The organism is Paraburkholderia sp. RL18-085-BIA-A (genome assembly GCF_046027075.1).
Lineage (GTDB): Bacteria > Pseudomonadota > Gammaproteobacteria > Burkholderiales > Burkholderiaceae > Paraburkholderia.
Genome location: NZ_JARESU010000004.1, coordinates 105,369 through 219,771, shown reverse-complemented (window position 1 = coordinate 219,771; position 114,403 = coordinate 105,369). Strand labels below are relative to the sequence as shown.

Genomic DNA, 114,403 nt, shown 5'->3' with positions numbered 1-114,403 from the left:
GGCGCGCCGCAGGTGAATCTCCCCTTGTGGATCGACCTCCACTTCCATCACCAGTGCGGCATGTGTGCCGAAGCTGTCGTGCAGCGAGATGCCGCGCGCGCAGCGTGGCGGCAGCGGCTTGCCCCATCCGGATGCTTGCGCGGCCTTGTTCAACACGGCGAGCGAGCGCGGGTTCTTACCAAGGAGTGCCCTGCGATAGGCGACCGGATCCTGTCCGGCTGCGTGCGCGAGTTCGTCCAGGAAACTTTCCACCACGAATACGTTATGCGTCTCGCCGACGCCGCGCCACCAGTTGAGGGCGACCGGACCGTCCTGTCGCACCCAGTCGGAACGCAGTGCGGGAATGGCATAGGGCAGGTCCGCTGCGCCAGCCACCGCATCGCGGTCGAGCTGGCCTTGGGGCCATGGCTTGCGGTCGTAGTAGCTGCGCACGGTGGAGCACCGGGTCCGATGGGTCCACGCCATTGGCAAGCCGTCCTTGCCGAGTGCGGCTGCAATGGTGTCGTGATAGGCAGGCCGGAACCGGTCGTGCTGGATATCCTGCTCGCGTGTCCAGATGATCTTGAGCGGATAGCTGACCTGCATACCGAAGCGGGCGGCCTGCTGGATCGTGTCCACGGCCAGCCGCCGGCCGAAGCCGCCGCCGATCAGATGATTGCGGACGATGACCTTGTCGGGCGGCAGGCCGATGATCTCCGCGGCGACGATACGCGCGATCTCCGGCACCTGAGTACCCACCCAGATGTCGCAGCCATCGCGGCGCACGTGGATCGTGGTGTTGATCGGTTCCAGCGCCGTATGGGCGAGGTACGGCAGATCGTAGATCGCCTCGATGCGCTGTTTGCCGGCTTCCTCGATCACGCGATCGGGATCACCGGTCAGGCTGCCGTTGATCGGCGTACCCTGCGCGGACCGGAGCGATTCGGCCAGTGTTGCCGACGTGAGCGTAGTGTGCGGCCCCTCGTCCCACTCGATCTTCAGCAGGTCGAGCCCACGTTTGGCGGTCCAGTAGTTTTCTCCGACCACCGCGACGGCATCGTCGATACGGAGGATGTCGACCACACCCGGCAAGGCACGCGAGGCGCGCCCGTCAAGCGAGCGCAGGCGCCCGCCGATCGTGGGACACATTGCGATCGCCGCAACGCGCATTCCTTCCACCATCGCGTCGATGCCGAAGCGGGCGGTGCCATTGACTTTGGCTGGCGTGTCCACGCGCTTCACCGGCTTGCCGATGAGCTTGAACTGCGACACCGGTTTCAACGATACCTCGCGAGGCACCGGCTGGTGCCGCGCGGAGCTGGCAACCGCGCCATACGTCAGGGTCCGACCAGTCCGCTGGTGCGTGATGACGCCACGCGCCACGACGCATTCGGCGGACGGCACTCGCCAGCGCTCAGCGGCCGCGCCGATCAGCATGGTGCGAGCCGCCGAGCCGGCCTGCCGCAACGGTATAAAGAACGCGCGCACGGAGGTGGATCCGCCGGTGGCCTGTGCCTTCAGCAGGCTCTGCGTATAAGCGTGCTGGTCCGCGGGCGCGAGTGCCACTTCGACCTGGTCCAGGCCCACTTCCAGCTCTTCGGCGATCATCATGGCCTCGCCGGTGGCAATGCCCTGCCCCATCTCCACGCTAGGCGCCACGAGCACAATACGACCGTCGGCACCGACGCGGATAAAGCCGTCGGGCACGAATCCGTCGAACCCTGTTGCCGCTGCATCGAGCGCGCCGATGGCGCCAAGATCTGGCTCGCGCTCGAATGCACGTACCGGCCGCACGAACGCAAATCCAACGAGGAGCGCACCGGCGGTCAGGAAACGTCGGCGCGCGTTGTCTGGTAGTGCGTCTTCGCCGATTGCGCCGTAGGTTTGCATCATGCCGCCTTGATAGCCGCGCGGATACGCGAATAGGTGCAGCACCGGCACAGATTTCCGGACATCGCGGCATCGATATCCTCGTCGTTCGGATGCGGATTGCGGGCAATCAGTGCTGCAGCCGCCATGACCTGGCCCGACTGGCAATAGCCGCACTGGACCACTTCCAATGAGAGCCACGCGGCTTGGACACGCTTCCCGGCCGCGGTCTCGCCGACCGCCTCGATTGTGGTGATCTCGCCCTTGACGGCAGAGATCGGGAGTAAGCACGAGCGCACCGGCTTGCCGTCCAGATGCACGGTGCAGGCGCCGCACTGGCCGATGCCGCAACCGAACTTTGTGCCGGTCAGCGCCAGCACATCACGTAAGGCCCAGAGAAGCGGCATGTCCGCAGGCCCGGTGACGTCGACAGTTTTTCCATTAACGACAAGCCGCGTCACGGGCCAAGGCTGGGAGGTTTTATTGCTTTTCATCATTATCCCCGGCGCTGCGATTGGCCGGACTCTGTGGGATATCCATACCCGCTTTCCTCCACATGATCCCGATACTTCAAACCGATGGCGATGAACTTCGACAATCTCGAGACTGGAGGGCCGGGAGCGAGAATATCCCTGATATGACGGGAAGGGTCCGAGAGATTGATCTTCGCCAGGCTGGCAAGTTCTTGAACTGAGAGGTGGGCCGGGTGATGTCTTCGATATGCGCCAACAGGTCGCACAAAACACCGTTTCCGTCGATGTTTGCGGGCTGCTCGGCGCCAGGTTCTCGAAATCGACATAGTTTCATTTTGTTGAGCCCGACCAATCTCTTCCTTGCCTCAAAATAAAAGACTCGCATTGCGCGGCGCGCAATAGACCCCACGGCAGTCGTGGCAAGCATGTTCACCGTTAGAGGGTGTTAGGAACTTTGTGTCCGACCTGGTATCCTGGCGGGATGACAAAACGCAGGCCATACCCAACGGATGTATCGGATGAAGAGTGGTACTTCGCCGCTCCGTACCTGACCTTGATGAACAAGGACGCACCGCAACGCCGTTACGAACTGCGTGAGATGTTCAACGCGCTGCGCTGGATTGTACGCGCTGGTGCACCGTGGCGTTTGTTGCCCAATGACTTTCCACCCTGGGAACTGGTCTACCAGCAGACGCAGCGCTGGATTCAGGCCGGTTGTTTTGAGGCCATGGTCAATGACCTGCGTTCGATCATCCGGATCGCGCAGGAGCGTCGTGGCCAACCCAGCGCGGTCATCCTCGACGGGCGCACGCTGCAGTCGACCTGCGAGAGTGGGCCTCGCGCCGGTTACGACGGCTACAAACGCAAACGCGGCAGCAAGGTTCACATGGCAGTTGATACTTTGGGGCAATTGCTTGCGGTGCATGTTACGCCGGCCAACGAACAGGAGCGCGCGCAGGTCGGAGAACTGGCCCGTCAGGTTCAGCAGGCCACCGGCCAAACGGTCAAGGTGGCGTTCGCGGACCAGGGATACACCGGCGAAGAGCCTGCGCAGGCGGCACGCGATGAAGGAATCGAGCTTCAGGTAATCAAGCTGTCGGAGGCGAAAAAGGGCTTCGTGCTGTTGCCGCGCCGTTGGGTGGTCGAGCGCAGCTTCGGCTGGCTCAACCGCTTCCGCCGACTGGCCAGAGACTACGAGCGATTGCCCGAAACCCTGGCTGGTTTGCACTTCGTCGTATTCTCCGTGCTTATGCTTGTCCACTTTGCAGCCCTTAACAAAAGTGCCTAACACCCTCTAAGCTTCGCCGTCTCACGCGGCGCGACGCCATATGACTACCGCCGCGCATTCGATTGCCCACCATACCATCCACGCAGACGGTATCTTCGGAGGCGGTAATACGAGCTTTTTCGGCCAGCCATCCCGACGCTTTGATCAAGCGTCCACAGAAACAAGATATAACTTTCTGGTCGGCCGAGACATTGCATGTTTATGTAGTCGGACCTGCAAAATTCATTTTTGCGTGACGAGCGAAGCCGAGGGTGCGGTCTGTCGGGTGAGGAGAAGTCCGCCGGTCGGAAGTGATCGCGATGCAGAGGCAATGGATGCGACGTGACATTGACGCGCCAATGCAGCCACGCGAGGATAAAAAATACAGGCCTCAGCCCAGGCGGACGATTGCGCACAGCAACCAGCGCAGGTTGTAGCCAGCAGCACACAGCACCGCGTGTAGCGCATCGCCAGTTTGCCCTTTGAGCCGGCAACGCTGCATCCCGTGGTCGTGCTTCACATGGCCGATGATCGGTTCGATCGCCTGCCGTCGCTTGAGCCAGCGTCGCTGCGTGCTGGTCAGCGTCTTGTGCTTGCCACGATGAATCAGGTCTACTGACGATACCTCGGGGTCGACGCCGCGAAACTCGAGATCGACCAACACGGTCTTCGGCTTCGGTGTACCGGGCAGGTCCTGCAACAGAATGGAACTCTGTTCGAGTTGCTCGGCCAGCGTGCGCCCATCGTAAGAGTTGCCGGGGAATGCCCGCGCACCGATGATCAACCCTTGCTTCTCCGTAATCGCGAGACTGACCTTGACACCGAACTCGTACGGCTGTCGGGCTTTTCCCTTACCGATGCATTCGACTTCCGGAGCGTGTAGCGCGGAGAGCTTGCCCTTATCCTTGGGCCGCTGACGGCAGATGCGCCAGGCTCGCTCAAGCCAGACGCGCAGCTGGGCCTTTCGTTCACACGTGGCGCCCGGCAATTTACGCTCGATGTCGCGCAGCAACCGTCCCAGCACAGTGCGCTGGCGTTTGAGCACGCGGCGCAGGCGCTTGAATTGTTTGGCATGCGCATAGCCACCGGCCCGACGACGTAGGCTTTTGCCTTCGCGTTCACATGTCTGCTTCAGTGCCAGGCCGGCATGTTGCGCCAACTGCACGAGTTTGGCCCGTGCCACCTCCAGCAGACGACTACGCAATCGCCTTCTCCTGTACCGTCGTATCGACGATCACGCGCTCTAATTCGACCGGTGCAACGGCCTTCATCTGCACCGCAGCCGCGATCGTCGTCGCCAGCAATTCTTCGACGCCCGCTTCGCCCAATGCTTGACGAAAACGTACCAGGTTGGTCGGATCGCACGGCGGACGCGGTTGAAAGTACTCTTCGCCGAAAAAGTACTGCCAATAGTTGTTCTCAGCCCAACGCTCGCACACCGACTCGTCGCTCTCGTTATACGCGTGCTTCAGGTAGAGCAGACCGACCATTAGGCGAGACGGCAACCGAGGACGCCCGGCCGAGCTCACGCCCATACCCGCTAGCTACGGCACAACACCGAACAGATCGACGTCTTCACTGAGGCGGCCCTCGCGAGCACGCCGCTCAAACACCGGCGCCAGCGCTGCTTCGATGGAAGCCCACGGAATTCGTGTGGCCAGCACCGCGAGCGGATGACGAAGATCAATCATTGCGTCCAAACGGCTGCGAAAAAAACCGGTGTGCTCATCGGCGTGGCTCGCAAACTCCCAGAAAGAAAATCAGATCGATATTGTTTCTGGGAGTTCGATAACTCTCGAACTTCTTCCTATCACTCGCTGGCGCTGGCTCCGTGCGGTTCTGAAGGGGCGACTATGTTGTCCGAGGCATATCTAGGGAAGCGCCGATCAACATGCACCGCCGTAATTCGTTAGGGCTGTAGTACTGAACCGGCAAGGTCGCGTATTACCCGAAGGAGAGGCATGTCAGGCGATGCATCAAACGTCTGGCGTTGCGCGCTCACTCCGAGATTGATCATCTGGTACTCTGCAAAACTTTAGTGGGGTTGCGCGATTTCGAGAGCTCTGCGCGTTGACAGAAGCACCATCGTGACGCCGAACTCCAACGAAACAGCAACGCCCCCATCGCGCCCATCGCCATCGCCCAAGTCACCTTCAAGACGACGAAAGCGCTTCGCGACTGCCCTGGCGTCGTTGCGCAGAACATGAACGCGCAGACTGCACGTGCTTACTGGTTCTTTCTGTTTCATCTCGTCCCGGACCTGCTGGAGACTTTGATCAATGGTAAGGAAGCGGAGTGGCCTCATCATTTCTTCGCCGATTGGTGCTACAACCCGCACGCGATCGAAGCACCGACTTCGACACCTATGTCAGGGCCTACAAGCATCCGGGCGCCGTGCGCGGAGCGATGTCCGACTATCGGGCGAATGCCGAGGATATCAACCAGGATCTCGCCGACGCGGATACTAAAATCGCTTGCCCGACCATGGCCATCTGGGGCGAAGATTTCTATGCGGTAGGTGGAATGTTTGACATGAAAGCGGTTTGGGAGGGAATGGCCACTCATCTGCGCGCGCGGAGCCCATTGCACAGTGCGGGCATCTACCGCAAGAAGAGCGGCCAGAACGGGTCAACACCCTATTGCTTGATTTTCTGGACACCTGGAAAGGTTGAGATGAATCGACCTCGCCCCAGCTTGGGTTACTGATCCTGTTCCGCTCCGTCTGCTCCATGCCGCGCGTAGAATATGACGACCGTTGCCACATCGCGGTCTCTACGCTCGATGAGATCTCTTCTATTGCCGTATTTTCTCTCGTTGCTGCTTTCACGCTTCTTATTTTAGGTCGATTTGCCCCACGCTGCGGTGCGAGCGGTGATCGTGGGTACGCCGGACTTCGTCGCGATCGGGCTGCCGTTTCTCCATGCCGTCTCGGATTTTCTGATGGCGGCAGCCTTTGCCTGGGCGCCGGCTTTAAGTCCCGGTTCGCCGTGATAAGGGCGTTTATCGCGGCAGCCCTCTTTTTAATCGCGCGAAATCGGGTTGTCTTGCGTTAGGGCTGTGCGTAATCCACACTGGAAAGCCCGCCCTGCGCCCCGTGCAACGGACCTGTCCGTCGCCCCGGCGCGCTGGAGTACCATCATGGCCCGCCCCGCCGCTGTCACCCCCGATGCGATCCGCACGACCGTGCTCGCGATGCTGGCCGAGGCCGGCGACACCGCGCCGGCGTCCGACGCCCGCTTCCGCAAGATTGTTTCCGTCCGCAAGCTGCGCGCGCGCCTCGGGGCCGGCGACCCCGCCACCCTGTCACGCCACCTCAATGTCATCGAGGCGGAGATCGTGCAGGCGGGATTGACCGGCTTCGCCGTGCCGAACGTACCGCCCGAGGTCGCCGCACAGATGCGCACGCTGTGGGAAACGGCCGTCGCCACGCAACTGGACGGCATCGTGCGGCTGCGGCACGAGACCGAAGCGACGGCGCAGGCGGCGCTCGATGCGCTGCGCAACGAAGAACTGCGGGTCGAACTGCTCCGCGCCGAACTGGCCGACGTGCGGGCCCAGCTCGGCGCGCGGGACGCGGAACTCACGCTCGCCCGTGCGGAATGCCAGGCGGGCGCGACCCGCACCGCCGCCCACGAAGACACCCTGAAGCGACTGGAAACACAGCTTGAAACCGTGGCGACGGCGGCCGCTGATGCGGCACGCCACCATGCCGCGCAGTTCACGGCCGAGCGTGCCCGCTACGAAGGCCTCTCCAGACAGCTGCTGCGGGAAACCGCGCACCAGCGCGAGACGTTCCACACTGAGCGGCACCGCCTCGAGGCCGACATCGCCCGTGCGGCCGAGCGCGTGGGCGCGCTGGAGGCCCTGCGCGAGCGACTGCTGACCGAACTGGCGGAACAGCGCAACGCACACCAGCAGGCCGCGGCCGAAGCGGCCGCGCTCTTGACAGTGATCGAACAGCAACGCCAGACGCTCGCGCTGGTGGGCACCGCGACCGCGAAAGGAGCCGCCGCTGCCACCCGCCGCTCCGGCCGCCCTGACGTGCGCGCCGGCCAGACGCCGGCCTCAGGGAGGAAAGCGCGATGAACCCGTCCGACTGGCTCGACACCGGCTGCCGGCCGCCGCAGCGTCTGCCTGACTCCGTCGACACGGCGCTCGGCTACCTGGCCCACGCGCTCGGGCACCCGCTCTATACCCGCTGGACGCTCGCGACGCTCAAGCGCGGCTGCCCGTCCCTGTCCGACGCGAAGCGCGAGCACCCCGCCGTGTTCGCGCTGCTGCTCGAGCAGGACACCGCCATCGAGTACTGGGAGCGCGGGCGGCTGCGCGTCGTGCCGGAAGCGGCGGCGCCGTCCGCGTCGACGGTGCTCGAGCGCACCCTGCGGCAGCACCGCCGGCGCTTCCGTGCCGCAGCGCCAGACGGGGCGCACGAAGGCGCACCCGCCACGCGCGCCGGGCCCGTGAACCCGGACCTCGCGCCGCTGCCCGCCGGGGTGGAACCGGCGTGGCTCGCGCGCGCCGGACGCTTCGCGAATCCGGTGCCGCTCACCAACACGCTGGGGGTCGCCGACGACGCGCAGGCGGCCAAACTGTTCCTGCGCGAACGCGCGTCGCACTCCCCGCACACGCTGCGCGCCTATGTGACGGAACTGCGGCGGCTCGCGGCCTGGTGCGCACGCGAGGGGCTCGGCCCCTTCTCCGACCTCACGCGGCAGGACCTGATGGCCTGGCGCGAAGCCCTGCAAGCACCGCATGGCGACACCGCAGGGAACGTCCGACGTGCAGCGCCTGCAACCGTCTCACGCGCGCTGGCCGCGGTCTCGAGCCTGTTCGCGTGGTGGCACCGCACCGGCTATCTGACGGTCAATCCGGCCGAGGGGCTGGCGGCTGGCCGACGCGCGCGGATGACGTGGACGCCGGCGCGGTTCCTGCCGGCCGCCGCACTCGCGCACTGCGATGCCATCGCCACCGGTGACGCGCCGGCGGATGTCCCGTCCACCGTCTGGACGCGGCGCGGCGCGATCTGGGCGCTCTACCGCTTCGCCGGCGTGCGGCTCGCGGAGCTGGTCTGGGATGAGGCACTGGCGCTGCCGCATGTTGAAGTCGACGGGGCCCGCCAGTGGACCCTGCACGTACTGGGCAAGGGAAACAGACGTCGCGCGATCCCGCTGCCCACCGCGTGTCTGCCTGCGTTGCGTGGGTACCGGCGTGCCGTCGGACTACCGGCCGATCCTGACCCGGGCGAACGCCTGCCGCTGATCCACAGTGAGCGCGGCCGGGCGCTGGGGCCAAGCGGCCTCTACGACGAGGTCCGGGCATTATTCGCACTGGCTGCGACACGCGTGCCGATGGAGGACACAGCGATGCGCGCGGCCCTGGAAACGGCCTCCACGCACTGGCTGCGTCACGGCTATGCCCGCACGCTGGTGGTCGACCATGGCGTGCCGTTACCGGTCGCCCAGGCGCTGCTGGGGCACGCCTCGGTACAGACGACGGCCGCCTATGCGCGCACCGGACAGGCCGAGGCGCGTGCGTTTGTCGAGGGGAGTTTCCCGCAACCAAAGTAGCCACCGATGATTAAGACGAAATTGCCTGCCCGCCTCCGCGTTCAAGGCAAATCGTCGTTGGTTTGCAGTTTCCCTGCGTTGCCGCTTTGGCGGCTCATCGGCCATGTTGCCGACATTAGGCCTCAAGATTTTATGAGGCAGCTTCAGGGCGCCTTCCTGCCATTCGGATCTCCACAACCGCGAATGTCGCGTTCGCTGTCAGCCGATGCATACTCTCGCTCCGTTTCCGTCCTTGGACATAAGTCGGCAGCAACGGCGGTTCCCCTGACACTACAGCAGCCATTGACTGGGCACCTTTGCGCCAACTGCATCCGGTCCTTTACGCGACAGGGGTCACCGGTTCGACCCAGTACTACCCACCGGAATTGTGGCCAAAGATTCTGGTATCGCTTCGCACTTTGCTCCAACGCCCTAGACAATGCCGGCAAAACCTAGCAATGGATAGCCCGCGTCAGTGGGCTATCCATTGCTGTGGCCCCGGCACGCCACAAAGCGACATGCCAGCGACGAACCAGCGCGCGGGCTATTGAAACAGCCGTTCGAGGTTCTCCTTCGACCAAATCTTGCTCGCTACGGCCAGATAAAACTCCGCCCGGCGCCTAAGAGCCGCCGCATCAGCAGACGGCTCTGCTTGCGAAGTGATCCCAGTCTCTGCAGAGAACCGCGCCCAATTCGGCTGATTCAAATAGAACGAAGCCGTAAGCGTTTGAGCCAAGATGTTTTCATTGGAGTAGCGCTGAAGTTTCTCACTGTAAGCCATCGCCCGCATCGACCTATTTCGCCCGCGCGGCAAGAGGATCAATCCACCAACGCCATTCCGCGCAGCGGCGAACTCAGACGAGGAGCCGAACGGCTGCCCTCCCGCTGTCGTTATGTCCGAATTCGCTTCTGCCATATTGTGAGCAATCATGTGTTCAACATCGAATGTGCGCGAATCCCGCGTTCGATCGACAAAGTCGGCGAAGCCAACCTTACTAGTCTGGTCCACCGCTTTTTCAAGATAGTCCGCAAGCCGCGCCAAAATATGAAGCAGGTTCTGACGCTTCACATTGTCGTACGACACGTTGGCCAGTGCAGACAGCTTGTCTCGTTCAGAATCCATTCGTGTCACCAGCTTGGTCCGCAGATCGTGCAAATCCAAGTCGCGCAGTTCCTTTGCGATATCAAAGACCAAGTCCCTGATGTTGTCGTAGGTGTTTCCGGAAAATCTGGATGCAGAGTTGGCTCGCCGCCGCCGAATCCTACGCCGAGGCATCCCTCAGAGTCGAGTTCCTCCAGCCAGCTTAAAACCTTCTCCGTCGCCAAAGCAGCTCGATGTTTTGGTGCGTAGCAATAGCTGCAATTGAGATCACAGAGGTTTGTGAGCGCGACTGAGACCTGGCGCGGAGCGGTCGCCCACTTTGGCTGGTCGACAGAAACCTCATCGAACAGGATATTTAGACCTGTGCGCCTATCGAAGATATGCACGCCATCCGGTCCACTTCTGGACTTCATATCTAGTTTTAGAGAGTTTTAGATTTCGCTTGCTCGATCCTTCCTTAGGCCGAAATCATACCGCCCGACGTGGGTGCGACCAAGCTTGCACCGTCAATTAATCCGTCACGGTCGTCAACCGGCCGCTGACGCAAGGAGCAACTGGCAATGCAAGATGCATACGAGATTCGGGTTGTCGACCGTCGCAGCGTTGACTTTGTCTCACACCCGTCCACCTGTCACTACTGGCTGTATGGATGCTATCCACGGTATCGCCACCAGTAGCGGGCAAGCGTGATGCTGACTCGATCAGGTGCGCATCGATTGCCGCTTGATGACAGTCAACGCTGTCGTTCGCCCCGACTGGCCGACTATCGTCAGCAGGAGTACCTATACCAGCCGCTGACACGTTGAGGGACCAACGACCGCTATGGCCGATTTGCAGGCCCCTTCGATTGAACAACTCAATATTCGCAGGCACCGCTCGACTGACGTTCATCGCAGATACGCCTGTTCGCCTCCGTCTTAGCGGCTCATGAAAGAACGCCGTCTTTCCAGTTCGACCGAGAAGTCGACGAGACGGCCGACGCATGCAGCATTGCCCAACATCGAAAGCAAATCGAAAGATTAACGGAGCCCTTTGCGCCGCCGGAGAAGTGCAAACATACATTCAGTAATCCGAAGTTTATAAATAAATCTAGCTAGCATATGCGGCCACAACTCTCATCTTGCAAGAGATATTAGATTGACAACAAAATCCTATACGAATCAGTACGTTGCATCCTATTTTCCATGATGCAAAACAAGAAACACAATCTCTTTTGTGCATTTCTGTGCCAAACAAAAAAGTACAAACTATATTGTGCGCCGACACCTATCACCCCCATTGCCAGTAGTGCCTTCGCGCATATCGTCTAATTCCGATATATGATTCGTTCTGTAGCGATGCAGATGCGTCGACGCCAGCCGGCGTCCCGCCTGCCTGTTGTGGAATACCTTGAAGCCAACCCAATGAAGCCCGATATCGACGCGATTCACAAAGCGCTTGCCAACCCGGTCCGCCGGGAGATTCTCGGCTGGCTGCGGGAACCGCACGCGCATTTTGCCGATCAGGAGTTGCCGCTCGATTACGGCGTCTGCGCGGGCAAGATCGACGCGCGCTGCGGGCTGTCGCAGTCCACCGTGTCGGCGCACCTCGCGGCATTGCAGCGCGCGGGGCTCGTCACGTCGAAGCGGGTCGGCCAATGGGTGTTTTTCAAACGCAACGAGCCCGTCATCCAGGCGTTCCTCGAACATATGAACGCAAGGCTCTGAACGCGTCATTCGCGTCGCCGCGCTTCTTTCATCACGCATTTTTTTCAGGCTCGGGCCGCGCCCGCCGCCAAAGGTGAACACTTATGCCGACTCTTTTCGATCCGCTCCAAATTGGTGACATCACGTTGTCGAACCGCATCATCATGGCGCCGCTGACGCGTCAGCGCGCCGAAGAAATCCGCGTGCCGAACGCGCTGATGGCGCGCTATTACGCTGAGCGTGCAACGGCCGGTCTGATCATCAGCGAAGCCACTTCGGTCACGCCGCAAGGTGTCGGTTATGCGGAAACGCCGGGCATCTGGTCGCAGGAGCAGGTCGAAGGCTGGAAGCTCGTCACGAACGCCGTACACGCAGCCGGTGGCAAGATCTTCCTGCAGCTTTGGCACGTCGGCCGCATTTCGGACCCGCTGTTCCTGAACGGCGAATTGCCGGTCGCGCCGAGCGCGATCGCGGCAAAGGGCCACGTGAGCCTGGTGCGTCCGGAACGTCCGTACGTGACGCCGCGTGCGCTGGAACTCGAAGAAATCGCCGGCGTGGTCGAAGCGTTCCGCAAAGGCGCGGAAAACGCGAAGGCCGCAGGTTTCGACGGTGTCGAAGTGCACGGCGCGAACGGCTATCTGCTTGATCAGTTCCTGCAGGACAGCACCAACACGCGCACCGATGCGTACGGCGGCCCGATCGAAAACCGCGCGCGTCTGCTGCTCGAAATCACCGACGCCTGTATCGACGTGTGGGGCGCGAACCGTGTCGGCGTGCATCTCGCACCGCGCCGCGACTCGCATGCCATGGGCGATTCGGACCCGGCCGGCACGTTCGGCTATGTGGCCCGCGAACTCGGCAAGCGCAAGATCGCATTCATCGCCGCACGCGAATCGCTCGGCGACGATCGCCTCGGTCCGCAACTGAAGAAAGCATTCGGCGGCCCGTACATCGCGAACGAAAAATTCACCAGGGAAACCGCGCAACAGGTGCTCGACGCGGGTGAAGCGGACGCGGTGGCATGGGGTCAGCTGTTCATCGCGAATCCGGATCTGGTGCGCCGCTTCGCGACGAATGCGCCACTGAACAAGCCGAATCCGGCGACTTACTATGCGCGCGGCGAAACCGGCTACGTCGACTATCCGACGCTGGAAACGGTCGAATAAGCAGGCGCGCTGCCGGACAATGCGGCAATGCGGCGACGCATCGAGACGGCGCATGAACAGCGGTCGCTAGCGGTGAATGCGCTGTAAAACACGCGGCGGGTGTGACTGAACGATATGTCGGTCACGTCCGCCGCGTTTTCTTTTGCATGCCGAAAAACCCGCACGTCATTCAAGATCACGCCGCATGAAAACGCGCTTCGATTCGTCGAGTCCTCGCGCGATATGCGCGTCGCGCCGAGCGATCAGCTCCGCGTCGAGTTCGGCTTGCGCGATATCGCGAAACCCAAGCCGCCGGTAATACGGCGCATTCCACGGCACATCGCGATACGTCGACAGGATGAGCTGCGGCAGTTGCCGCGCGCGCGCGAGTTGCGCGACCTGTTCGATCAGCGCCGCGCCGATGCGCCGTCCCGCATGCGAAGTCAGCACGTCGAGTTCCTGAACATAGATGCGCGCGGGCTGCGGCTCGAACATCACGAAGCCGGCGCACGTGGCATCGGCGTCCACGGCGACCATGATCTCGCGCGCGGCGATCTTACGCTCGACGAGATCTCGCGCCATCGGCGGAGCATCGGCAATGCCGGCCATGCCTACGCTGACGAAACGCTGGCCTGCTTCGAATTCGATCGCACGAATCGCGTCCGCTTCGTGCGCCAACGCAAAACGGAAGGTAACAGTGGCTGTGTGTTGCATGGGGTCCTGGTTGCGCGCTGACTGGCGGCGGCCGTGTGCTGGCCGCCATTGGCCGAAGACATTCCCCGATATTGGCATCCCGGCCGACGAATAGACAAGTGCGACAAGCGCGAAACAGGCATAAAGCCACTGCGCGCGCGCCTACAGGACTACACTCCAGACATCGGATCGCCCCTCGGCCAAACATGGACCTCCTGAATCTATTCCAGATCGCCCTGCACCTCGATCAGCACCTGATCACCCTGATCGAACAATTCGGCACCGGCGTGTACGCGCTGCTGTTTGTCGTCGTGTTCGTCGAGTATGGGTTTCTGCCGCTGTTCTTCCTGCCCGGCGATCCGCTGATCTTCATTTGCGGCGCACTCGCGGCCACCGGCGCGCTGAATGCGTGGATCGTGGCGCCCGTGCTGTTCGTCGCGACGGTGACCGGCAGCATAGTCGGTTATGGGCTCGGCCGCGCGGTCGGCGAAAAAGTCTATACCGGCGACTATCGCTGGCTGAACAAGCATGCGCTGCGTAAAGCGCACGCGTTCAGCGAGGCGCGCGGCGGCCTGACCTTTCTGCTGTCGCCGTACATCGCCGTGGTGCGCACGTTCGCGCCGTTCGTCGCGGGCGTCTCGCGCATGACGTTCTCGCGTTATGTGTGGCTGGTCAGCGCCGGTGCGGCGCTGTGGGTCGTGTCGCTGATGACCGCCGGCTTCCTGTTCGGCAATGTGCCGGTCGTGCGCGAGCACATGAGTTCGCTCGTGCTGCTGGGCATCCTGCTCGGCGGCGCGATGCTGCTGTGCGGCGCGCTGTGGCGCCTGTACCAGCGGCGCCCGCGCGCGGACTGAAAGCGCCGGCATCCTCCACTCGCTGTCCGGGGCGCGATGACCATACCGGCGTGGTCAGCTTGACCCCGCACAGATATGAAGGTAACCTTCACAGGTAGCCTTCGTATCCAGTCATCGCATGAGCAAGAACGACACCCCGGCCGCAGCCGATGCGCTCCACGCATTGGCGGAAGATCTGCGTGTGTTGGGCGTCAAGCTGCGCCGCCGTCTGCGCGAAGAGTCCAACGTGGGCGACTTCACGCCTTCGCAGATGCAGGTTCTCGCTCTGCTGGAGCGCGAAGGTCCGGCCACGGTCACGTCGCTCGCCCGCGCTCAGGGCATGCGCCCGCAGTCCATGGGCGAAACGCTTTCGGCTCTGAAAGCCGCCGGATTCGTCAGCGGCGCACCCGACCCGAACGACGGCCGGCAGACGGTTCTCTCCCTCACCCCAGCCTTCCGCAGAAAGATCAAGGCGAGCCGAACCGCGCGCGAAGACTGGCTATTTCGCACCATTCAGACCCGCTTTTCGGCGGCCGAGCAGAAACAGCTCGCAATTGGCGTCGACTTGCTCAAACGCCTGATCGACTCGTAACTCGCAGGAGCACACCATGGCACTCACCACTCTCGATGCAAAGACCGCGCTGGTCGTCATCGATTTGCAGCGCGGCATCGTCGCGCTGCCCACCGTTCATCCGTCGAGCGAAATCGTCCAACGCTCGGTCACGCTGCTCGACGCGTTCCGTCGCCACGGGCTGCCCGTGGTGCTCGTCAACGTCGCCGCGGGCGCACCGGGCCGCACGGACCAGGGCCGCCACACCGGCGACTTCCCCGCCGGCTTCGCGGACCTCCTGCCCGAACTGAAGCAGCAGCCGTCGGACCATCTGGTCACCAAGCGTACCTGGGGCGCGTTCACGAATACGGATCTCGAAGCGTATCTGCGCGAGCAAGGCGTCACGCAGGTGGTGCTGGCGGGCATTGCAACCAGCATCGGCGTCGAATCCACCGCACGTTACGCAAGCGAACTCGGACTGAACGTCACGCTCGTCGTCGACTCGATGACCGACCTGAATGCGGACGCGCACACCAACAGCATCACGCGCATCTTCCCGCGCCTCGGCGAAACCGGCACGACGCAGGAAGTGCTCGATCTGCTCGAAAGCACGCGCGCATAACGATGCGCACGAGCGGGCGCATGGGTTCACACGCGGCGCGCTCGCTTCAAAGGGGAATCTTCCGGTGACAGCCACATTCCGTTCGCTGCGAAACTTCAACTACCGGGTCTGGGCGAGCGGCGCGATCGTCTCCAACGTCGGTACGTGGATGCAGCGCACGGCGCAAGACTGGCTCGTACTGACGGAGCTGACGCGTCACAATGCGACCGCCGTGGGTATCGTGATGTCGCTGCAATTCGGTCCGCAAATGCTGTTGCTGCCGCTCACCGGCTATGCGGCCGATCACTTCGACCGGCGCAAGCTGCTGTTCGCCACACAGGCGGCAATGGGCTCGCTGGCGCTGGCCCTCGGTCTTCTCACCGTGACCGGACTCGTGCAGCTCTGGCAGGTCTATGTATTCGCGGGACTACTCGGCTGCGTCACCGCTTTCGATTCCCCCACGCGCCAGACCTTCGTGTCCGATCTGGTCGGCGAACACGATCTGGCAAACGCGGTCGGGCTGAATTCCACCTCGTTCAACGCCGCGCGCATGATCGGGCCCGCGGTGGCGGGCCTGCTGATCGCGTCGGTGGGCACCGGCTGGGTGTTTCTGATCAACGCGCTTTCGTTCGTCGCCGTGCTCGGTTCGCTGCGCATGCTGCGGCTCGGCGAATTGCATCAGAAGCCCCGCGCCATACGCCAACGCGGCAGCTTCGTGGAAGGCTTCAAGTATGTGTGGACGCGTCCCGATCTGAAGGCGGCACTGCTGATGCTGTTCCTGATCGGCACGTTCGGACTGAACTTCCCGATCTTCATCTCGACGATGTCGGTCACTGCGTTTCATGCGGGCGCAAGTCAGTACGGCGTGTTGAGTTCGACGATGGCGATCGGCTCGGTGACGGGCGCGTTGCTCGCCGCGCGCCGCGCGAGACCCCGGATGGCGCTGCTGCTCGGCGCGGCAGCGATCTTCGGCGTGGGTTGCGCGCTGGCGGCGGTGATGCCGAACTACCTGCTGTTCGGCATGATGCTCGTGGTGATCGGTGTATGTACGCAAACCTTCACCACGTCCACCAACAGCCTCGTGCAACTCTCGACCGAACCCGCGATGCGCGGCCGCGTGATCGCGATCCTGCTGGCAATCGCGCTGGGCGGCACGCCGCTCGGCGCGCCCGTGGTCGGCTGGGTGGCGGACCGGTTCGGCCCGCGCTGGGCGCTCGGCGTGGGCGCCGCATCGGGCTTCGCGGCGGCGCTGGTCGGCTTGCTTTATCTGATGAAATACCGCCAGTTGCGCGTGTATGTCGAGGGTCGACGGCTGCGTTACAGCATCGACGACCCACGGCCGGCTGCCGCTACTTCGTCTGCGGCTACGTCCTACGTCGGTCCCGTTGCCGCGGTCCGCAACGCCGCGTTGAATGAAGCGGAAGAAGACACTTCATCAAGCGTCTGAACGTCGGAGCACCTTTACCGCCGCGACAAAAAAGCCGCGCCTGAAATTCAGGCGCGGCTTTTCATTTGCAACGGCGGCGGCAGTGCTGCCGCGCTGACTTACTTCGCCACCGGCATCGTGAACTCGGCGCCCTTCGCGATGCTGTCCGGCCAGCGCTGCATGATGCTCTTGTAGCGCGTATAGAAGCGCACGCCCTCTTCGCCGTATGCATGGTGATCGCCGAACAGCGAACGCTTCCAGCCGCCGAACGAGTGCCATGCCATCGGCACCGGAATCGGCACGTTGATGCCGACCATGCCCACCTGGATCTGCCGCCCGAACGCGCGCGCGACCCCGCCATCGGAAGTGAAGAGCGACACGCCGTTGCCGAACTCGTGCGCGTTGATCAACTGGACGGCGCTCGCGAAGTCGGGCACGCGCACCACCGCGAGCACCGGGCCGAAGATCTCTTCCTTGTAGATCTTCATCTGCGTGCCGACATGGTCGAACAGCGTACCGCCGACGAAGAAGCCCGCTTCGCCCGCCACCGGGTGCGCGCGGCCATCGACGATCAGCTTCGCGCCTTCCGCCTCGCCCGACGCGATATAGCCTGCCACCTTGGCCTTATGTTCGGCGGTAACCAACGGTCCCATCTCGGCGTCGAGATGCTCGCCGTTCTTGATGACGAGCGCCTTGACGCGCGGCACCAGCCTGTCGATCAGCTGATCGGCGACATTGCCGACCGCCACCGCCACCGAGATCGCCATGCAACGTTCGCCCGCCGAACCGTAGGCCGCGCCGATCAATGCATCGACCGCCTGGTCGAGATCGGCATCCGGCATCACCACCAGATGATTCTTCGCGCCGCCCAACGCCTGCACACGCTTGCCGTGCTTCGATGCCTCCGTGTGAATGTATTCGGCGATCGGCGTGGAGCCCACGAACGACAACGCTGCGACGTCGGGGTGTTCGATCAGCGCATCCACGGCCACCTTGTCGCCATTCACGACGTTGAACACGCCGTCAGGCAGTCCGGCTTCCTTCAGCAACTCAGCGATCCGCAGCGACGCCGAAGGATCGCGCTCCGACGGTTTCAGCACGAACGTATTGCCACAGGCGAGCGCGACCGGGAACATCCACATCGGCACCATCACCGGGAAATTGAACGGCGTGATGCCGGCGACCACACCGAGCGGCTGGCGCAGGTTCCAGTTGTCGATGCCGCCGCCGATCTGGTCGGTGAAATCGGTCTTCAACAGGTTCGGTATGCCGCACGCGAACTCGACCACTTCGATGCCGCGCACCACCTCGCCTTGCGCGTCCGTGAACACCTTGCCGTGTTCGCGCGTGATCAGCATCGCGAGTTCGTCGTGATGCTGGTTCAGCAACTCCTTGAACTTGAACAGAATGCGCGCGCGCTTGAGCGGCGCGGTCTCGCTCCATGCGGGAAACGCGGCTCTCGCTGCGTTGACGGCCGCATCCACTTCCTCGACCGATGCCATCGCCACGGAGCCGGTCACTTCGCCGGTCGCCGGGTTGAAGACGTCCTTGAAGCGGCCGCTCGTCGGCGCGACCGTGGCGCCGCCGATGTAATGGCCCAACTGCTGCACCGACAGCTTCGCTTGTTCGTTCACTGCGTTCATGACTTACCTCGTGTTCGGAGAAGGCCGCGGTGCATCGCCACCGGGCGCGGGCAAAAAAGATCGGACCATGTCGGACGGCCTGCGAGCGGCGCTCCGCTTGCCGGCCGGGCTCAATCGGGACTCGCCCAACTGTATCGACGGTGCCCGTCATATTCCCGATACAGCGCAACAGAACCGCGCCTCACTGTATTGTTTTCTGCGTGGCAACTGTATTGGAGCGTGGGTGTCGAGGCGACGTCCGCTCAAAACCCACCCACGCCCCGCGTCACCAGCGCATACCGCCCGCATGTCAACTGCTCCCTGAGGAACTCGATGCAGACCTGGATTCGCGCCGACGACGACAGCCGTTCCGCCGTCACCGCCCACACATCGGCGGACTGATGATAGTCGGGCAACACCCGCACCAGTTCGCCGGCGCGCAGGCTTTCGGCCACGTCCCAGATCGACACCATCACCACCCCGTAACCGTCCTTGGCCCACTGCACGACGATGTCGCTCAGATTCGACGCGACCGTGCCGGTCACCTTCACGCTCTTTTCGCCATTCGGCCCGCTCAGCCGCCAGACGCCGAAGCGATCGTCGCGTCCGCGAAACAACAGGCAGTCGTGCTGCGTCAGGTCGCTCAGATCGGCCGGCACGCCACGCCGTTCGAGGTAGGCCGGCGACGCGCAGAGAATCCGCGTGCTCTCCACCATCTTGTGCGCGATCAGATGCGGCTCCTGCACTTCGCCCACGCGTACGTCGATGTCGAAGTTCTCGCCGACCAGATCCGCGCGCCGGTCCAACAACTCCAACCAGATCTCGAGATTCGGATGACGCTCGCGCAGCATCGCGAGAATCGGCGACACGTGTTTGCGCCCGAGCCGCAGACTCGTGCTGATGCGCAGCAAACCGCGCAGCTCCGTGCGACGGTCGGCGAACGCGTCGGCCATGCCCTGCACGTCGTCCAGTATTTTCTGCGCCCATTGCAAGGCGGCTTCGCCGTCGCTCGTCACGCTGACGCGGCGCGTGGTGCGCTGAAACAGCTTGACGCCGAGACCGGCCTCGAGCATCGCGATCCGCTTGCTCACATGCGAGGGGGACAAACCCATTTCGGTCGACGCCGCAACGAAGCTGCCGCGCCGCGCGATGTTGCAGAACAACTGGAGATCGCGCAGGAAAGATTCATTGCTGGCTGTGAGCGCATTCTGATTTTCCATCTGGTCGCATTGTGTCGGTGCGGAAGCACATTACCCTAGCTGTAACGAATGGCTCGGGCAAGCCAGGGCAGACCTGGTGGGATGTCCGGGACACTGGGATGCTAGTTAACCCTGGGCGCCGACCTGCGTTTGAAGTGGATGCCGCATTGCGGCAACCCGACGGACCGCCCGCCTCGTGTCACTGAAGGTCACCGAAAGTCACTGAAGGTCACTGAAGGTCACCGCAGGTCACTGAAGGTCACCGCAGGTCGCGCCAGTCCAGGAAAGTCCTGGCTTGCATAGTTTTGGTTTCAGTACGCAAATGAGTCGGCCATAGAAAGCTGATAGAAAACACTTCTGTTCAGGAGACGATATGGAAACGAACGCATCGGCGGGCACCCACGAGCACCGCTCGCAGGCTCGCAAAGCAACCGCCAGCGGCTGGATCGGCTCGGCGCTCGAGTACTACGATTTCTTCATCTACGCTCAGGCGGCCGCGCTTATCTTCCCGCAGTTGTTCTTTCCATCGGGCAACCCGAGGATCGCGATCATCGCATCGCTCGCAACCTATGGCGTCGGTTACGTCGCGCGGCCGATCGGCGCGGTCGTGCTCGGCCATTGGGGCGACACCCACGGCCGCAAGAACGTGTTGCTCGTGTGCATGTTCCTGATGGGCTTCTCCACGATGGCGGTCGGTTTTCTGCCCACCTACCATTCCGTCGGGCTGCTCGCGCCGACACTGCTGGTAATCCTGCGTCTGATTCAGGGCTTCGCGGTCGCCGGTGAAATCTCGGGCGCGAGTTCGATGATTCTCGAACACGCGCCATTCGGACGACGCGGCTATTACGCGAGCTTCACGCTGCAAGGCGTGCAGGCCGGCCAGATTCTCGCCGCGGCCGTGTTCCTGCCGCTCGCCTACTTCATGAATGAAAGCACGTTCAACTCATGGGGCTGGCGCATTCCGTTCCTGCTCAGCGCGGTCGTGCTGATCGCCGGCTACTACATTCGCCGCGAAGTGCACGAAACGCCCGCGTTCGAGAAGGAAGACGCCAGCGGCGATGTGCCGAAGTCACCGATCGTCGAAGCCTTCCGCTACAACTGGGGGGATATGCTGCGCGTGGTCGGCTGCTCGCTGATGAATGTGATTCCGGTGGTCGCCACGATCTTCGGCGCGGCGTATGCGGTACAGGCGTCGTACGGCGTCGGCTTTTCGAAGAGCGTCTATCTGTGGATTCCCGTGATCGGCAACATCGTCGCGGTGCTGGTGATTCCGTACGTGGGCAATCTGTCGGACCGCATCGGCCGGCGTCTGCCGATCATCGTCGGCGCACTCGGCGCGGGGCTGCTGTCGTTCGGCTACCTCTACGCGATCAGTATCAGGAACGTGCCGCTCGCGATCGTCATGTCGATCCTCATGTGGGGCATCGTCTACCAGGGCTATAACGCGATCTTCCCGAGCTTCTATCCGGAGCTGTTCCCGACCCGCTCGCGGGTCTCCGCGATGGCGATCGGCCAGAACATCGGCACCACGATCACCGCGCTCCTGCCGGCGCTGTTCGCCTACGTCGCGCCGCCCGGATCGAACAACATCCCGCTCACCATCGGCGCGATCACGTTCGGCATCACGGTGATCGCGGCGGTGACGGCATGGAGCGCACGCGAGAACTACCGCGTCAAGCTGAGCGATCTGGGCCAACCCAACGCGGTGCCGATCGACAAGCACAGCTACGAAGCGCTGCGCGCCGAGACGATGGCCCAGGCAAAAAAAGCCGTCGCGTAAGCACTGACTGACGCCGCTCATCGCCGCTAACGAGGACACGCTTCATGGACAGAATCCGGATCGCCGTAGCCGGCGCGGGCTACATCGGCCGCGCTCACATGGCCGTCGCGCAACAGAGCGGCACGTGCGCGCTGTCGGCGATCGTCGACCCGTCGCCGGCAGCCGAGGCGCTCGCCGCCGAGGCCGGCGTGCCGATCTACCGGACGCTCGACGAACTGCTCGAACGGGATCGCCCCGATGGCGTGATCCTCGCGACCCCGAACCAGCTCCATGCGGAGCATGCGTCGACCTGCCTCGCGGCCGGCGTGCCGGCACTGCTCGAAAAGCCGATCGCGCCGACCGTCGACGAAGCAGAAACGCTCGTCGCCGCAGTGGAGCGCAGCGGCGTGCCCTTGCTGATCGGCCACCACCGCGCGCACAGTCCGATCATGGCGCGCGCGCGGCAGCTGATCGACGAGGGCCGGCTCGGCAAACTGGTCGCGGTGATGGGCAGCGCGGTGTTTTTCAAACCGGACCAGTATTTCGCCGACGCCGAATGGCGGCGCAAGCCAGGCGGCGGGCCGATTCTGCTGAACATGATTCACGAGGTGCACAACCTGCGCATGCTGTGCGGCGATATCGTCGCCGTGCAGGCTTTTTCATCGCATGCGACACGCGGCTTTCCAGTCGAGGACACGGTGGCGATCAATCTGCGTTTCGCAAACGGCGCGCTCGGCAGCTTCATGGTGTCGGACACCGCCGCGTGCGCGCGCAGCTGGGAGCAGACGTCGCAGGAAAACAAGGCCTACCCGACCTATCCGGACGAAGATTGCTACGTGATCGCGGGCACGTTCGGCTCGCTCTCGGTGCCGACGATGCGCCTGAAAACCTATGCCAAAGCCGAGGACCGTTCGTGGTGGAAGCCGTTCGACGAGAGCGTAGCGGCGCTGACTCGCGACGATCCGCTCAAGCTTCAACTCGAACACTTCGGGCGCGTGATTCGGCGCGAAGCCCAGCCGCTCGTCAGTGCCCGCGACGGCTTGCAGAATCTGCGTATCACCGAGGCGATCGTCGAAGCCGCCAACGCGGGGTCGGTCGTCGACACGATGCCTGCCACCGCGTCGGCTCACTGAATCCATGAGTCTTGCACTGTTCAATTCATTCTTCAGGGATGCTCAATGAAAACGTTCGTGATGCTGCACGGCATCAACCACAATATGTTCGGCAAACGCGATCCGGCGCAATACGGCACCATCACGCTGGCCGAGATCGATAGCAAACTCCAGGCGCTGGGCAACGAACTGGGCGTCAAGGTGGAGAGTTTTCAGACCAACAGTGAAGCCGACATGTGCGAGCGCATTCACCAGGCTTTCACCGATAACGTCGACGGCGTATTGATCAATGCCGGCGCATGGACGCATTACAGCTACGGAATTCGCGATGCGCTGGCGATTCTGGTGGTGCCGGTGGTCGAGATCCACATGTCGAACATTCATGCGCGGGAAGCGTTCCGGCATCAATCGGTGTTCGCGGAGATCGTCAAAGGACAGATTTGCGGCTTCGGCGTCGATAGTTATCTGCTCGGGCTGCGGGCCGCCGTGTCGGCGGCTGCGTAGAGTACCGCGCATGCGTGACGCCGCGTGCGGTGGCCGTGACCGCAAGCGGCGCGTTATAAAGCGCATGTTGCACACGCTCGGCCGGCGCGGCGCGTCCACCTGCCACCCTCAGCGCCATTGTTCGGTCAGTTCGTTGGCCAGTACCATCTTCTCGCGGACCACACCGACGAGACCCGCGTCGACACCGCTCTGCGCCTTCAGGAATTTGAGCGCGGCGGAATGCACGGTGCGCATCGCGCGTCCATCGATCCCGGCCATGCGCGGCGCGCTGCGCCGCGTTTCTTCGACCAGGTCGCGGGCGCTGCCGAAGTCGGGCGACAAGCCGCTTAGCGTCTCGAACGCAGCGCCCAAGCCGGCCGCGTAGTCGCGCGACTGCCCGAGCCTGTCGATGTCGACCAGCAGATCGACACCTTCCGCGATCCGCAGCGCGCACAGAATCCACAACGCGATGAATGCCCGATACGCGTTATTACCCTCCGCCGTACGCGCAAATTGCTCGCACGCCATCGCATAGGCGTCGTCCGACATCGACGCCACCGGCAGCAAGCTCACGCCGCAAACGTCGAGCGCCTGCCTGACCAGCGGGTCCGACTGATTCAGACCCAGCACGCGAAACGGCGCGGCGACGAAAAACGGATTGCTCCATTGCTGACTGAGCAGCCACCCCGACGCGAACTGCGACGCGGGATTGCGCAGCACGCCCACGTGCATTGCATGCGCAAACGCGGCTTTCAACCAAGGCAGGCGGCCCGATGAGCGACAGAACTTGAACACCGGCACGCGGTGCTGTTCGACCGTGCGCTCGCATAGATTGCGCAAATAGGCCTGCAACGCCGGGAATTCCGCGTCCGGCACGCTGGCAAAACGATCGACGCTAAAGCGCTTGCTGTAGCCCGCGACTCCGCGCGCGTCTTTCTGAAGGAACGGCCGGTACTCGTCGAAGTACGGCGCGGCGAGCGGCGGATGGCCCGAGGTCAGCGTGGGACGCGACGCAGCGACATCGGCGAGGCTCAGTTCGGCGAGCACGTTGCTGAGCGGTTCATAAAAACCGGTTACCGTGTCGAGATCGCGCAGCCGCGACCAGACCCAGGTTCCTGCGCTGCGCCAGCCGGTATGCAGAAATACCGCCTGTTTCAGGGGACTTTTGCGCGCAGCATCGTTCGGCCTGGCGGTTGACTCGCCAGCGACACCTGACAGACCACCTGAGGGCTCTTGTGACAACGGCATGGGACGTCTCTTCAAATGTAAGCGACAACGATTCGATGGAAAGCGGGCGCTGCCCGAGCCACGCTATGGCGGCGGATACTTTAGCGGTTCAAGCTGTCGGCTGCGTTACGGAAACATCACTTTACCCTGCGATGCCGGGCCGCATTCGCGCCGGGCACGCGGCGCGCGGCAATGGAACAGCGCAGCCAAACGCATTATGCTGCCAGACTCCCGCACTCACACGTCGCTGACATGAACGATTCGGCCGATATCCGGTTCCTGTTGACCCTCCGCGAAAGTGGCAGCCTGATCGCCGCGGCGCGCAAACTGGGGCTGTCGCCGTCGGCGATCACACAGCGCCTTCAGCAGCTGGAAAAGAAGCTGGGCGCGCAACTGGTGAACCGCAGCGCGCGCCGCCTGCACTTCACCGACGAAGGCATGCTGCTGTGCGAACGGGGCGCCGAACTCGTCGAGCAGTTCGACGCGTTGTTCGAAGACTTGCAGATGCGCCGCAGCGGCCTCGTCGGCACGCTGAAAATCAACGCGCCGTTGGGATTCGGCCGACGCCACCTTGCGCCCGTGATCGGCGACTTCCAGCAACAGAACCCGGATATCGACGTCGCCCTCACGCTATCGGACCGGCCTTTGACCGAGACGATGGATCGATTCGATATCGTCGTGCATATCGGCGAGCTGCCGCTATCGAATCTGGTCGGCTACACGATCGCGCCGAATGCCCGCTTCGTCTGCGCGGCGCCTGCCCTGCTCAAACGACTGGGCGCGCCGGAGTCGCCGGACGCGTTGAGCCGGCTGCCTTGTATCGTGCTGCGCGAGAACAACGAAGATGTGTCGCTCTGGCAGTTCAGCAAGGGGCGCACGCGCCGCAGCGTGCGCGTGTCCGCCCGCCTGAGCTGCAACGACGGCGACGTGATCCGCCAGTGGGCCTGCGAAGGCCGCGGCATGATCCTGCGCTCCGAATGGGACGTGGCCGATGACATCGCGAAGGGGCGGCTGGTGCGTTTGCTGCCGGGATGGAAGACTCCGGACGCCAATGTGATGGCGCTCACGCATCAGCGCGCGGGTCTGCCGGCGCGCACGCGGCATTTCATGCAGTACTTGCAGAACAGGTTCAGGCCGCTGCCGCCGTGGCGGCGTTGAGTATGTGACTCCATGCGCGGCGATGCACTGCGACCTGCATTCAGTATCGCTGAATCTATGAGTTAGCTTAGCTAAACGCCCGAGTGCTGACTGAATTCTATAATCGGCTCATCGTTCCGCGCCGGTGAAATCATGATTGCGCAATCAGTGCCTGCCGCGTTTCCGAAAGCGGTCCTCTTCGACCTGCTCACCGCCCTGCTCGATTCGTGGACCTCGTGGAACCACGCAGCCGGTTCCGAGCAGACTGGCCGCGCATGGCGAGCCGCTTATCTGCGCCTGACCTATGGCTGCGGCCGCTACATCGCGTATGAGCAACTGGTGCGCAAAGCCGCCGCGCAAGTCGGCTTGCCGGAATCCGCCGCGCTCGCACTCGAGGCGCACTGGCTGACACTGAAGCCCTGGCCCGGCGCAATCGACGCATTGCGAGCGCTCGAACCGCACTGCAAGCTCGCGATCGTCACCAATTGCTCCACACGCCTGGGCACGCGGGCGGCCAACCTGATCCCGATCCGCTGGGATGCGATTGTGACCGCCGAACAGGCCGGCGTCTACAAACCGGACCCGCAACCGTACCGGCTCGCGCTCGCGCAACTAGGCGTGCAGGCGCACGAAGCCGCATTCGTGGCCGGTTCCAGCTACGACATGTTCGGCACCGCCGCCGTCGGTTTGCGGACATACTGGCATAACCACGTCGGCCTGCCGCTCGTCGCGGGCGCCGAGCCGCCCGAGATCGAGGCGCCGACGCTCGACCTGCTGGTTCCGTGGCTCGGCCGCTTCGGCCTGTAAGCCGCAACCCTCTCAATTCCCGGTGAAAGCATGAAACTCGAACAGATCGAAACCCCGGCCGCGTTGATCGATATCGCGCGCATGCAGAAGAACATCGCGCGCATGCAGGGGCATATGAACACGCTCGGCGTCGCGTTCCGGCCGCACGTGAAGACCACCAAATGCATCGACGTAGTGCGCGCGCAGATCGCCGCCGGCGCGCGCGGCATCACGGTGTCGACGCTGAAGGAAGCGGAAGCGTTCTTTGCCGCCGGCATCGACGACATTCTCTACGCGGTCAGCATGGCCCCTTCGAAGTTGCCGAGAGCGCTGGCGCTGCGCCGCCAGGGCTGCGATCTGAAGCTGGTGGTGGACAACCCGACCGCCGCGTCGGCCATTGCCGCATTCGGCGATCAGCACGGCGAAACCTTCGAGGTGTGGATCGAGGTCGACACAGACGGACACCGCTCGGGCATCACGCCGGAAGAAGACACGCTGCTCGCAGTCGGCCGGATTCTCCATGAGAACGGCGTCAAGGTGGGTGGCGTGATGACCCATGCGGGATCGAGCTACGAGCTCGATACACCGCAAGCGCTCGCCGCGCTCGCGGAGCAGGAACGCGCGGGCTGCGTGCGCGCGGCGCAACGTCTGCGCGACGCCGGCATTGCGTGCCCGGCGGTCAGCGTCGGCTCCACGCCGACCGCGCTCGCCGCCACACACCTCGAAGGCGTCACCGAAGTGCGGGCCGGCGTCTACGTGCTGTTCGATCTGGTGATGCACAACGTCGGCGTGTGCGCGCTCGACGACATCGCGCTCAGCGTGCTCGCCACCGTGATCGGCCATCAGGCGGACAAGGGCTGGGCGATTCTCGACGCGGGCTGGATGGCGATGAGCCGGGATCGCGGCACGTCGAAGCAGTCGCACGATTTCGGCTATGGCCAGCCGTGTCTGCTGAACGGCACGCTGCTGCCCGATTACCTGGTGAGTGGCGCGAACCAGGAGCACGGCATTCTGGCGCCGATGCAAGCGGATGCGCACGCCGACGATATTACGCAGCGCTTCCCGATAGGCATGAAGCTGCGCATTCTGCCGAATCATGCATGCGCGACCGGTGCGCAATTTCCCGAGTATCACGCGGTGGCGCCGGACGGCGGCAGCGTGGAATGGAGACGCTTTCAGGGCTGGTAGCCAGGTACGGCCCTGAGCCCCCAGGCATCCAGTTCACTCGTCCTCCTCTGCGAGCCCGGCCAGCAGATCGTCGACCGCGCGATACACACGCTCGACGATCTCCGGCCCCACCTTGCGCTCCAGCGCCCGATAGTGCGCTTCGAGGTCCTTCGAAATCACGCGCACCAGTTCCGCGCTCGTGTCCGTCAGCGACACCAGCACGCGGCGCTGATCTTCCGCGAAACGCTCCTTGATCACCAGGTCCATGCTCTCCATCCGCGCGAGCACGCCGGCCATGCTCGGGCTCGAAATCGTGCAGATATCGGAGATGTGGCGCGGCTCCATCGGGCCATGTTCGTCGAGCGCGCGAATCACGCGCCATTGCTGCTCGGTCAGTCCATGAGCGGTGATCAACGGACGAAAACGCTCCATCATTTTCTCTCGTGCGCGCAACAACAGCATCGGCAGGTTGCGGTGCAAAACTCGCGTGGCAGCGGACATGTGGGCAAAGAATAAAAACAGCTGTCGGTGCTTAAGGGAAAACCCGCGATCAACCGGCAGCCTATTGACCGTGAATGATATCAAGCGCAATACTACTAACATGTTAGTGTTTCCGTCGAGTTTTTTCCAGGAGACCGATCCCCTTATGTTTGCCCTTGCCGATCACCTGCTGCATCCCGAAGGCGACGCGCTGCCTCGCGACGTGGACGCGCGCACCGCGGCTGTGCTGCTCGCGCGCGGCATTGCGTTCCGCGCGCCGGTCCGTGGCGCGGTGTACGGGACCTTGCTGAACGACCGCGCCGCGCTGGATGCGTTAGGCGACGCGATGCACGCCGCGCCGTATAAGGCGCCGCCGAAAGCGCCGATTCTTTATCTGAAGCCTCGCAACACGCTCGCTGGGCATCGAGCGCGGGTCGTCGTGCCGGACGACGCGACGGGCGTGGAAGTCGGCGCTTCGCTGGGTATCGTGATAGGCCGCACCGCAACACGCATTGACGTGGATCGCGCGGCCGACTACATCGCAGGCTATACGCCGGTCGCCGATCTGAGCGTGCCGCATACGAACGTATATCGGCCTTCGGTGCGTCTGCGCGCACGCGACGGCTTTTGCGTGGTCGGGCCAGCGGTGGTAGGGGCGCGTCAAGTTGCAACGCCGGATGATCTCGGTATCGAGGTCGTGGTCAACGGCACGAAGCGCTTCACGGCGAGCACCGTGTCGTCGGTGCGCAACGTCGCGCAGTTGCTCGCGGACGTGACCGATTTCATGACACTCAATGCCGGCGACGTGATTACGCTCGGCGTGCGTCACGGCTCGCCGGTCGCCCATATCGGCGAGACGGCCACGATCACGATCGGGGAACTGCCACCGCTCACGGTGTCGTTTGTCGGCGCAACAGAACACGATGGAGAACAACGATGATGCGCGGCCGTGTGGCGTATGCAGGCGCGATTCACGAAGCCTATCCCGACGCCAATGGCGTGCGCCTCGCGGACGGCCGCGTGCGTCGCGAAGATGAAGTGGTGTGGCTCGCGCCGCTCGAAGCCGGCACCATCTTCGCGCTCGGCCTGAACTACGCCGAGCATGCGAAGGAATTGCAGTTCGACAAGCAGGAAGAACCGGTCGTCTTTCTCAAGGGACCGGGCACCGTGCTCGGTCATCGCGGCGTGACGCGGCGCCCCGCCGATGTCACGTTTATGCACTACGAGTGCGAACTGGCGGTCGTGATCGGCCAGAGCGCGCAGAACGTGACGCGCGAGAACGCGATGCAGCATGTGGCCGGCTACATGATCGCCAACGACTACGCGATCCGCGATTACCTCGAAAACTACTACCGCCCCAACCTGCGCGTGAAGAATCGCGACGGCGGCACCGTGCTCGGCCCCTGGTTCGTCGACGCCGCCGACATCGCGGACGTCACGCAACTGGAATTGCGCACGTTCGTGAACGGCACGCTGCAACAGCACGGCAACACGCGCGATCTCGTCACCGACATCCCCGCGCTGATCGAGTATCTGAGCGGCTTCATGACGCTCGCGCCCGGCGACGTGATCCTGACCGGCACGCCGGAAGGCATTGTCAACGTGAACGCGGGCGATGAAGTGGTCTGCGAAATCGACGGCCTGGGCCGTCTGGTCACCACGATTGGATCCGACGCGGATTTCGGCCGCGCGTGACCGGCTGTTTTACATGGGACCGGCGTAAGCGCTATGGGACCAGAGTGCGAAGCATGGGACCGGAGTAAGTGCTGAAGCACTAACTCCGATCGACATAAGCGCTGAAGCGCCAACTCTGGTCGACACGCTAACTCCGATCGACAGCACAAGAAAGGACAACGCAATGCGAATCGACCATCTGATCGACGGCGAGAAGTGCGCCGCAAAAGACTATTTCGAAACGGTCAATCCGGCTACGCAAGAAGTACTGGCCGAAGTCGCACGCGGTGGCACGCTGGAGGTGGACGCCGCCGTGCGCGCCGCCAAAGACGCGTTTCCCGCCTGGGCCGCCAGGCCCGCCGCGGAACGCGCGAAGCTGATCCGCAAGCTCGGCGAACTGATCACCAAACACGTGCCGGAGATCTCGGAGAGCGAAACGAAGGATACCGGCCAGGCCATTTCGCAAACGCGCAAGCAGCTCGTGCCACGCGCCGCCGACAACTTCAGCTACTTCGCGGAGATGTGCACGCGCGTCGACGGCCATACGTATCCCACCGACACGCATCTGAACTACACGCTATTTCATCCGGTCGGCGTATGCGCGCTGATCTCGCCGTGGAACGTGCCGTTCATGACGGCCACGTGGAAGGTCGCGCCCTGCCTCGCCTTCGGCAACACGGCCGTGCTGAAGATGAGCGAACTGTCGCCGCTCACCGCGTCGATGCTCGGCCAGCTCGCGCTCGAAGCCGGCATTCCGGCCGGTGTGCTGAACGTGGTGCACGGCTTCGGCAAGGAAACCGGCGAACCGCTGGTCGCGCATCCCGACGTGCACGCGGTGTCGTTCACAGGATCGACCGCGACCGGTAACCGCATCGTGCAAACGGCCGGCCTGAAGAAGTTTTCGATGGAACTCGGCGGCAAGTCGCCGTTCGTGATTTTCGACGACGCCGATTTCGAACGCGCACTCGACGCCGCCGTGTTCATGATCTTCTCGAACAACGGCGAACGCTGCACGGCGGGTTCGCGCATTCTGGTACAGCGCTCGATTTACGCGCGTTTCGCCGAGCGCTTCGTTGAACGCGCGAAGCGTTTGAGCGTGGGCGATCCGCTCGCAGACAGCACCATTGTCGGCCCGATGATCAGCCAGGCACATCTGGCGAAAGTGCGCAGCTATATCGAGCTGGGTCCGAAAGAAGGCGCGACGCTCGCGTGCGGCGGCCTCGACATGCCCAGCCTCCCCGACGCGATGCGCAAAGGCAACTTCGTGATGCCGACAGTGTTCGTCGATGTCGACAACCGCATGCGCATCGCGCAGGAAGAAATCTTCGGCCCGGTTGCGTGCCTGATTCCGTTCGACGACGAAGCCGATGCGATCAAGCTCGCCAACGACATCTCGTACGGCCTGTCGAGCTACATCTGGACCGAGAACACGGGCCGCGCACATCGCGTCGCCGCCGCCGTCGAAGCAGGCATGTGCTTCGTCAACAGCCAGAACGTGCGCGATCTGCGCCAGCCGTTCGGCGGCACCAAGGCATCGGGCGTGGGCCGCGAAGGCGGCACGTGGAGCTACGAAGTGTTCCTCGAACCGAAGAATGTCTGCGTATCGCTCGGCTCGCATCACATTCCGCGCTGGGGCGTTTGAGCCGCGCAAGCGTTTGGATTCGACGCGCGAGTGCGGCGTGGCTCGCGTCACATAGAACAGCAACTGTCTTGCAGGGGAGCGGAGTGGGCTGTTTGGGACCAGAGTAAGCGCTGAAGCGCCAACTCTGGTCGACACGCTAACTCCGGTCGACCGCTTTGCATGGGACCGGAGTAAGCGCTATGGGACCAGAGTAAGCGCTGAAGCGCCAACTCTGGTCGACACGCCAACTCCGATCGACCGCTTTGCATGGGACCGAAGTAAGCGCTATGGGACCAGAGTAAGCGCTGAAGCGCCAACTCTGGTCGACACGCTAACTCCGATCGACCGCTTTGCATGGGACCGAAGTAAGCGCTAAAGCGCTAACTCCGGTCGACACAGGAGACTGCGATGGGCAAACTCGCGTTGGCAGCAAAAGTGACTCACGTCCCTTCGCTATATCTGTCCGAACTCGACGGCCCACATAAAGGCTGCCGTCAGCCCGCGATCGACGGCCATCATGAAATCGGCCGGCGTTGCCGCGAACTGGGTGTGGACACGATCGTCGTGTTCGACGTGCACTGGCTCGTGAATAGCGAATATCACATCAATTGCGCGCCGAAATTCGAAGGCGTCTACACGAGCAACGAACTGCCGCATTTCATCAAGAACATGCCCTACGCGTATCCGGGCAATGTCGGGCTCGGCAATCTGATCGCGGAAGTCGCCAACGAAATGGGCGTGAAAAGCCGCGCGCACAGCGAGACCACGCTGGAACTCGAATACGGCACGCTGGTGCCGATGCGCTATATGAACGGCGATCGGCATTTCAAGGCAGTATCGGTGGCGGGCTGGTGCATGTGGCACGACCTCGAAACGAGTGCGCGCTTCGGTCTCGCGGTACGCAAGGCGATCGAGGAGCACTACGAAGGCACCGTCGCGATTCTGGCGAGCGGCTCGCTCAGCCATCACTTCGCCAACAATGGCACGGCCGAGCAATTCATGCACAGGGTGTGGAGTCCGTTTCTCGAACGAATGGACCGCAGCGTGGTCGAGTTGTGGGAAGCCGGCGACTGGAAGACCTTCTGCGAAATGCTGCCGCTCTACAACGAGAAATGCTGGGGCGAAGGCGGCATGCACGACACCGCGATGCTGCTCGGCGCGCTCGGCTGGGATCGTTACGACGGCAAGGTGGAAGTCGTCACGCCGTACTTCGGCAGTTCAGGCACCGGCCAGATCAATGCGATCTTCCCGGTTACGCCACTGCCCGCCTGAGTTTTGAGGAGACCCACGTGCCCCACCTGACACTCGAATACAGCGCCAATCTCGCCGACGCACAGAGCATCGGCCAACTGTGCGACACGCTCGCGCAATGCCTCGACGCGCAACGCGAGAACGAACAGAAGGTCTATCCGCTCGGCGGCATCCGCGTGCGCGCAGTGCGCTGCGAGCAATACCGCATCGCCGACGGCCGTCCCGACGCCGCGTTCCTGCACGCGAACCTGAAGATCGCCGCAGGCCGCTCCGATGCCGTGAAAAAGGCCACCGGCGATGCGCTGTTCGCACTGATCAAACAGCACTTCGCGGCCGAGTTCGAACAGCAGGGGCTGGCGTTGTCGCTGGAAATCAACGAGTTCAGCGAAGCCGGTACGTGGAAGCACAACAATCTGCACGCACGGCTGAAAGCTTGAAATCGCCACGCTGACGCCGCACGGCTAAGGCCTGACCTTCAATCCCGGCGGCGGCTCACAGAGAATCCATCATGCTAGACGAACAGACCGTCCGCGACCTCGCGGCGCAACTCGACCACGCCGAGAAAACCCGCACTCAACTGCGCCACTTCTCCGCCCAGTATCCGCAGATGACCGTTCAGGACGGCTACGCGATTCAACGCGAGTGGGTCAGGCTCAAGCTCGCCGAAGGCCACGTCATCAAGGGCCGCAAGATCGGGCTGACCTCGCGCGCGATGCAACGCTCGTCGCAGATCGACGAACCCGATTACGCGCCGCTGCTCGACAGCATGTTCATCGAGAACGGCCAGGACATCCGCGCCGACCGCTTCATCGCGCCACGCGTCGAAGTGGAACTGGCATTCGTGCTCAGCAAGCCGTTGAAAGGCCCCGGCGTCACGCTGTTCGACGTGCTGGACGCCACCGCTTACGTGACCCCCGCGGTGGAAATCATCGACGCGCGCATCGAACAGTTCGACCGCGACACCAGGGCGCCGCGCAAGGTCTACGACACGATCTCGGACTTCGCGGCGAACGCGGGCATCGTGCTGGGCGGCCGGCCGGTGCGCCCGCTCGATGTCGATCTGCGCTGGGTCGGCGCGCTGCTCTACAAGAACGGCACGGTCGAAGAAAGCGGCCTCGCGGCCGCGGTGTTGAATCACCCGGCAACGGGCGTTGCCTGGCTCGCCAACAAAATCGCTCCGTACGACGAATCATTGAACGCGCACGACGTGATCCTGAGCGGCTCGTTCACGAGCCCCATACCCGCGCGCGCGGGCGACACGTTTCACGTCGACTATGGTCCGCTCGGCGGCATCGGTTTGAATTTCATCTGACTGGATCGACATGTCCCTACCGCACAACCCATTCAAGCGCGCGCTGGCTGAGGGCCGGCCGCAATTCGGCCTGTGGGCCGCGCTCGCCGACGCCTATGTGACCGAGTTGCTGGCTACCGCCGGTTTCGACTGGCTGCTGATCGACAACGAGCATGCGCCGAACGACGTGCGCAGTACCCTGTCGCAATTGCAGGCCGTCGCTGCCTATGCGTCGCATCCGGTGGTGCGCCCGGTGCGCAGCGACAGCGCTCTGATCAAGCAGTTGCTCGACATCGGCGCGCAAACGCTGCTGCTGCCGATGATCGACACAGCCGCACAGGCCGCCGAGGCGGTCGCCGCAACCCGCTATCCGCCGCACGGCATACGCGGCGTGGGCAGTGCGCTGGCGCGCGCGTCGCGTTGGAACCGCGTGCCCGACTATCTGAACACGGCGGCCGACGAGTTGTGCGTGCTGGTCCAGGCGGAGACCGTGCAGAGCATGGAGAATCTGGCGGCGATTGCCCACGTGGAAGGCGTGGACGGCGTGTTCTTCGGGCCATCGGATCTGAGCGCGTCGATGGGCCTGCTCGGCAAGCCGGGCGACACGCGCGTGCGCGAGGCGATTCGCCACGGCATCGAGACCGTGCGCGGCGCGGGCAAGGCCGCCGGCGTGCTCGCGCCCGATCCGGCGTTTGCCGCGGAATATCTCGCGGCGGGCGCGAGCTTCGTGGCGGTCGGCACGGATACGGGGCTGCTCAGCCGTGCGGCGGCGGACCTGGCTGCGTCGTACCGAAACACGGCGGCGGGAACGACGCCGACCAGAGGCGGTTATTAATCAGGCTCCCGAGTCGCTGACGAACCGGCCTATGCGGCAAGAAGCGCACTACTCCCCCGCGGGCCACGGCAACCCCAGTTCCGACCAGTCCAGCTCCACGCCGATCACCGTTCGCCCGGCCGCGAGCTGCAGGGCCAGGGTCACGGCAATGCAAGGCCGTCCGCTCGCCAGCGAAAGATAAGGATTACTGGTGACCGTCACGCCCGGCAGCAGCACCGCATTCCGGAAATACGGCCGGTGGTCCCATCGCGCATCGCGCGGATTCGCCACCGGCTGCAGCGATGCGCCCTCCTTGCTCCACGCCGGCCCCGGCACTTCATGACCGATCTGCCGGCCCGAATCGTCGAGAATGAAGCAACTGATGCAACGCTCGAAGGTTGCGAGCGGCGCGAACGCGTCGTCCATGATCGTGCCGGCCAACAGCGCGGCGGCGGCGACCCGCAACGCGGCGCGATAAGGCTCCATTTCGGATTCGAACAGCGCATGCTGATGCGCGCGCCCCTGGGCGATCACATCGAACGCTTCATCGATCTGCCGGTGTACCGACTCCGGCGGCGCGATCTGCGCGGCCGGCCGCCCGAGCAGATAGCCCTGCGCAAAATCCACGTTCGACTCCACCGCCAGAATCAGTTCGTCGGTGGTCTCCACGCCTTCGACCACCACCAGCATTCCGGCCTGGTGCAGCAACGACACGAGCTTCGGCAGAATCGGCTGCCCGGTGCCGTGCGTAGTTGCGCGAATCAGTTCGCCGTCGAGCTTGACGAGGTCCGGCCGAATCCGCAACAGCCGGTCGAGATTCGACTGCCCGGCGCCGAAATCGTCGACGGCGATCAGGAAGCCATACTCGCGGTACAAGGCCGCCGCGCGCGACATGTCGTCGACACTGCCGCCGTGCGATTCGAGAATCTCGAGAATCACCCGTTCGGTTTCGAAGCCCGCCGTCCGCACGATAGTCGCGAGCCGCTCGGGGTAACCGTCGGCGATGAAGGTGGCCGGCAGGATGTTGAGGAACAGCCACGCGTCGCCGGGCAGCAGCCGGCATGCGTTGCCCAGGTGGACGGCGTGACTCGCGCGGTCGAGCGCGCCTTCGTCGTTCGACGGCTTCGGCGCGAACATCACCGCGGGCGGCACCAGCGTGCCGTCGTCCTGCTCGCCGCGCAGCAACGCCTCGAACCCCACCTGCTTCTGATGTGACAGGCTGTAGAGCGGCTGGAAGTGCGAGATCAGGTAGAAGTCCCCCCATCGATGCCGCCGCGCCGTGCCGCGTTCGCTTTCCTCGCCGCCCTCTCCGTTTGCCTCGCTCGCGAACCGCCGCAGCGTTTCGAGCGGCAGCGCGCGTTCGGCGCACACGCGGTTGCGGCCCGAGTGTTTGGCGCGCAGCAACGCTTCGTCGGCGCGGTCGAGCAACACCATGATGCTTTCGCCATGCCGGTGTTCGGCCACGCCGAAGCTCGCGGTCAGGTTGCCGTCCGGCCGCTCGATCGCGGCAATCGCGACGCGCAGCCGCTCGGCCAGTTGCAGCGAGCGGTCGAGTCCGTCATGCAGCAGCACCGCGAACTCCTCGCCGCCGATCCGGCTCACGCTGTCGTTGGCGGTGGTTTCGTCCATCAGCACCTGCGCGACCTGATGCAGCGCGTGATCGCCGGTCGCATGGCCGAACCGGTCGTTCAAGGACTTGAAGTTGTCGAGGTCGAGGAAGATCGCGCTGACCTGCATGTCGGACGTGATCGCATCGAGGCGGCGCTCGGCCTGCTTGACGAACGCCCGGCGGTTTTGCAAGCCGGTCAGTGGATCGGTCGCCGCGAGTTTCGCCAGTTGGCTTTCGAGCAGGAAATGGTTGCGCCGGAAGCGGTAAAAGCCGAAGTGAAAGGCGATCGAGGTCGGCACGCCGATCGCCACGATCCACATCCACATCACCACGTCGACGTCATGCGGATGCGGCTCGCCGAGCAGCAGCGCGAACGCGGCCGCATAGAACAGCGTGCTGCCGATGAAGAAATGCGCCGGCGTGAGCCACAGAGGCGCGGCACAGATCGGAATCGCCACTAACGCGGGCAGCACCCACAGCAGCGGCTGGGCGAGCCCCGCGACGTTCAGTGCGAGGCCGGCCAGCAGCACCTGCATGTACGCCACGCCGATTGCGCAGAACAGCCAGGGCGACTTCGCACTCGGGATCGCCAGCACCAGCAGCATCAGCACCAGCGCGCACGTCAGCCGGTACGCGAGCGGCGGCGCCGGGCCGTCGACCAGGTTGCGCGCCCCGACCATGAACAGGAACGCAACCACCGTGAAGGCCAGCGTCACCGTGACCAGCGGGCGCTGATGCTCCAGCGAACGCCGGTGAAAGCGATCGCGCAAACCGGGATCGGGCAGTTGCTGCGTTGAGGTGGCACACATATGGGTTAGATATCAGGCTGGTTCCAGTCACTCCACCAATGGTTATCGGCAAACATCTGACGAATGTTTATGCCTGCCGTTAAATAGAGGTAAAAATTTCTTTTACGGACCTTACGCGGCCGCCATCACGCGGTCGCGGCCCGAGGCCTTGGCCGCGTACAGCGCGCCGTCGGCACGGGCCATCAGTTGGGCGAGCGATTCGTCGCGGCGCCGTTCGTCCACGCCGACACTGAACGTGTATCTCAAGCCGCGTGGCAAATCGGCTGGCGCGAGTGCCGCGAGCCGGCCTCGCACGCGATCCAGCAGCGCGACCGCTTCGGCAGTCGTGGTCGCGGGGCACAGCACGCCGAACTCCTCGCCGCCGAGCCGGCCGAACACGTCGCCGACCCGCAGGCTGTCGGCGATGAACGCCGCGAAGTGGACCAGCACCTGGTCTCCGGCGGCATGGCCATGGGTGTCGTTGACGGCCTTGAACGAATCGATGTCGATGATCGCCAGCGCGAACGGCGAGTCGTCGCGCAGCGACGCCTTCAACAACGCGTCGCCGATCGAGAGAAACGCGCGGCGCGCGAGCGCGCCCGTCAGGTCGTCGACGTTCGCGAGCCGCTCCAGCCGCTCGGCGAGGCGGTCGTGTGCGAGCATCACCACGCCGATCGAAAGGCTTGGCGGCGCGAGGATGCCAATCGCGAGAAAGATGATGTTGGACGGCGACACCTGCATCAGGCCGGACTGCACGATGATGCCGAAGCCGTAGATGACCCCGCGTGAAGCATGCCCGACGCAGAACAGCAAGGCCGCCGCCGCGAGGAAGTAATAGCTGTAGCGCGGCCGGTTCGACGGGCGGCCGCGCAGCATCGTCGCGGCGAGCGCCGCATAGAGAGCCGCGTGATACACCGACACCAGCGCGACGCGCGCGTTGAAGTCGGGCGCGACGAAGGTCCAGTACGAAATGCCGGGCAACACCGCCGCGAGTCCCGCATACGCCGCCCAGGGCCGCGTGCGGCGCCCGAGAAAACACTGGCAGCCTTCGAGCACGAGGAGCAGCGCGAACGCCAGCAACCCGTTGGCCGCGACGAAGGTCAGCCAGGGCGACGCATGCCCCTGCAGCGCGAACGCGAGCAGCGCGACGATCGCGACCGCGTTGGCCGAAATCCAGTAGCCGATCCCGGGGATCGCGGCGCGCCATAACGAGCCGAGCACGGCCATCGCCATCGCACTGGATAAAACGGTGACCAGCAAAATACTGAGTGGATTGAGCATCGCAATTGAACGAATCGAACGGCGTGACGAACGCACGGTGTGCGCATGCACGTGTGCGCGATTAATACGCGTGATTAATACGTGAACCCGTCCGCGACATCATGTGGACAGCGACGCGTTGGAAATTCGTAAGCATATCTGGCTTGCAAACATTGCCGCGCGGCGGCCCGGAAAGATTCTGCAAGATATTCGTGTCAATGAATGCGCGACGCATCCGCGCAAATTCCAAAACGTTGCATTTACCACGAAACGACGGAGCTAAATCGCTCGCGGAAATCGTCCCTTAACACACCTACAGCGAATCATTCTTTTGCGGCATCCATTGCAGGCAAACGAATGATATGGCGGCATCAGCAAAATTTACGTATTTGGATTGCATCCATTGCTGCGAAGCGCGTACCTAAGCTGAAGAATGGAAGTGGCTAAAAGTTAATGTCTTAAGTAGACTTCTTGCGAAGTGTATCGGACAGCCTGGACAGACCGGTAAAAGTAACCTGGGACGCGTGCAACGCGCGGTTTTTTCCGAAACACTTCATGCTCAACCGGCCGTCGTGCCCCGTGTCATGCGGATCGAAGCAACGGCCAATTCCCGAAAGACATGGTTCCAATTCTCGATTACCTGCTGGAGCGCCAAATCTCGCCGCAGTGGCGCGGCATGCTGAGCGCGCTCGCGGCCGAGTTCGAAGCGCAGATCGGTCGCGACGAACTGCGTCGGCAAGACCACCCTCGTGACGCCGCTCGGCTTTCGCGAGACCAACATCGTAGGCGGCGCGCAGTACTACGGCGGCATCACCGACAAGGTGTCGTATTCGCTCGCGGTCGCGCGGCGCGCGGTCACCGACAGCCTGCTCTCGTACGCGGGCGCGCACGACTCGGGCTCCGGCCTCGAATGGGGCGGCGTCACGTCGACCGGCGGCCTCGGGCAGCCTCGCGTGGGACGACGGCACGAGCGGCCTGTACGCGAACGCGTCGTATCAGTACTACGGCGGCAATAACGTCGCGAGCAATAATGCCGTGAAGGGCGGCGGCGGGGTCTACACGCGCCTGCTGGAAGACGCCGACCAGACGCTCAGGGTCGGCGTGAACACGACGCTGATGCACTACAACAAGAACCTGTCGTACTTCACGTATGGCGAGGGCGGCTACTTCAGCCCGCAACAGTACGTGATCCTGAATTTGCCGGTGGAATGGACCGGCCGCAACGGTCTGTTCACCTATGACCTGAAGGGCTCGATCGGCGTGCAGCATTATCGTCAGGATGCGTAGAACTACTTCCCGCTGAACGACGACTCGGGCCGGCAGGGAGCGGCGGCGGACAATGCGGCGCGGATCGGCAGCGGCGTGGATAGCGGCGCGGTTTATCCCGGCCAGAGCAAGACGGGCGTGTCGTATTCGCTCAGCGCGGTCGGCGAATATCAACTGGCGCCGCAACTGGCGTTCGGCGCGACCGCTTCGCTCGGGAATGCCTATGAATATCGCGAGTGCCTCGCGGCGGTGTACGTGCGATACAGCTTCAGCAAGCAGACGGGCTTGCAGCCGTTCCCGCCGACGCCGCTGAGCTCGCCTTATCTGTCGTTGTCGAACTAGCGGACGGTGTTGTGCCTGGGCGGTGGCGTGCTGCTGGAGCCACCGCCAATCAGGTCGATGATGCACGAACGGTGCCGCGCGGCAGTACCTGAGCGCTCCGTGCCGGCGCGCGGTCCTTTGGCGATATGCCCGCAACTCGCGGCGCGCTACGTGACCGAACGAGGTTCGGTCAGCACCGGCACGTCGCCGAACGGCAACGCCTTCGACCTTGCCAGCCCCAGCGCCATCATCGACACCCCCGCGACAATCGCCGGCGCACCCGCGAGCAGAAACAGCACCGGCATCGTCAGCCCCATCGCCAGCATCGTGCCGCCCGCCAGTGAGCCCGCCACCGAGCCCATGCGGCCCACGCCGTTGGCCCAGCTCACGCCGGTCGCGCGGCAATCGGTCGGATAGAACGCTGCCGACAGCGCACTCGCGCCGACCTGCGAGCCCGAGATGCAGAACCCCGCGCAAAACACCGCTACCGCCGCCAGCCAGGGCGTGGCCGCGAGGCTGCCGATCGCCGCGACGAACACTCCCGCCCCCGCATAGCTGACCGCCAGCACGTAGTGCGGATTGATGCGATCCATCAGCCAGCCCAGCACGATCGCACCGAGCGTTCCGCCGACCTGGAACATCGCGGTGACCAGCGCCGCCGTTTGCAGCGACACTCCGTTCTCGCGCAGCAAAGTCGGCAGCCAGCTCGACAGCAGATAGATCACCAGCAGACTCATGAAGAACGTCAGCCACATCAGCAAGGTGCCGCGCAGCAGATCGCGCCGGAACAGCTGCCCGACCGGCGAGCCGCTTGTTTTGCCGTGCGATGCCGTGAACGTGGCGAGCGACAGGTCTTCGTCCGGCGCGATGCGCGCGAGCACCCGCGCCACCTGCTGCGGCTCCTTGCCGAGCGCCACGAGATAGCGCACCGACTCGGGCAGCCGCCACGCGAGGATCGGCAGCAGCAACAGCGGAGCGACGCCGCCTGTCAGCAGAACCGCGCGCCAGCCGTAGCGCTCCATCAGCGCGGCCGCGACAAAGCCTCCCAGCGCCGAGCCCACGGTGAAGCCGCAAAACATCGTAGTCACGAGGAACGAGCGGCGCGACGCGGGGCAGTATTCCGAGGTCAGCGTGATCGCGTTGGGCATCGCGCCGCCCAGTCCGAGGCCGGTCAAAAAGCGCAACGCAATGAGTTCTGTCGGCGAGCCGGCCCACGCCGACACCACGCTCGCGAGCCCGAAGCCCAGCACGCACCACAGCAACAGCCGCTTGCGGCCGAGCCGGTCGCCGAACGGCCCGAACAGCAGCGCACCGGCCATCAGACCTGCCAGGCCCGCGCCGAAAATAGGCGCGAGCTGCGCGGGGGCGAGCTGCCACTGCGCGCGGATCGCCGGTGCGATGAAGCCGATCGCCGCGGTATCGAAACCGTCGATCGCGACGATCAGAAAGCACAACACGACGATCGCCAGTTGAAAAGGCGAAACGCGGTTGCGGTCGATCAGCTCCGTGACATTGACGGGCATCTGGGTTTTCATGGGTGTCTCCTCCAGCTATGAATGTTTGTTATCCGGCCATCGTCGACTCCTCAGGCCACGCCCTTCAGGCAGTCCTCGGCGCGCCAGCCGTGCAGCCATTGCAACGCGTCGTAGAACTGCTCCTGCGTGCGTCCCACCCACAGCGAGTTGCGCACCTGGCGCTCGACACCCTTCGCGTGATAGATCCGTCCCATCTCGCGCGCCGAGTACAGCACGCGCGCGGTGCGCGGAATCCGCGCTTTCTCGTACAGCGCGAACGCGGCTTCGAAGTCGTCGCCGGTCGCCGCTACCGCCGCGCCTAGCGTGACCGCATCCTCGAGTGCCTGACAGGCACCCTGGGCCAGGTATTGCGTCATCGGATGCGCCGCGTCGCCGAGCACCGTCGCGCGGCCAAAGCTCCAGCGTTCGACCGGATCGCGATCGGCGGTGGCCCAGCGCTTCCAGGAAGTCGGGCGGTCGAGCATCTGATGCGGCAGCGGATGAATGCCTTCGAAGTACGACAGCACTTCCTCCTTGCTGCCCTCGCGCACGCCCCACTGCTCCTGTTCGCGGCTGTGGAACGTGACGACGAGGTTGTACTGCTGACCGCCGCGCAGCGGGTAGTGCACCAGGTGGCAATGCGGTCCTGCCCATACCACCGGCGCGTTGATCCGCAGATCGGTCGGCATGTTGTTCACGTCGACCACCGCGCGATACACGACATGCCCGGTCACATGAGGCTCATCGCCGATCAGCGTCTGACGGACCGCGGACTTCACGCCGTCGCATCCGATCGCGGCATCCGCGCGATACCGCGCGCCGTGCTGATCGGTGACCGTGACGCCGCTGTCGTCCTGGTCAAGCGAGCGCACCTGCGTGTTGGTGCGGAACTGGATCAGCGGATGATCCCGCACCGCCTCCAGGATCGACAGATGGATGTCGGCGCGATGAATCACCGCATACGGATTGCCGAAGCGCTGACGGTACGGCGCGCCGACGTCGATATGGGCGATCTCCCTGGCGTCGATTGCGTCCATCAGATTCAGGCTGTCGGTGAACACCGCGCGGCTGCGCGCCGCGTCGCCGACGCCCAGCGCGTCGAGCGCGTTGAACGCATTCGCGCCGAGCTGGATGCCCGCGCCGATCTCGCCGATCTCCGGAGCCTGCTCCAGCAACTGCACGCCGATGCCTTGCCGCGCCAGCGCGAGCGCCGCCGCCAGCCCGCCGATGCCGCCGCCGACGATGATCACGCGGCGAATCTCCTTACGGGTCTCTTGATGTGTCTCACTCATGACTCTTGTCTCCTGTACTGCGTCAGACTCTGTAGTCCGGCTGGCGCTGCGGTTGCGCGAGTTCGAACGCCGGGTGTTCGAGCGCGTGCCGATAAACGGCGAGGCTGCGCGGATAGGCGCTCAGATCGCAACCCATCCTTTGCGCATTGGCGATCTGCGGCACGAGGCAGCAGTCCGCGAGCGTCGGCCGTGCGCCGAAGCACCACGGGCCTTCAGCGTTCTGAGCGCCGCGCGTCAGCAGACGCTCGACGCCCGCCATTCCTTCTGCGACCCAATGCCGGTACCACGCGTCTTTCTGTTCGGCCGATGCGCCGAGCACGTCCTGCACATAGCGCAGCACACGCAGGTTGTTCACCGGGTGGATATCGCAAGCGATCAGGTATGAAAGCTCCAGGACGCGGGCGCGCTCGTGCGTGTCGAGCGGAATCAGACGCGGTTCCGGGTAGCGCGCATCCAGATAGTCGATGATCGCCAGCGACTGGCCGAGGTGAAACTCGCCGTCGACGAGTGCCGGTACCGTCGCGGACGGATTCACGTTCGCCACGTACTGCGGCTCGCAATGCGCACCCGTGCGGATGTCGACCGGCAGGTAATCGTATGGCAGCCCCTTGAGGGCAAGCGCGATCCGCACACGGTACGACGTTGAACTATTGAAGAAGCTATGAAGCTGCACGATAAAACCTGTCAGATGAAGTTCAGACCACACGCACGGTCAATTCGCCGAGCCGTTCGACACCGACGCTCATCACATCGCCGGCCTTGACCGCGCCGACCCCTTCCGGCGTGCCGGTGTAGATCACGTCGCCCGGTTCGAGACGGAAGAACTTCGACAGATCTGCAACCGTCTCGGCCACCGACCAGATCAGATGGGACACGTCGCTCTTCTGCTTCGTGTCGCCATTGACGGTCAGCCACAAGCCCGCCTTTTCGAAATGCCCCGCCGCGCTGGCCGGATGGATCGGGCCGATCGGCGCCGAACGGTCGAACGCCTTGCCGATTTCCCACGGACGCCCCATCTCGCGCATCTTCATCTGCAGATCGCGGCGCGTCATGTCGAGGCCGACTGCGTAGCCCCACACGTGGCCGAGCGCCTGTTCCAGCGGAATGTCGGAGCCCGCCTTGCCGATCACCGCAACCAGCTCCGCTTCGTAGTGATAGTTCTGCGTCTGCGACGGGTACGCGAGTTCGAGTGTTTCGCCGTAGGCGACGGGCACGAGCGCGTCGGCCGGCTTGCAGAAGAAGAACGGCGGCTCGCGATCCGGATCGAAGCCCATTTCGCGCGCATGCGCGGCGTAGTTGCGGCCTACGCAATACACGCGGCGCGCCGCGAACAGATCGTTCGTGCCGACGACGGGAATACCGACGGGCGCCTCGGGGGGGAAAATAAATGCCATGGTGTGCGACTCACTCGTGCGTAAAGGGGTGTGGGGAGATCAAGGGGAATGAACAGTCAAAGCCGGTGCGACGCGCTCCGTGTGTTTCTTGCGCGTCGCTCAGTTGCGTCGCTTAGTTGCGTCGCCTCATTGCGTCGCCTCATTGCGTTGCCTCATTGCGTCGCCTCATTGTGTTGCCTGGCTGCGCTCTTCGCGCAGCAGGTTCAGCGCGGCCAGCACCGGCCGGTCCGAATAGCTGAACAGCACGCTTTCGCTGGCAGCGGACAGTTGCACCGGCACCCACGAAGGCGCGACGAATACGTCATGCGGCTCGAAGAAAAATTCGTTGTCGCCGATGCGCGCCGTGCCCTGTCCTTCCACGACGCAGTAGACGGTGGCGTCCGTGCTGCGATACTTGCGGCCCTGAAAGCCGGCCGGCAGCAGCTGCATGAAGGTCGCCATGGTCGGCATCGGCCAGCCGCCGGTCGTCGGGTTCACGTAACGCAGCTTCACGCCGTCCCACGCGTCGGGCTCGCCGTTGCGATACAGCGTGTCGAGCGCTTCGCGGCTGCGTTCATACGGATAACTGAAGATCGGCGAAGTCGGGTTCGAAGCGACGTGGCGCACCGGCGCCATGTTGTGGCCGAAGCGCGCGAAGCTGTCACCTTCGGGCCGCGTGACGGGCTGTATCGCCTCCGGATAGTTTTCCGCGAAGCCGGCGTCGAGACTCGCGACGAGCGGTATATCCAGGCCATCGAGCCAGACCACCGGCTCACCGCCCTCTTCGACCGAAGGGTTGCCGTGGTCGTGCCACGTCCACGACGGCGTGATGATGAAGTCGCCCGGATGCATGATCGTGCGTTCGCCGTCGACCGCGGTCCACGCGCCCTTTCCCTCGACGATGAAACGCAGCGCGGACTGCGTATGGCGGTGGCTCGGCGCGATCTCGCCCGGCAGGATCAGTTGAAGCCCGGCATAGAGGCTCGGCGTCATGCTCGACTTGCCGGGCAAGCCGGGATTTTCGAGCACCAGCACCCGGCGCACCGCTTCCTCGGCGCTGATGACCGAGCCGGCCTGCATCACCAGGTCGCGCACCTGCGCGTATTTCCAGATCGCGGGCTGCGCGCGCGGCTGCGGCTCGCGCGGCACGAGGCTGTGAAGGGATTCCCAAAGCGGCGTCATCCGCTGGCGGGCGATCTGTTCGTAGTAGGCCGCGCGTTGCTCGCGCTGATCGTGGGCTGACATGGTGTCTCCTGAGTCTGACGGCATTTGGCGCAACACCGATTCGGTGCGATGCGTGTTGTGCGTGATTTATATGCCTCCTAGCCATATCCTGTAAAATGACAAATTCCTCTTATCCATATAGTTTTGGATATAGCTCAGTGAGGCACCCCAATGGACTGGACCTACCGGCTGCGCCTGAGGCATTTGCAGGTGCTGTTGAGCCTCGCGGAAACGGGCAATCTCAGCCAGTCGGCGGCCGCGCTGAATACGACGCAGCCCGCGCTGTCGAAGTGGCTCAAGGAACTGGAAGCGGATATCGGCCTCGCGCTGTTCGAGCGGCACGCGCGCGGACTGCGGCCCACTCGCCACGGAGAATCGCTGCTCGAGCACGCGCGGCGCATCGAAGCGCATCTCGACAGCGCCCGCGACGATATGCAGGCGCTGCGCGATGGCGGCAGCGGACTGGTGTCGATCGGCACGTCCGGCGTGTCGAGCGCGGATACGGTTCCGCTCGCGGTGGCGCGTCTGCTCGACCAATTGCCGCGCGCGCAGGTCCGGCTGGTCGAAAGCACGATGAATCAGTTGCTCCCGCAGTTGGCCAGAGGGGAGCTGGACATCGTGCTCGGCCGCTCGTCGCCGGAGAATCCGGACCCGCAGATCGAGTGCGAAAAGCTTTACGAGGAGCCGATCCACTTCGTGTCGCGGCCGCAGCACCCGTTGAGCGGCAAGGACTCGCTCGGCTGGGACGACCTGCTGGCCTATCAATGGATCGTGTGGCCGAACGGCACGCCGGTGAGGAACGCGCTGGAGACGGCGCTCGCCGCCGCGGGACAGACGCTGCCGGGCCGTTGTATCGAATCGAACTCATCGATCCTGAACATCACGCTGCTCAACCACACCGATCTGGTCGGCGTGGCGTCGCACCGGGCCGCACGCCGCTTCGTGCAATTGAACACGCTGCGGATTCTGCCGATGCAACTCTCGGGCTTCGGCTCGGTGTCGATGTACTGGCGTCCCGACAGCCTCAACCGCGCCGCCGTTGCGCTCGCGGTGGAGAGCCTGCGGGCATGCGCGCAACTCGATATCGGCGAAACGGAACCAGCGCCCGGCGTGTGAGGGTTCGGGGGCGGTTAAAAAGCCGTGGCCTTCGGCCAGCGCACGTGCCGCACGGAAGCAACGGCTTCAACGCCAAGCGGCTCGCCCTGATCTGCACACGACGAACCCGCTGAGCTGCCGCTCCTTCGCCTAAAGCGGCAACGCAAGCCCTAGCTCCCCGAGCCCGGCGTGCCAGCGCCGCCGGCGTTGCGTTGCCGCTGTCTCTGCTGTCGCGCGCGCGCAATGCTGACGAAAATCAGCACGATCGCCAGCAGCGTCAATTCGATAAACGCGGGGATCTGAATAGGATCGTGGAACATGACGGGGCCTCCACCACGTGATCCGGCCATCTTACGCCGGTAGCGACTACCGGACGGCATCGAGTCCGTTGCGGCTTGCTCGCGGCCAAAGCCTGCCATTCCAGCCGAATGCCCGCATTGCGCGAACCCCATTGCGTCTGACCACGATATGCGCGGAACCGCACAGAGCGATCGGCGCCGGGCGCCCTATTCTGCGGGGTGCCGCGAGAACGACTCCCCAGCTTCCGGGACCCGCGTTTGCGCGTGCCCTACACCCGTCCCGGCTCCGCGAGCAGTCGAGCAAATATCGGTCACAACACCACGTCGACATCGGCAAGCCGCGCTGCCCCGTGGAAACTAGCGCTTACGCCAGCAGGTGCCACCGATGCGTCCCCAGTCCGTCACCCATGTCCTTCGTGTCCTGATCCTTGCCTGCGGCTGCATGGCCGCCGCCACTGTGCTTGCAGCCGACGCCGCCAACCCCGCCGATGCCGCCGGCGTCGTCAAAACCGTGAAGGGCACCGTGCGGATCGAGCGGGCCGGCGGCAGCTCGGGCGCGGCGATCGGCAGCGACGTGTACAGCAGCGATCGCGTGGTGACCGGCCCGGAATCGTCCGTCGGCATCACGCTGCGCGACACGACCCAACTCTCGGCCGGCGCCAACACCACGCTCGAACTCGACCAGTTCGCATTCAACAGCACGACCCATGACGGCGTGCTTCATGCGAGCGTCAAACGCGGTTCGCTGTCGGTGATCTCCGGCAAGCTGGCCCACGCGAACCCGGACGCGGTCCGCTTCAGCACGCCGACCACCACGCTGGGCGTGCGCGGCACGGCATTCATCATCGAAGTCGGTGACAGAGGGGAGAGTGCGCGTTGAAAGTCGTCATCCGACCTCAGCGCCTCGCGTCAGCGGCGGCATTCGTGACGCTGGCCTGGTTGTCCGGCTGCAGCACGCCGCCGGACAAAATCATCCTGTTGCCCGATCCGGAGGGCAAAGTCGGCGCGGTCGTGGTCCACAGCGCGAACGGCGAGCAGACCATCGACAAGGCTTACGCCGGCGTCGATGTCGCGCAGAACGGCACGATGGAAAAGACCATGGATAGCCAATCCGGCGTGCAAGCCCGATATGGCGCACTGCTCGCCGCCCGGCCGCCTCGCCCGATGACATTCACGTTGTTCTTCCTCTTCGACTCGGCCACCGAACTGGCGCCGGAATCTCCGGCCACGGTCGCAAAGCTGAAAGCCGTGCTGGCGACCTGGCCTGCGCCTCAGGTGGTGGTCATCGGTCACACCGATCTGGCCGGCTCCCAGGAGTTCAACGACCGGCTGTCGCTGCGGCGGGCCCAGAGCGCGGCGGCGTTCCTCGTCAAGCAAGGCATTCCCGCGCGTCAAATAGAGATCGCCGGCCGGGGCAAGCGCGAGCCGCTGGTCCAGACGGCGGACGGCGTGCCCCACAAGATGAACCGGCGCGTCGTCATCACGATTCAATGACGCTCTCCGCTCGTCGCCGCTGAATGGCCTTCCCCTCGATCAAACGCTACTACGACCCATGGCGTGAGCGGATCTGGAAACTGCTGAAGGCGCTCCAGGGGCGTCCGGTGGCATTGGTGGTGTTGTTCGCGCTGAGCCTGCTGAATCTGACCAGCGAATGGCCGAGCGACATCCCGCGTCCGGCATTCGTCGACACGCTCGACGACGCGCTGCCGGACTCCTTCAAGACGGCCCGCCAGCTTCTGTTCGACCAGTATCAACGTCACTTCCCGCGGATTCCGGCAGCCCAGCCCGTGACCATCGTCGAGATCGACGAGGAGACGCTGGCCAGCGTCGGCCAATGGCCTTGGCCGCGCAACCGGCTCGCGGGTCTGGTCGACGCCATCGCGGCGCACAAGCCGCTTGCCATCGGCCTGGACATCTACATGCCGGAGCCGGACCAGACTTCGCCCGACCGGGTCGCCGACAATCTGCCGAAGACAGCCGGGGCCCTGGCCGCCGGGTTGCGGGCGCTGCCCAGTCACGATGCGATTCTCGCCGGCTCGTTGCGCGCGGCGCCGACCATCCTCGGCGCGGCCGCACTCGATCATGCCGCGTTCGCCACCCACACCACGCTGCGGACCGCGCCGTTCCTCGTGCACGGCGGCGATCCGCTGGACCATGTGCGGCACTTCGACTACGTGCTCGCGAGCCTGCCCGAACTGCAAGCGGCGGCCCACGGGCAAGCGCTGCTAAGCGTGGCGCTCGAACAGGGCGTGGTCCGGCATATACCGCTCGTGCTGGGCCTGGGCGACCGGCTGGTGCCCAGCCTGCCGATGGAAATGCTGCGCGTCGCGACGGGATCGACGGCGCTCGAGGTGTATGCCGACAACTCGGGCGTGCAGGCGGTCGGCGTCGCGGATGTGGAGGTGCCGACGCAACCAGGCGGCGACATCTGGCTGCATTTCGCGTCCATCCGCTCGACGCTGGGGCGCTACGTGTCCGCGCGAGACATCCTGGAAGGCAGGGTCGACGCGGACCGCATCCGCGACAAACTCGTGCTGGTCGGACTGACCGGCGCCGGCGTCACCGACATGCGCACGACCCCGCTGGGCGAACTGGTGCCGGGTATCGAGATTCAGGCTCAGGTGATCGAGACGATCTTCGAGGGACGTTTCCTGCGCCGCCCCACCTGGCTGAAATGGACGGAGAGCGGCTTCATCATGACGTTCGGTCTACTGATCGTCTGGTACGTGCCGCGCAAGAAATCGCGGCTCGCGCAGTTCATCCAGACGGTGCCCAAGGGAGTCGCGATGGTGGGGCTGTCCCTGCATCTGCTGAATCTGGTGTGCTGCTTCTACATCTTCGTGCGCTTCGGATTTCTGGTCGACGCGGCCGCAATTTTCATCATCCTGTCGGCGGTCATGGGGTGCTTTCTGTCACCCGCGTTGCTCCATCTGCAGGAACAGGCGCGCGCGGACGCCGCCCTCGCGCAAACCCACCCAGCCGATAAAAACAGCACGGGCAAAGCGCCCGAGGCTTGACGCGGCGGCCGCGCGCAAGGTCGCTGTAAACAACGGCGCACAACAGCCCGTTTTCACATAGCTGACCCTAAAGCGTCCGATTTGAACTACAGTACATGCACGATCACTCAGATCGCGAACCGTCTCGACGATTTTCCAGGTTCTTCCAACGCGTTCAACGTAACGACGTGCGAGGTGACGGAAATGGCAGATGCGGCAAGCTTCCCGGTGAGCGTGCAGGTCGGCGATCAGGTCTCCCCTTCGACGAGCGCGCGCGGGTCGCGAAGAAAAAAACGAGCAATGTGTCGCGGCATGGCAACCGGCCCTTCAGTGGGTCCTTCAGTTGGCCCCTCGGAAAATAGCGCGCCATGCCCAATTTTCTAGTCGCCTATTGCGGACCGGCGGCCGTGCCCGACGATCTGTGGCTGCGCTGGAACACCGACCCGCTGCTGCTCGCAGCGCTTGCCGCGCTCGCATTCGTGGTCGCCAGCGGCCGCTCGGCCGATGCGCGCGCGGGCTGGGCCGCGATTGCGCTGATGGCCGTCGTGTTCGTCTCGCCGCTGTGCGCGCTTTCGTCGGCCTTGTTCTCCGCGCGCGTGACGCATCACATCATTCTCATCGCGGCCGTTGCGCCCTTGCTTGCGCGCGCCTTTCCGTTGCCGCGTGTCGGCTATCCGCCGCTCGTCCCCGTGGTCGCCGCGCATGCGGTCATCGTGTGGCTGTGGCACGCGCCGGGGCCGTATGCGTGGGGACTCGCCACGGTGCCCGCTTACTGGCTGATGCAGATCACGCTGCTCGCGAGCGCCTGGCTGATGTGGCGCGGCGTGTTCGAGCCGTCGGTGCAGACGGGCGCCGCGCTGATGGCGCTGGTCGCGACGATCGGCCAGATGGGTCTGCTCGGCGCGTTGATCGTCTTCGCGCCCGCGCCGCTGTACGTCGTGCATTTCGCCAGCACCGCCGCGTGGGGGCTCACCCCGCTCGCCGACCAGCAACTTGCCGGACTGCTGATGTGGGTACTGGCTATGATCCCTTATCTCGCAGCGGGACTCTGGATCGCCTGGTCCAGCCTGCGCCCCAGAGAGCCCGCCTTGTGACGACCCTGCTGAAGTTCATCCATCTCGCCGCGATCGCAATCTGGTCGGGCGGCCTGATCGTGCTGCCCTTTCTGTTCCGGCAGCGCCGTGCGCTCGCGCCGGGCTCCGAACTCGACCGGCTGCACCGCATCACGAGACTAGTTTATGTGGAGCTGACTTCGCCCGCCGCGTTCGTCGCGATTGCGAGCGGCACCGCGCTGATCTTCCTGCAAGCCACCTTCGTCGAATGGTTCTCCCTGAAGATGGTACTGGTCGGCATCATGGCGATGCTGCACGTGGTGGCGGGCCTCGTCATGCTGCATCTGTTCATGCCCGACGGACACTTCAGCCGGCTGTCGTCGATCGCGTTGACGACCGCCTATGTGGTGGTGATCGTCGCGATCATCTGGCTCGTGCTCGCGAAGCCGCACGTCGATTCAACCCTGTTCGCCGCGCATCTGTTCGAGCCCGGCGGACTCGCCCGATGGCTGCATCAGTCCTTCGGCGACACCAGAATGCCGACACCATGATCGAACACGAGCTTGCCTCCATGCCAGCCGGCAAAGCCCGTCATCACCGACGCGAGCGCCGACAGCGCAAGCCCATGCGGCAGGATCTGCTCGGGATAGTAGAGACGCACACCCCAGTTGGCCCCGGCGATCGCGACCAGAGTCATCGCGGCCACCGCGTGGGACCAGCTCGCTTCCCTGAGACGGATGCCGCGCACGAGCAGCAGTTCGGCGGTGCCGACGAGACTCGCGGCCACGCCGCTCCAGAACGCGAAGCCGGCCGCCCAGAGGCCCGCCCTGATCCAGAACGGATCGCCCGACCACCAGTAGATGACGTCCACGCCGAACGTGGCGACGACGAACGCAATCGGGAAGTGCACCATCATCACGTGTATCGGATGGCCGACGAAGGCCACGGCCGAACCCGCGTCGAGCCGCAGCAACTCCAGCAGCACTTCGCTTTTCGGATGAGATCCGGAATCGTCTTTCCTTGCCATGGTTCGTACCCCTTACGTCGAATGGGTGAGCCTGCGAACCATCATAGCTGCTGGCGGGTACCGGTCCAAGCGGGATTGATCGCGGGGCTCACCGGTTGCGCCGGGCCGCTGTCGACGCTGGCGCCTTCCGGACCCGCCGCGGCATCGATCGCGGGGCTGTGGTGGGTGATGCTGGCCGGCTCCGCCGTGCTGTTCGCGCTGGTGCTCGTGCTGTTCGCGCTGGTGATGCGGCAACCGGGCTGGGGCTCGCGCATGTCGCCCGCGCGCTGGATCGTGCTGGGCGGCCTCGTGCTGCCCGCCGTGATTCTGATCCCGCTGATCGGCTATGCGCTCTTTGCCGGCGAACGGTTGTTGCCGCTGCCGGGCCATGCGCCCGCGCGCATCGACGCGGTCGCCAAACAATGGAACTGGACCTTCCGCTATCCGGACCAGGGCGGCCTGCAAACCCAGGACGTGTTGCATCTGCCCGCGGGCACGCCCGTCGACATCGTCGTCACCAGCGAGGACGTCGTGCACTCGTTCTGGATTCCGCGCTTCGCGGGCAAGATCGACGCGGTCCCCGGACACGCCACACGTCTGCGTGTGCAAGCCGATCAACCCGGCCGCTACGAAGGGCAATGCAACCAGTTTTGCGGGCTGGGTCATGCAGGGATGCACTTCACGGTGATCGTCGATCGTCCGGAAGACTTTGCCGCCGCCGTCAAGCAGGCGGCCGCCAGCGCGGAGGAGAAAAAATGAGTGTGCCCGTCGAGCCGCCGTCACAGGGCGCCAACGCGTTGCGGCTGCATCGCCAGCTCGCCGCGATCTGGGCCACCGGACCGGGCGTGCAGCGGCTTGCCGCCGTGAACCATACGGTCCTCGGCATGCGCATGATGATCACGTCGTTCCTGTTCTTCGCGATCGCGGGCGTGCTGGGCATGCTCACGCGCGTGCAGCTCGCGACGCCGCACGCGGCCTTCATGGACGCCGAGACCTATAACCAGGTCTTCACGATGCACGGCTCGATGATGCTGTTCCTGTTCGCGATTCCGATGGTGGAGAGCTTCGCGGTCTACCTCACGCCGAAAATTCTCGGCACGCGCGACTTCGCGTTTCCTCGCCTGACCGCGTACGGCTACTGGTGCTATCTGTTCGGCGGCACGATCCTGACGGTCTCGCTGATCCTGCGCGCCGCGCCCGACGGCGGCTGGTTCATGTACACGCCGCTCAGCTCGAACGTCTACACGCCGGGCATCAACGCCGACGTGTGGCTGCTCGGCATCACCTTCGTCGAGATTTCGGCGCTGTCGCTGGCAATGGAAATCGTCGTGTCGATCCTGAAGATGCGCGCGCCCGGCATGTCGCTCGACCGCATGCCGATCTTCGCGTGGTACATCCTCGTCACCGCGATGATGATGATCGTGGCGTTTCCGCCGCTGATCCTCGGCTCGATCCTGCTCGAAGTCGAGCGCGCGTTCGGCCTGCCCTTCTTCGATCCGCGGCGCGGCGGCGATCCGCTGCTGTGGCAGCACCTGTTCTGGCTGTTCGGCCACCCGGATGTTTACATCATCTTCCTGCCGATGGCGGGCGTGCTGTCGACCATCATTCCGGTGTTCGCACGACGGCCGCTGGTCGGCTACCGGGCCATCGTGGTCGCGATCATCGCGCTGGCGTTCCTGAGCTTCGGCATCTGGGTGCACCACATGTTCACGGTGGGCATTCCGCATCTGGCACTCGCGTTCTTCTCGGCCGGTTCGGCGGTCGTCGCGGTGCCGACCGCGATCCAGTTCTTCGCGTGGCTCGCTACGCTGTCGCACGGCCGGCCGCGCTGGGACGTGCCGATGCTGTACGTGTTCGGCTTCTTCTTCGTGTTCACGGCGGGCGGGCTGACCGGCGTGATGCTCGCGATGGTGCCGTTCGACTGGCAGGCGCACGACACCTATTTCGTCGTCGCGCACATGCACTATGTGGTGGCCGGCGCGCTCGCCTTTCCGATGCTCGCCGCGTTCTACTACTGGCTGCCGTTGCTGACCGGCCGCACCGCCGTGTACAAGCTGTCGCAGCCGGCCTTCTGGCTGGTCTTCATCGGCTTCAACATGACGTTCTTCATGATGCATCTGACCGGCCTGCTCGGCATGCCGCGGCGCATCTTCACCTATCGCGGCGACGAGGGCTGGAACTGGCTCAATCTGCTGTCGTCGGTGGGTGGTTTCGTGATGACGATCGGCTTCGCGCTCGTGGCGATCGACATCGTCGTGCAACTGCGCTACGGGCGGCGCGTGCGGCGCAACCCGTGGGATTCGACCACGCTCGAATGGGCGATGCCGATTCCGCCCGCGCCCTATGCGTTCGCGTCGCTCCCGCGAATCGGTGACGAAACGGAAGGCGTCGCGCCCGGCAAGCTCGCGGCGCGGCTCGCGCGCGGCGACGGCTATCTCGGCTTCACGCGCAACGGCTGGCAGGAGACGCTCGGTGTGCACATGACCTCGGGCGAACCTGAGCAACTCATCGTGCTGCCGCGCTCGACCTATCTGCCGCTCGTCACCGCGCTCGTGACTTGCGCGGCGGTGCTGGCGATGCTGTTCAAGTTCTATCTGGTGTCGCTCGCGCTCGCGTTCGTGACCTTCGGCCTGTTCATCTACGCCGGCCAGAGCGCCGGTCACGCGCGCGACTACGGACCGCTGCCGGTGGGACGAGGCGTCAGCGTGCCGCCGCATACCGAAGTGGCCGGCGCGCCCGCGTGGCTCGCGCTGATCTGCACGCTGGTCGCGAACGGCACGCTGTTCACATCGCTGGTGTTCGGCACGTTCTATCTGTGGATCGCCGCGCCGAACTGGCCGGCCGCCGTGACGCCCGAGCCGAGCCGCCTGCTCGCGCTTGTCACGGTGGTCGCGCTGGCGGTCGCGGCGGCGGCTGCGCGCGGCTCCCTGCGCGCCGCCGCCGCCGACCGCCACCCGCATCGCTGGATTGGCGTGGCCGTGCTGACGCTGGTCATCGCGATCGCCGCCGATGTCACGCTAATCGCCGGTGTCACGCCGCATCCGCGCGAGCACGCGCTCGGCGCGACGGCCGCCGCGCTGCTCACGTATGTCGGGATTCATGCCGGCATCGGGCTGCTGTTTCTGATCAGCAATGTTCTGCGCATCGGGGCCGGGTTCATTTCGCCGCGACGGCTCACGGATCTGCGCCTCACGCGCTTATGGGTCGACTACACGCTGGCGACGGGCATCATCGCGCTGGGCCTCGTGCTCGCGTTGCCCGCGCTGGTGGCGATGCTGGGAGCCAGGCCATGAACGGACGCACGCTTTTCCCCCGGCGCTTATGGTGGCTCGCCGTGGGCTTCACGATCTGGTGCGTCGCGCTGGTGATCCTGTATGCGCTGCACGCGATCGGCTGTGCGTTCGGCTGGTCCACCGGCCCGCTGCGCATGAGCCTCGCTCTCGTCCTGCTCGTGCATCTGGTCGCGATCGGCTGGCTGTGGCGTTATCGTGCGGCCGCGAATCGCGACCCCGGTCCCGAGCGCATCAGCACGTTCATGCATACGGTCGTCATCTGGACCTTGATCGCCGCGCTGGTCGCGACTGTCATCACGTTCGGGCCCGCGCTTCTGCTGACGACGTGCATCTGACGGGCGCCGCTCGAAGCGGGTACGGCGACGGCCGGCGCCACGGTCCGCTCAAACCGCTTCGCTGCTGAAACAGAGAGGGATTTCATGCAGTATCGCGATCTCGTGCGCAAGGCCATCTGGTCCGCCATCTATCTGCTGTTCATTCTCGCGCCGCTGTTCGCGCTGCTCGCGGGCAACCTGCCCCCCGCGCGCAATTTCGGCACCGAGTTCTCAGTGGCGCTCGGCTATACCGGCCTCGCGATGATGGGACTGCAATTCGGCCTCACCGCACGTTTTCGGCACGTGACCGAGCCGTGGGGCGAGGACGTCATCTATCACTTTCACCGGCGCATCTCGCTGATGGCGGTCGGTCTCGTCGTCGCGCATCCGCTGATTCTGATCGCGATCGGCTCGCCGTCGCTCGCGCTGCCGGATTCGGTGTGGGATATTCCTTGGGGGGCGCGCTTCGCGGTGCTGTCGATCGGCTCGCTGATCCTGCTGGTCATCACGGCGTTGTGGCGGCAACAGCTAAAGATTCGTTACGAGTTGTGGCATCTCTCCCATATCGTGCTCGCGCTGGTCGCGATCGCGGCCGGCATGCTGCATATGGTCGGCTGGGGCTTTTATCTGGTCGATCCGCTCAAGCGCACGCTATGGATCGGCATGACGATCTTCTGGATCGGCTTGCTGTTCTATGTGCGCCTGTTCAAGCCGCTTTTCATGCTGCGGCGTCCTTATCGTGTGACCGAGGTGCGCACGGAACGCGGCGATACGACCACGCTCGTGATGCTGCCCGACGGCCACGCGGGCTTTCGCTTCAAGCCGGGGCAGTTCGGCTGGCTCACGCTATGGGCGAGCCCGTTCCGCATCACCGGGCACCCGTTTTCATTTTCGTCGAGCGCCGAGGCCGCGGACGGCCGCGTCGAGATGACGATCCGCGACCTCGGCGATTTCACCAGCGCGGTCAAAACGGCGACGGCCGGGCAGCGGGTTTATCTCGACGGACCGTATGGGGCGTTCACGATCGGCAATCCGACGGACATGCACGTGCTGATCGCGGGCGGCATCGGCATCACGCCGATGATGAGCATGATCCGCACGCTCGCCGATCGCGGCGACACACGCCCGCTCGTGCTGCTGTACGGCAGCAAGACGTGGGACTCGCTGACCTTCCGCGAGGAGTTGGAGACGCTGAAAACGCGGCTCGATCTGAAAATCGTCTATGTGCTCTCGCAGCCGCCTGAAGGCTGGACCGGCGAAACGGGGCGCGTCACCGCCGAGGTGTTCAGGCGTCATCTGCCACCCGAGTACGCCGCGCACGAGTACTTCATCTGCGGCCCCGACGTGATGATGGACGCGATCGAAACCGCGCTCGGCGAGATGAAAGTGCCGCTCGCGCGCTACCATTCCGAACGCTACAGCTTCGTCTAGGAGAGTTGCGATGCGTCGATTGTTCGCCAACCGCCTGGCTGTTGCGACGGGTGTGATCGTGGTGGTGTTGTCGCTGGTGTTCGCGTTCTTGCGGGTGAGTTCGATGCATTAGCCGCGAAGCGGCAAGCAGCGCGCGACCCATTACAGCGCTCACCGCCGGTACTGGATGCCATCACTCCGTTGGCAGGTGAAGTGCACGCAACGTCCCAACAGCAGTGCGACGAGTTCCGCCTGTCTGTGGATATCGGTCTTGGCGAAGATCTGCTTCATATAACCGCGCGCGGTTCCAACGCCGATTCCGATCCGCGATGCCGTGTCGTCCAGGTCGATTCCCCGCGCGAGCAATACCGCGAGCGAAGCCTCGCGCCGCGTCAGTTGGAAAGTCTTGATGAGAAAGACCAGGTCCGGATCGCTGCGCCCGTCGGGTTCCAGCACGAACAGGATCGCGCGCGCGGCGAGATTCCCATCGCCGGGCAGGCTCGCCGGGGCAGCCGGCACGACTTTGACGACGAGCGGCGGGCTCGGCGGCCGGCGTGACAGCCAGCAGCGCAGTAAGGCGCGACAAGCACACAGTGCCCAAGTCTCGCAAACCGCGCTTGACTCTTCGACATCATGACGTCATGATGTCGCAATGTCTTCCGCCCTTCCAAACCCGCTCCCGCTATACGCGCAAGTCGAAGCGGCGCTCGCCGAACGCATTGCCGACGGCACCTACCCGCCGGGCAGCCAGTTGCCCAACGAGGCGAGCCTGCTCGCGAGCTTCGGCATCAGCCGCACCACGCTGCAAAAAACGGTGCAGAACCTGATTGCGCGCGGGCTGATCGAAATTCGCCGCGGCAAGGGCACCTTCGTCACGCAACCGCGCCTCACGCAGCCGCTCACCGAACTGAGTGGCTTTGTCGAAGACATGCGCGCGCATGGCCGCAAGCCGAGCGCGCGGCTGCTCACGAAGCGGCTCGAAATCGCCGGCGACACGGTGGCCGCGAAGCTCGCGCTCGAGCCCGGCACGCCGGTCGTGCACATCCAGCGCGTGCGCATCGCCGACGGCACGCCGCTGTCGTTCGATGAAACCTGGCTACCCAAAGACATCGGCGAAAAGATCATCGAAAACGATCTGGAGGCCGAGCCGATCTTCGCGCTGCTCGAACAGAAGTACGGGCTTGCACTGATCGAAGCGGAATACCGGCTCGAAGCGATCGCCGCGGACAAAGCGGTCGCGCGCGCTCTGGAGATCGCAACCGGCAGCCCGATTTTTCTGATCGAGCGCACCTCGTATGGCGACGGCAACCGTCCCGTCGATTACGAAAAGCTGTACTACCGCGGCGACCAGATCCAGTTCGTCACCCGTCTCGCCCGGCGCAAGCCGGCCCACCGATGAGCGGCGCGGCACTGGCGCTCGCGCCGAACCTGGCCGACACGCTGTGGCTGTTCGCGGTGTCGCTCGGCGCGAGCGCGCTGGGCGGCATGCTCGGCATGGCGAGCGGCATTTTCATCGTGCCGATCCTGACGATGTTCGGCCACCTCGATATCCATGTCGCGATCGGCGCGAGCATCGTTTCGGTGATCGCCTGTTCGTGCGGCGGCGCGGCGCCGTTCCTGCGCGAGCGCCTGACCAACGTCCGCCTCGCCGTGGTGCTGGAAACGGCGACCACGCTCGGCGCGCTGTCCGGTGTGTTGCTGAGCGGGCTCGTGCCGGTGCCGGTGCTGTATTTCATCTTCGGCGTCATCCTGATCCTGTCCGCGCAGCAGATGCTCGCGCGGCGCGCCGATCCGGCGCGCGCCGCGTCGGGCGACCGCGCGGCGCGCGTGCGTGCGTGGGGTGCGTCGCTGCAACTGGATTCGAGCTACCCTGACCGCGCGCTCGGCCGCGACGTCGCATATCGCGTGCAGCGCATCCCGCTGGGCCTCTCGCTGATGTACGGCGCCGGTCTGATTTCGGCGCTGCTCGGCATCGGCAGCGGCGTGCTGAAGATTCCCGCGATGGACACCGCGCTGCGCCTGCCGATCAAGGTCTCGTCGGCCACCTCCAATTTCATGATCGGCGTGACCGCGACGGCCAGCGCCGGCGCCTACTTTCTGCGCGGCGACATCGTGAGCGCGATCGCCGGCCCGGTGGCGCTGGGCTCGGTCGCCGGCGCGGTGCTCGGTGCGCGGGTGCTGATGCGGGTGTCCAACGACAGGCTGCGCGTGCTGTTCGTCGCGATACTCGCGGCGCTGGCCGTGCAGATGCTGCTCGAAGCATTCGGCGTCCATCTGTTCGGGGCGTCGGCATGAAGCGCGTCGCGCGGGCCGGCGCGTGGCTCGAACAGTGGCTGGCGCGCCTGCTGCACTATGGCACGTGGATTGCCAGCGGCACGATCGCGATCGGCCTCGCGCTTGCGCTGGGCTCGCTGTTCGCGCCGGGCACGCATCACGGCGCAGCCCATGCGGCACCGGCCGGCATGTCGATCGTAACGGCGGGCATCGCGCTTTTCATCCTGCTGCCGATAATGCGGCTTATATTGATGTTAGGAGTGTTCCTGCATCAACGCGATTACCGCTTCAGCGCGATCGCCGCGCTCGTGCTGGCGATCGTCGCGGCGGGACTGCTGGTCGGCGCGGCGTGATCCGCGCGGCCGCGGCGCGTGCGGGTATGATGCCGGGCGCGCGCCCTCATCGGAGCGTCACATACCGTCGCTCCTCACGCATTATTCAGCCGCGAGAACCATCATGCCTGCCCAACACGACGAAGTCCCTACGACCAGCGCCACGCCGGACGAGGTCAAGCGCAAGACGCTGTCCATCACCGTGCGCAATCTGCTGATGGTCGCAGTTGGTGCGGTGGTGTTCGCGATCGCGGCGACCGTCGTGCTCTACAGCACGGTCATGTATGGCGACGAGATTCCCAACTTCGGCATCATCCTGATGCTGACCGTGCCGGTAATCGCGGGCGTGGCGTTCCGCGTCGGGCTGGACGCGTGGCTGGACCGCGAGTGAGCGTGGCGCCAACGGCAATGAGCCGGGCCCGCGCGGTCGGTTACCCCGCCGTCACCGGCAACACCACCCATACTTCCAGCCCGCCGCCCTCGCGCGGATGAAACCGCAGGCTGCCGCCATGCAGCCGCGCAATCCTCTCGACGATCGACAACCCCAACCCCGTGCCGCCGCTATGCGCGCGCGCATTGCGGCCGCGCTGGAACGGCGCTTTCAGTTGCTCCAGTTCCTGCGCCGACAGTCCCTTGCCGCGATCGCCGACCGTGACCGTTACCGTGTCGGCGGTGGCCCAGGTGCGCACGGCGAGACCGCTGCCGCCGTACACGATCGCGTTCTGCATCAGATTCATCAATAGCCGCATCATGCTGATCGGCCGATACGCGAGCGCCGGCAGCGGCGCAAGCGACAACTCGAACTCGTGCCCGAGTCCCGCGAAGTCGCCCGCGAGCCGTTCGATCAGCACATTCAGATCGCCGGGCAGCGGCGCCTCGCGCTCGCCGCTGCCCGCGTAGTCCATGAACTGCTGCAAGATCGTCTCGATCTGGTCCAGATACGACTCGGCCGCAATCACGAAACTGCTGTCACTGCCGTGCGGCATCGCCATCGCCATCGACAGACGCAGCTTGGTGAGCGGCGTGCGGATGTCGTGCGAAATGCCCGCCAGCATCAACGCGCGCGTCGCGTCGGCTTCCTGCAACGCCTGCGTCATCTGATTGAAAGCGCTGCTCACCGCCGCGATTTCGCTGGGGCCGTCGGTGGGCAGCTGCGCGGGCGCTTCGCCGGCGCTCACGCGGCGCGCCGCCCGCGTCAGCTCCTGAAGCGGCGCGTTCAGGTGAAGCTGGATCGCGTAGCCGGCCAGTGCGGCCAGCGCGCCGAGACCGAGCGACAGAAAAATCGCCGCTTCGAGTCCGTTGCCCTGCGCGTCCTCGGGAACCGGCAACGCGATCCAGTACGGCGCTTGCGGTGCGTCGGCCGGCGCGTGCAGGCGGATCCACAGACGCTGCCCGCGTTCGGTTTGCCAGCGCACCGCCATGTCGGCTGGCAGATGCGCGCGCAGGCTGTCGAGAAACATGTCTCGCTGATAGGTGCGATACGCGCGCGCGAGACTCGGCGGCGGCATCTCGGTGGCCTCTGGCGGCAATTGCGCGCGCGCGTCGAGACGCGCGGTCAACGCGCTACGCGCGCCGGACGGCGTGGCGGCCAGCAGGTTGTCGAGCATGGTGACGTAAACGGCGAACACGGCCGCCGCGCGGTCAACGCGAGGCCGTTGCACGTAATGCAGCAACACGCCGAGCGTACACACCTGGCTCAACATCACGAGCACGATCAGCAGCGCGATATTGCGCGCGAGCAGCGTGCGCGGCAGCGCCCTGCGCAACAGCGGGTGGGTCATCACTCGACGTCCGCGGCCAGCATGTAGCCGACGCCCCACACGGTCTTGATGAAACGCGGCTTGGACGGATCGTACTCGACGATCTGCCGCAGCCGCAGCACCTGCACGTCGATGCTGCGATCGAGCGCGTCGTGATCGCGGCCGCGCGCACGCGCGAGCAGGTTGTCGCGGCTCACCGGCCGGTTCGGCGACGACGCCAGCGCGACCAGCAGCAGCATCTGCGCCGAGTGAATCTCGAGTGGCACGCCCGCGCGCGACAGTTCCTGCTTGCCGACGTCGAGCGTGAAGTCGCCGAAACTCACGCTTTGCGAAGTCACGGTGACATCGCCCGACGCGATCTTCTGACGGCGCAGCAGCGCGTTGATGCGCGCCACCAGTTCGCGCGGCAGGAACGGCTTGGCGAGGTAGTCGTCGGCGCCGGTTTCGAGACCGATCACGCGGTCGAGCGGATCGCCCTTCGCGGTCAGCATCAGAATCGGCAAGGTCTGGCCCTGCTGGCGCAAGCGGGCGCAGATCTGCAGGCCATCCTCTTCGCCGATCATCAGATCGAGCACCAGCAGATCGAACGGCTCGCGCTCCAGATAACGGTCGAGGCGCCTGCTGTCTTCGGCAACGCGCACGTCGAAGCCGTGGCCGCGCAAAAACCGCTGCAGCATGTTGCGTAGTTCGACTTCGTCGTCGAGCACGATGATCTTGGCGGGGCGATCCATGCGAATGCTCCTCGATTTAAGCGTCCGGCGACGTCTCACGTAACGTCTTCTTCGCCGCGTGCCGTTCAGAAAGACGCTGCAACAGCACGTAGAACGACGGAATGAACAGCAGGGCGATGCAGGTGGACGCGAGCATCCCCGAAAATACCGCAATCCCGAGCGAGCAGCGCGCGCTCGCGCTGGCGCCGGTCGCGATCACGAGCGGCACCACGCCGGGAATGAACGCGAACGAGGTCATCATGATCGGCCGGAACCGCAGCCGCGCCGTTTCCACCGCGGCCTCGGCGATACCCACTCCCTGCACGCGCAGATGCCGCGCGAATTCGACGACGAGGATCGCGTTCTTCGCCGACAGCGCGATCAGCAGCGCGAGGCCGATCTGCGTGTACAGGTTGTTGGCCGCGCCGAGCAACGCGAGTGTGCCGGCCGTGCTGAGCAACCCGAGCGGCACCGCGAGCACTACGGCCACCGGCCGCAGCCAGCTTTCATATTGCGCGGCCAGCACGCAGAACACCAGCAGCACGCCCACCGCGAATACCCAGTACGCCGAATTGCCGACCAGCTTCTCCTGATGCGACATCGCGGTCCATTCATAGCCGATGCCGGCCATCAGGATGGGCGTGCGGAATCGGGCCAACGCCGCTCGTGTCGATATGGCTCGCGCCCACCGACACGATGCCCGACCGCGGCAGCGGATTCTGCTCGCTGATGGAGAGTTGCGCGGCCGCCTTGAAGATATGCAAGCCGGCCACTTGCAGCGTCAGGTTGCGTTCATACGCACGTTGTTCGAGCGCGGTGAGCCCCGGGTCGTTGAACGCGGTCCACGAGGCCGCTTGAGCGGCGGGCGCGGTCTGCGCGCTGTTCGGCAAACTCTCGATCCACCGGTCTTCGAGCGTCACGTCGGGCTGCCTGAATTCCGGGCCGACTGTCACGCATCCGCTCGGCGCCGCACCGAACGACACGTTGAGCGACGCGCTGACAAGGCGCAGGCGGCGGGACGTGGCAGATTTCATCGCGCGTTTTTTGGGCGTCAAGGCACGGCACTGGTTCGACGGAGTGGCTCGCGGCACGACGCAGAAGGACGCGGGACCAGGCATGAGCGAGCGGAACACAGCAGGTCGCGGAGCAGGAACAAGTTGAACGACAAGCGCCGCTTTGCGGCGCCGGGCGTCGCGGGGTTCGCGCGCAGACCGCACGGCCCGCCGCGCCACGCCCCTACGATCACTCCGATACCTTCGCGGCTCAGTGCGCTGCCCCGCGTTCCTGCATGAATGCCGCGATCTGCGGCAACGTGATGTAGCCCGCCTTCTGCGTATCGATCTCGTCGAAATGCTGGGCCACCATCGGCATGCCCGCCTGGGCCTGCTGCTTGGTGAGCTTGCCGTCGTGCGTGGTGTTGGCGTTCGAAAAGCGCATTTGCAACTGCTGGGCCATCCGCTCCATGCGCTGCGGGTTGCCGCCCTGCGGCGTGGCGCTCTGGGCGAACGTGATGGTGGATGCGCAGCACAGCAGCATGGCGGCGAGCAACTTCTTCATGACCGATTCCTTCATTGATCTTCGCTTGATTCATCGGGCGTCGCCTGCTTGTGCCGCGATCCGCGTCGATGACAGGCCGAATTCTTGTGGATGCGTCGCCCGATGGCAATTTGAGAATCATGTCGACTCGTGTCATGGCTTTTCGCGCACAAGGGCAGCGGGCGCGAGACGCGCCCGGCGTGTGAATTGCAGCTTGCGCTTCATACATCGGCGCCTGCCAGCGAGCCGGAAACCCGCTCGGCCCGTTACCTTCGTCGTGACATCGAATGAAATGACTTTGCCGTGTCGTTTCAACGCTGCGTTGCGTATCTTTCGTCTGCCGGCGCAGCACACATCGCAAACAGCGTATGTACCGTTCGCGCCGCCCGCGCCACGAGCGCATCACGCAACGGCCGAGCGTCCACGCGAAGCCGGACCACCGGCGCGGCGTTTCAACCAGACACGCGCCGCTCAACGTCTCAGGAGTACCCAGTGACTATTCGTCTCGCCTGCGCTTCTACCTTTACCGCCATCGGTCTCGCCTGCTCATCCACCGCGTTCGCCCGGGTCGTCGTGTACATGCCCGCCGCCGTGATCTACGCGCCGCCGCCGCGGCTGGTCTACTACTCCGTGCCGGTCAGTCCGGTCTATGTGACGGCGCCCCCGCCAGTTGCCGCTCCCGTTGCGGTGCCGGTCACGGCGTCCGTCACGGTTGCGCCGATCAAACCCGCTCCGCTTTACACCACCGTCGTCGTGCCGCCGCCCACCAACTACGCGCTCGTGCCCGCCCCTGCCGTGACCTACGCGCAGCCGGTCATGATGGTCCCGCGCTAACGCGCGCATCGGCTTGCGAGCGGCTCACTAGCCGCGACATTCCGCGCACCCGGCACGTTGCCCATGCGTTGCTTACAACAAAGACAGTTGAAGCAGCGTAGGACATGCTTCGCGCCAACACGCCAGGTGAATTCCCGTTGTCCTGAACAATCGCCGAAGCCCCTTGGGAGAGGACCGTGGGGCTGCGCGCGCTGGGACACTGCGTTGCACGATGAACGGTGCGGCAGCGCGGTTTGCGTTCGTTAGGAACGGCGCTTGCTGCTGCATTCTGGCTAGCGCCGAGCTCGCCCTACTTCCCGGAACATCAGATGAGTTACCAGAACATAGACAAGGAAATCGCCCACCTCGAAGTTGTCTTCGGGCTGATCTCCTCACGTGATCGCTTGCCGCTGTCGTACTGGCATCACCGCCTGCGCGTCCTGCACCGCGCGTCGATGATGCCGGCGCAACGCGCGCGTGTCGCGCGGCTCGAAGCGACGTTGCGCTCGCTGCGTAAGTCGGAGGAAACGGCGACCGCCGAGCCGCCGCACAATTCGACGGCCACCCAGTCATGACGCAGGCCCTGAAGGAGAAGCAGCGAAAACAGGTGGCGGCAAGCACCGACGCCCCAGACGCACGCGCGCGGGACGCGGGCGCGGACTCGCCGCATCTGGACGAAGAGGAACAGGATCAGGCCGCCGACCATACCGCGCCCCATGCGCTCGTCCTGCACGAAATCGTTCGTGCGGAAGGCGAAGCCGCGCTCGAGCGGACCATCGGCGCGTTGATCTGGTCGTCGTTGGCGGCGGGGTTGTCGATGGGCTTCTCGTTTCTCACGCAAGCGGTGCTGCAAGCCGGATTGCCGGACGAGCCCTGGCGCTATCTGGTGGCGAGCCTCGGCTACTCGATGGGCTTCGTGCTGGTCATCATGGGCCGGCAGCAACTGTTCACCGAGAGCACCTTGACCGTCGTGCTGCCGGTATTGACGCGGCGCGATATGCCGACCTTGCTCAAGGCGCTGCGTCTGTGGGCCGTCGTGCTGGTCTTCAACTTGATCAGCACCTGGATTTTCGCCGCGATGCTACGGATTCCCGAAGTGTTTTCGCCCGCCGTCGAGGATGCGCTCGGCGAGGTGTCGCGCGCCGCGCTCGGCCCGGAGAACGCGCTGCCCACTTTCGTGCGCGCGATTTTCGCCGGTTGGCTGATCGCGCTGATGGTGTGGCTGTTGCCGAGCGCACGCTCCGCGCGTCTGCTGACCGTTTTGCTGATCACCTATGTGGTGGCCGTGAGCCATCTGTCGCACATCATCGCTGGATCGACTGAAGTGGCCTACGCGTTTTTGGCGGGCGACGCGAGCTTGCCTGACTACTTCTTCCGCTTCCTGTGGCCGACACTTGCCGGCAACATCATCGGCGGCATGACGCTGGTGGCGCTGCTCAATCATGCCGCGATCGCGCCGGAGATCAGCGGTAGCCGCTGAGCCGTCGCGTGAGCCGTCGCTGATCCACCGCGTGAACGAATGCGCGCGGTGACTGCACACGCGGCGGCGCATCACGCCGGCACGCCGCCCGCTCAGCCGGTCAGCAGCCGCACGCCGAGCGCCAGCACGAGGGCCGGCACCATCACGAGCACGCCGACCTTCAGGAACTTCATGAAGCTCACGTCTTCGCCTTCGCGGCGAATCGCGTTGAGCCAGAGAATGGTCGCGAGCGAACCGGTGATCGACAGGTTCGGACCAAGATCGACACCGATCAGAAGCGCGTCGATCACACGCTCCGGACTCTGCGCCTGGATTACCGTGGAACTGGCGATCAGCCCCGCCGGCAAGTTGTTCATCAGATTGCTGCCGAACGCGATGAGAGCGCCGGCCCATCCCGCCGTCGCCATTTCGTTGTGTTCGGTCGCGCGCCGCAGCGTCGTGGCGAGCGTCGTGATGACACCGGTGTGATTGAGCATCTCGACCAGCACGAACAGCGCCGCCACCAGCGGCAGCACGCTCCACGAAATTTCGCGGATCATCGGCAGCGGCGATTTGCGCTCCTGAATCAACACGACCAGCGCGGTCAACGCACCGAGTATCGCGGTCGGCATGCCGAGCGCGATATCGTAGGCGGACACCGTCAGCAGCACGCCCGCCGTCACCGCGATCCCCGCCAGCGCGACCCGTCCGCTCGACGACAATTCGACCGGTTCGAGATTCGCTTCGCAAACGCCCGCGAGCGCGTCGCGCTGGGTCCAGCGCAACATCACGTAAGTCGCGGCGACCGATAGCACGGACGGCAGCGTGAAGCGCATCATCCACGCGCCGAGCGCGGGCGTGTGGTTGCCGTACAGCACGATGTTGGCCGGATTCGAAATCGGCAGCACGAAACTCGCTGCGTTGGCGACGAAAGCGCAGATGAACAGCAACGGCAGCGGCGGCGTCTTCGCTTTCTTCGCGGCGGCGAACACGGCCGGCGTGAGCACGACCGCGGTGGCGTCGTTGGACAGAAACGCGGTGATCACCACGCCGACCAGGTACACCAGCACGAAGAGCCTGCGCGGCGAGCTTTGCGCGTGATTGACCGCGAGCACGGCGACCCAGTCGAACAGACCTTCGCGGCGGCCGACTTCCGACAGCAGCATCATGCCGAACAGGAACAGGTAGACGTCGGTGCCCTTGCCGATTGCCTCGATCGCGAGATGCACCGGCAACAGTCCGAGCGACACCAGCAAGAGCGCGCCCGCGACGGCCCACACTGCTTCAGGCCATTTGAACGGCCGGGTGATGACGCCGGCCGTGGCCAGCGCGGCGATACCCCAAGAGAGGAAAACGGAATTCACAGCGTAGGCCCTGGAAGATCAGTTGCGTGGTTGCTGATGTGGTCTCGTTGCGAGTCAGCCGGAAAATTACCACACCGCGAGCGCATTTCATTAGATTAGCGTCACCGCCACAACAATCTGTTCCTTCGCACCCGGCTATTCAGTTTTCATCGGCCTGCCTACCATCCGCGTTCTCACTCGATACCTCGCCAACCCCGAGCACAAGCGAATGCCATCACGTTCCTCCCGTTCCGAACGCTACACCGGCGCGGCCATCGCGCTGCACTGGCTGATCGCCGCGCTGATCATCTGCGGGTTCTATCTCGGCTGGATCATGACCGATATCCCCGGCTTCACGCCCACCAAGCTGAAGTACTTCTCGTGGCACAAGTGGATCGGCGTGACCATGTTCGCGCTTGCCGTGCTGCGCATTCTGTGGCGCGCCACGCACCGCGCGCCGCGGCTCGATGACGCGACGCCCGCGTGGCAGAAGGCGGCGGCCCATCTGGTGCACGGCGTGCTGTACCTGCTGATGCTGGCGATCCCGCTGTCCGGCTACTTCTACAGTTCGGCGGCCGGCATTCAGGTGGTGTACCTGGGCGTCGTGCCGCTGCCCACGTTCATCGGCCCGGATCAGGCGCTCAAGGCCACGCTGCGCACGGCCCACGTGCTGCTCAATTACACGTTGCTGGCGCTCGTCGTCATGCATGTGCTGGCGGCGCTCAAGCATCAGTTCGTCGACCGTGACGGATTACTCGCGCGGATGATTCCGTTCCTCAAGTAACGACCTTAGCAACTGCCGATTGGTCACCTCTGGTTGGCAATCTAATTCCCAACAGCGTGCAATTCACGCACGCGGGTTCGATAGGATGCGTACCACCATGAAATCAACCGCTTTCCAATCCGTTCGTCGCGCGGCGCTCGCCGGTCTCGCCGCTTTTTCAATGTTCGGCGCCGGCCTCGCGCATGCCGACGTCGACCTGAGCAAAAGCACGGTGGTCGCCACGACGAAGCAGATGAACGTGCCGGTCGACGGAAAGTTCAGGAAGTTCTCGGCGCAACTGAACTTCGATCCGGCGAAGCCGGCCGCCGGCAACGCCAACGTGACGATCGACACCGCCAGCTACGACCTCGGCGCCGACGACTACAACAAGCAGGCGCAAGGCAAGGAATGGTTCGACAGCGCGGCCTGGCCCGCCGCGACCTTCGTGTCGAGCGCGATCGCGCCGGCCGGCGGCAACCAGTACAAGGTCACCGGCAAGCTGACCATCAAGGGCAAGTCGCAAACCGTCGTGGTGCCGGTCATCATCGCGAGCCAGGGCGCCACGCAAACCTTCGACGGCTCGTTGCCGATCAAACGCTCGCAGTTCGATGTCGGCACGGGCGAATGGAAAGACACGTCCGTCGTCGCCGACGAAGTCGTCATCAAATTTCACCTCGTCACTTCGAAGAAGTAACGCATAACACCTAAGCATCGCTGCACTTTCTGAAACCTGGAGAACACCTTGAAGAAATCTTTTCTGCTTGCCGCAGGCGCGCTCGCCGCTGCATTGTCGTTCAATGCGATGGCCGCCGATACGTATCAGCTCGATCCGACCCACACGTATCCGAGCTTCGAAACCGATCACTTCGGCGGCATCTCGATCTGGCGCGGCAAGTTCAAGAAAAGCAGCGGCACCGTGGTGCTGGATCGCGCGGCAAAGACCGGCACGGTCGACGTGACGATCGACATGAACTCGGTGGACATCGGCAACGACAAGCTCGACGCCGAACTCGTGACCGACAAGTTCTTCGACGCCGCGAAGTACCCAACGGCCACCTACAAGGGCACGCAGATCCACTTCGACGGTGACAAGCCGGTGGAAGTGATCGGCACGCTGACGATGCACGGCATCACCAAGCCCGTCAACCTGAAGATCGAATCGTTCAAGTGCTTCACCAATCCGATGCTCAAGCGCGAAGTGTGCGGCACGGAATCGACCGCGACGTTCAATCGCGACGACTTCGGCATCGACTTCGGCAAGGCTTACGGTTTCAAGATGCTGACCACGCTGCATATTCAGGCTGAAGGCATCAAGCAGTAATCTCCGGGCTTGACACAAGCTCGCGTCACACGGTTGCGGCAACGGGTCGAGATGGCCGCCCAGCTTGCCGCGACCGTTCTTCACGGAATGGGCCTTCAAACAGGGGCTGTTTCACTCGGAACAGCGGATTGAAGCGCTTGTCCGGCAGAGTTTTCAGTTCATGACTTCCGGTCTCGCCGCGCGGCAAAACCTTGAGCGCGACGATCAGTCATCAGCGTCCGCTTTTCCCCCTCTGAACTGAACCGCACCGCTCGAACGTAGAGCCGTCAGCGGTATAGCCCGCGCTCGCGCCGGCGGAGCAAGGTACTATTACGGTTTGGCGCCCGCCCCACGACCTGCGCAGCGCCGTCTCCGTCATCTGCTTTCACCGCCCATGAGTGCCCCCGTCCGCCGCATCGCGCATCTCGACATGGACGCGTTCTACGCGTCCGTCGAGCTTTTGCGCTATCCGGAACTGCGCGGCCAGGCGGTGGTGATCGGCGGCGGTCGCGACGGCGTGCCGCAAACGCTCGCGGACGGCAGCCGCCGCTTTGCGAAGCTGCGCGACTACGCGGGCCGCGGCGTCGTGACCACGTCCACTTACGAAGCGCGAGCGCTCGGCGTGTTCTCCGCGATGGGCATGATGAAAGCGGCCGCGCTCGCGCCGGATGCAATCCTGCTGCCCACCGACTTCGACTCGTACCGCCGTTACTCGCGTCTGTTCAAGGCGGCGGTCGCGACGTTCACCGACCGCGTCGAAGATCGCGGCATCGACGAAATCTATATCGACCTCACCGACTTGCCGGGCGAACCGCGCGAGATCGCCGCGCGCATCAAGCAGGCGGTCAATCAGGCCACCGGCCTCACCTGCTCGATTTGCGTGGCGCCCAACAAGCTGCTCGCGAAGATCGGCTCGGAACTCGACAAACCCGACGGTCTCACGATCCTCACGCCGGCCGACGTGCCGTTGCGCGTGTGGCCGCTGCCGGTGCGCAAGGTCAATGGCATCGGTCCGAAGGCCGCCGAAAAGCTCGCGGCGCTCGGCCTCGCGACGGTCGGCGATCTGGCGGCGGCGGACGCGGGACTGTTGCAGGACAACTTCGGGCGCAGCTATTCGGCCTGGCTGATGCAGGTCGCCCAGGGTCACGACGAGCGGCCGGTGGTGGTCGAATCGGAGCCCAAGTCGATGAGCCGCGAGACCACCTTCGAACGCGATCTGCATCCGCGCCATGACCGCCCCGCGCTGTCCAGTTCGTTTACCGGCTTGTGCGTGCGGGTCGCGGAAGATCTCGTGCGCAAGGGCTACGTGGGCCGGACCGTGGGGATCAAGTTGCGCTACGACGATTTCCGCACGGTCACGCGCGATCTGACGTTGGACGAGCCGACTGCCGACGCGATCGAAATCCGCCGCGCGGCGACCGAATGTCTGCGGCGAGTGGAGTTGAATCGCAAGCTGCGGCTGCTCGGCGTGCGCGTGAGCGCGTTGACGCCGGCCAACGCGCAAGCGTCGAAGCGGCGCGTGCCGGTTCAGGCCGACTTGCCTTTCGCCAGCGACGAGTAGCCGTCCGCTTCCACCGTCACGCCGGCGCCTGGGCGCATCGTCTGCGCGCCCCTGTCGATCTGCGAGACCGCGACCGAAAACGCAAACGTGTTGATCCCGCGTTCGCTATGCGCCGACACGGTGCCGCGATGCATCTCGGCGATCGCCTTCACGATCGCCAGACCCAGCCCATGATTTTCGCGGCTATTGGTGCGCGACACTTCCGCGCGATAGAAGCGGTCGAACAGATGTTCGAGCACGTCCGGCGCGATCGGCTCGCCGGGGTTGGCGACCGTGACGCGCACGTGATCGCCGTCGCGCACGATCGTCACGCTGATCCCGGCGCCCGGCTCGCAATGCTGGATCGCGTTCATCAGCAGATTCGTGCACGCGCGGCCGAACAGCGAGCGGTTCACGCGCGCCTGCGCGTCGCCATGCAATCGCGCATGCACGCGCGCCTCTTCGAGCGGGATCTCCAGAAACTCCAGCGTATGCGCGACTTCCGCGGCCAGCGACACGTCGATCAGCCCGGTTGCGCGCTCGCCCTGATCGGCGCGGGCGAGGAACAGCATGTCGTTGATGATCGCGCGCATGCGCTCGAACTCTTCGAGATTCGATTGCAGCGTGTGGCGCAGATCGTCGACCGAACGGTTGCGCGTCAGCGCCACTTCGGTCTGGCCGATCAGGATCGTCACCGGCGTGCGTAACTCGTGCGCGACATCCGCGTTGAACGATTCGAGGCGGCCGTACGCGCCGTCCAGACGTTCGAGCGCGCCGTTGAACGAGTTGGCGAGATCGTTCAGTTCGAACGGCAGCGACGCGGTGTTCAGACGTTGCGAGCGGTTGTTCGGGCTCACGGCGGACGCGTCGCGCGTGAGGCGCGTGAGCGGCGCGAGGCCGAGCCGCGTCACTGAATAGCTGAGCAGCAGCACGGCAAGACTTCCCAATGCGGACAGCGCGGCGAGCGCCGAACCGAACACGCGCATCGTGCGCACGTTGGGCGAATAGCTCGACGCCACCTGCAATTGCACCGCCGGCCGGGTACCGTAAGCCGGTACGGTCTGTGTGTACGTAAGCATGTCCTGGCCGCCGCCGGCCGGACTCACGCGCGCGTAGCCGCCGGACCAGCTCTTCACGACCCGGCCTTCGACCGGCTTGCCGTAGTTGAAATACGGGTCCGCGCTCGACACCGAGTACACCGTGCTGCCGTCGTGCGGCGTCATGTCAGTGAGTTTTTCGCGGGTTATGCGCCACTTTTCCTGCGTCCCCGCATGAAAGACGATGATGTGCGCGATCTGCGTGCGATCGTCGAGCGACTCGCGCAGGTGATGTTCGAGCTGCGTGCGCAGCACGAGGATAAGCCCGGTGCCCACCAGCGTGAACACGAACAGCGCGACGAGCGCGAACATCAGCGCAAGGCGGCGGGCGATGGACCGGTTCATGACGACTCCGCCTCTTCGCGCACTTCCAGCACGTAGCCCATGCCGCGCACGGTGTGCAGCAGCTTCGACGGGAACGGGCCGTCGAGCTTGGCGCGCAACCGTTTGATCGCGGTCTCGACCACATTGGTGTGGCTGTCGAAATTGACGTCCCAGACGAGTTCGGTGATGGCGGTTTTCGACAGAATGTCGCCCTGCCGCCGCGCGAGCACGCTGAGCAGCTGGAATTCCTTCGCGGTCAGGTCGAGGCGCACGCCGTCGCGCGTCGCGCGCCGGCCGATCAGATCGACGAACAGATCGCCGACCGAAATCAGCGTCGACTCCTGCGAGCGCGTGCGGCGCGCGAGCGCATGCAGCCGCTCCACCAGTTCGAGGAAGGAAAAGGGTTTGGTGAGGTAGTCGTCCGCGCCTTCGCGCAGGCCGCGCACACGGTCGTTCACGTGATCGCGGGCGGTCAGCATGATGACCGGCGTCGATTTGCGCATCCGCAGCGCCTTGAGCACGCTGAAGCCGTCGCGCTTGGGCAGCATCACGTCGAGGACGATCACGTCGTAATCGAATTCGGTGGCCAGATGCATGCCTTCCTCGCCATCGAGCGCGACGTCGACGACCCAGCCCTGCTCTGTCAAACCGGAGCGCAGGTAGTCCACCACCTTGTGCTCATCTTCAACAATCAGCAATTTCATGCTCGTTCCCTGTCGATCGGAGTTAGCGCTTTAGCGCTTACTCCGGTCCCATGCAACGTAGTTGCTTGACTCTGCATTATACGAAACACCTTTGAATCCTTTTGCGGGTGCGGCTTCATCATGGACCGGCGGCTCACCGTGCGGGAGCCATCGCCTCCTTCGTCGCGGCAGGCTGCGCATCCTTCGGCGCGGTCGCGAGGTCGGCGCCGGCATCCCAGCCGCCGCCGAGCGCCTTCACTAGCGCCACCGACAAAGTCATCTGCTGGCCGTGGATCTGCACGTCCTGGCGCTCGCTGTTGAGCAGCGACTGCTGCGCGGTGATCACGTCGAGATACGCGACGAGGCCGCCGGAATAGCGGTCGGTGGCGAGCGACAGCAGGCGCTGCGCATCGCCCACCGCCTCATGCGACTGCTTCGCCGCGCCGTCCAGCACCGACAGGCCCGTGATGCCGTCCTGCACCTGCTGGAACGCATTGAGCACGGTTTGCCGATAGATCGCCTCGGTGGCCTTGTAGCCCTCGCTCGCGAACTGGACGTTGGCCGCGCGGCGGCCGCCGTCGAACAGCACCTGGCCGACCGTCGCGCCGAGCGTCCACATCAGCGAGGGCGCGCTCAGCAGACTGGCGAACTGCGTGCTCTCCCATCCGATCCCCGGCGTCAGCGTCAGGCTCGGAAAGAACGCCGCCTTGGCAACGCCGATCTGCGCGTTGGCCGCCGCCATCGCGCGCTCCGCCGACGCGATGTCAGGGCGCCGTTGCAGCACGTCGCTAGGCACGCCGAGTGGGATCGGCGGCGCCTTCGCGTCGAGCACCTTGGGTTCGATCGCGAACTGGGGGGCCGGCACGCCGACCAGCGCGGCGATCGCATGCTCGAATTGCGCGCGCAGGTTCAGCAGCAGTTGCGCCTGCACCTGCGTCGAGTCGAGCAGCGACTTCTGCTGCAACACTTCGAGCCCCGATACCGAGCCGAGGTCATGCTCGGAGCTCACGTAATCGAGTGCCTTCTGCTGCAGTTTCACCGACTGATTCAGCACGTCGATCTCGGCGTCGAGTTCGCGCAGCGAGAAATAGTCGGTGGCGAGATCGGTGGTGAGCACGAGCCGCGCGTTCGCGAGATCGTCCGCCGATTGCTGCTCGGAAGCCTTCGCGCCTTCCACTTCGCGACGTATCCGCCCGAATAGATCGGTGTCGTAGTAGATCGTCGGCCCGAGTTGCAGACTGTTTTGGACCGTCGACTCGGTCGGCGTCGCGTAGTTGGTCAGCGGCCGGTTCTGCGAAATCCTGAAGCGCGCTGCCGTGGCACTGAAATCGACTTCCGGAACGCGTTGCGCGCTGGTGTTCGCGAGCGTCGCCCTGGCCTGCTCGTAGTGCGCGCTCGCGGCGACCAGCGTCTGATTTTGCGCGAGCGCCTGGGTTTCGAGCGTGGCGAGCGTCGGGTCGCCGAAGCCGCTCCACCAGTCCGGCGAGACCGGCGCGTGCGACGGCGCGGCGAGCCGCCAGAACGAATCGGTGTGCCAGGCGGGCGGCACGTCGGCCTCTGGCCGCTGATAGTCCGGGCCGACCGTGCACGCGGCCAGCAACGTCACGCTCGCGACGCCCGCCGCGCCCGCGAGCGTCGTGATCGCCCGGCATGCACGCGTGAACTTCACGACGCCCCCTTGCCGTTCTTGCCCGGCTGCGTGACCTGCACGTGATCGCCGTCGGCGATCGAGTCGCTCGGGTTGATGATGATCCGGTCGCCCGGCTCGATCCCGCTTTCGATTTCGAGCGACTGGCCGAGGTCCCGCGCGATCACGATCTTGTGCAACTGCACGTTGCCCTTTGCATCGACCACTGCGAGACGCGGACCTTCGGCGCGAAACAGCAGCGCATTGCCGGGCACCGACAGCTCGGCGTGCGCCGTCTGCGGCACCGCGACCTGCACGTACGCGCCGGGCCGCAGCTTGTTGTCGGGATTGGGCAGCGTCACTTCGATCTGCAACGAGCGGGTGGGCACGTCGATCGCGCCGGAAATGTGCGTGACCGTGCCGTTGAATTGCTGGCCCGGCAATTCCGCCTGCGTGACCACCACCTTCTGTCCGACCGACACGTTCTGCGCGTACGCCTGCGGCAATTGCACGTAGACCCGCAGCGGGTCCGACTGCGCGAGCGCGAACAGCGCGCGGCTCGTGCCGCTGCCCGCGTCGATCAGATCGCCGACATCGACGTTGCGCTGCGTGACCACGCCCGCGAACGGCGCAACGATCCGCTTGAACGATTCGAGCTGCTGCAGGCGTTTGACGTTGGCATCGGCGGCGGCGAGATTGGCGACGTCCTGCGTGTAGGTGCTTTGCCGCTCGTCGAGTTCCTGCTGCGAGACCGCATCGCGTTGACGCAATTGCTGCCAGCGCTCCAGCGAGCTCCTGGCGAGGCCGAGGCTCGAACTGGTTTGCTGACGCTGCGCCAATGCCTGCGCGAGTTCCTGATCGATTTCGGGCGTGTCGAGTTCGGCCAGCAATTGACCCTGCTTCACTTGCGTGCCGATGTCGGCGTACCAGTGCAGCAGGTAACCGGTCGAGCGCGCGTAGATCGGCGATTCGACGTAGCCGCGCAAGGTGCCCGGCAACAGCGTGTTGCCGCCGCTTTCGGTCTGCGTCGGGCTCACCACGGTCACGTATTGCGTGGCGTTCTGTTGCGTGGTTGCCTCGACGGAACGGTTTTGCATCACGTTCGCGATCACGGTGCGCAACGCGCCCACCGCGAGCAGCACCAGCACGATGCAGACGGCGATTTTCGCGCGCTTCCATTCGCGATGACGCGGCGGCAGCGCGTGCCCCCCTTCAGTCTCCCGCGAGGGGATCGCTAGCGATGCATGAGTTTTTTCGGTCATTTCAGTCAGCCATCGTTTAACTTTTTACGCGGGCGCGGGAGTGCCGCCGTGATCCGGCGCGGGGCCGTCGTTGCCGTCTTTATCTTTGCCGCCGTCGCCGCCGTGATCCGGATGGTCCGTGTCGTCGTCGCGGTGACGGCGCGCGAGGCGGGTATGAATGCCCGCGAACACGATCGGCACGAAGAACAGCGTGGACACCGTTGCAAACAGCAAGCCGCCGATCACCGCGCGGCCGAGCGGCGCATTCTGCTCGGCGCCTTCGCCAAGACCCAGCGCCATCGGAATCATGCCGATGATCATCGCGAACGCGGTCATCAGCACCGGCCTGATCCGGCTCGCGCCCGCTTCGAGCGCGGCGGTGAGCGGCGGTGCGCCGGCGGACAGCCGCTGCCGCGCGAACGAGACCATCAGAATACTGTTGGCGGTGGCGACGCCCATCGTCATGATCGCGCCGGTCAGGGCCGGCACGCTCAGATGCGTGCCGGTCAAAAACAGCATCCACACGATGCCCGCTAGCGCCGCCGGCAACGCGCTGACGATGATCAGCGGATCGACCCACGACTGGAAGTTCACCACGATCAGCAGATAGACCAGCACGATTGCCATCGCCACGCCCAGGCCGAGCCCGAAGAACGAACTGCGCATGGTCTGCACCTGGCCGCGCACGGTGATCTGACTGCCGCGCGGCAGCGACGCACGCACATTGTCCACGAGCTTGTCGACCTGATTCGCCACGCTGCCGAGGTCGCGCTTCTCGACGCTCACGTACAGGTCGATCACCGGCCTGATGTTGTAGTGCGTGACTTCCGCGAACTGGGTCTGCGGCGAGACCCGCACCAGGTTGCCGAGCAGTTGCGTGGGCCCGGTGGCGGAACCCGATACCGGCGTGCGCAACAGTTCGTCGATCGACGATACCTGGTACTGCGGCGTCTGCACCGCGACGTTGTACTCGACGCCGTTCTTGTTGTTGAACCAGAAGCCCGGCGACGTCTGCGAGCTGCCCGACAAGGAAATCAGCACGTTCTGCGCGACGTTGCTCGCGCTCAGATTGAGTTGCTGCAAACGCGTGCGGTCCATCTGAAGGTTGATCGCCGGTTCGTCGAGCTTCTGCTGGATGTGCGTGTCGACGGTGCCGGGAATCAGCCGCACCTGTTTCATCAGCTTGCGCGCAACGTCGAAGTTGCCTTCCTGATTCGCGCCGGAAATCTGCACGTCCACCGCGGCGGGCAAGCCGAAGTTGAGAATCTGCGTGACGATGTCGGCCGGCTGAAAGAAGAACTCGACGCCCGGAAAGCGCTGCGGCAGGATGGTGCGCAGCTTGTCCATGTACATCTGCGTCGGCTTGTGGTTTTCGTTCAGCGCCACCTGAATCTCTCCGTCGAGCGTGCCGATCGTGCCCGAGTTGCTGTATGAGAGGTTGATGCCGCTATACGGCAAGCCGAGGTTGTCGAGAATCGTGCCCAGCTCCTGCGGCGGCACGACTTCGCGAATCACCTTTTCGACTTGGTCGGCAAGACGCGCGGTTTCCTCGATGCGCGTGCCGGTCGGCGCACGCATGTGCAGACGGATGTCGCCCGCGTCGACGCTCGGGAAGAAGTCCTCGCCGAGCACGAACACAAGCCCCATCGACACCACGCAGAAGCCGAGAAACAGACTGCCGAACCGCCCGCGCCGCACCAGCAGGCTGCTGAGAATCATGATGTACGCCGAGCGCATACGCTCGAAGCCGCTATCGAAGCGCCGGTAGACACGCATGAACAGATTCGGCTTCGCATCGGGCTTGGGCTTGTGCGCGTGGCCCATCAACATCATCGCGAGAGTCGGCACCAGCGTGCGCGACAGAATGTACGACGCGAGCATCGCGAACACCACCGCTTCGGCGAGTGGCACGAACAGGTATCGCGCGACACCGGTCAGAAAGAACATCGGCACGAACACGATACAGATGCACAGCGTCGACACGAGCGCCGGAATCGCGATTTCGCCCGCGCCGTCGAGAATCGCATCGTGCAGATTGGTGCCCATGTGCAGATGCCGTTCGATGTTCTCGATCGTCACCGTCGCGTCGTCGACCAGAATCCCGACCGCCAGCGCGAGCCCGCCGAGCGTCATGATGTTGATGGTCTGCCCGAGCGCGTGCAGCATGATCAACGAGGACAGGATCGACAGCGGAATCGAGATCGCGATGATGCAGGTGCTGCGCCAGTTGCCGAGAAACAGCAGGATCATCGCGGCGGTCAGCGCGGCGGCGATCAGCGCTTCGCGCACCACGCCCTGCACGGCCGCTTTCACGAACACCGACTGATCGAACAGCGCCGTGATGTTCAGGTCCGGCGGCAACGCGGCGCGCGCGCCAGGCAACAGCCCTTTGAGCGTATCGACGATCGACAAGGTCGACGCATTGCCGTTCTTCAGCACCGAGATCAGCACGCCGCGATGGCCGTTCTGCCGCACGATGTTGGTCTGCGGCGAGAAGCCGTCGCGCACGTGCGCGACTTCACGCAAGTAAGTCGTCGCGCCGTTGAGCGTGCGCACCGGAATGTCGTTGAGCCCTTCCACCGTGGCGGGCGAGCCGTTCATGTTGATCGTGTATTCCTTCGGCCCGATCTTGGCCGTGCCGGTCGGCAGAATCAGGTTTTGCGCGTTGAACGCGCCGACTACGTCGGAAGGCGTCAGGCCTTTGGCGAGCAGCGCGCGCGTGTCGAGGTCGACCGAGATCAGACGCGATTTGCCGCCATAGGGGTACGGCACGGCCGCGCCAGGAATCGTGACGAGCTGCGGGCGCAGGAAGTTCAGCGCGGTGTCGTTCAGCGCCTGCTCGGAGAGCTTCGGGCTCGACAGGCCGAGCTGGATCACCGGAATGCTGGAGGCCGAATAACTGATTACCAGAGGCGGCGTCGCGCCCGGCGGCATCTGCTTGACCTGTGCCTGTTCGACGGCGACGGTCTGCGCAATCGCGGTCTGGATGTTCGCGTTCGGCTGCAGGAACACCTTCAGGATCGTGATGCCCGCGAGCGATTGCGATTCGATGTGCTCGATGTTGTTGACCGTGGTGGTCAAGCTGCGCTCGTTGACCGACGTGATGCGGTTGGCCATGTCCTCGGCCGACAGACCCGTGTACGTCCAGATGATGCTGACCACCGGAATATTGATTTCCGGCAGCACGTCGACCGGCGTGGTGAACAGCACGAATGGCGTCGCCAGCAAGATCAGAATGGCCATCACGATGAACGTGTATGGCCGCTTAAGCGCTACGTTGACGATCCACATTGAAACGCGCCCGAGAGAGTGCAGGTAGGAAGATGCAGGGAATCAGCGCTTATGCTAGATCGGTGGCACCAACACCTGCATGGCGCGAAAATGGCAGAAATGTCAGGAAGCTAAATGAAAGCGGCGATGCTAATCGGACGTCGGTGGTTTTGGCGATAAGCAAACGTTTGTTGAATCAAGAATAAGCGCTGTTCGATGCACGTTGGTCCGCGTGAAGTGTCGCGGCGATGCGAAGTGTTGTGGAATATTCGTTCAGATTGACTTGTGCAAAGCAAATACTTCACCGCTTGAATGAATGAAGAAAGGCCGGTCGACCTCGATGGTCGACCGGCCTTCTCTCTTCGCGGCGCTTTCGATGCCTACTTGGCGAACAGCGACGACATATCGGCGAACGCCTTGAACTCCAGCGCATTGCCCGACGGGTCGAGGAAGAACATCGTCGCCTGCTCGCCGACTTCGCCCTTGAAGCGCACGTGCGGCTCGATGATGAAGTCCATGCCCGCGTTGCGCAGCTTGTCGGCGGCGGCCTGCCATTGCTCCATCGACAGCACCGCGCCGAAGTGACGGACCGGCACCGCATCGCCGTCGACCTTGCTGGTCTGACGATGGCCGATCTCGTCCGGCGCGAGGTGCGCGACGATCTGATGGCCGTAGAAGTTGAAATCGACCCACTCGTCCGAGCTGCGTCCTTCCGGACAGCCCAGCAGTTCGCCGTAGAACTCGCGGGCGGCGGCCAGACTATGAACAGGAAACGCCAGATGGAACGGCGGCAACACGTTTTCGGCAACGCTCATGATGGTAAGACTCGCTGATAGTGGGGTTGGTGTACACGTGGGACCAAGTTTAACCATGACCAAAAATGGTGGAAAACGATATATATTTGATCTCACCATCACCAATTTCGATCAATCAAAATGCTCAGCGAGCTGAAGACCTTCATTGCCGTCAGCCAGTACGGCACGTTCTCCGGCGCGGGCGCGCGCATCGGGCTGACGCAATCGGCGGTGAGCGCGCAGATGCAGCGGCTCGAAGAGCAGCTCGGCTTCGCGCTGTTCGACCGCACCGGGCGCTCCGCGACGCTCAACGACGCCGGCCGTGAAACGCTCGCGCTCGCCGAGGAAATGATGACGCTCTATGCGCGGCTCTCCGAACGCGGCGCAGTGGCGGCCGAAAGCGGCATGCTGCGGCTGGGCGCGATCGCCTCCGCGCAAGTGTCGTTTCTCGCCGATGCGCTGACGCGTTTTCGCGACGACCGACCCGGCTGGCGGATTCGCGTCGTGCCAGGCGTGTCGCTGGGTCTGCTCGGGCAAGTGGATTCCGGCGAACTCGATCTGGCCGTCATCATCAAGCCTTCGTTCACGCTGCCGTCCGAACTCGAATGGCGCACGCTCGTCACCGAGCCGTTCGTGCTGCTCGTGCCGAAGAAGCTCGCGCGCGGCCAGCACGGCTGGCGCGAGCTGCTCAAGAGCGAGCCGTTCATCCGCTACGATCGCACATCGTTTGGCGGCAGGCTGGTCGACCGGTTTCTGCGGCGCTCGCGTCTGAACGTGCGCGACGTGATCGAGCTGGACGAGTTGCAAGCGATCGTGCAACTGGTCGCGCGCGGCATTGGGGTGGCACTGATTCCGAACACGGCGGGGCTCGGCAAGTGGCCGGCGAGCGTCGCCGCGCTCGAACTCGGTGACGCGACGTTTCAGCGCGAGATCGGGCTCGTGCAGCGTCCACGGCATAGCCGCCAAGCGGTGACGGATGTGTTGGCCGATTGTATTGGCGGGGCGGCGGCGGGGGTGTGAGTTGCCGTGCCCGCATGCCTGATTGTCCTGTTGTGCGGCCCGTCAACTGTATCTGTGAGATTCGCGCGGTGGCGCGCAGAATCGTCTGCTCGTGCATCGAAACACATCGAACCGCGCGTTCATCCCATGTTCGTCACGCGTGCGCGCATCGCCCCGCGTGCCGGCAGCTCCTTTGCCTCCGAGTGCCAGAGACCATGATCGCAAGCCCCATCCTCACCGCCGATGTCCTGATCGCCTACAGCGCCTACTTCGTCGGCACCGCGAGCCCCGGACCCAGCAATCTCGCGATCATGTCGCTCGCGATGAGCGCGGGCCGGCGCTCCGCATTAGCGTTCGCGCTCGGCGTGGTGTCGGGCTCGTTCTCCTGGGCGCTGCTGGCGTCGCTCGGTTTATCGGCGCTGCTCGCCAGGTATTCGGAGTGTCTGGTGGCCATCCGGATCGCCGGTGGGTTGTATCTCCTATGGCTCGGCTTCAAATCGGCGCGTTCCGCATTCGGCCCCGGCAAGTTGCCCATCGGCGACGCTCGGCCGGGCGAGCCGCTCAAACGTCTCTATCTGCGAGGCCTGCTGCTGCATCTCACCAATCCGAAAGCGGTGCTGGTCTGGCTGTCGATCGTCTCGCTGGCCGTGTCCCCCGCCACCGGCACGTCGCACACGTTGCCGGTGGTGCTCGGTTGCATGGCGATCGGCGTGACGGTGTTCAGCAGCTACGCGGTGCTGTTTTCGACCGCTTCCGCGCGGCGCATCTATGTTGCGATCCGGCGCTGGCTCGACGGCTCGCTCGCGCTGATGTTCGGCATCGCGGGCATCAAGATGCTGACCTCGAAAAGTTAGCGCGCGTTCGACGCGCGCCGCCGCTCTGCGATACTGTCGCCGTGACGAACCAAGTGGACAAGCCAAAGCGATGAGCGGTAGCAACGATGTGAACCCGACGGCGAAACGCTCGCCCTTGCAGAAGCGGCTGTATCTGGCGGGCACCGTCGTGCTGCTCGCGGGGCTGATCGCGGCGGCGCTGATCTACGCGAGCACACCGCCGCCCGACGACGCGATCGCCCGATACAGCGCCGTCGATCCGCGCTATCAGATCGAATTGCAGCGTATCGGCGGCAATGCGGCGGTGCTGATGGCGCAGCTTCATCAATGGTTCGACGGTCTGTGGCACGGCACCGCCCTCGCTTACACAGTAGCCGTGCTGGGCATGGCAATCGCTGGCGCATGCTTTTTCATCGGCTACTTTTTCGCCGACGAACCGCAACATTAGCCGCTGTCCCCGCGAAAATCTTCCGCTACGGCGCGTGCTTCACATGCGCATCCGGCTTCTCGATACCCGCCGTGAGCAGCGCCTCGTGCAGCGTGCCGAAAATGCAGCGTTCCTCGACGATCGGCGTGATCCCATGCCGATCCATGTCCGAGCGCAGATATTGGTTCACACGCGCGAAGATCACCTCCATACCGCCCTGCTTGAGCGCGTTGCACAGTTCGCCCACCGAGCGCGCCGCCGAATAGTCGAGATCGGTGATCGCGCTCGCGTCGATCACCAGCCAGCGCACCGCGCTCGGCGCGCGATCGACCAGACGGCGAATGTCATCGACGAAAAAATGATCGTTCGCGTAGAACAGGTCGGCGCCGAAGCGGTAGACGATCAGCCCCGGCTCTGTCTGGATACCCGGCGCGGCGGGCACCGGCACCCAGACGCCGTCCTCGCCAGGAACGAGCACCATCGTGTGAGGCCGGTAGCTGTGCCGCACGTGACGCAGCAGCGATAACGCCACCGCGACCAGAATGCCGTGCTCGACGCCGATCAGCACCACCGCCGCCGCGGTGAACACCGCCAGCGCGAATTCGCCGGGACTTTCGCGGCGAATCGCAAACAGCGTCTTCAGGTCGATCAGGCCGATCGCGATCGTGAACACGATGCTGGCGAGAATGCAATGTGGCAGATAACGCAGATAGCGGCTGAAAAACAGCAGCACCACGACCACCGTCGCCGCGAACGCGAGTTGCGCGAACTGGCTGCGCGTGCCCGCGCGATCGGCCATGGCGGTTTGCGTCGGGCTGCCGTTCACCACGAACGCGCCCGATAACGCCGCTGCCGCATTGGCCGCGGCGATCCCGAGCAGATCGGCGTTGGTGTCGACCGGTTCGTGATAGCGCTCGGCGAACACGCGGCTCGCGGCGGCGCTTTGCGCGACGATCATCACGAAGCACGAGGCCGCGACCGGCAACAGATCGAGCATCTGCTGCCACGTCACCGATGGCATGCTCAACGGCGGCAGGCCGCCCGCGACGGGTCCGAGCACCGAGATGCCACGCGCCGCGAAATCGTAGAGGTCGCTTGCCGCGATACCCGCGACGACGGCGATCAACGGCACCGGCACGCGCGGCAGGAAGCGCTTGCACGCCAGAATCGCGACGACCACCAGCAACGAAATGGCGAGCGTCGGCGGATTGATTCGCGCGGACTCGTGCACCACGAGCAGCAATTGATCGATGCTGCGCGCGGCGTGTCCGGGCACGCCGAACATGTCGCCCAGCATCGCGATGCCGACCTGCAAGCCGACGCCGGTGAGAAAGCCGACCAGCACGGTGCGCGACAGGAAGTCGGCCAGAAAGCCCAGTTTGAAGATGCGCGCGATGAACAGCAGGCCAGCGGTGAGCAACGCGACCATTGCGGCGAGCGCTGCGTATTCGGCGCTCGACGCCGGCGCCATCGTCGAAAGACGGCTCGCGAAAATGGTGGCCGTCGCGGAATCGGCGGCCACCACCAGGTGCCGCGATGCACCAAAAAACGCGAACGCGACAAGCGGCAGAAAGACCGTGTAGAGCCCGGTAACGGCGGGCATGCCGGCAATGCGCGCATAGCCGAGCACTTGCGGAATATCCATCGACGCAAGCTGCACGCCGGCCAGCGCATCGCGCGCCGCCGCGGCACGGCTCAAAGGAAGAACGCCCTTCAGCACGCCGGCGCGCGCGATGATATTCGCCAGAAAATCCCGCATACGCGATACCGCCCGAAACTTAGGTTATCGCGCATCGTGCCGCGACTCGGCACGCAAAAGCAAGACTTAAAGCAAGATCAGCCGGAGCAATGACCCACGGCCTGAAAACTCAACGCTTGAAATGACCTGTTTGCGGATCGACATGCCGCGCAAAACCGAACAGCGCGACGATGCAAATTGGACAGGCAACCAGAACGACGGCCAACATCACATACCTCGTAACAAACTGTTACTGGCAAGTCTAAGGGATAGTTAAGCGAATTGGATGACGAAAACCGCAAAGCTCTGTTGCGAAGAATTACAAATATTTTTATAAGCGCTTGGATCTACTTATGTGGGAGAGCCTGGAATGCGTCGAGAAACGGCGGAAAAACCACGAATAATCAAGCCGCAAACCTTTGCGGTCCGCTGCGGGCTTCGTGCGTGAAGCGGCGCGGCGGCCATCTTCACGCGGCAATTAGGGGAACGCCTCAAGCGAAGCCGTAAGCCATGCAAACAATCCGTAATCAAGCTACGCCCCGCTGCGAATCCGCCCTTCGTTCACCGACGGACCCTGCGCCCCCGGCGCCGGCCCCACCGACTCGCGCATCGTCACGCTCACCGGAAACTCGCGGAAGATTTCCCATGTGGTCCGGTAGCACTGGTTGATCAGCCAGCGCACCGCGTTCTGCGTCAGTTCCGCAGTCGGAATGTGCACCGACGTCAGTCCGGGCGCCGCATAAGCGGCCGAGTAATCGTCGTCGTAGCCGATCACCGACATTTCGTCCGGCACGGCAATGCCCGCCTGGTGCAGACGCGCGAGCACGCTCACCGCCATCGTGTCGTTCGCGCAGAAGAGGCCTGTTGCGCGCCGCTTCGAATCGAGCAGCTTCTGCGCGGCCGCGTAGCCGCCTTCCGGCGAGAAGTCCGATTCGATCAGCGTGACGTCGTCGCGCACAATGCCTTCACGCGCCAGTTCGGCAAAGAAGCCTCCGAGCCGCGCCTGGTTGTCCGACGAAGTGAACGGCCCCGAAATCACAGCGATGTTCCGGTGTCCATGATCGAGCAGCGTGCGCGCCGCCAGTTCGCCGCCGCGCCAATGGTCGGCGCAAAACGACGCCTCCGGCAACTGCTCGAACGCGCGGTTGAGAAACACCATCCTCGGATGCATCGCATGCAGCATGATGAGGTCTTCGTCATGCAGATCGTGGCTGATCACCACGACGCCGTCGCAATCGCGGCCGATCAGAAAGCGCACCGCCTCGATCGCCTGCTCGCGCGGCGACACTTCTCCGCAGCCGGTCGCCACCACCACGTGTCGCCGCACCGCGCGCAGTTCGGCGTCGGTCTGCTTGAGAATGGTGCCGTAGTAGGAGCCGAAAAAGGTCGGCACGAAAATCCCGATGATGCCGAGCGACTGCGTCGCCATGGCCCGGCCGATCGACGACGGGCGAAAGTTCAGCGCCTCGATCGCCGCCTTTACGCGGGCGGCGGCGTCGGCGGAGATGGGTCCTTTACCGGAAATGGCCCGCGAGGCAGTGGACATGCCTACGCCGGCCAGTGCCGCGACATCCTTGAGTGTTGCCACGCGGTTCTCCGTCATGCCATGTTGATTGCAACCGCGCCGTCTCCAGCGCTACAAACGCGCGCCGCTCGCCTCCTCGAACAGGGAGACGTGGGCGGCGTCGAACGAGAACGTCGCGCTATCGCCAGGCGTGAGCGGCGCCCTGCCCTGGTCGATCGACGCGATCTGCTCGCCATGATAGTCGAGCCAGATGATGCGGTGGTTGCCCATTGGCTCCACCAGCGAAACTTTTGCGCGCTCGCTCGAACCCTCGGCGAGCCGCACGTCTTCGGCGCGCACGCCGAGCACACAGGGCACAGGGGGGCGCCCTTGCGCCGGCGCGCGTCTGAACGGGTAGGCCGAGACGTCGAGTTGCCAGTGCGGGATGCAAAAGTGAAGCGCACCGTTGCGCTCTTCGAGCGAGCCCTTGATCAGGTTCATCGCGGGCGTGCCGAGGAAGGTCGCGACGAACAGATTGTCGGGGCGCGCGTAGACTTCGGCGGGCGTGCCGAACTGCTGGATCACGCCGCCGCGCATCACCGCGATGCGGGTGGCGAGCGTCATCGCCTCGACCTGATCGTGCGTCACGTAGATCATCGTCGCGCCGAGCCGCTGATGCAGCTGCTTGAGTTCGCGGCGCAGTTCGGTGCGCAGCTTGGCGTCGAGATTCGACAGCGGTTCGTCGAACAGGAAGACGTCGGCTTCGCGTACGATCGCGCGGCCGATCGCCACGCGCTGCCGCTGTCCGCCCGACAGTTGCGCCGGTTTGCGCTTGAGCAGTGGACCGAGTTGCAGCATCTCGGAGGCGCGCGCCACGCGCCGCGCAATCTCCGCCTTCGGCGTGCCGTTGATGCGCAACGCGAACGACAGATTGCGCTCGACGTTCATGGTCGGATACAGCGCATACGACTGGAACACCAGCGCGATGCGCCGGTCTTTCGGGTCGGCCCACGTCATGTCTTCGCCGGCGATCTCGATGCTGCCGTCGCTCACGTCGATCAACCCGGCGATGCTGTGCAGCAACGTGGATTTGCCGCAGCCCGATGGGCCGAGCAGCACGATGAACTCGCCGGCTTGCACGTCGAGATCGAGGTTCTCGATCACGGTATTCGTGCCGAGGCGAATGGTCAGATTGCGCACCGCCACGTTGGCCGGATTCGTGAGATCCGCCGCGTCAGCCCCGCTCGCGCCGTCGCCCACGTCAGCCGCATTTGCCACACCAGCCATGTTTGTCATGCCGTTGCCTTTGCCCTATCCCTTGACAGCGCCGGACGCAATGCCGCGCACGAACCAGCGCCCCGAAATGAAGTAGACCGCGAGCGGCACCATCGAAGTCAGAATGGTGGCCGCCATGTTGACGTTATAGAGGCGTTCGCCGGTCGTCGTATTGATGATGTTGTTCAACTGCACCGTCATCGGCAGATTTTTCGTGCCGGCGAACACGAGGCCGAGAATGAAGTCGTTCCAGATGTTCGTCACCTGCATGATGATCGCCACCACAATGATCGGCGTGGACATCGGCAGCATCAGTTGCAGGAAGATGCGCCAGAAGCCGCCGCCGTCGATGCGCGCCGCCTTGAACAGCTCCTGCGGAATCGACACGTAGTAGTTGCGAAACAGCAGCGTCATCACCGGCATGCCGAAGATCGTGTGAATCAGGACGATACCCGGCAGCGAGCTGAACAGATGCACGCTCGCCAGCACGCGCACGAGCGGATAGACCATCACCTGCACCGGAATGAACGCGCCCATCAGCAGCACGCCGAACAGCACGCCGGCGCCGCGCGGGCGCCAGAACGACAGCGCGTAGCCGTTCACCGCGCCGACCACGATCGACAGGATGGTGCTCGGCACGACGATGCGCACCGAGTTCCAGAAGCCGACCCGGATGCCGTTGCAATCGAGCCCGGTGCACGCGGATTGCCACGCGGCGCTCCACGCGTCGAGCGTGAAATGCGCGGGAAATGCGAGCAAATTGCCGAGGCGAATCTCGCTCATCGGCTTGACCGACGTGACGAGCATCACGTAGAGCGGCAGCAGGAAAAACAGCGCCGCCGTGAGCAGAAATGCGTACACACCAATTCGCGCCGGTGTGAATGCGGAGCGCCGCCGACGTGAGTGCGCGCGGCCCGGCGCGCCGCCTTTGAGCGGAGTACTGAGCGTGTTCATCACACCTCCTTACGCAAAGCCGCGCGGCTTCGCGCATAGAAGAACGGCGCGAGAATCGCGAGCACCGTCGCCAGCAACACGATCGACGCCGCCGACGCGAGGCCGATATTGGCGCGCCCGAACAGATAGTCCATGATGAATTTGGCCGGCACTTCGCTCGCGGTGCCGGGACCGCCCTGGGTCATCGCGACGACCGCGTCGTAGAGCTTCACGACCATCACGAACAGCAGCACGAACGCGGTGGAGATCGACGGCCCGAGCATCGGGACGACGATGCTCGCATACACGCGCCAGCGCGGAATGCCGTCGATGCGCGCGGCCTTCCACAGCTCGTCGTCGATGCCGCGCAAGCCCGCAAGCAGCAGCGCCATCACCAGGCCCGAGGCCTGCCACACCGTCGCGATGACGATGGTGTAGATCACCCAGTCCTGATCGACGATCCAGTCGAAGCGCGCGTGCACGAAGCCGAGCTTGTGCAGTACGGCCTGCGCGCCCAGCTCCGGATTGAGAATCCATTGCCAGACGAGCCCCGTCGCGACGAACGACATCGCATACGGATAGAGAAACACCGTGCGCAACGCGCCTTCCGCGACCACGCGCTGATCGATGAAAATCGCCAGCAGCAAACCGATCACCATGCACACGACGATGAAGCACGCGCCGTAGATCACGATGTTTTGCAGCGACAGCAACCAGCGGTCGTTATGGAAGAGCCGTGCGTATTGCGTGAAGCCCGCGAAGTCGCCGGATGGAAACGTGCGCGAATTGCTGAGCGACACACGCGCGGTCCAGACCATCGTGCCGAGATACGCGAACACGACGGTCAGGACCATCGGCAGCAGCGCCAGCCACGCCGCGATGGAGATGCGCTTCCTGAGCGGCTTGTGGCCCGGCCTGGAACCGGCGGCTGGCAGCTTGAGCGCGTGCATCGCCGGACACCTAGCTCTTCAACGCGCTGGCAAACGCTTTCTGCGCATCGTCGACCGACTGGTTCTTGTTCCAGAAGTTAGTCACGACGTCGATCAGCGCGCCCTGCGTGTCAGGTGAGAGCAGCATTTCCGGATTCGGCAATTGACGCGACTTGTCCTTCATGATCGCAATGCCCTCCTTCGCGCAGATGTCGAGACTGCTGGCGTCCACGTCGGGACGAATCGGAATCGAGCCCTTCTTCGCACTGAACGCGACTTGCGCGGATGGCGAGGTCATCACCGTGGCGAGCAGATTCTGCGCCTTGATCGCCGACGGGTTGTCGGTCTTCGGGAACACGAACACATCGCCCGTCACCAGATACGGCGAATGCGGACCGAAGCCGGGGAAGCAGCCGAAGTCCTTGCCCGGGATCTGATTGGCCGCCGAGAATTCGCCCTTGGCCCAGTCGCCCATGATCTGCACGCCCGCTTTGCCGGAAATCACCAGCGCGGTTGCGTCGTTCCAGTTGCGGCCTGGCGACCCCGGATCGACGAAATCGTGCAGACGCTTGAACGACACGAGCACCTTCTTGAACGCGTCCGAATTCACCGCCTTCATATCGCGGTCGCGGTACACCTTCATGTACAGATCGGTGCCGCCCACTTCGGCGAGCACCGCGTCGAACGTGATCTTCTCCTGCCACGGCTGGCCGCCGAGCGCGAGCGGAATCACGCCTGCGGCCTTTAGCTTGCCGAGATCGGCAATGAACTCGTCATAGGTCTTCGGCTCGGCGGTGATGCCGGCCTTCTGGAACACCGGCTTCGAATAGAAGAACCAGGCCAGCATGTGGATGTCGACCGGCGCCGCGTAGTAATGGCCCTTTATCCTGATGCTGTCGACGATCGACGGCGGCAGCATGGTGTTCCAGTTCTCTTTCGCGGCGACGTCGTCGATGTTGTTCAGCAAGCCCTGATCGATCAGGTCGTGAAACTGCTTCGACGTGTTGAACTGCGCGGCCGTGGGTGGATCGCCGCCGACGATCCGGTTGATCGCCGTGGAGCGCGCCTGATCGGCGCCCGCAACCGCGTTGTCGACCCACTGCCCGCCGGCCTTGGTATACGCATCGGCAAACTGGCGAATCGCGGCCGATTCGCCGCCCGAGGTCCACCAGTGAATCACGTTGGCCTTCAAGGGCTCCGCCTGCGCGACGACGCCATACAACGCCAGTGCCGCAACCACGCCTCGTAAGACCATTTTGCTGCTGTTCATTCCGTCTCCTCCGGGCTTTGTGCCCGTGTTTCAAGTCGACATGCCAATCAGCTTGATTTGCTGTTTTTCACCACTCGCCACTCGCTATGCGCGCGCCTTACGCTCCTTCAAAAATTTCGTGACCAGTTCCGCGCTGCGTTTGATCGTGCGCTTCTGCGTCGCGTAATCGACGTGCACGATGCCGAAGCGCCGCTCGTAGCCGAACGCCCACTCGAAGTTGTCCATCAGCGACCACAGGAAATAGCCGCGAACCTCGACACCCGCCTTGATCGCTTCGTCGACCGCGGCGAGATGGCGCTTGAGGAACGAGATGCGCTGGCTGTCGTCCACCTTGCCGTCGTTCACCTGATCGTCCGAGGCCATGCCGTTTTCGGTGATGTAGATCGGCGGCAGGTTCGCATAGGTCTCGTTGAAACCGGTCAGCAGATCGCGCAAGCCGTCGGGGTGCACCTCCCAGCCCATCTGCGTGCGCTCGACGCCTTCGAGCGGCACGTCCTTGAAGCCGTGCGCGCCGTCGCTCGCGACGTTGGTGCGGAAATAATAGTTGATGCCGAGGAAGTCGAGCGGCGTCGAAATAACTTTCATGTCGCCGTCGAGCACGAGCGGCTCGGTGCCCGGCCACAGTTCGAACAGCGCCTGCGGATATTCGCCCTTGAGCAGCGGATCGAGAATCCACGCGTTGTGCTGAACCTCGAACAACTCCGCCGCGCGCTGGTCGGCGGCGCTGTCGCTGTTGGCCGTGCCGCGGCCGATGTTGGCGACGATGCCCTTTTGCGAGCGCGGGTCGTTGGCGCGCAGCACCGGCAGCGCAAGACCGTGCGCGAGCAGCAGATGATGCATCGCTTGCGTCGCGAAGCGGCTGTTCGCGAGGCCCGGCGCGTGGTGGCCGTTGCCGTAGCCGAGATACGCCGAGCACCACGGCTCGTTGAGCGTCGCCCATGCGTCGACGAGGCCGGACAATTCGCGGCTCATCAGGTCCGCGTAGTCGGCGAAGCGGTACGCGGTGTCGCGGTTGAGCCAGCCGCCGCGATCTTCCAGATGCTGCGGCAGGTCCCAGTGATACAGCGTGGCGAAGGTCGTGACGCCTTTGTCTTTCAGACGCGTGAGCAGGCGCTTGTAGAAGTCGATGCCCTTGCGATTCGGCGCGCCGGCCGCGTCCATCACGCGCGGCCATGCGATGGACAGCCGATAGCCTTCGAGGCCGAGCCCCACCAGCATGTCGACGTCCGCTTCCCAGCGATGGTAGTGATCGCAGGCCACCTCGCCGGTGTCGCCGGCCAGCACCTTTCCGGGCGTCGCCGAGAAGGTGTCCCAGATCGACGGCAGGCGGCCGTCCTCGTGGATCGCGCCTTCGATCTGATACGCAGCGGTGGCCGCGCCGAGCAGGAAGTTCTTGCGCCACAGCGACGAGTCCGCGGGCGGCGTGAACGGGTCGGCGAGCGATTGGGGGGAGACTGGTTCGATTACTGTGGATGCGTCGTTTGCCACGGCTTCTCCTACGCTGAGATCGGTGGAACCTGGTGGGATGGAAGACGCCGCGCCAAGCTCGTTAAACACTTGAGTGGAAGCGCTTCCACATGAACCAGCGAACAATATCAGCGGCGGATTCACCGCAGCAATCGGGGTTTGTCTGGAGCGGGACTGGCCTCGGCGACCGGTTGATGTGGGGTGTATTGGAGAGGTGATTGGAGCGCGCCGACGCAACTTGTTCTGCGGCGGTTTTGCGCGTTCTCGCGATGGTTTCGCGGCGGCTTCCGCCGTCGCTGCGGGTACGCTTCCGCTGCGGCTATGGCCGGATTACGCGGCGCTTTCGCCACGTGTGACCTGCTCAATGCACCGTGCGAATACGTGCTGCACGACACGCTCAACGCCGACCGTCTCGCTCACCCAGCGAATCACCACAACGAATCACCACAACGAACCACAGCAAATCCGCTCAACGCTTCACCGCCAACTCGAACGCACCGCGATCGTAAGCCTCGCAATACGCTTTCCAGTCGACCTGCACCTGTGCTTCGCAACGGGTCGCGATCCCGATCAGCGGCAACTGCCAGTCGCGGCGATTGCCGAATGCGATCAAGTCGTCGGCGATCGACGATTTCTGCCGGCCGCCGCTGCGCAGATGCGCCCACGCGCTCAATTCGGCCATGCTGTTGACCACTTCTTCGAGCCGCGGCAGCTTGCCGTTCCAGTCGCTCAGCGCGACCCGGTCTTCGGAAGGCTGGAGGCTGCGCAGCACATACGAGCGCTGGTTGAAGTCGACCGCACGCAGGAACGCCTGCGACACTGCCTGATTGCGCCGCTGCACTTCGACCACGCGTTGCGCCTCGGACTGCCAGTTCGGTTGCGGCGTGTGCAGATGCGGCGCGAGCGACGAAGGCAGCGCCTCTTTCAGGTCGATCAGAAAATTGCCGTCCGGCGAGCCTTTGCCTTCGACGAGAATCACGTAGCGATCCACGCCGAGGCTACCGGTACCCGCGATCCGCCGCGCCACGTCGAGGATGCGATAAAACTCGGGATTGGGCTCCTCCGCCGCGAAGCGCTGCATGAACTGCGTGACGGCCGAACGCTGCGCGTCGCTCACCGGCAGCGCTTTCTTGCCGTCCACTTTAAGCATGCGGGACTTGCCCCTGAGCACAGTGCGCCGGTCGAGATGCGCGGCGCGCGTGCGGCTCGCCAGCGCGTCGAACAGATCGCGGACCATGCCGACCGACGTTTCCGCCTCGATCCAGCGCGCCTTGCCGAACGCGAGCGCCGCGCCGTAAGCATCCACCGCGGTATGGCAGAGCGCGAGCGCCTGCGCGCGGCTGAGGTCGAGATCGGCCGCGCCGACCAGCACGCTCGTCAGCAGGCGCACCAGTTCGTACAGCGCGGGCGCGAGACAGGCTTCGTCGAAATCGTTGTTGTCGAAGTAGATCAGGCGATTGTCGGCCTTGTAGCTGCCGAAATTCTCCAGGTGCAGGTCGCCGCAAATCCACACCGGCGGCGCGTCGTCGAGCACCTTGTCGCGCGGCAGGCGCTCATAGAACAGATGACACGTGCCGCGCAAAAACACGAACGGCGAGCCGCGCATGGCTTTGTATTTCATCGCGAGCCGTTCGGGATCGCGGCCGGCGTTGAAACGGGCGATGATTTTCTCGATGTCGGGCATGGGGGTTCCGTTGGACAGGCGGCTTGACCGGGCTTCGAGCGGGCTTCTTCGGTGAGGATGCTTCAGCAAGCTCGAGGCCGGCGCATCCTGCACTGTAGACCACATCGACTCCTGCATCCTGCCGGTTCAGGCTTTCAAGGCTTCGACCTCGTCAGGCCCGTATGGGCGCCGTCAGGAACCCGTCATCAGGTAGTAACGTCCGTCGGCGCTCACGTTGAAGCCGAAACCGCAGGCCGTCACCGAGCCGTGCGTGCGAACGTCGAGCGTCTCCGGCCCGGAGAGCTTGAACTCGATCAGGCATTTGTCGTCGCGCTGGTCGAGCGGCGCGAGGTTGGCGATCTTCGCGGTGGCGTCGATGGGCCCATCGCCGCGCGCATCGGTCATCGGCACGCGCGCGGCGCCGTCGTAGAACCGCACGAGGGCCGACAGACTGCCCATGTTCGCGCTCGGCTCGCCGTCGGGGCCCACGGTCGGATAGACGAACTCACCATCGAGCCGGTACACGCCGCGCCGCCCTTTCACCGGCTTCATGTCGATGCTGTTCCACGCGCCGAAGAACAGGTAGCGGCTAAAGCGCGCGCCGCCCGGCGGCACGCCCGTCACCACCGCCTGTTGGGAGATCGCTTCCAGCCGTTCACGCGCGGCGGCCACCGCGCGGCCGAGCAGCGCGTCGCCGGGATAGTCGTCGCCACGGCTCGCCGCGCTCCGGTAGTAGGCACGCGCGTTGGACAGCGCGCCCAGCTTCAGCTGCACATCACCCTGATGAACCAGCGCCATCGCGACGCGCGCGCGTGCCGAACTGGTGGCTTTCGGCGAGTTCCCTTCGGCGGCCTGCATCGCGGTGGCTTCGGCGAGCGCGGCCTCCATCGCCACCAGCGTTTGCGCGTCCTTGACGCGCCCCGCTTCCAGCGCGGCCACGCCGAGCGCCGCGCACGACGCATTGGTGCGGCACGGGGCGTCCTTACCCGCCACCAGGTTGCGGCGATACAACTCGGCGCGCGAGTCGGCATGCGGCGTCTGCGCGGCGCCAAGCGCCGGCATCAGCGCGGTGCTTGCGCCCGATACGGCAATCACGGCGGCAGCGAGGACGATTTTGACGTTCATGAGCAGGAGGAGACCGTGGCGGCGGACGCGTTCCGGCGTTAGGTTGCAAAGCACTGATTCTGTATCGCCGATGCGCGGCACGCTCGACGCGCGCCGGCACGGTTGCTGGCGGTGATGCTGACAGAAAATCAGCGATTGCGCGAACCTGTTCGGGCGTCGCCAGACGTCGCCTGGCGCGCTGCTGGCCGGACAGCCGCGCTGCGTCATGCTCTATGCGATATGCATAAACTGGAAATGCGTCGGTAGGTCGTCCGCGCAGCGACGCTGCGGGCATCGAAGCGGCGGGCTGATGCGCGTCGGGCGCGGTTCGGCGCAATGGCGGTGTTGGAAGCAGTGGCAGTGGCAGTGGCAGCGACGCCCGCAGCACCAGCCATCGTGGCCCTGGAGAAATCGGACGATCAGGCACACTCGGACGCAGGCCCGCGCGCCCGGCGACACAGCATTGTCAGACCCCGGCCTGCACGCCAAATCTCCTGCGATATGCGCCGGGGCTCGTCAGCGCAATGCGCCGGAAATGCCGCCGCAACGACTCTTCGGAGCCGAAGCCCGCCAGCTCCGCGACGCGCGCCATCGGCAACGGCGCCTGCGCCTGCGCTTCGAGCAACTCGCGGGCGAACGCCACCCGCTCGCGCAGCAGCCATTCATAAGGCGCCATGCCGGTGGCGTCGTGAAACTGCCGCTGCAGCGTGCGCGGACTCATCGCCGCGCGCTCGGCAAGCGAGCGCAGCGTGTGCGGCGCGGCCAGATGAGCGCGCACCCAGTCCATCAGCTTCGCCAGACGGCCGCTGTCGTCCAGCGGCATCGGGCGCGGCACGAACTGCGCCTGACCGCCCTCGCGATGCGGCGGCACCACGAGCCGCTGCGCGACCCGGTTCGCCACCGCGATGCCATGATCGCGCCGCACCAGATGCAACAGCATGTCGAGTCCCGCAGCCGATCCCGCCGACGTGATGATGCGGCCTTCGTCGACATACAACGCATCCGGCTGCACACGCAATTGCGGATAGCGCTGCTGCAATTTCGCGGCATAACGCCAGTGGGTCGTGACGGTCTTGCCGTCGAGCACACCCGCGGCCGCCAGCACGAACACGCCCGAGCAGATCGAACAGAGGCGCGCGCCGCGCTGGTACGCGGCGCGAATTTTTTTCAGCAGCGGTTCGGGCGGCGCTTCGTCCGCATCGCGCCAGCCGGGGATGACGATTGTGTCGGCGCGCTCCAGCAGCTTGAGCGTATAAGGCGCGGCAATCGTGATGCCGCCCGCCGCGCGGATCGGCCCGGCCTCGCCGGCGCATACCGCGAAGCGATACCAGTCGACGCCGAGTTCGGGACGTTCGAGTGCGAACAGTTCGGTCACGCAACCGAATTCGAAAGTGCAGAGCCGGTCGTAAGCCAGCGCGACGACGAGGTGATTGTGCATGGCGCGATGTTACCGGTGTCCCTGCACAATAGAAGCAGGAAAAAATGCAAAAGACTCGGAAAAGAATCTATTGTCACTAACCATAGACTGAGAAAAATGACATGCAAACGTATGCTGGTGCATACCAACCGGTATCGTCCTCTACTCCATGACAGGGTCGCCCTCGTCGCTCATCTGAGAAGTCGGCCTGGCTAGGCGATACGGCCATCGCGCCTGCAAGTCGCTCCGTTTCGGCTACGGAATTCATGCGCCGTCAGACACGATTGGCAAGATGCGTACGCATCCTGCCAATCGCGCCCCGGGTCACTTTTCACTGCCAACAGCTAACTGGAAACCTTCGTCGAGCCACCCGGCGATGCCACCGATCATTACCTTGACCGGGCGGCCGAGCTGAGCAAGCTTGATTGCGGCGCGCGTTGCGCCGTTGCAGTGAGGGCCCGCGCAGTACGTGACGAAGAGAGTATCGGGCGGATACTCAGCGAGCTTCGACGCCACAATCTTGCCGTGCAAAAGATTCACTGCGCCCGGCACATGGCCACGCGCGAAAAGTGCGGAGCTACGCACGTCGAGCAGTACGAAATCGACGGAAAGGGGGTCGTCGCTTTCAAGTGACGCATGTACGTCAGCGCAATCGGTTTCGAATGACAACAACGTACTGAAGTGAGCGAGCGCCGCGCCACTGTCGGCGGCCGGAACGGCTGAAACCGGGGACATACAGATCTCCTTGTGCGTGTATGCGTTGCAACGCATTGTCCCGTTCTCATGTCCGATCGGCTAGCGGCGTAAATGACGTATTCCGGTAACATCACGCCACGCCGATACTCGCGCTCAACCTCGTCGCGACTGGTTCAAACCGATCTGCATCATCAGCTTTCCACTTTGGAAATAACCGCCGTAGCCGGGTCATATCGGTAACCCTTCTGGGCGAGTCGTTCGGCCATCGTCGCGCCAATCAGTTTTTGCTGCGCGTCGCGGGATGCCAGCTCATGATCCGGCTTAAGCCGCTCAAGTTCAGCCGAGAGTCGCCGTAGAAGCGCCACCTCTCCTGTGCTGCGCGCGTCGACGAACAAGATCTTCTCGTTGGCCGAACCAAGTCGCTGCTTCAGATCCTTTGCATGCGCGACCCACTGTTCAGCAAGTGCGCGAAGCTCGTTGAAGGCCTTCTCATGCGCTTTGGCGTCAGCCGATAGTTGACGCCGCAACGCAGCCACTTCGTCCGCTTTCGCAGACTCATCGCGTTGTACTTCCTGGATGCGCGCAGCATTGAGTTCCGCGAGGCGTTGCTCAAGTCCGACTGCACGTTGCTCGGCGGCATCCGCACGTTCTGTCGCGGCGGCGGTTTCCTGCGCGACCCGGACCGCTTCGTCGATCGCGGCCGCTTTTGCATCAGCCATGGCGCTGAGCTCTTTGCGGGTTTCCTCGAGTTCCCGGGTTACGCGCTGCAGTTCACTGAATTTGACCGACGCTTCTTCCAACCGCTCCGCAGCTGCCTGGCGCTCAACTGCCAACGCATTGCGAACATCGTCCAACTCCTGGCCGCGCGCGGCATCGAGTTCCGCGAGGCGTTGCGCGAGTCCTGCTGCGTGGTGCCCGGCAGCATCTGCACGTTCTCTCGCGGCGGATGCCTCCTGCGCGGCTCGCGCGGCTTCATCGATCGCAGACGCTTTCGCGTCAGCCAGGGCGCTGACCTCTTTCCGGGCTTCCTCGAGTTCGCCGGCTACGCGCTGCAATTCGCTGAGATTGGCCGATGCTTCTTCCAAGCGCTCCGCAGCTGTCTGGCGCTCAACTGCCAAGGCATTGCGAGCATCGTCCAACTCCTGCACGCGCGCGGCATCGATTTCCGCGAAGCGTTGCTCAAGCACTGCCGCTCGTTGCCCGGCGGCCTCTGCCCGTTCTCTCGCGGCGGTGGCTTCCTGCGCGACTCGGGCGGTTTCATCGATCGCGGCTGCTTTCGCTTCGGCCATGGCGCTGATCTCTTTCCGGGCTTCCTCGAGTTCCCCGACTACGCGCTGCAATTCGCTGAGATTGGCCGATGCTTCTTCCTGCCGCGCCGCAGCAGTCTGGCGCTCCCCGGCCAACGCATGGCGAGCATCGTCCAACTCGGTCTCCCGCGCGGCGAGTTGCAAGCGGCTCTCGTCCAACTGCGCCTCGGCGGCCTCCGCGCGCGATGAAGCCGCGCCGGATTCCTCGGACCATCGCTTTACGTCGTCTGACATCGCCCGATAGGCTTCGCCCAAAGCCGCGGCCTCCTTCCACGCCTCATCGCGCTTGTGAGTGATCCGCGTTATCTCGTCGTTTTTGTTCGAGACGACCGCGGCCAATGCATTGCGCGCCGCACGTTCCTCATCAAGCCCCGTCCTGGTTTTTTCGAGTTCGGCATGTTCCACCGATGCGCGTTGCACCAGCTCTTCCACGCGCGCCTCGGCCGCATCGGCGCGGTGAGTCGACGTCGCGAGTTCCTCTTCGAGGCGCGTCGCAGCTTCCTGCGAAGCGCGCTGCGCTTGCGTGAGCCGGGTTATCTCGTCGTCTTTGCTGGAGATAACTGCGCCCAACGTAGCACGCGCCACGCGTTCCTCATCGAGCGCCGCCTTGGTTGATTCGAGTTCGGCATGTTCCACCGCCGCGCGCTGCACAAGCTCTTCCACTCGCGCCTCGGCGGATTCAGCGCGATGTGTCGACGCCGCGAGTTCCGTTTCGAGGCGTGTAGCCGCTTCCTCCGAAGCGCGCTGCGCTTGCGTGAGCCGCGTTATCTCGTCATCTTTGCGGGAGATATCGACACCCAACGCAGCACGCGCCGCGCGTTCCTCATCGAGCGCCGCCTTGGTTGATTCGAGTTCGGCATGTTCGACCGACGCGCGCTGCACAAGCTCTTCCACTCGCGCCTCGGCCGCCTCGGCGCGGTGTGTGGACGTCGCGAGTTCCTCTTCGAGGCGCCTCGCAGCTTCCTGCGAGGCACTTTGCGCATTCGTCAAAGCAACGAGACGCTCGCGCCCGGCTTCGACTTCTTCGACCATTCTCTGATACTCGGCAAGGGCTTCGCCCCGCTCCGCGAGCGTAGCGTCGAGATGCTGGCGCACGACACCCAGGCGCTGACTGGCTGCCCTTTCCGCCTCGTCATGAGCGGCCGACCAAAGGCGGCCGGCCGCGCTCATGATATTTTCGGCGACGTTTTCCGGTAACGTGGGAGCCTGAGGCTGCGGGATCTGAGGCTGTCGCGCTTCGCGCCAGCGGTCGAGCGCCGCCGCGATGGCGACGATCGACCCGCCACGGACCTCGGACCAGATTGTCACCGGAGTTACGTTCCGACCTTCTTCGACCATGCGATCCGCAATTCCAGCGATCCGTTCATCCGTGATTGCGTCTGCGTCCGTCGACATAAGTGCCTCTAATTCCACGTGGCCTAACAGAATGAAAATGGAGCTTTCAAATACATCACTCCATCCAGCGAGATCTGAAATGATAAAGGAATGGCATTAAACCACCACATGGACGGTGCCGCCAGGATGAGTCACGACCATAAAGCGGTTGATGTTCGGCGCACCAGGCATGCCCTCGATTCCCGCTGCTCGCTAAATTCAGGTTCGCACCGCTTCAATCGAGAAGAGCGGGATTATCGATCGCGCCCGTCAGCCGTTCAACGAACGCCTGCACCGCATGCGGCAAAGTCCGCCCGGCCATCGTCTGGATCTGGAGCGTGCGCTGCTGAAGCTCAGGATTGCGGATCGGCACGACGGCGAGGCCATCCGCCTCCAACCGGCTACGCACGGTCAGGAACCCTGTCACGGTGACGGCATCGGTCTGCAGCACGAAGGTTTGCAGCGCCGCATGATAGTTGCTGACGAACACCGGGTCGAAAACCAGGCCTGCCACGCTGCATGAAATGTCGAATAGCTGACGGATCGTCACGCCCTGATGGTCGATCGCGAGCGGCCACGGCAGCAGGTCCGCGAGGGTCACGAACTCGCGCGCCGCGAGAGGATGACCGCGCCGCACCAGTGCGAAAATCGGTGCGCGCTGCGAGTACACCACATTGATGTCCTTCTCCGGCGAAATGCTGAAACACACGGCGATATCGGCGACGCCGTCGCGCACGCGCTGCGTCGCGACAGACGGCGCGGACACATCGAGCTGAAAATGCGTCGCCGGGTGCGTCTTCAGAAAGCGCGCAAAAACCTGCGGCAAAAAATGAGGGGCGACACCCTCCGAACTCGCCACGCGAATCGTCGCGCGGCCGCCGTTGCTCAGTCCGCGAATCTCCTCGGTCACGCGCTCCGCGTCCAGCAGCGTGCGGCGCGCATGCTCGGCAAGCAAGTGCCCGGCGTCGCTCAACACCATTCCACGCGGCCGCCTCTCGAACAGCGCCGCGCCGACTTCCTCCTCCAGCTTCGCAATCTGCCTGCTCAGCGCCGACACGGCAACGTACAGCCGCTCCGACGCCTTGCTCAGCGAGCCGCTGCGCGCCACTTCAAGAAAGTAACGCAGCGCCGTGTTGTCCATTTGAGTCATGAGTGTCCCGCTTTGCCGTTTCGGCAACGATATCTGCCAAATATTGTAATTGTCTACAAATATCGTCCACGCCAAGATCGTCCCATCGCTTCGAATCAAGCGCTCTTTCCCACGGAGCGCGACACCGGAGAACAACGTTGACACGTGACACGGCTATTCAATCCGCGACGGATCCCTGCGATTCCGGTCGTCTTCCCGAAGGCCTTCAACGCCGTGTCGCACTCTCTATGGAGAGCCAGGGAGCCGGCAGCGTCCCCACACTCCCACGAAACGTCGCCCGGGGACACCGCCATGAGCATTGATTCCGCCACCACGGCCGGTGCGATGGCTCAACCCGCGTCGCGCTCGGGCGTATCACGTCTGATCCTCGCGACTTCCATCGGCAACGCGCTCGAGTTCTACGACCTGATCGTGTATGGCTACTTTGCCACCGTGTTGTCGCGGACATTCTTTCCGGTGCACGACAAGACGGTGTCGCTGCTGCTGACCCTCGGCACGTTCGCCTTGTCCTATCTGGCGCGGCCGGTCGGCGCGCTGGTGCTCGGCTCCTTCAGCGACCGCAAGGGCCGCAAGGCGTCGCTCACGCTGTCCATCGCGATGATGACGCTCGGCACCGGCATGGTCGCGCTGATGCCGTCCTACGCGACGATCGGTCTGCTCGCGCCGATCGGCATTTTCGCTTCACGCCTGTTGCAAGGCTTTTCCGCCGGCGGCGAATTCGGCAGTTCCACGGCGTTTCTGATCGAGCACGCGCCGGCGCGCAAAGGCTTCATGGCAAGCTGGCAGTTCTCGAGCCAGGGGGCGAGCACGCTGATCGCATCCGCGTTCGGCGCGGTGCTGACCGGTGTGCTGACCCAAGCTCAGCTCGAAGGCTGGGGCTGGCGCATTCCTTTTCTGTTCGGCATGCTGATCGGTCCGGTCGGCCTGTACATCCGCCGGCGTATCGACGAAACGCCCGAGTTCGAGCGCGCGGAGAAGTCGGCGTCGCCAGTGCGGGAATTGCTGGCCACCCAGAAGGAGCGCGTTCTCGTGTCGATCGGCTCGCTCGTGCTCACGACCACGGCCAACTACATGCTCCTTTACATGCCGACCTACGCAGCGCGGCAACTCGGTCTCGCGCCCTCGTCCGGCTTCATTGCGACGCTGCTGGCCGGCTTTATCATGATGACGCTGACGCCGATCGTCGGCCATTGGTCCGACAAGGTAGGCCGTATCCGCATCATGCTGGGCGCCGGCATGCTGTTCTTCGCGACGGTCTATCCGGCGTTCGTGTTCATGAACGCGCACCCGTCGCTTGCGACGCTGCTTGCCGCGGTCGTTTGGGTCGCCGTATTGAAGGCCACGTATTTCGCGCCCATTCCCGCGTTGATGTCGGAGCTCTTTCCAACCCGCACGCGCACCACGGGCATGGCGCTCGGCTACAACATCGGCACTACGGTGTTCGGCGGCTTCACACCGCTTGCCGTGGCCGCGCTGATCGCGGCGACCGGCAACAATCTCGCCCCTGGCCTCTATCTGATGCTAGCGGCCGTCATCAGTCTCTTCACTATCATATGGGCCCGTGTGCGCCTGAATGCGCGCTAATCCGGCGCCCTCGCTGGACCAACAGGACTTTACGTATGCAAGACGATTTGCAACAGGCAGTGCAGTTCGCAGTGGATCATGAATCGCTTTGGGATCGCCACGTGGATGGCGCGTGGGGCGTGCATGTGAACGACCCGCCACCGTGGAACCGGTTGCTCGGCCCGGTCCACGATCGTGGCCCCGTCTCCGGCACGATCGCCGTCGATGGTCGCGTGTTGACGTCATGGGGCGAACCCGATCGGGCCGATCTGACTTTCAGCGTCGCCAAGATGTGCCTCGCTTTGCTCGCCGGTGTGGCGTTCGACCGCGGACTGCTGCCGGATGTCGACGAAGCGGTCCATGTGCGGGCGCCCGGCATCGGCTTCGATGACGAACACAATGCCGCCGTGACCTGGGCGCAGCTGCTTCAACAGACGAGCGAATGGCAGGGCTCGTACTTCGGGCTTCCGGACCAGGCTGACCACTATCGAGCCGTCAACTTCGCCGCGCCGCCGGATGGCAAGAAGGGCGACCTGCGTCCGCTGCACAAGCCCGGTACATACTGGGAATACAACGATGTGCGTATCAACCAGCTTTCACTGGCGCTACTTTATCTGTTCCGGCAACCGTTGCCTGAGGTGTTCCGCGAAACGATCATGCGCCCTGTGGGTGCGAGTGAAAACTGGCAATGGGTCGGCTACGACAACGCGTGGGTCGAGATCGACGGACGGCGCATGCAAACCGTTCCTGGCGGCACGCACTGGGGCGGCGGAATGTCGGTCAGCGCGAACGATCAACTCAAGGTCGCGCAGATGCTGCTCAATGAGGGCGTGGTGGACGGCCGGCGCATCCTGTCACGTGAGTGGATCGCGCGCATGCGAACGCCGTGCGCGATCGCACCGTTTTACGGCTACCTGGTATGGCTCAATACTGATCGCAAGATTTTTCCGAGCGTGCCGGCGTCGAGTTATTTCGGCGTCGGCGCAGGTAGCTCCTTTACATGGATCGAGCCTGAGCGCCGGATGACGGTTATCGTTCGCTGGTTGAATCCGGCCAGCGCCGACGAGTTCTTTGGGCGGGTTCTCAAAGCGGTTGATGTAGCTCACGCGAGGTAATGCGTCGAAGCGGAACTGCGTGAAAGCACTGGGTTGCGTGCGGCCTTCGCGACGAGCGGAAGCCGCATTGCTCACGACAGGATCGCACTACCATCGCTCGGCGATAGTTCAAGACCAGTCGTGCACTTCGTCGTCAGCGGCATCCTTGATTGTCGGCCAAACCCGCGCCTCAAATTGATCCGACGGAACCGGCTCGGAATACAAAAAACCTTGGGCAAAGTCACAACCCACGGCGACGAGAAAATCGCGTTGATCTGTCGTCTCCACCCCCTCGGCAATCACTTTCAATCCAAGCTTGTGCGCGAGCATGACCATTGCCTCGCAAAGGGCTTGATTGTCGGCGTCAAAGCCGAGGTTCTGTACGAATGAACGATCGATCTTGAGATAATCGATGTCGAAGCGCTTCAGATAGGCCAGGGACGAGTAACCAGTCCCAAAGTCGTCAATCGAGATCCCAATCCCCGCATCACGGAAAGTCAGCAACTTCTCCTTCAATTCGGCGTCCAGCAACAACCCTTCGGTTATTTCAATAGCAACGCTCTTTCCGGGCATCCCTTCCCGCATGAGGTACTCGGACCACTGAATACAGACCAGATTGTCTTGACGAATCTGCGCGGGTGACATGTTGACGCTGAGCTGAAACGACGGATGGAATCGGCGGCGCCATTGACGGGCCTGGCGCACGGCCTGCCTGAACACCCAATCGCCGATCGGCACGATGAGCCCCGTCTCTTCGGCCAGTGCAATGAAATCCAGCGGGCTGATCGGGCCGCGTTCGGGGTGCAGCCAACGAATCAGCGCCTCGGCTTTGTAAATTTCGCCAGTCGCCAGGTCGACGATGGGCTGGTAATAGACGCGGAACTGTTCGGCCTGCAGGGCTACGCGCAGATCGTTCGTGAGACGCAGGCGCTTTTCCGCCGCCACTTGCAAGTCGGGCGTGAAGTAGCTGAAACGGTTGCGCCCCGCGCTTTTGGCCGCATACATGGCCTGATCCGCATTCTTGAAGAGAACATCCAGTTCGCGGGCGTCTTGCGGGTAAAGCGCGATGCCGATACTCGCAGAAATGAAGGCTTCATCCGGGCCAAGCCTGAAGGGTTCGGCCAGTGTGCCGATGATGGTCTTCGCGATCTGTTCAATGCTTTCGCTGTCGTCCAGTTCCGGCAGAATGACCGTGAACTCGTCACCGCCAAGACGGGCTACGGTGTCGGACTCGCGCACACACGATGTGATGCGCCGCGCCGCCTCGATCAGCAGGATGTCGCCGGTATCGTGCCCCAGGGAGTCGTTCACCTCTTTGAATCGATCCAGGTCGATCAGCATCAAGCCCATTGGCCGTCCAGAACGATCCGACATTCTGGCTTCATGGTCGAGACGGTCATGGAACATCTGGCGATTCGGGAGATGGGTCAGCGCATCGAAATTGGCCTGCTTCCATATCGTTGCTTCGAATACCATCCGGTCCGATAAATCACGACCGACCGCCAGCACGGAGTTCACCTCCCCCGACCGGTCGATCTCCGGAGTCAGACGGATATGGCTGCACTGCTCCTGTCCGTCCTTGCTGAGCGTTGTGCGGTTGCGATCAGCACGACCACGCTTCTTTCACAGCCAGCAAATAGATGCAGCGCTCGCTGTTCGTCGGGCGCCGTTCAGGGGCTCTGCAGGGCGTCGATCTCTGCGCGAAGCTCAGCGACTACGGCAGGCCAGTCATCTCGCGTTGTTTGTCGAAACAGCCGCGCCTGCGGATACCATGGACTATCGCTTCTGTCGAGTTGCCATCTCCAGTCCGGCATGAACGGCAAAGCAATCCATACGGGCTTCCCAAGCGCTCCCGCCAGATGCGCCACAGCCGTGTCTACGCTGATGACGAGGTCAAGGCGAGCGATCAGCGCAGCGGTCTCAGCGAACGTGGTGAGCCGCGCGGAAACATCGCGCAGCACCCCGCGCTGATCGAGCAGCGCGAGGGACGCTCGATCACCGTCGCGGACGTCCCGTTGCAGGGCGAAGAAATCCGCATCGGCATCTAACAACGGCTTCAGCTGTTCGAGCGATATGGACCGTGCGCGATCATTCAGATGCGTGAGGCTACCCGACCACACGATCCCAATGCTCGGCCGTCGAGGGGTGCCTGCGAACAAATCGTCCCACTGAGAGATAAGCGCATGGTCCGCGTGCAGATATGGGCCAGGTGTCGCGAGATCGGGCGCACGAACCTTGAGCGCAAACGGCAGACTGAGCATTGGAATATGAAAATCGAAACGTGGCACCTCTGCTGTCTCGCCGATGACTTCGGCCGCACCAGGATAATCCTGGAGAAGCGACAGTAGCGCATCCTGAACGCGCAATACGACGCGAGCGCCAGCCGTACTGAGTCGATCCACGAAGCGCAGGAATTGCAGTGTGTCACCGAAGCCCTGCTCATGATGAGCGAAAATTGTCTTGCCGCTTATCGGTTGGATGCCAGTCCATTGGGTATTCGGCGCAAAGCCGTGGCTTTGGGTGCCATCGCGCCAACGCCATTCGTATTCGCGCCAGCCGTGTTCGAATTCCCCGAGCAGCAGATTCGTCTGAGCTCGATTGGTGCGGGCGCCAGCGTCGTTCGGATCGAGCGAAAGCGCCTTCTTGAATTGAAGCAGCGCCTCGTCGAAGCACCGCAGATCTCGCAACGCGACCCCGAGATTGACGTATGCGCGCACGAAACGCGGGTTGATCGCAATCGCCTGCCGGTAAGCATCCAGTTCGTCCTCATGGCGCCCCATCGTACCGAGCAGCGTCCCCCGGTTGTAATGCGCTTCGGCTGATTGTGGCTGGATTTTGCACAGATGCGCCAGTATCCCGAGCGCACGCTCCCGTTCGCCAAGCGGTATCAGCGACATTGCGACGCCATGCAACGAGGCGGTATGGTTCGGGAACCGAACCAGGCAGCGCTCGAGCAGCGCTATTGCATCATTGTGGCGCTGCGCCAACTGACTGACCTTCGCGGCGAAATTGAGCTGCTCCACGGACATGGACATGTGCGCCGATGCGCGTATCAGGTACTCGGCCGCGCGTGCGTGATCGCCCTGTCTGGCGGCGATGTAACCGAGGCCTTCAAGCGCTTCGCCGTGATCGGGAGCGCTCGCCAGAATACTGCTCAGCAGGCGTGAGGCGTCGTCGAATTGCCCGGCCGCGAAGTTCTGTTGCGCGGCGGCGAGAGCCTGTTCAATATCGTGATTCATGGTGATAAAGGTCGGTGCAAAAATGCGACCTGACGACGGGTCGGAACTGGCTCATTGTACGGGATCACGTAAAGCGGGTTTTCAGACCAGAGCGATGGCAGCGCTGGTACCTGCACGCGGAAATACCGAACGGTTCCGGCGCCACACACGCCCTACGCCCTTCCTTACCGATTGCCAGGCAAGAGCCATAAGCTATCGGGCTTATCTCACCGCAACGCGATGTCACGGAATCTGCTGAACCCATCGACTCCGCCAACCCGGCGCTTCGAAGGGATCCGAAAAATACTGAGTCTCGTGAACAACCTTGCCGTTGCAGAACTCCATAATGCTTAGCGTGTAAGTCGCTCGCCCTTTATAGCTAATAATGTATTCCGTAATCCAGAGATTACCTTCTCCCTGGATTCGCTTGACGTCGAAACCCGATGGCGCATCTGGATGATGACTGCGCAGTGCCTGCAAATTAATCCGCCCGAGAATTCGTTCACCTGATTGGGGATAGTCACAGATGGCATCGTCATCGTAAATATCGTGTTCCGCGTCGAGATCGCCGGACGCCGACGCACGCCAGTGCGCATTGATGACCTCACGTATTTGCTCGTTCTGCATGGAATGCCTCCGGATACCGTTCACGTCTATCTAGTTCGTACCTGGCGGAATAAAACTGGGGCCGCCCGTCTTGACGACTTCGTTGAACCTCTGCCTCGTCCCCATCCGGTTGATCTCCTCGAACGCCCTCCAGCGGCAACGTTCTGATTCCGTGACTCAATGGCGCAAAGGCCAAAACCACCGTCTCTGTCTTCACGTGCGATCGCTCCGGCAGCAAACCTATCGCAGAGCCTCGCCCACCTCGCGCTCGTTCCACCCACGCTCGGGTCCGCAATTGTGGCGCCAGGTCCATGACCAGAAAAAGCGTCAACGTACTTCGATTCTGCTAACCGCTTCGCAGCGAATTCCTGAATGAGGAATTCGCGAACTGCTTACACGGAGTCGTGTTACTTGACGGGATGTGAAATCCCGGTTCATCGGCAGCTGCAACTTCGTGGCTATAGAAGAAGTGAAGTCCACGTTATAGGTCAAAAACATAACATTAAGGGACAAAATTGTGGCTGTCCTCTTGAACGCCGTACTGTACGCGCTGCACGGACGGGCGCCGCGGGGTGGTTCTGCACCGGCTGCTGATCTCGCCAGCAGCGACCTTCGTCGGCAAGATTTCGTATTCGCTCTATCTATGGCATTGGCCCGTAATCGTGCTGCTCAGGTGGACGACAGGGCTGGATGCGCTCGTATGGCGCGCAGTAGCGGCGTTCGCCACGTTCGTGCTCGCGACTGCGTCGTGGCACTACGTCGAAAACCTTGTGCGGCGCTCGGCAATGTTGAAAGGCATGCGGCATGCGGCGTCCGTTCGGCGTAGGCGCGGGCGCCGCTGCGGTGACGTGCGGTGCGCTGTTGTCGCTCGGCATTCACGCTGCCCAACCGCAGTTGTCGCTCAGTGTGGTTTCGCAGCGTGCGGACGAATGGGAGTGCATACCGCCCACTAGAGGCCGGCAACTCCGGATGTCTGAGCACGTGGGATACGACGAAGCTCAATGAGGGCCTAGTGTGGATCTATTCGCGCTCGGGATGCGCGACTCCGCCGAGTCATCGGGGACGACTGTATGTGATCGGTGACTCGCACGCGATGGCGTACAACATGATGTTGCGTGAGTTCGCCCTCGATACGAGCGTCAAGGTCTTCGCGTACAACAACGGAGGCTGTCCGTTCATCGGCCTGCTACCGTCCGCGCGCGGTGACCTCGTGCGCTTCGAAGTTTCATAATCCCCATGATTTCCCGTCTTTTCGGCCTGCCTGAATAAACACGCGACCGGCTTTATTAGGACGTGCATGACGATGCACGCTCATCACACTCACTACATTCCAATTCGCATACCTGATTAAATATGCGTACGCTATCCACCCGCGAGACACAAGGAATGGGTAGCAGCAACAAAAAAAAAATCGGACCATCCGGCCGTGCCCATCGCGATAAGGACGCACCGCGAGGGACGGTCGATCAGCGCCCTCGCGCGTCGACTCCACGCGGGATATGGCGGCGTACCAGCGCGAGCGCGATCAGCACGATGACCATCGCGGTGCCGAGCATCAGCAGATAGCCCGACGCACCGCCCGCGGTGATGACCGCCGCGCCCGCGAACGCGCTGAGAATCGCGCCGATGCGTCCGAACGCGAGCGCCGACGCCGTCCCTGTTGCACGCACGCTGGTCGGATAAACGTAGGCGCAAAGTGCATACATCGTCGATTGCACCGCGTTCACGAAGAGACCGTGCAGGCCGAGGCCGACGATCAGAAGCGCCGTGTGTTGCGTCGAATTAACGCCAAGCAGCATCCACGCGCTCGCAACACCGCCGAGGCAACACAGCAGCAACGGCCAGCGCGAGCCGTAGCGCCCGATGGCGAGCGCGCACAGCAACGCGCCGATCACGCCGCCAAGGTTGTATGCACTGAGGCCATAGCCCGCCAGCGACACGCTCAACCCTTCGCTCGTCAGCATGGACGGCAGGATGGCCGCGACATTCGGCGCGAGGCTGATCGCGCAGGTCGCCGCACCGAACACGAACACGCTTCCGATCACGGCCCAGCGCCGGCCAAAGCGATCCGCGAACAGACCGGCGAACGCACTGCCGATGCCCATACCGATGAGCCCCGACGCCACCACGGGCGCAAACGCGTTGCGCGTGATGCCCCACTCCTTGGTGAGCAGCGGAATCGCAAAGCCGATCAACTGGCTGTCGAATCCATCGACGACGATCGACAGCGCCGCGAGCAGCACCGCCATCTTCTGCAACAGCGTATAAGGACCGTCGTCGAGCGCATGACCGATGTCGATCACGCTGCCGCCGCCGCGCGTTATGCCCGCGAGGGCTGCTTCGCCGTGCGTAGCCGAACCCGCTGCGGAAGCGGGCGGAACGTAACTCATGAGGCTGTCTCCGTTTTGTGCGCTGCGCGCGCGTTTATGGATTTTTTTGTTGTCAGTATGGCCAGCGCGGCACGCGATGGGCATTTCCGATTGGCGCCAAAGTCATGACGTTTGTGCATGACTTCAGGAACCGCTCGACTTTGGTGATCAACGTGCGCCGCGCGCGTCGACGAGCCGCACGAGTTGCAGCAAGCACTCCGTGCCGGGCGCCGCGACGCCCACCGCGCGCGCCGCCGCGACGACCGCGCCGTTGATCGCCTCGATCTCGGTCTGGCGGCCCGCGAGCACGTCCTGCAGCATCGACGGCCGATGCGCACGGTGATGCGCGAGCGCATGCCGTACGTTGCCGACGACATGCGCTTCATCGAACGCAATACCGCTTGCACGCGCAACCGCCGCCACCTCGGCGACGATCTTCAGCGTCAGCGCCTCGCCGTCCGGCACGTTCGAGAGCGCGCCCACCGTACATTGCGTGAGCGCGCAAAGACTGTTGAGAGCGGCATTGAACGCGACTTTCTCCCAGATCGCCGACCACACGTTGGGATCGGCGGCGCAGTTCAACGCGGCTGAGTTCAGCACGTCGACCGTGCGCTGCACGTGCGCATACGACTCGCCGTCCGCGCTCATCAGGCGGATCTCGCCCGAGCCATGCGAGCTCACCTGCGCAGAACCGGGCTTGTCCGCCGGCCACGTCGTCATGCCGACCATCACGCGTTCACGCGCGACGTACCGCGCAATCCGTTCGACATTGCCCAGACCGTTCTGCAGCGACAGCACCGCCGTATGCGGCCCGAGCAACGCCTGGGCCGACGCGAGCGCCGCTTCGGTATGCATCGTCTTCGTGAAGACGATCAGCAGTTCCGGCGCTGGCCCTGCATGCTCGGGACGGCTCACGCGCAGATTGCTCACGATGCGCGAAGCCGCGTCCGTGGTGAGGCGCAACCCTTCGCGGCGGATCGTGTCGAGATGCGCGTCGTCGACATCGACAAGCGTCACACGGTGGCCCGCCTCGGCGAGCACACCGCCGAACAGCGAACCCATTGCACCCGCGCCGAGAATCGCAACATCCAATGCCTGAAGCATCGCGACCCTCCGGCTCAGAACGGATAGTGGCGCGGCGCCGTCTGCAGCGTGATCCAGCGCAGATCGGTGAATTCGGCAATCCCCGCCTTGCCGCCGAAGTGACCGAAGCCGCTCGCCTTCACGCCGCCGAACGGCATCTGCGCTTCATCGTGCACGGTCGGGCCGTTGATGTGGCAGATGCCCGACTCGATGCGCTTCGCGACATTCAACGCGCGCGCGGTGTCGCGGCTGAACACAGCAGCGGACAGGCCATACTCGTTGTCGTTCGCGCAGGCAACCGCGGCCGCTTCGCCGCGCACGCGCACGATCGCCTTCACCGGGCCGAACGATTCGTCGTGATAGATGCGCATGTCGGGGCTCACGCGATCGAGCAGCGTGGCCGGCATCAGCGTGGTCTCGCTCCTGCCGCCGCACACCAGCGTCGCGCCTTTCGCGAGCGCATCGTCGAGCAGCGCGTTGCAGCGCTCCACAGTGCTCATGTCGACCACCGAGCCGAGCACGACCGGCCCGTTGCGCGGATCGCCAAGCGGCAATGCGCGCGCACGCGCGGCGAGCCGGTCGACAAACGTATCAGCAATGCTCTCGTCGACGATGATGCGCTCCGTCGACATGCAAATCTGCCCGGAATTCGCGAACGCGCCAAATACGGCCGCGTTCACCGCCGCGTCGATGTCGGCGTCGTCGAGCACGATGAGCGGCGCCTTGCCGCCGAGTTCGAGCACGGCGGGCTTGAGATGGCGCGCGCACGTTTCAGCGATGATGCGACCCACCCGCGTCGAGCCCGTGAAGTTCACGCGACGCACCTGCGGATGTTCGATCATCGCGTCGACGATCCGCGCGGCGTCAGCGGGCGCGTTCGTCACGAAATTGACCGTGCCGCGCGGCAAGCCGGCCTCCTGCATCGCTTCGATGATCAGGCCGTGCGTGGCCGGGCAGATCTCCGAGCCCTTGAGCACGACCGTGTTGCCGCAGGCAAGCGGCAGCGCGATTGCGCGTACCGCGAGAATCACCGGCGCGTTCCATGGCGCCATGCCGAGCACCACGCCCGCGGGCTGGCGCACGCCCATCGCGAGGCTGCCGGGCACGTCCGACGGGATCAGTTCGCCGGCGATCTGCGTGGTGAGCGCCGCCGCCTCGATCAGGCCGGCCGCGGCGAGGTGCACATTGAAGCCGGCCCAGATGCCTGACGCGCCGGTCTCAGCCGCCATCGCGGCGGCAAACGCGTCGGCCTTCGCTTCTAGCGCCTGCGCGGCCTTCGTCAGCAGCGCACGACGCTCGCTCGGGCCGAGTGCCGACCACACCGGAAACGCGGCGGCGGCGGCATCGACAGCGGCCACGGCATCTTCGACCGTCGCAGCCGGCGCGCGCGTGGCGACCTCGCCGTCGAGAGGGTTGCGGCGCTCGAAGGTCGCGCCGTTACGCGCCTGCACCTGTTCGCCGCCGATCAGCATCGACACTGTTTTCATCGTCTGTCTCCTTGCTTTGGGGGAAAGTGCGCGTTACGCGACCATCGCTTCGACGAGCATCGGGCCGTTTTTCGAACCGTGCATCGCGAGCGCATTGCGCAACACATCGGCGAGTTTCGCCGCGTCGCTCACGCGCTCGCCGGGGCAACCCATGCCCATCGCCAGCGTCACGAAGTCAAGACCCGGCAGGTCGGTGCCCTGCACCGTCTCGCCCGGCGCGAACCCGAATACGGGTGCGAAGTCCTGCAGCGCGGCGTAGCGCGTATTGTTCAGGATCACGAAGGTAATCGGCAGCTGCATCTGCACCGCGCTCCAGATCGCCTGGATCGAATACATGCTGGAGCCGTCGCCGATCAGCGCGATCACGCGCTGGCCCGGCCGCGCCAGCGCCACGCCGACCGCCGCCGGCATCCCGTAGCCGAGGCCGCCGCTGTCCATCGTGAGAAACGCGCCGGCACGCGTGATGGGCAGGTAGGTTTGCATCACGGGCCGAGCGCTCGGCGCTTCCTCAACGACGATGCCTTCGGGATCGCGCACGTCCGCGAGCGTCTGCAACGCGAAGGCCACCGACATGCGCTCGCCGCCGCCCGGCGGCGGCAGCGCTCGCGGCGGCACGGCGCGCGGCGCGGGCAAGTCGCGCGCTTTCGGCGCGGCGCGCGCGAGCAGGTCCTGCACGCCGAGCCGCACGTTGCCGACCGCCGCGATGCCTTGCGGCGTCCACGCGGCCACGCCGGGGTCGTCGATCAACTGGCACAGCTGGGCGCCCGCCGGCACGTGCGGGCCGGTGCCTTCGACGTGATACGTAAACGCGGGCGCGCCGATCACGAAGATCGCGTCATGGCCACCGAGCAGCTCGACGATGCGCTCGCGCAGCGCGGGCAGAAAGCCTGCAAATAGCCGATGGTTCTCGGGAAAGCTGCAGCGGCCCGTCATCGGCGCGACATAGACGCGCGCCTGATGGCGTTCCGCGAGCCGCACGACGTCCGGCGCCGCATCCGCGCGATCCACCGCGCCGCCGACCACGAACGCGGGCCGCTCGCACGCGTCGAGCAGCGCGCCGATGCGCTCGAGCATCGCGGGCTCGGGGCGCATGGTGTGCGCGACCTCGCGCAGCGGCACCGGCTCGGCGGCCTGCTCCCAGTCGTCAGCGGGAATCGACACGAACACGGGACCGCGCGGCTCCTGCATCGCGATCGCGTACGCACGCGCGATCGCGAGCGGCACGTCCTGCGCACGCGCCGGTTCGATGCTCCATTTCACATAGGGCTTGGGCAGCTCGGTGGCCTGCGTGGCGGCGAGAAACGGATCGAACGGCAGGATCGAGCGCGCCTGCTGGCCGGCGGTGACCACGAGCGGCGTGCGGTTGCGAAACGCCGTGAAGATGTTGCCCATCGCGTTGCCGACGCCCGCCGCCGAGTGCAGGTTCACGAGCGCCGCGTTGCCGGTGGCCTGCGCGTAGCCGTCGGCCATGCCGACCACCACGGCTTCCTGCAGACCCAGCACGTAGCGGAAATCAGCGGGGAAATCGCGGAACATCGGCAACTCGGTCGAACCGGGGTTCGCGAAGATCGACGTCATGCCGACGCGACGCGCGAAGTCAATGACCGCGTCGCGTACGGTCCATGGTCGGGCGCCGCCCGCGCCCTGTTCGTTTGCCTGTCCGTGATTCTGTTGCGGCGCGCTGCCTGTCATGCGAGGCCTCCTGTCTGGTGAGCGCGAAAATCGAACGGTCATTATCGCGGCAGCCCGGGTAACCGGAAATTGCCTAAACCGCACAAAGGCATTACCTTTTGGCATGACTTACAACCTCCAGCAACTTCAGGCGTTCGCGACGATCGTCGAGAGCGGCAGCCTCGGCCGCGCGGCCCAAACCCTGCACATCACCCAGCCGGCGTTGAGCCGGACCATCCGGCGTCTCGAGGAACAGGTCGGCGCGCCGCTTTTCGAGCGCCACTCGCGCGGCATGCATCTGACCGCGGTCGGCGAGGCGCTGCTGCCGCACGCCATTCTCCTGCAGCGCGAAGCCGAACAGGCGCGCGAGGAAATCGACGCGCTGCGCGGACTCGCGCGCGGCACGATCCGCGTGGGCGCGGTGGGCAGCATCGCGAGCCTCGTGCTGCCGCTCGCGGTGAGCAGCGTGCTCAGCAAGTGGCCGAATCTGCGCGTGCAGATTATCGAAGGCGTGTGGGACCGGCTCGCCGATGCGCTCGTCAAGCGCGAGATCGATCTCGCGCTCAGCATGGCCGTGCCCGACACCGAGGAAATCACGGCCATCGCCGATTGCCGCTGGGAAGACGCGAGCTACGTGGTCGCGGCGCCCGATCATCCTCTGCGGCGCAAGCCCCACCTCACGCTCGCCGACACGCTGGACGAGCGTTGGGCGATTCCGCCGCGCGGCACCGGACCGTTCGAGCACATGCAGCGCGTATTTGCGGACCAGGGCTTGGGCCTGCCCAACGTGGTCGTCGAAACGCGCTCGATCACCGTGCTGAAGAGCCTCGTCGCGCGTTCCGGCTTTTTGAGCTGGATGGCGTCGACGATGTATGTCACCGAGAGCAAGGCTGGAGTGTTCGATACGCTCGGCTTGCCGGGCGTTGTCGGGCGGCGCACGCTCACGGCGTTCCGACGGCGGCAAGGCATCCTGCCGAGTCCTGCGGTGAAGTTGCTCGAACAGTTGCGGCAATTGACGGCCGAGGGGGTCAACACCGCCTGAGGCATGCAGCGCGCGCAGGGTGCGCGAAGCAATGAGCGCGGACCATTCGCCTTCATAACCGGCCCTGTGTTGACGGGCAAACTCATTCGTGACCGCCCGGCGCAAGATCCAACCCATGCGAGCTGGTCAGCTTCGACATGGCGTCGCGTAACGCCGTCTGAACGATCTCCTCCGCAGTGGGATGGTAAAACGGCAATTGCAGCAAGTCGCCAACCGTTTCTCCGCGGTGTATGGCCCACGCGAGCAGATGTGCGAGATGTTCGCCCGCGCCGGCAAATAGGGCGGCGCCAAGCAGCTTGCCACTAGAAGGCTCGACATAGAGGCGTGCCACGCCGTCGCTCTGGCTTGCGATCTTCGAGCGGGCAAACCGCATCGCGCTCCTTTTCGGGTCTTTTATTCACAAACAGCCATCAG

The 114,403-nt window shown here is 64.1% G+C and carries 103 protein-coding genes and 5 pseudogenes (1 of these 108 running past the window's edge); 54 read left to right on the top strand and 54 right to left on the bottom strand.

What is annotated here, in order from left to right; translation table 11 throughout:
* Together P0D89_RS04800 and P0D89_RS04795 are read right to left on the bottom strand one after the other, a co-directional pair.
* On the bottom strand, positions 1-1,914 hold the 5' portion of the coding sequence (locus P0D89_RS04800) for a xanthine dehydrogenase family protein molybdopterin-binding subunit (protein ID WP_408367812.1). Its footprint begins 351 nt before the window's first position; only the first 1,914 of its 2,265 coding nucleotides appear in the window; its start codon is at positions 1,912-1,914; its stop codon lies beyond the left edge, outside the window.
* Positions 1,869-2,345 carry a (2Fe-2S)-binding protein gene (locus P0D89_RS04795; RefSeq protein ID WP_408376210.1) on the bottom strand — a complete coding sequence of 159 codons (477 nt, stop codon included), beginning with the start codon at positions 2,343-2,345 and terminating at the stop codon, positions 1,869-1,871. Before P0D89_RS04795 ends, P0D89_RS04800 begins: the two co-directional genes overlap by 46 nt.
* Positions 2,346-2,802: 457 nt before the next feature.
* Between P0D89_RS04795 and P0D89_RS04790 the strand changes: the two genes are divergently transcribed.
* Entirely contained in the window at positions 2,803-3,609 is an 807-nt protein-coding gene (locus P0D89_RS04790; protein ID WP_408376209.1) for an IS5 family transposase, read from the top strand.
* A 394-nt stretch (positions 3,610-4,003) separates the two neighbouring features.
* Here the strand turns inward: P0D89_RS04790 and P0D89_RS04785 are convergent.
* Positions 4,004-5,279 (bottom strand): annotated as a pseudogene (locus tag P0D89_RS04785) (IS5 family transposase); the annotation flags it as partial.
* A gap of 497 nt (positions 5,280-5,776) precedes the next feature.
* On the opposite strand from P0D89_RS04785, the pseudogene P0D89_RS04780 reads away from it, so the two are divergent.
* The 3 genes and pseudogenes from P0D89_RS04780 to P0D89_RS04770 all read left to right on the top strand — a co-directional run.
* Positions 5,777-6,260, top strand: a pseudogene (locus tag P0D89_RS04780) (alpha/beta fold hydrolase); the annotation flags it as partial.
* A 466-nt stretch (positions 6,261-6,726) separates the two neighbouring features.
* A complete protein-coding gene (locus tag P0D89_RS04775; protein ID WP_408376208.1) occupies positions 6,727-7,674 on the top strand; it encodes a DNA-binding protein in 948 nt (315 codons plus the stop codon).
* Positions 7,671-9,155 (top strand): tyrosine-type recombinase/integrase, encoded by a 1,485-nt coding sequence (locus P0D89_RS04770; RefSeq protein ID WP_408376207.1) that lies wholly within the window; start codon positions 7,671-7,673, stop codon positions 9,153-9,155. Before P0D89_RS04775 ends, P0D89_RS04770 begins: the two co-directional genes overlap by 4 nt.
* Before the next feature lie 523 nt (positions 9,156-9,678).
* On the opposite strand, the gene P0D89_RS04765 is transcribed toward P0D89_RS04770, so the two are convergent.
* Both P0D89_RS04765 and P0D89_RS04760 read right to left on the bottom strand, forming a co-directional pair.
* A complete protein-coding gene (locus P0D89_RS04765) occupies positions 9,679-10,296 on the bottom strand; it encodes a GmrSD restriction endonuclease domain-containing protein (protein WP_408376206.1) in 618 nt (205 codons plus the stop codon).
* Positions 10,263-10,649 carry a radical SAM protein gene (locus tag P0D89_RS04760; protein ID WP_408376205.1) on the bottom strand — a complete coding sequence of 129 codons (387 nt, stop codon included), beginning with the start codon at positions 10,647-10,649 and terminating at the stop codon, positions 10,263-10,265. Before P0D89_RS04760 ends, P0D89_RS04765 begins: the two co-directional genes overlap by 34 nt.
* Before the next feature lie 990 nt (positions 10,650-11,639).
* Between P0D89_RS04760 and P0D89_RS04755 the strand changes: the two genes are divergently transcribed.
* Positions 11,640-11,942, top strand: a complete 303-nt coding sequence (locus P0D89_RS04755) for an ArsR/SmtB family transcription factor (RefSeq protein ID WP_408363003.1) — start codon at positions 11,640-11,642, stop codon at positions 11,940-11,942.
* Between the two features lie 83 nt (positions 11,943-12,025).
* The gene (locus P0D89_RS04750) at positions 12,026-13,087 is read left to right on the top strand and encodes an alkene reductase (protein WP_408363001.1); all 1,062 of its coding nucleotides are present in this window, start codon (positions 12,026-12,028) and stop codon (positions 13,085-13,087) included.
* Positions 13,088-13,252: 165 nt separating this feature from the next.
* On the opposite strand, the gene P0D89_RS04745 is transcribed toward P0D89_RS04750, so the two are convergent.
* Complete coding sequence (locus P0D89_RS04745) at positions 13,253-13,780, bottom strand: GNAT family N-acetyltransferase (RefSeq protein WP_408362999.1); 528 nt, start codon at positions 13,778-13,780, stop codon at positions 13,253-13,255.
* A gap of 185 nt (positions 13,781-13,965) precedes the next feature.
* Between P0D89_RS04745 and P0D89_RS04740 the strand changes: the two genes are divergently transcribed.
* From P0D89_RS04740 to P0D89_RS04725, 4 genes are all read left to right on the top strand, one after another.
* Positions 13,966-14,613, top strand: coding sequence for a VTT domain-containing protein (locus P0D89_RS04740; RefSeq protein WP_408362997.1), 648 nt, complete (start codon positions 13,966-13,968; stop codon positions 14,611-14,613).
* 118 nt (positions 14,614-14,731) lie between these two features.
* A complete protein-coding gene (locus P0D89_RS04735) occupies positions 14,732-15,184 on the top strand; it encodes a MarR family winged helix-turn-helix transcriptional regulator (RefSeq protein ID WP_408362995.1) in 453 nt (150 codons plus the stop codon).
* Between the two features lie 16 nt (positions 15,185-15,200).
* Entirely contained in the window at positions 15,201-15,764 is a 564-nt protein-coding gene (locus P0D89_RS04730) for an isochorismatase family protein (protein WP_408362993.1), read from the top strand.
* Between the two features lie 64 nt (positions 15,765-15,828).
* Positions 15,829-17,190: an MFS transporter gene (locus P0D89_RS04725; protein ID WP_408362991.1), complete on the top strand. Its 1,362-nt coding sequence runs from the start codon at positions 15,829-15,831 to the stop codon at positions 17,188-17,190.
* Positions 17,191-17,288: 98 nt separating this feature from the next.
* Here the strand turns inward: P0D89_RS04725 and P0D89_RS04720 are convergent, their stop codons facing one another.
* Together P0D89_RS04720 and P0D89_RS04715 are read right to left on the bottom strand one after the other, a co-directional pair.
* Positions 17,289-18,812 carry a CoA-acylating methylmalonate-semialdehyde dehydrogenase gene (locus tag P0D89_RS04720; RefSeq protein WP_408362989.1) on the bottom strand — a complete coding sequence of 508 codons (1,524 nt, stop codon included), beginning with the start codon at positions 18,810-18,812 and terminating at the stop codon, positions 17,289-17,291.
* Positions 18,813-19,054: 242 nt separating this feature from the next.
* Complete coding sequence (locus tag P0D89_RS04715; RefSeq protein ID WP_408362988.1) at positions 19,055-20,011, bottom strand: LysR family transcriptional regulator; 957 nt, start codon at positions 20,009-20,011, stop codon at positions 19,055-19,057.
* A 352-nt stretch (positions 20,012-20,363) separates the two neighbouring features.
* Here P0D89_RS04715 and P0D89_RS04710 point away from each other — a divergent pair, with 352 nt between their 5' ends.
* Genes P0D89_RS04710 through aroQ form a run of 3 tightly spaced genes read left to right on the top strand, consistent with a single transcriptional unit; the run spans position 20,364 to position 23,365 of the window.
* The gene (locus P0D89_RS04710; protein ID WP_408362986.1) at positions 20,364-21,770 is read left to right on the top strand and encodes an MFS transporter; all 1,407 of its coding nucleotides are present in this window, start codon (positions 20,364-20,366) and stop codon (positions 21,768-21,770) included.
* 44 nt (positions 21,771-21,814) lie between these two features.
* Entirely contained in the window at positions 21,815-22,882 is a 1,068-nt protein-coding gene (locus tag P0D89_RS04705; protein WP_408362984.1) for a Gfo/Idh/MocA family protein, read from the top strand.
* A 45-nt stretch (positions 22,883-22,927) separates the two neighbouring features.
* Complete coding sequence (gene aroQ / locus P0D89_RS04700; protein WP_408362982.1) at positions 22,928-23,365, top strand: type II 3-dehydroquinate dehydratase; 438 nt, start codon at positions 22,928-22,930, stop codon at positions 23,363-23,365.
* Positions 23,366-23,473: 108 nt separating this feature from the next.
* On the opposite strand, the gene P0D89_RS04695 is transcribed toward aroQ, so the two are convergent.
* Positions 23,474-24,592: a hypothetical protein gene (locus tag P0D89_RS04695; protein WP_408362980.1), complete on the bottom strand. Its 1,119-nt coding sequence runs from the start codon at positions 24,590-24,592 to the stop codon at positions 23,474-23,476.
* 231 nt (positions 24,593-24,823) lie between these two features.
* Here P0D89_RS04695 and P0D89_RS04690 point away from each other — a divergent pair, with 231 nt between their 5' ends.
* The 3 genes from P0D89_RS04690 to P0D89_RS04680 all read left to right on the top strand — a co-directional run bounded on the left by P0D89_RS04690 (position 24,824) and on the right by P0D89_RS04680 (position 27,682).
* A complete protein-coding gene (locus P0D89_RS04690) occupies positions 24,824-25,729 on the top strand; it encodes a LysR family transcriptional regulator (RefSeq protein WP_408362978.1) in 906 nt (301 codons plus the stop codon).
* Positions 25,730-25,861: 132 nt separating this feature from the next.
* The gene (locus P0D89_RS04685; RefSeq protein ID WP_408362976.1) at positions 25,862-26,515 is read left to right on the top strand and encodes an HAD family hydrolase; all 654 of its coding nucleotides are present in this window, start codon (positions 25,862-25,864) and stop codon (positions 26,513-26,515) included.
* 30 nt (positions 26,516-26,545) lie between these two features.
* Positions 26,546-27,682: a DSD1 family PLP-dependent enzyme gene (locus P0D89_RS04680; RefSeq protein WP_408362974.1), complete on the top strand. Its 1,137-nt coding sequence runs from the start codon at positions 26,546-26,548 to the stop codon at positions 27,680-27,682.
* Positions 27,683-27,715: 33 nt separating this feature from the next.
* On the opposite strand, the gene hpaR is transcribed toward P0D89_RS04680, so the two are convergent.
* Positions 27,716-28,123: a homoprotocatechuate degradation operon regulator HpaR gene (hpaR, locus tag P0D89_RS04675; protein WP_408362972.1), complete on the bottom strand. Its 408-nt coding sequence runs from the start codon at positions 28,121-28,123 to the stop codon at positions 27,716-27,718.
* A 184-nt stretch (positions 28,124-28,307) separates the two neighbouring features.
* Between hpaR and P0D89_RS04670 the strand changes: the two genes are divergently transcribed.
* The 7 genes from P0D89_RS04670 (at position 28,308) to hpaI (ending at position 34,813) form a co-directional block, all read left to right on the top strand.
* Positions 28,308-29,081: a fumarylacetoacetate hydrolase family protein gene (locus P0D89_RS04670; protein ID WP_408362970.1), complete on the top strand. Its 774-nt coding sequence runs from the start codon at positions 28,308-28,310 to the stop codon at positions 29,079-29,081.
* Positions 29,078-29,836: a fumarylacetoacetate hydrolase family protein gene (locus P0D89_RS04665; RefSeq protein ID WP_408376204.1), complete on the top strand. Its 759-nt coding sequence runs from the start codon at positions 29,078-29,080 to the stop codon at positions 29,834-29,836. The genes P0D89_RS04670 and P0D89_RS04665 overlap by 4 nt, the downstream gene beginning before the upstream one ends.
* Before the next feature lie 163 nt (positions 29,837-29,999).
* Positions 30,000-31,457: a 5-carboxymethyl-2-hydroxymuconate semialdehyde dehydrogenase gene (hpaE, locus tag P0D89_RS04660; RefSeq protein WP_408362966.1), complete on the top strand. Its 1,458-nt coding sequence runs from the start codon at positions 30,000-30,002 to the stop codon at positions 31,455-31,457.
* Positions 31,458-31,844: 387 nt separating this feature from the next.
* Positions 31,845-32,708, top strand: a complete 864-nt coding sequence (gene hpaD, locus P0D89_RS04655) for a 3,4-dihydroxyphenylacetate 2,3-dioxygenase (RefSeq protein WP_408362964.1) — start codon at positions 31,845-31,847, stop codon at positions 32,706-32,708.
* A 17-nt stretch (positions 32,709-32,725) separates the two neighbouring features.
* On the top strand, positions 32,726-33,124 hold the full coding sequence (locus P0D89_RS04650; RefSeq protein ID WP_408362962.1) for a 5-carboxymethyl-2-hydroxymuconate Delta-isomerase: 399 nt from the start codon (positions 32,726-32,728) through the stop codon (positions 33,122-33,124).
* Positions 33,125-33,195: 71 nt separating this feature from the next.
* Entirely contained in the window at positions 33,196-33,999 is an 804-nt protein-coding gene (gene hpaH / locus P0D89_RS04645; RefSeq protein WP_408362960.1) for a 2-oxo-hept-4-ene-1,7-dioate hydratase, read from the top strand.
* A 10-nt stretch (positions 34,000-34,009) separates the two neighbouring features.
* On the top strand, positions 34,010-34,813 hold the full coding sequence (gene hpaI, locus P0D89_RS04640; protein WP_408362958.1) for a 4-hydroxy-2-oxoheptanedioate aldolase: 804 nt from the start codon (positions 34,010-34,012) through the stop codon (positions 34,811-34,813).
* Positions 34,814-34,861: 48 nt separating this feature from the next.
* Here the strand turns inward: hpaI and P0D89_RS04635 are convergent, their stop codons facing one another.
* Both P0D89_RS04635 and P0D89_RS04630 read right to left on the bottom strand, forming a co-directional pair.
* Complete coding sequence (locus P0D89_RS04635; protein ID WP_408362956.1) at positions 34,862-37,210, bottom strand: EAL domain-containing protein; 2,349 nt, start codon at positions 37,208-37,210, stop codon at positions 34,862-34,864.
* Between the two features lie 111 nt (positions 37,211-37,321).
* Entirely contained in the window at positions 37,322-38,506 is a 1,185-nt protein-coding gene (locus P0D89_RS04630; RefSeq protein WP_408376203.1) for a GGDEF domain-containing protein, read from the bottom strand.
* A gap of 562 nt (positions 38,507-39,068) precedes the next feature.
* Between P0D89_RS04630 and bcsD the strand changes: the two are divergent.
* A pseudogene (gene bcsD / locus P0D89_RS04625) lies at positions 39,069-39,194 on the top strand (cellulose biosynthesis protein BcsD); the annotation flags it as partial.
* A gap of 4 nt (positions 39,195-39,198) precedes the next feature.
* Positions 39,199-40,057, top strand: a pseudogene (locus tag P0D89_RS04620) (cellulose synthase subunit BcsC-related outer membrane protein); the annotation flags it as partial.
* Between the two features lie 146 nt (positions 40,058-40,203).
* Here the strand turns inward: P0D89_RS04620 and P0D89_RS04615 are convergent.
* The 5 genes from P0D89_RS04615 to gtdA all read right to left on the bottom strand — a co-directional run bounded on the left by P0D89_RS04615 (position 40,204) and on the right by gtdA (position 45,460).
* Complete coding sequence (locus P0D89_RS04615) at positions 40,204-41,571, bottom strand: MFS transporter (RefSeq protein WP_408362952.1); 1,368 nt, start codon at positions 41,569-41,571, stop codon at positions 40,204-40,206.
* 50 nt (positions 41,572-41,621) lie between these two features.
* A complete protein-coding gene (locus tag P0D89_RS04610; RefSeq protein ID WP_408362950.1) occupies positions 41,622-42,842 on the bottom strand; it encodes a 3-hydroxybenzoate 6-monooxygenase in 1,221 nt (406 codons plus the stop codon).
* Between the two features lie 22 nt (positions 42,843-42,864).
* The gene (gene maiA, locus P0D89_RS04605) at positions 42,865-43,515 is read right to left on the bottom strand and encodes a maleylacetoacetate isomerase (RefSeq protein WP_408363019.1); all 651 of its coding nucleotides are present in this window, start codon (positions 43,513-43,515) and stop codon (positions 42,865-42,867) included.
* A gap of 22 nt (positions 43,516-43,537) precedes the next feature.
* Positions 43,538-44,236: a fumarylacetoacetate hydrolase family protein gene (locus tag P0D89_RS04600; RefSeq protein WP_408362947.1), complete on the bottom strand. Its 699-nt coding sequence runs from the start codon at positions 44,234-44,236 to the stop codon at positions 43,538-43,540.
* A gap of 165 nt (positions 44,237-44,401) precedes the next feature.
* Positions 44,402-45,460, bottom strand: coding sequence for a gentisate 1,2-dioxygenase (gene gtdA / locus P0D89_RS04595; RefSeq protein ID WP_408362945.1), 1,059 nt, complete (start codon positions 45,458-45,460; stop codon positions 44,402-44,404).
* 150 nt (positions 45,461-45,610) lie between these two features.
* Here gtdA and P0D89_RS04590 point away from each other — a divergent pair, with 150 nt between their 5' ends.
* Positions 45,611-46,555 (top strand): LysR substrate-binding domain-containing protein, encoded by a 945-nt coding sequence (locus tag P0D89_RS04590; RefSeq protein ID WP_408362943.1) that lies wholly within the window; start codon positions 45,611-45,613, stop codon positions 46,553-46,555.
* Between the two features lie 149 nt (positions 46,556-46,704).
* Here the strand turns inward: P0D89_RS04590 and P0D89_RS04585 are convergent, their stop codons facing one another.
* The gene (locus P0D89_RS04585; protein WP_408362941.1) at positions 46,705-46,854 is read right to left on the bottom strand and encodes a hypothetical protein; all 150 of its coding nucleotides are present in this window, start codon (positions 46,852-46,854) and stop codon (positions 46,705-46,707) included.
* Positions 46,855-47,218: 364 nt separating this feature from the next.
* Here P0D89_RS04585 and P0D89_RS04580 point away from each other — a divergent pair, with 364 nt between their 5' ends.
* From P0D89_RS04580 to P0D89_RS04560, 5 genes are all read left to right on the top strand, one after another.
* Positions 47,219-47,713 carry a FecR family protein gene (locus P0D89_RS04580; protein ID WP_408362939.1) on the top strand — a complete coding sequence of 165 codons (495 nt, stop codon included), beginning with the start codon at positions 47,219-47,221 and terminating at the stop codon, positions 47,711-47,713.
* 44 nt (positions 47,714-47,757) lie between these two features.
* A complete protein-coding gene (locus tag P0D89_RS04575; RefSeq protein WP_408362937.1) occupies positions 47,758-48,327 on the top strand; it encodes an OmpA family protein in 570 nt (189 codons plus the stop codon).
* A gap of 23 nt (positions 48,328-48,350) precedes the next feature.
* A complete protein-coding gene (locus tag P0D89_RS04570) occupies positions 48,351-49,850 on the top strand; it encodes a CHASE2 domain-containing protein (protein ID WP_408362935.1) in 1,500 nt (499 codons plus the stop codon).
* 347 nt (positions 49,851-50,197) lie between these two features.
* Positions 50,198-50,923 carry a cytochrome c oxidase assembly protein gene (locus P0D89_RS04565; protein ID WP_408362933.1) on the top strand — a complete coding sequence of 242 codons (726 nt, stop codon included), beginning with the start codon at positions 50,198-50,200 and terminating at the stop codon, positions 50,921-50,923.
* Entirely contained in the window at positions 50,920-51,432 is a 513-nt protein-coding gene (locus P0D89_RS04560) for a CopD family protein (RefSeq protein ID WP_408362931.1), read from the top strand. Before P0D89_RS04565 ends, P0D89_RS04560 begins: the two co-directional genes overlap by 4 nt.
* Here P0D89_RS04560 and P0D89_RS04555 read toward each other — a convergent pair.
* Positions 51,396-51,908, bottom strand: a complete 513-nt coding sequence (locus P0D89_RS04555; protein WP_408362929.1) for a DUF2231 domain-containing protein — start codon at positions 51,906-51,908, stop codon at positions 51,396-51,398. The genes P0D89_RS04560 and P0D89_RS04555 overlap by 37 nt on opposite strands.
* 75 nt (positions 51,909-51,983) lie before the next feature.
* On the opposite strand from P0D89_RS04555, the gene coxB reads away from it, so the two are divergent.
* The 4 genes from coxB to P0D89_RS04535 all read left to right on the top strand — a co-directional run bounded on the left by coxB (position 51,984) and on the right by P0D89_RS04535 (position 56,925).
* Positions 51,984-52,646 carry a cytochrome c oxidase subunit II gene (coxB, locus tag P0D89_RS04550; protein WP_408362927.1) on the top strand — a complete coding sequence of 221 codons (663 nt, stop codon included), beginning with the start codon at positions 51,984-51,986 and terminating at the stop codon, positions 52,644-52,646.
* Positions 52,643-55,180, top strand: a complete 2,538-nt coding sequence (gene ctaD / locus P0D89_RS04545; protein ID WP_408376202.1) for a cytochrome c oxidase subunit I — start codon at positions 52,643-52,645, stop codon at positions 55,178-55,180. The genes coxB and ctaD overlap by 4 nt, the downstream gene beginning before the upstream one ends.
* The gene (locus P0D89_RS04540) at positions 55,177-55,515 is read left to right on the top strand and encodes a hypothetical protein (protein WP_408376201.1); all 339 of its coding nucleotides are present in this window, start codon (positions 55,177-55,179) and stop codon (positions 55,513-55,515) included. The genes ctaD and P0D89_RS04540 overlap by 4 nt, the downstream gene beginning before the upstream one ends.
* 84 nt (positions 55,516-55,599) lie before the next feature.
* Positions 55,600-56,925: a ferredoxin reductase family protein gene (locus P0D89_RS04535; RefSeq protein ID WP_408358436.1), complete on the top strand. Its 1,326-nt coding sequence runs from the start codon at positions 55,600-55,602 to the stop codon at positions 56,923-56,925.
* A 150-nt stretch (positions 56,926-57,075) separates the two neighbouring features.
* Here the strand turns inward: P0D89_RS04535 and P0D89_RS04530 are convergent, their stop codons facing one another.
* Complete coding sequence (locus P0D89_RS04530) at positions 57,076-57,360, bottom strand: helix-turn-helix transcriptional regulator (protein WP_408376200.1); 285 nt, start codon at positions 57,358-57,360, stop codon at positions 57,076-57,078.
* A gap of 196 nt (positions 57,361-57,556) precedes the next feature.
* Here P0D89_RS04530 and P0D89_RS04525 point away from each other — a divergent pair, with 196 nt between their 5' ends.
* The 4 genes from P0D89_RS04525 to P0D89_RS04510 all read left to right on the top strand — a co-directional run bounded on the left by P0D89_RS04525 (position 57,557) and on the right by P0D89_RS04510 (position 59,901).
* Entirely contained in the window at positions 57,557-58,303 is a 747-nt protein-coding gene (locus P0D89_RS04525) for a GntR family transcriptional regulator (protein WP_408376199.1), read from the top strand.
* Positions 58,300-59,199 (top strand): sulfite exporter TauE/SafE family protein, encoded by a 900-nt coding sequence (locus tag P0D89_RS04520; RefSeq protein WP_408358433.1) that lies wholly within the window; start codon positions 58,300-58,302, stop codon positions 59,197-59,199. Before P0D89_RS04525 ends, P0D89_RS04520 begins: the two co-directional genes overlap by 4 nt.
* Positions 59,196-59,531 (top strand): DUF1634 domain-containing protein, encoded by a 336-nt coding sequence (locus P0D89_RS04515; protein ID WP_408358432.1) that lies wholly within the window; start codon positions 59,196-59,198, stop codon positions 59,529-59,531. Before P0D89_RS04520 ends, P0D89_RS04515 begins: the two co-directional genes overlap by 4 nt.
* Positions 59,532-59,634: 103 nt before the next feature.
* Entirely contained in the window at positions 59,635-59,901 is a 267-nt protein-coding gene (locus tag P0D89_RS04510; RefSeq protein WP_408358431.1) for a hypothetical protein, read from the top strand.
* A gap of 40 nt (positions 59,902-59,941) precedes the next feature.
* Here the strand turns inward: P0D89_RS04510 and P0D89_RS04505 are convergent, their stop codons facing one another.
* The 5 genes from P0D89_RS04505 to P0D89_RS04485 all read right to left on the bottom strand — a co-directional run bounded on the left by P0D89_RS04505 (position 59,942) and on the right by P0D89_RS04485 (position 63,537).
* Positions 59,942-61,291, bottom strand: a complete 1,350-nt coding sequence (locus P0D89_RS04505) for an ATP-binding protein (protein WP_408358430.1) — start codon at positions 61,289-61,291, stop codon at positions 59,942-59,944.
* On the bottom strand, positions 61,291-62,001 hold the full coding sequence (locus P0D89_RS04500; protein WP_408376198.1) for a response regulator: 711 nt from the start codon (positions 61,999-62,001) through the stop codon (positions 61,291-61,293). The genes P0D89_RS04505 and P0D89_RS04500 overlap by 1 nt, the downstream gene beginning before the upstream one ends.
* Positions 62,002-62,017: 16 nt before the next feature.
* Positions 62,018-62,638, bottom strand: a complete 621-nt coding sequence (locus P0D89_RS04495; protein WP_408358428.1) for an efflux RND transporter permease subunit — start codon at positions 62,636-62,638, stop codon at positions 62,018-62,020.
* On the bottom strand, positions 62,592-63,014 hold the full coding sequence (locus P0D89_RS04490; protein WP_408358427.1) for an outer membrane factor lipoprotein domain-containing protein: 423 nt from the start codon (positions 63,012-63,014) through the stop codon (positions 62,592-62,594). Before P0D89_RS04490 ends, P0D89_RS04495 begins: the two co-directional genes overlap by 47 nt.
* Positions 63,015-63,243: 229 nt before the next feature.
* Positions 63,244-63,537: an EF-hand domain-containing protein gene (locus P0D89_RS04485; RefSeq protein ID WP_408358426.1), complete on the bottom strand. Its 294-nt coding sequence runs from the start codon at positions 63,535-63,537 to the stop codon at positions 63,244-63,246.
* 471 nt (positions 63,538-64,008) lie between these two features.
* Here P0D89_RS04485 and P0D89_RS04480 point away from each other — a divergent pair, with 471 nt between their 5' ends.
* The 3 genes from P0D89_RS04480 to P0D89_RS04470 all read left to right on the top strand — a co-directional run bounded on the left by P0D89_RS04480 (position 64,009) and on the right by P0D89_RS04470 (position 65,809).
* Complete coding sequence (locus P0D89_RS04480; protein ID WP_408358425.1) at positions 64,009-64,350, top strand: hypothetical protein; 342 nt, start codon at positions 64,009-64,011, stop codon at positions 64,348-64,350.
* 308 nt (positions 64,351-64,658) lie between these two features.
* Complete coding sequence (locus P0D89_RS04475; protein ID WP_408358424.1) at positions 64,659-64,904, top strand: hypothetical protein; 246 nt, start codon at positions 64,659-64,661, stop codon at positions 64,902-64,904.
* Positions 64,901-65,809, top strand: coding sequence for a formate/nitrite transporter family protein (locus P0D89_RS04470; RefSeq protein ID WP_408358423.1), 909 nt, complete (start codon positions 64,901-64,903; stop codon positions 65,807-65,809). The genes P0D89_RS04475 and P0D89_RS04470 overlap by 4 nt, the downstream gene beginning before the upstream one ends.
* A gap of 92 nt (positions 65,810-65,901) precedes the next feature.
* Here the strand turns inward: P0D89_RS04470 and P0D89_RS04465 are convergent, their stop codons facing one another.
* Positions 65,902-67,152, bottom strand: a complete 1,251-nt coding sequence (locus P0D89_RS04465; RefSeq protein ID WP_408358422.1) for an arsenic transporter — start codon at positions 67,150-67,152, stop codon at positions 65,902-65,904.
* Positions 67,153-67,360: 208 nt separating this feature from the next.
* Here P0D89_RS04465 and P0D89_RS04460 point away from each other — a divergent pair, with 208 nt between their 5' ends.
* From P0D89_RS04460 to dinB, 4 genes are all read left to right on the top strand, one after another.
* Positions 67,361-67,915, top strand: coding sequence for a cytochrome b (locus P0D89_RS04460; RefSeq protein ID WP_408358421.1), 555 nt, complete (start codon positions 67,361-67,363; stop codon positions 67,913-67,915).
* 85 nt (positions 67,916-68,000) lie between these two features.
* On the top strand, positions 68,001-68,588 hold the full coding sequence (locus tag P0D89_RS04455) for a YceI family protein (protein WP_408358420.1): 588 nt from the start codon (positions 68,001-68,003) through the stop codon (positions 68,586-68,588).
* A gap of 48 nt (positions 68,589-68,636) precedes the next feature.
* On the top strand, positions 68,637-69,215 hold the full coding sequence (locus P0D89_RS04450; RefSeq protein WP_408358419.1) for a YceI family protein: 579 nt from the start codon (positions 68,637-68,639) through the stop codon (positions 69,213-69,215).
* 373 nt (positions 69,216-69,588) lie between these two features.
* Positions 69,589-70,755 carry a DNA polymerase IV gene (dinB, locus tag P0D89_RS04445; protein ID WP_408358418.1) on the top strand — a complete coding sequence of 389 codons (1,167 nt, stop codon included), beginning with the start codon at positions 69,589-69,591 and terminating at the stop codon, positions 70,753-70,755.
* Here the strand turns inward: dinB and P0D89_RS04440 are convergent.
* From P0D89_RS04440 to P0D89_RS04415, 6 genes are all read right to left on the bottom strand, one after another.
* Entirely contained in the window at positions 70,722-72,176 is a 1,455-nt protein-coding gene (locus P0D89_RS04440; protein ID WP_408358417.1) for a heavy metal sensor histidine kinase, read from the bottom strand. The two genes, dinB and P0D89_RS04440, sit on opposite strands and share 34 nt — an antisense overlap.
* Positions 72,173-72,859, bottom strand: coding sequence for a heavy metal response regulator transcription factor (locus P0D89_RS04435; protein ID WP_042328199.1), 687 nt, complete (start codon positions 72,857-72,859; stop codon positions 72,173-72,175). The genes P0D89_RS04440 and P0D89_RS04435 overlap by 4 nt, the downstream gene beginning before the upstream one ends.
* Positions 72,860-72,992: 133 nt before the next feature.
* On the bottom strand, positions 72,993-74,507 hold the full coding sequence (locus tag P0D89_RS04430) for an efflux transporter outer membrane subunit (protein WP_408358416.1): 1,515 nt from the start codon (positions 74,505-74,507) through the stop codon (positions 72,993-72,995).
* Complete coding sequence (locus P0D89_RS04425; protein WP_408358415.1) at positions 74,504-75,727, bottom strand: efflux RND transporter periplasmic adaptor subunit; 1,224 nt, start codon at positions 75,725-75,727, stop codon at positions 74,504-74,506. The genes P0D89_RS04430 and P0D89_RS04425 overlap by 4 nt, the downstream gene beginning before the upstream one ends.
* A gap of 24 nt (positions 75,728-75,751) precedes the next feature.
* Positions 75,752-78,997, bottom strand: coding sequence for an efflux RND transporter permease subunit (locus P0D89_RS04420; RefSeq protein WP_408376197.1), 3,246 nt, complete (start codon positions 78,995-78,997; stop codon positions 75,752-75,754).
* A 359-nt stretch (positions 78,998-79,356) separates the two neighbouring features.
* Entirely contained in the window at positions 79,357-79,791 is a 435-nt protein-coding gene (locus P0D89_RS04415) for a VOC family protein (RefSeq protein ID WP_408358413.1), read from the bottom strand.
* Between the two features lie 120 nt (positions 79,792-79,911).
* Between P0D89_RS04415 and P0D89_RS04410 the strand changes: the two genes are divergently transcribed.
* From P0D89_RS04410 to P0D89_RS04400, 3 genes are all read left to right on the top strand, one after another.
* Complete coding sequence (locus P0D89_RS04410; RefSeq protein ID WP_408358412.1) at positions 79,912-80,790, top strand: LysR family transcriptional regulator; 879 nt, start codon at positions 79,912-79,914, stop codon at positions 80,788-80,790.
* A gap of 194 nt (positions 80,791-80,984) precedes the next feature.
* Positions 80,985-81,623: a LysE family translocator gene (locus P0D89_RS04405; protein ID WP_408358411.1), complete on the top strand. Its 639-nt coding sequence runs from the start codon at positions 80,985-80,987 to the stop codon at positions 81,621-81,623.
* A 70-nt stretch (positions 81,624-81,693) separates the two neighbouring features.
* Positions 81,694-82,050 carry a hypothetical protein gene (locus P0D89_RS04400; RefSeq protein ID WP_408358410.1) on the top strand — a complete coding sequence of 119 codons (357 nt, stop codon included), beginning with the start codon at positions 81,694-81,696 and terminating at the stop codon, positions 82,048-82,050.
* 25 nt (positions 82,051-82,075) lie between these two features.
* Here the strand turns inward: P0D89_RS04400 and P0D89_RS04395 are convergent, their stop codons facing one another.
* The 12 genes from P0D89_RS04395 to P0D89_RS04340 form a co-directional block, all read right to left on the bottom strand.
* Positions 82,076-83,788, bottom strand: a complete 1,713-nt coding sequence (locus tag P0D89_RS04395; protein ID WP_408358409.1) for a SulP family inorganic anion transporter — start codon at positions 83,786-83,788, stop codon at positions 82,076-82,078.
* Between the two features lie 511 nt (positions 83,789-84,299).
* Complete coding sequence (locus P0D89_RS04390) at positions 84,300-85,355, bottom strand: LacI family DNA-binding transcriptional regulator (protein ID WP_408358408.1); 1,056 nt, start codon at positions 85,353-85,355, stop codon at positions 84,300-84,302.
* A gap of 48 nt (positions 85,356-85,403) precedes the next feature.
* Positions 85,404-86,567 carry an ABC transporter ATP-binding protein gene (locus tag P0D89_RS04385; protein ID WP_408358407.1) on the bottom strand — a complete coding sequence of 388 codons (1,164 nt, stop codon included), beginning with the start codon at positions 86,565-86,567 and terminating at the stop codon, positions 85,404-85,406.
* A gap of 15 nt (positions 86,568-86,582) precedes the next feature.
* Positions 86,583-87,500 (bottom strand): carbohydrate ABC transporter permease, encoded by a 918-nt coding sequence (locus P0D89_RS04380; protein ID WP_408358406.1) that lies wholly within the window; start codon positions 87,498-87,500, stop codon positions 86,583-86,585.
* Positions 87,500-88,429 carry a carbohydrate ABC transporter permease gene (locus P0D89_RS04375; protein ID WP_408358405.1) on the bottom strand — a complete coding sequence of 310 codons (930 nt, stop codon included), beginning with the start codon at positions 88,427-88,429 and terminating at the stop codon, positions 87,500-87,502. Before P0D89_RS04375 ends, P0D89_RS04380 begins: the two co-directional genes overlap by 1 nt.
* 10 nt (positions 88,430-88,439) lie before the next feature.
* The gene (locus P0D89_RS04370; protein ID WP_408376196.1) at positions 88,440-89,678 is read right to left on the bottom strand and encodes an ABC transporter substrate-binding protein; all 1,239 of its coding nucleotides are present in this window, start codon (positions 89,676-89,678) and stop codon (positions 88,440-88,442) included.
* A gap of 84 nt (positions 89,679-89,762) precedes the next feature.
* The gene (locus tag P0D89_RS04365) at positions 89,763-91,166 is read right to left on the bottom strand and encodes a GH1 family beta-glucosidase (RefSeq protein ID WP_408358403.1); all 1,404 of its coding nucleotides are present in this window, start codon (positions 91,164-91,166) and stop codon (positions 89,763-89,765) included.
* Between the two features lie 448 nt (positions 91,167-91,614).
* A complete protein-coding gene (locus tag P0D89_RS04360) occupies positions 91,615-92,829 on the bottom strand; it encodes a DUF2252 domain-containing protein (RefSeq protein ID WP_408358402.1) in 1,215 nt (404 codons plus the stop codon).
* A gap of 171 nt (positions 92,830-93,000) precedes the next feature.
* A complete protein-coding gene (locus tag P0D89_RS04355) occupies positions 93,001-93,933 on the bottom strand; it encodes a hypothetical protein (RefSeq protein ID WP_408358401.1) in 933 nt (310 codons plus the stop codon).
* 445 nt (positions 93,934-94,378) lie between these two features.
* The gene (gene ftrA, locus P0D89_RS04350) at positions 94,379-95,350 is read right to left on the bottom strand and encodes a transcriptional regulator FtrA (RefSeq protein WP_408358400.1); all 972 of its coding nucleotides are present in this window, start codon (positions 95,348-95,350) and stop codon (positions 94,379-94,381) included.
* Between the two features lie 303 nt (positions 95,351-95,653).
* Positions 95,654-96,064: a rhodanese-like domain-containing protein gene (locus P0D89_RS04345; protein ID WP_408358399.1), complete on the bottom strand. Its 411-nt coding sequence runs from the start codon at positions 96,062-96,064 to the stop codon at positions 95,654-95,656.
* A 152-nt stretch (positions 96,065-96,216) separates the two neighbouring features.
* Complete coding sequence (locus P0D89_RS04340; protein ID WP_408358442.1) at positions 96,217-97,764, bottom strand: coiled-coil domain-containing protein; 1,548 nt, start codon at positions 97,762-97,764, stop codon at positions 96,217-96,219.
* Between the two features lie 195 nt (positions 97,765-97,959).
* On the opposite strand from P0D89_RS04340, the gene P0D89_RS04335 reads away from it, so the two are divergent.
* Complete coding sequence (locus P0D89_RS04335) at positions 97,960-98,178, top strand: hypothetical protein (protein WP_408358443.1); 219 nt, start codon at positions 97,960-97,962, stop codon at positions 98,176-98,178.
* Positions 98,179-98,406: 228 nt separating this feature from the next.
* On the opposite strand, the pseudogene P0D89_RS04330 reads toward P0D89_RS04335, so the two are convergent.
* Positions 98,407-98,670 (bottom strand): annotated as a pseudogene (locus P0D89_RS04330) (DNA-binding protein); the annotation flags it as partial.
* A gap of 271 nt (positions 98,671-98,941) precedes the next feature.
* The gene (locus tag P0D89_RS04325; protein ID WP_408358441.1) at positions 98,942-99,847 is read right to left on the bottom strand and encodes a LysR family transcriptional regulator; all 906 of its coding nucleotides are present in this window, start codon (positions 99,845-99,847) and stop codon (positions 98,942-98,944) included.
* Positions 99,848-100,147: 300 nt separating this feature from the next.
* On the opposite strand from P0D89_RS04325, the gene P0D89_RS04320 reads away from it, so the two are divergent.
* Positions 100,148-101,440 (top strand): MFS transporter, encoded by a 1,293-nt coding sequence (locus P0D89_RS04320; RefSeq protein WP_408358398.1) that lies wholly within the window; start codon positions 100,148-100,150, stop codon positions 101,438-101,440.
* 35 nt (positions 101,441-101,475) lie between these two features.
* The gene (locus P0D89_RS04315; RefSeq protein WP_408358397.1) at positions 101,476-102,534 is read left to right on the top strand and encodes a serine hydrolase domain-containing protein; all 1,059 of its coding nucleotides are present in this window, start codon (positions 101,476-101,478) and stop codon (positions 102,532-102,534) included.
* A 108-nt stretch (positions 102,535-102,642) separates the two neighbouring features.
* Here P0D89_RS04315 and P0D89_RS04310 read toward each other — a convergent pair whose 3' ends face one another.
* The 3 genes from P0D89_RS04310 to P0D89_RS04300 form a co-directional block, all read right to left on the bottom strand.
* Complete coding sequence (locus tag P0D89_RS04310; protein WP_408376195.1) at positions 102,643-104,031, bottom strand: putative bifunctional diguanylate cyclase/phosphodiesterase; 1,389 nt, start codon at positions 104,029-104,031, stop codon at positions 102,643-102,645.
* A gap of 152 nt (positions 104,032-104,183) precedes the next feature.
* Entirely contained in the window at positions 104,184-105,752 is a 1,569-nt protein-coding gene (locus P0D89_RS04305) for a tetratricopeptide repeat protein (protein WP_408358395.1), read from the bottom strand.
* Positions 105,753-105,974: 222 nt separating this feature from the next.
* Positions 105,975-106,358 (bottom strand): nuclear transport factor 2 family protein, encoded by a 384-nt coding sequence (locus tag P0D89_RS04300; RefSeq protein ID WP_408358394.1) that lies wholly within the window; start codon positions 106,356-106,358, stop codon positions 105,975-105,977.
* 991 nt (positions 106,359-107,349) lie between these two features.
* On the opposite strand from P0D89_RS04300, the gene P0D89_RS04295 reads away from it, so the two are divergent.
* A complete protein-coding gene (locus tag P0D89_RS04295) occupies positions 107,350-107,568 on the top strand; it encodes an SGNH hydrolase domain-containing protein (protein ID WP_408358393.1) in 219 nt (72 codons plus the stop codon).
* 235 nt (positions 107,569-107,803) lie between these two features.
* Here P0D89_RS04295 and P0D89_RS04290 read toward each other — a convergent pair whose 3' ends face one another.
* The 4 genes from P0D89_RS04290 to mdlC all read right to left on the bottom strand — a co-directional run bounded on the left by P0D89_RS04290 (position 107,804) and on the right by mdlC (position 112,968).
* On the bottom strand, positions 107,804-108,727 hold the full coding sequence (locus P0D89_RS04290) for an MFS transporter (RefSeq protein ID WP_408358392.1): 924 nt from the start codon (positions 108,725-108,727) through the stop codon (positions 107,804-107,806).
* A 147-nt stretch (positions 108,728-108,874) separates the two neighbouring features.
* Complete coding sequence (locus tag P0D89_RS04285; RefSeq protein WP_408358391.1) at positions 108,875-109,810, bottom strand: ketopantoate reductase family protein; 936 nt, start codon at positions 109,808-109,810, stop codon at positions 108,875-108,877.
* A gap of 14 nt (positions 109,811-109,824) precedes the next feature.
* Positions 109,825-111,276, bottom strand: a complete 1,452-nt coding sequence (locus tag P0D89_RS04280; protein ID WP_408358390.1) for an aldehyde dehydrogenase — start codon at positions 111,274-111,276, stop codon at positions 109,825-109,827.
* Positions 111,277-111,309: 33 nt separating this feature from the next.
* A complete protein-coding gene (gene mdlC / locus P0D89_RS04275) occupies positions 111,310-112,968 on the bottom strand; it encodes a benzoylformate decarboxylase (protein ID WP_408358389.1) in 1,659 nt (552 codons plus the stop codon).
* A gap of 103 nt (positions 112,969-113,071) precedes the next feature.
* On the opposite strand from mdlC, the gene P0D89_RS04270 reads away from it, so the two are divergent.
* Positions 113,072-113,989 (top strand): LysR family transcriptional regulator, encoded by a 918-nt coding sequence (locus tag P0D89_RS04270; RefSeq protein WP_408358388.1) that lies wholly within the window; start codon positions 113,072-113,074, stop codon positions 113,987-113,989.
* Positions 113,990-114,071: 82 nt separating this feature from the next.
* Here P0D89_RS04270 and P0D89_RS04265 read toward each other — a convergent pair whose 3' ends face one another.
* Positions 114,072-114,362 (bottom strand): oxidoreductase dimerization domain-containing protein, encoded by a 291-nt coding sequence (locus P0D89_RS04265; protein WP_408358387.1) that lies wholly within the window; start codon positions 114,360-114,362, stop codon positions 114,072-114,074.
* Positions 114,363-114,403: the final 41 nt, after the last annotated feature.

What these genes read in the sequence shown, in the direction of transcription:
- P0D89_RS04795 (WP_408376210.1), bottom strand. Translation starts at nt 2,345, where the DNA reads ATGATGAAAAGCAATAAAACCTCCCAGCCTTGGCCCGTGACGCGGCTT.
- P0D89_RS04790 (WP_408376209.1), top strand. Translation starts at nt 2,803, where the DNA reads ATGACAAAACGCAGGCCATACCCAACGGATGTATCGGATGAAGAGTGG.
- P0D89_RS04775 (WP_408376208.1), top strand. Translation starts at nt 6,727, where the DNA reads ATGGCCCGCCCCGCCGCTGTCACCCCCGATGCGATCCGCACGACCGTG.
- P0D89_RS04770 (WP_408376207.1), top strand. Translation starts at nt 7,671, where the DNA reads ATGAACCCGTCCGACTGGCTCGACACCGGCTGCCGGCCGCCGCAGCGT.
- P0D89_RS04760 (WP_408376205.1), bottom strand. Translation starts at nt 10,649, where the DNA reads ATGAAGTCCAGAAGTGGACCGGATGGCGTGCATATCTTCGATAGGCGC.
- P0D89_RS04755 (WP_408363003.1), top strand. Translation starts at nt 11,640, where the DNA reads ATGAAGCCCGATATCGACGCGATTCACAAAGCGCTTGCCAACCCGGTC.
- P0D89_RS04750 (WP_408363001.1), top strand. Translation starts at nt 12,026, where the DNA reads ATGCCGACTCTTTTCGATCCGCTCCAAATTGGTGACATCACGTTGTCG.
- P0D89_RS04745 (WP_408362999.1), bottom strand. Translation starts at nt 13,780, where the DNA reads ATGCAACACACAGCCACTGTTACCTTCCGTTTTGCGTTGGCGCACGAA.
- P0D89_RS04740 (WP_408362997.1), top strand. Translation starts at nt 13,966, where the DNA reads ATGGACCTCCTGAATCTATTCCAGATCGCCCTGCACCTCGATCAGCAC.
- P0D89_RS04735 (WP_408362995.1), top strand. Translation starts at nt 14,732, where the DNA reads ATGAGCAAGAACGACACCCCGGCCGCAGCCGATGCGCTCCACGCATTG.
- P0D89_RS04730 (WP_408362993.1), top strand. Translation starts at nt 15,201, where the DNA reads ATGGCACTCACCACTCTCGATGCAAAGACCGCGCTGGTCGTCATCGAT.
- P0D89_RS04720 (WP_408362989.1), bottom strand. Translation starts at nt 18,812, where the DNA reads ATGAACGCAGTGAACGAACAAGCGAAGCTGTCGGTGCAGCAGTTGGGC.
- P0D89_RS04715 (WP_408362988.1), bottom strand. Translation starts at nt 20,011, where the DNA reads ATGGAAAATCAGAATGCGCTCACAGCCAGCAATGAATCTTTCCTGCGC.
- P0D89_RS04710 (WP_408362986.1), top strand. Translation starts at nt 20,364, where the DNA reads ATGGAAACGAACGCATCGGCGGGCACCCACGAGCACCGCTCGCAGGCT.
- P0D89_RS04705 (WP_408362984.1), top strand. Translation starts at nt 21,815, where the DNA reads ATGGACAGAATCCGGATCGCCGTAGCCGGCGCGGGCTACATCGGCCGC.
- aroQ (WP_408362982.1), top strand. Translation starts at nt 22,928, where the DNA reads ATGAAAACGTTCGTGATGCTGCACGGCATCAACCACAATATGTTCGGC.
- P0D89_RS04695 (WP_408362980.1), bottom strand. Translation starts at nt 24,592, where the DNA reads ATGCCGTTGTCACAAGAGCCCTCAGGTGGTCTGTCAGGTGTCGCTGGC.
- P0D89_RS04690 (WP_408362978.1), top strand. Translation starts at nt 24,824, where the DNA reads ATGAACGATTCGGCCGATATCCGGTTCCTGTTGACCCTCCGCGAAAGT.
- P0D89_RS04685 (WP_408362976.1), top strand. Translation starts at nt 25,862, where the DNA reads ATGATTGCGCAATCAGTGCCTGCCGCGTTTCCGAAAGCGGTCCTCTTC.
- P0D89_RS04680 (WP_408362974.1), top strand. Translation starts at nt 26,546, where the DNA reads ATGAAACTCGAACAGATCGAAACCCCGGCCGCGTTGATCGATATCGCG.
- hpaR (WP_408362972.1), bottom strand. Translation starts at nt 28,123, where the DNA reads ATGCTGTTGTTGCGCGCACGAGAGAAAATGATGGAGCGTTTTCGTCCG.
- P0D89_RS04670 (WP_408362970.1), top strand. Translation starts at nt 28,308, where the DNA reads ATGTTTGCCCTTGCCGATCACCTGCTGCATCCCGAAGGCGACGCGCTG.
- P0D89_RS04665 (WP_408376204.1), top strand. Translation starts at nt 29,078, where the DNA reads ATGATGCGCGGCCGTGTGGCGTATGCAGGCGCGATTCACGAAGCCTAT.
- hpaE (WP_408362966.1), top strand. Translation starts at nt 30,000, where the DNA reads ATGCGAATCGACCATCTGATCGACGGCGAGAAGTGCGCCGCAAAAGAC.
- hpaD (WP_408362964.1), top strand. Translation starts at nt 31,845, where the DNA reads ATGGGCAAACTCGCGTTGGCAGCAAAAGTGACTCACGTCCCTTCGCTA.
- hpaH (WP_408362960.1), top strand. Translation starts at nt 33,196, where the DNA reads ATGCTAGACGAACAGACCGTCCGCGACCTCGCGGCGCAACTCGACCAC.
- hpaI (WP_408362958.1), top strand. Translation starts at nt 34,010, where the DNA reads ATGTCCCTACCGCACAACCCATTCAAGCGCGCGCTGGCTGAGGGCCGG.
- P0D89_RS04635 (WP_408362956.1), bottom strand. Translation starts at nt 37,210, where the DNA reads ATGTGTGCCACCTCAACGCAGCAACTGCCCGATCCCGGTTTGCGCGAT.
- P0D89_RS04615 (WP_408362952.1), bottom strand. Translation starts at nt 41,571, where the DNA reads ATGAAAACCCAGATGCCCGTCAATGTCACGGAGCTGATCGACCGCAAC.
- P0D89_RS04610 (WP_408362950.1), bottom strand. Translation starts at nt 42,842, where the DNA reads ATGAGTGAGACACATCAAGAGACCCGTAAGGAGATTCGCCGCGTGATC.
- P0D89_RS04600 (WP_408362947.1), bottom strand. Translation starts at nt 44,236, where the DNA reads ATGGCATTTATTTTCCCCCCCGAGGCGCCCGTCGGTATTCCCGTCGTC.
- gtdA (WP_408362945.1), bottom strand. Translation starts at nt 45,460, where the DNA reads ATGTCAGCCCACGATCAGCGCGAGCAACGCGCGGCCTACTACGAACAG.
- P0D89_RS04590 (WP_408362943.1), top strand. Translation starts at nt 45,611, where the DNA reads ATGGACTGGACCTACCGGCTGCGCCTGAGGCATTTGCAGGTGCTGTTG.
- P0D89_RS04585 (WP_408362941.1), bottom strand. Translation starts at nt 46,854, where the DNA reads ATGTTCCACGATCCTATTCAGATCCCCGCGTTTATCGAATTGACGCTG.
- P0D89_RS04580 (WP_408362939.1), top strand. Translation starts at nt 47,219, where the DNA reads ATGCGTCCCCAGTCCGTCACCCATGTCCTTCGTGTCCTGATCCTTGCC.
- P0D89_RS04570 (WP_408362935.1), top strand. Translation starts at nt 48,351, where the DNA reads ATGGCCTTCCCCTCGATCAAACGCTACTACGACCCATGGCGTGAGCGG.
- P0D89_RS04565 (WP_408362933.1), top strand. Translation starts at nt 50,198, where the DNA reads ATGCCCAATTTTCTAGTCGCCTATTGCGGACCGGCGGCCGTGCCCGAC.
- P0D89_RS04555 (WP_408362929.1), bottom strand. Translation starts at nt 51,908, where the DNA reads ATGGCAAGGAAAGACGATTCCGGATCTCATCCGAAAAGCGAAGTGCTG.
- ctaD (WP_408376202.1), top strand. Translation starts at nt 52,643, where the DNA reads ATGAGTGTGCCCGTCGAGCCGCCGTCACAGGGCGCCAACGCGTTGCGG.
- P0D89_RS04540 (WP_408376201.1), top strand. Translation starts at nt 55,177, where the DNA reads ATGAACGGACGCACGCTTTTCCCCCGGCGCTTATGGTGGCTCGCCGTG.
- P0D89_RS04535 (WP_408358436.1), top strand. Translation starts at nt 55,600, where the DNA reads ATGCAGTATCGCGATCTCGTGCGCAAGGCCATCTGGTCCGCCATCTAT.
- P0D89_RS04525 (WP_408376199.1), top strand. Translation starts at nt 57,557, where the DNA reads ATGTCTTCCGCCCTTCCAAACCCGCTCCCGCTATACGCGCAAGTCGAA.
- P0D89_RS04520 (WP_408358433.1), top strand. Translation starts at nt 58,300, where the DNA reads ATGAGCGGCGCGGCACTGGCGCTCGCGCCGAACCTGGCCGACACGCTG.
- P0D89_RS04515 (WP_408358432.1), top strand. Translation starts at nt 59,196, where the DNA reads ATGAAGCGCGTCGCGCGGGCCGGCGCGTGGCTCGAACAGTGGCTGGCG.
- P0D89_RS04510 (WP_408358431.1), top strand. Translation starts at nt 59,635, where the DNA reads ATGCCTGCCCAACACGACGAAGTCCCTACGACCAGCGCCACGCCGGAC.
- P0D89_RS04505 (WP_408358430.1), bottom strand. Translation starts at nt 61,291, where the DNA reads ATGACCCACCCGCTGTTGCGCAGGGCGCTGCCGCGCACGCTGCTCGCG.
- P0D89_RS04500 (WP_408376198.1), bottom strand. Translation starts at nt 62,001, where the DNA reads ATGGATCGCCCCGCCAAGATCATCGTGCTCGACGACGAAGTCGAACTA.
- P0D89_RS04490 (WP_408358427.1), bottom strand. Translation starts at nt 63,014, where the DNA reads ATGAAATCTGCCACGTCCCGCCGCCTGCGCCTTGTCAGCGCGTCGCTC.
- P0D89_RS04485 (WP_408358426.1), bottom strand. Translation starts at nt 63,537, where the DNA reads ATGAAGAAGTTGCTCGCCGCCATGCTGCTGTGCTGCGCATCCACCATC.
- P0D89_RS04475 (WP_408358424.1), top strand. Translation starts at nt 64,659, where the DNA reads ATGAGTTACCAGAACATAGACAAGGAAATCGCCCACCTCGAAGTTGTC.
- P0D89_RS04470 (WP_408358423.1), top strand. Translation starts at nt 64,901, where the DNA reads ATGACGCAGGCCCTGAAGGAGAAGCAGCGAAAACAGGTGGCGGCAAGC.
- P0D89_RS04460 (WP_408358421.1), top strand. Translation starts at nt 67,361, where the DNA reads ATGCCATCACGTTCCTCCCGTTCCGAACGCTACACCGGCGCGGCCATC.
- P0D89_RS04455 (WP_408358420.1), top strand. Translation starts at nt 68,001, where the DNA reads ATGCGTACCACCATGAAATCAACCGCTTTCCAATCCGTTCGTCGCGCG.
- dinB (WP_408358418.1), top strand. Translation starts at nt 69,589, where the DNA reads ATGAGTGCCCCCGTCCGCCGCATCGCGCATCTCGACATGGACGCGTTC.
- P0D89_RS04440 (WP_408358417.1), bottom strand. Translation starts at nt 72,176, where the DNA reads ATGAACCGGTCCATCGCCCGCCGCCTTGCGCTGATGTTCGCGCTCGTC.
- P0D89_RS04435 (WP_042328199.1), bottom strand. Translation starts at nt 72,859, where the DNA reads ATGAAATTGCTGATTGTTGAAGATGAGCACAAGGTGGTGGACTACCTG.
- P0D89_RS04425 (WP_408358415.1), bottom strand. Translation starts at nt 75,727, where the DNA reads ATGACCGAAAAAACTCATGCATCGCTAGCGATCCCCTCGCGGGAGACT.
- P0D89_RS04420 (WP_408376197.1), bottom strand. Translation starts at nt 78,997, where the DNA reads ATGTGGATCGTCAACGTAGCGCTTAAGCGGCCATACACGTTCATCGTG.
- P0D89_RS04415 (WP_408358413.1), bottom strand. Translation starts at nt 79,791, where the DNA reads ATGAGCGTTGCCGAAAACGTGTTGCCGCCGTTCCATCTGGCGTTTCCT.
- P0D89_RS04410 (WP_408358412.1), top strand. Translation starts at nt 79,912, where the DNA reads ATGCTCAGCGAGCTGAAGACCTTCATTGCCGTCAGCCAGTACGGCACG.
- P0D89_RS04405 (WP_408358411.1), top strand. Translation starts at nt 80,985, where the DNA reads ATGATCGCAAGCCCCATCCTCACCGCCGATGTCCTGATCGCCTACAGC.
- P0D89_RS04400 (WP_408358410.1), top strand. Translation starts at nt 81,694, where the DNA reads ATGAGCGGTAGCAACGATGTGAACCCGACGGCGAAACGCTCGCCCTTG.
- P0D89_RS04395 (WP_408358409.1), bottom strand. Translation starts at nt 83,788, where the DNA reads ATGCGGGATTTTCTGGCGAATATCATCGCGCGCGCCGGCGTGCTGAAG.
- P0D89_RS04385 (WP_408358407.1), bottom strand. Translation starts at nt 86,567, where the DNA reads ATGACAAACATGGCTGGTGTGGCAAATGCGGCTGACGTGGGCGACGGC.
- P0D89_RS04380 (WP_408358406.1), bottom strand. Translation starts at nt 87,500, where the DNA reads ATGAACACGCTCAGTACTCCGCTCAAAGGCGGCGCGCCGGGCCGCGCG.
- P0D89_RS04375 (WP_408358405.1), bottom strand. Translation starts at nt 88,429, where the DNA reads ATGCACGCGCTCAAGCTGCCAGCCGCCGGTTCCAGGCCGGGCCACAAG.
- P0D89_RS04370 (WP_408376196.1), bottom strand. Translation starts at nt 89,678, where the DNA reads ATGAACAGCAGCAAAATGGTCTTACGAGGCGTGGTTGCGGCACTGGCG.
- P0D89_RS04360 (WP_408358402.1), bottom strand. Translation starts at nt 92,829, where the DNA reads ATGCCCGACATCGAGAAAATCATCGCCCGTTTCAACGCCGGCCGCGAT.
- P0D89_RS04355 (WP_408358401.1), bottom strand. Translation starts at nt 93,933, where the DNA reads ATGAACGTCAAAATCGTCCTCGCTGCCGCCGTGATTGCCGTATCGGGC.
- ftrA (WP_408358400.1), bottom strand. Translation starts at nt 95,350, where the DNA reads ATGCACAATCACCTCGTCGTCGCGCTGGCTTACGACCGGCTCTGCACT.
- P0D89_RS04345 (WP_408358399.1), bottom strand. Translation starts at nt 96,064, where the DNA reads ATGTCCCCGGTTTCAGCCGTTCCGGCCGCCGACAGTGGCGCGGCGCTC.
- P0D89_RS04335 (WP_408358443.1), top strand. Translation starts at nt 97,960, where the DNA reads ATGTTCCACCGCCGCGCGCTGCACAAGCTCTTCCACTCGCGCCTCGGC.
- P0D89_RS04325 (WP_408358441.1), bottom strand. Translation starts at nt 99,847, where the DNA reads ATGGACAACACGGCGCTGCGTTACTTTCTTGAAGTGGCGCGCAGCGGC.
- P0D89_RS04320 (WP_408358398.1), top strand. Translation starts at nt 100,148, where the DNA reads ATGAGCATTGATTCCGCCACCACGGCCGGTGCGATGGCTCAACCCGCG.
- P0D89_RS04315 (WP_408358397.1), top strand. Translation starts at nt 101,476, where the DNA reads ATGCAAGACGATTTGCAACAGGCAGTGCAGTTCGCAGTGGATCATGAA.
- P0D89_RS04305 (WP_408358395.1), bottom strand. Translation starts at nt 105,752, where the DNA reads ATGAATCACGATATTGAACAGGCTCTCGCCGCCGCGCAACAGAACTTC.
- P0D89_RS04300 (WP_408358394.1), bottom strand. Translation starts at nt 106,358, where the DNA reads ATGCAGAACGAGCAAATACGTGAGGTCATCAATGCGCACTGGCGTGCG.
- P0D89_RS04290 (WP_408358392.1), bottom strand. Translation starts at nt 108,727, where the DNA reads ATGAGTTACGTTCCGCCCGCTTCCGCAGCGGGTTCGGCTACGCACGGC.
- P0D89_RS04285 (WP_408358391.1), bottom strand. Translation starts at nt 109,810, where the DNA reads ATGCTTCAGGCATTGGATGTTGCGATTCTCGGCGCGGGTGCAATGGGT.
- P0D89_RS04280 (WP_408358390.1), bottom strand. Translation starts at nt 111,276, where the DNA reads ATGAAAACAGTGTCGATGCTGATCGGCGGCGAACAGGTGCAGGCGCGT.
- mdlC (WP_408358389.1), bottom strand. Translation starts at nt 112,968, where the DNA reads ATGACAGGCAGCGCGCCGCAACAGAATCACGGACAGGCAAACGAACAG.
- P0D89_RS04270 (WP_408358388.1), top strand. Translation starts at nt 113,072, where the DNA reads ATGACTTACAACCTCCAGCAACTTCAGGCGTTCGCGACGATCGTCGAG.
- P0D89_RS04265 (WP_408358387.1), bottom strand. Translation starts at nt 114,362, where the DNA reads ATGCGGTTTGCCCGCTCGAAGATCGCAAGCCAGAGCGACGGCGTGGCA.